Origin of the sequence: Bradyrhizobium icense, assembly GCF_001693385.1 — a bacterium.
GTDB classification, from domain to species: domain Bacteria; phylum Pseudomonadota; class Alphaproteobacteria; order Rhizobiales; family Xanthobacteraceae; genus Bradyrhizobium; species Bradyrhizobium icense.
Window position 1 is genome coordinate 7,770,789 of sequence record NZ_CP016428.1, and the last position, 112,441, is coordinate 7,883,229.

Annotated in this window: 105 protein-coding genes, 1 tRNA gene, 1 pseudogene and 1 riboswitch (2 of these 108 only partly in view); of the genes and pseudogenes, 47 read left to right on the forward strand and 60 right to left on the reverse strand. The window is 63.8% G+C overall.

Going from position 1 to position 112,441, the window contains the following annotated elements; genetic code table 11:
* The 4 genes from LMTR13_RS36015 to LMTR13_RS36030 form a co-directional block, all read left to right on the forward strand.
* On the forward strand, window positions 1-250 hold the 3' portion of the coding sequence (locus tag LMTR13_RS36015; RefSeq protein ID WP_065731886.1) for an ATP-dependent DNA ligase. The gene continues 1,607 nt to the left of window position 1, outside the view; 250 of the gene's 1,857 nt are visible here — the last part of the coding sequence; its start codon lies off the left edge, out of view; its stop codon occupies window positions 248-250.
* Between the two features lie 96 nt (window positions 251-346).
* A complete protein-coding gene (locus LMTR13_RS36020; RefSeq protein WP_065733252.1) occupies window positions 347-649 on the forward strand; it encodes a DUF6460 domain-containing protein in 303 nt (100 codons plus the stop codon).
* Window positions 650-674: 25 nt separating this feature from the next.
* Window positions 675-1,409, forward strand: a complete 735-nt coding sequence (locus LMTR13_RS36025) for an MBL fold metallo-hydrolase (RefSeq protein WP_065731887.1) — start codon at window positions 675-677, stop codon at window positions 1,407-1,409.
* A gap of 3 nt (window positions 1,410-1,412) precedes the next feature.
* Complete coding sequence (locus LMTR13_RS36030) at window positions 1,413-2,735, forward strand: MATE family efflux transporter (protein WP_065731888.1); 1,323 nt, start codon at window positions 1,413-1,415, stop codon at window positions 2,733-2,735.
* A gap of 61 nt (window positions 2,736-2,796) precedes the next feature.
* Here the strand turns inward: LMTR13_RS36030 and LMTR13_RS36035 are convergent, their stop codons facing one another.
* Together LMTR13_RS36035 and LMTR13_RS36040 are read right to left on the reverse strand one after the other, a co-directional pair.
* The gene (locus LMTR13_RS36035) at window positions 2,797-3,894 is read right to left on the reverse strand and encodes a quinone-dependent dihydroorotate dehydrogenase (RefSeq protein ID WP_065731889.1); all 1,098 of its coding nucleotides are present in this window, start codon (window positions 3,892-3,894) and stop codon (window positions 2,797-2,799) included.
* Complete coding sequence (locus LMTR13_RS36040) at window positions 3,891-4,235, reverse strand: DUF952 domain-containing protein (protein ID WP_065731890.1); 345 nt, start codon at window positions 4,233-4,235, stop codon at window positions 3,891-3,893. Before LMTR13_RS36040 ends, LMTR13_RS36035 begins: the two co-directional genes overlap by 4 nt.
* A gap of 185 nt (window positions 4,236-4,420) precedes the next feature.
* Between LMTR13_RS36040 and LMTR13_RS36045 the strand changes: the two genes are divergently transcribed.
* Together LMTR13_RS36045 and LMTR13_RS36050 are read left to right on the forward strand one after the other, a co-directional pair.
* On the forward strand, window positions 4,421-5,071 hold the full coding sequence (locus tag LMTR13_RS36045) for a S24 family peptidase (protein ID WP_197520968.1): 651 nt from the start codon (window positions 4,421-4,423) through the stop codon (window positions 5,069-5,071).
* Window positions 5,072-5,084: 13 nt separating this feature from the next.
* Window positions 5,085-5,603 (forward strand): mismatch-specific DNA-glycosylase, encoded by a 519-nt coding sequence (locus LMTR13_RS36050; protein ID WP_065731891.1) that lies wholly within the window; start codon window positions 5,085-5,087, stop codon window positions 5,601-5,603.
* A 140-nt stretch (window positions 5,604-5,743) separates the two neighbouring features.
* On the opposite strand, the gene LMTR13_RS36055 is transcribed toward LMTR13_RS36050, so the two are convergent.
* From LMTR13_RS36055 to LMTR13_RS36065, 3 genes are all read right to left on the reverse strand, one after another.
* Complete coding sequence (locus tag LMTR13_RS36055; RefSeq protein WP_083219366.1) at window positions 5,744-6,301, reverse strand: PAN domain-containing protein; 558 nt, start codon at window positions 6,299-6,301, stop codon at window positions 5,744-5,746.
* Between the two features lie 199 nt (window positions 6,302-6,500).
* Window positions 6,501-7,871, reverse strand: coding sequence for a glutamate--cysteine ligase (locus tag LMTR13_RS36060; protein ID WP_065731893.1), 1,371 nt, complete (start codon window positions 7,869-7,871; stop codon window positions 6,501-6,503).
* 96 nt (window positions 7,872-7,967) lie between these two features.
* Entirely contained in the window at window positions 7,968-8,456 is a 489-nt protein-coding gene (locus LMTR13_RS36065; RefSeq protein WP_065731894.1) for a MarR family winged helix-turn-helix transcriptional regulator, read from the reverse strand.
* Window positions 8,457-8,577: 121 nt separating this feature from the next.
* Between LMTR13_RS36065 and gstA the strand changes: the two genes are divergently transcribed.
* On the forward strand, window positions 8,578-9,192 hold the full coding sequence (gene gstA, locus LMTR13_RS36070; protein ID WP_065731895.1) for a glutathione transferase GstA: 615 nt from the start codon (window positions 8,578-8,580) through the stop codon (window positions 9,190-9,192).
* Between the two features lie 219 nt (window positions 9,193-9,411).
* Here gstA and LMTR13_RS36075 read toward each other — a convergent pair whose 3' ends face one another.
* From LMTR13_RS36075 to LMTR13_RS36090, 4 genes are all read right to left on the reverse strand, one after another.
* Window positions 9,412-11,625, reverse strand: a complete 2,214-nt coding sequence (locus LMTR13_RS36075) for an FAD-dependent oxidoreductase (protein WP_065731896.1) — start codon at window positions 11,623-11,625, stop codon at window positions 9,412-9,414.
* Window positions 11,626-11,779: 154 nt separating this feature from the next.
* A complete protein-coding gene (locus tag LMTR13_RS36080) occupies window positions 11,780-12,988 on the reverse strand; it encodes an acetyl-CoA C-acetyltransferase (protein ID WP_065731897.1) in 1,209 nt (402 codons plus the stop codon).
* A gap of 65 nt (window positions 12,989-13,053) precedes the next feature.
* The gene (locus LMTR13_RS36085) at window positions 13,054-14,844 is read right to left on the reverse strand and encodes an acyl-CoA dehydrogenase C-terminal domain-containing protein (RefSeq protein WP_065731898.1); all 1,791 of its coding nucleotides are present in this window, start codon (window positions 14,842-14,844) and stop codon (window positions 13,054-13,056) included.
* A 182-nt stretch (window positions 14,845-15,026) separates the two neighbouring features.
* On the reverse strand, window positions 15,027-15,413 hold the full coding sequence (locus tag LMTR13_RS36090) for a nuclear transport factor 2 family protein (RefSeq protein ID WP_065733254.1): 387 nt from the start codon (window positions 15,411-15,413) through the stop codon (window positions 15,027-15,029).
* A gap of 126 nt (window positions 15,414-15,539) precedes the next feature.
* On the opposite strand from LMTR13_RS36090, the gene LMTR13_RS36095 reads away from it, so the two are divergent.
* The 5 genes from LMTR13_RS36095 (at window position 15,540) to LMTR13_RS36115 (ending at window position 22,592) form a co-directional block, all read left to right on the forward strand.
* A complete protein-coding gene (locus LMTR13_RS36095; RefSeq protein WP_065731899.1) occupies window positions 15,540-16,136 on the forward strand; it encodes a PadR family transcriptional regulator in 597 nt (198 codons plus the stop codon).
* Window positions 16,137-16,326: 190 nt separating this feature from the next.
* Window positions 16,327-19,686 (forward strand): tetratricopeptide repeat protein, encoded by a 3,360-nt coding sequence (locus tag LMTR13_RS36100; RefSeq protein ID WP_065731900.1) that lies wholly within the window; start codon window positions 16,327-16,329, stop codon window positions 19,684-19,686.
* A 114-nt stretch (window positions 19,687-19,800) separates the two neighbouring features.
* Window positions 19,801-20,604, forward strand: coding sequence for a COG3904 family protein (locus LMTR13_RS36105; RefSeq protein ID WP_065731901.1), 804 nt, complete (start codon window positions 19,801-19,803; stop codon window positions 20,602-20,604).
* 282 nt (window positions 20,605-20,886) lie between these two features.
* The gene (locus LMTR13_RS36110) at window positions 20,887-21,813 is read left to right on the forward strand and encodes a sulfite exporter TauE/SafE family protein (RefSeq protein WP_065733255.1); all 927 of its coding nucleotides are present in this window, start codon (window positions 20,887-20,889) and stop codon (window positions 21,811-21,813) included.
* Window positions 21,810-22,592 (forward strand): TIGR02186 family protein, encoded by a 783-nt coding sequence (locus LMTR13_RS36115; protein ID WP_065731902.1) that lies wholly within the window; start codon window positions 21,810-21,812, stop codon window positions 22,590-22,592. Before LMTR13_RS36110 ends, LMTR13_RS36115 begins: the two co-directional genes overlap by 4 nt.
* Before the next feature lie 124 nt (window positions 22,593-22,716).
* Here the strand turns inward: LMTR13_RS36115 and LMTR13_RS36120 are convergent, their stop codons facing one another.
* Complete coding sequence (locus LMTR13_RS36120; protein WP_065731903.1) at window positions 22,717-24,792, reverse strand: methyl-accepting chemotaxis protein; 2,076 nt, start codon at window positions 24,790-24,792, stop codon at window positions 22,717-22,719.
* A 150-nt stretch (window positions 24,793-24,942) separates the two neighbouring features.
* Window positions 24,943-25,016, reverse strand: a tRNA-Gly gene (locus LMTR13_RS36125).
* Between the two features lie 199 nt (window positions 25,017-25,215).
* On the opposite strand from LMTR13_RS36125, the gene LMTR13_RS36130 reads away from it, so the two are divergent.
* The 6 genes from LMTR13_RS36130 to LMTR13_RS36155 all read left to right on the forward strand — a co-directional run bounded on the left by LMTR13_RS36130 (window position 25,216) and on the right by LMTR13_RS36155 (window position 28,689).
* Entirely contained in the window at window positions 25,216-25,794 is a 579-nt protein-coding gene (locus LMTR13_RS36130) for a methylated-DNA--[protein]-cysteine S-methyltransferase (RefSeq protein ID WP_065731904.1), read from the forward strand.
* Window positions 25,795-25,803: 9 nt separating this feature from the next.
* Entirely contained in the window at window positions 25,804-26,643 is an 840-nt protein-coding gene (locus LMTR13_RS36135; RefSeq protein WP_065731905.1) for a helix-turn-helix transcriptional regulator, read from the forward strand.
* 54 nt (window positions 26,644-26,697) lie between these two features.
* A complete protein-coding gene (locus tag LMTR13_RS36140; protein WP_065731906.1) occupies window positions 26,698-27,057 on the forward strand; it encodes a VOC family protein in 360 nt (119 codons plus the stop codon).
* 132 nt (window positions 27,058-27,189) lie between these two features.
* Window positions 27,190-27,591, forward strand: a complete 402-nt coding sequence (locus LMTR13_RS36145; protein ID WP_065731907.1) for an SRPBCC family protein — start codon at window positions 27,190-27,192, stop codon at window positions 27,589-27,591.
* Window positions 27,588-28,130: a hypothetical protein gene (locus tag LMTR13_RS36150; protein WP_065731908.1), complete on the forward strand. Its 543-nt coding sequence runs from the start codon at window positions 27,588-27,590 to the stop codon at window positions 28,128-28,130. The genes LMTR13_RS36145 and LMTR13_RS36150 overlap by 4 nt, the downstream gene beginning before the upstream one ends.
* Window positions 28,131-28,227: 97 nt before the next feature.
* Entirely contained in the window at window positions 28,228-28,689 is a 462-nt protein-coding gene (locus tag LMTR13_RS36155) for a hypothetical protein (protein ID WP_065733256.1), read from the forward strand.
* 56 nt (window positions 28,690-28,745) lie between these two features.
* On the opposite strand, the gene LMTR13_RS36160 is transcribed toward LMTR13_RS36155, so the two are convergent.
* Window positions 28,746-30,185, reverse strand: a complete 1,440-nt coding sequence (locus tag LMTR13_RS36160; protein ID WP_065731909.1) for an MATE family efflux transporter — start codon at window positions 30,183-30,185, stop codon at window positions 28,746-28,748.
* Window positions 30,186-30,391: 206 nt separating this feature from the next.
* Between LMTR13_RS36160 and LMTR13_RS36165 the strand changes: the two genes are divergently transcribed.
* The 5 genes from LMTR13_RS36165 to LMTR13_RS36185 all read left to right on the forward strand — a co-directional run bounded on the left by LMTR13_RS36165 (window position 30,392) and on the right by LMTR13_RS36185 (window position 35,878).
* The gene (locus LMTR13_RS36165) at window positions 30,392-31,729 is read left to right on the forward strand and encodes a PQQ-dependent sugar dehydrogenase (protein WP_065731910.1); all 1,338 of its coding nucleotides are present in this window, start codon (window positions 30,392-30,394) and stop codon (window positions 31,727-31,729) included.
* Between the two features lie 142 nt (window positions 31,730-31,871).
* The gene (locus LMTR13_RS36170) at window positions 31,872-33,101 is read left to right on the forward strand and encodes an acyltransferase family protein (RefSeq protein WP_065731911.1); all 1,230 of its coding nucleotides are present in this window, start codon (window positions 31,872-31,874) and stop codon (window positions 33,099-33,101) included.
* 11 nt (window positions 33,102-33,112) lie between these two features.
* Window positions 33,113-34,246 carry an ABC transporter permease gene (locus LMTR13_RS36175; RefSeq protein ID WP_065731912.1) on the forward strand — a complete coding sequence of 378 codons (1,134 nt, stop codon included), beginning with the start codon at window positions 33,113-33,115 and terminating at the stop codon, window positions 34,244-34,246.
* Entirely contained in the window at window positions 34,243-34,968 is a 726-nt protein-coding gene (locus tag LMTR13_RS36180; protein WP_065731913.1) for an ABC transporter ATP-binding protein, read from the forward strand. Before LMTR13_RS36175 ends, LMTR13_RS36180 begins: the two co-directional genes overlap by 4 nt.
* Window positions 34,969-34,981: 13 nt before the next feature.
* Window positions 34,982-35,878: an alpha/beta hydrolase gene (locus tag LMTR13_RS36185; protein WP_065731914.1), complete on the forward strand. Its 897-nt coding sequence runs from the start codon at window positions 34,982-34,984 to the stop codon at window positions 35,876-35,878.
* 9 nt (window positions 35,879-35,887) lie between these two features.
* On the opposite strand, the gene LMTR13_RS36190 is transcribed toward LMTR13_RS36185, so the two are convergent.
* Entirely contained in the window at window positions 35,888-36,946 is a 1,059-nt protein-coding gene (locus tag LMTR13_RS36190; protein WP_418219822.1) for a 2'-deoxycytidine 5'-triphosphate deaminase, read from the reverse strand.
* A gap of 170 nt (window positions 36,947-37,116) precedes the next feature.
* Window positions 37,117-37,196: riboswitch (SAM riboswitch) on the forward strand.
* Between the two features lie 71 nt (window positions 37,197-37,267).
* Here LMTR13_RS36190 and LMTR13_RS36195 point away from each other — a divergent pair.
* A complete protein-coding gene (locus tag LMTR13_RS36195) occupies window positions 37,268-38,461 on the forward strand; it encodes an O-succinylhomoserine sulfhydrylase (protein ID WP_065731916.1) in 1,194 nt (397 codons plus the stop codon).
* Window positions 38,462-38,491: 30 nt separating this feature from the next.
* Here the strand turns inward: LMTR13_RS36195 and LMTR13_RS36200 are convergent, their stop codons facing one another.
* Genes LMTR13_RS36200 through LMTR13_RS36210 form a run of 3 tightly spaced genes read right to left on the reverse strand, consistent with a single transcriptional unit; the run spans window position 38,492 to window position 41,541 of the window.
* Complete coding sequence (locus LMTR13_RS36200) at window positions 38,492-39,523, reverse strand: SGNH/GDSL hydrolase family protein (protein WP_065731917.1); 1,032 nt, start codon at window positions 39,521-39,523, stop codon at window positions 38,492-38,494.
* A gap of 12 nt (window positions 39,524-39,535) precedes the next feature.
* A complete protein-coding gene (locus LMTR13_RS36205) occupies window positions 39,536-40,297 on the reverse strand; it encodes an SGNH/GDSL hydrolase family protein (RefSeq protein ID WP_065731918.1) in 762 nt (253 codons plus the stop codon).
* Window positions 40,294-41,541, reverse strand: a complete 1,248-nt coding sequence (locus LMTR13_RS36210; protein WP_065731919.1) for an OpgC domain-containing protein — start codon at window positions 41,539-41,541, stop codon at window positions 40,294-40,296. Before LMTR13_RS36210 ends, LMTR13_RS36205 begins: the two co-directional genes overlap by 4 nt.
* 252 nt (window positions 41,542-41,793) lie before the next feature.
* On the opposite strand from LMTR13_RS36210, the gene apaG reads away from it, so the two are divergent.
* Entirely contained in the window at window positions 41,794-42,186 is a 393-nt protein-coding gene (gene apaG / locus LMTR13_RS36215) for a Co2+/Mg2+ efflux protein ApaG (RefSeq protein ID WP_028351829.1), read from the forward strand.
* Between the two features lie 171 nt (window positions 42,187-42,357).
* Here the strand turns inward: apaG and LMTR13_RS36220 are convergent, their stop codons facing one another.
* The 3 genes from LMTR13_RS36220 to LMTR13_RS36230 all read right to left on the reverse strand — a co-directional run bounded on the left by LMTR13_RS36220 (window position 42,358) and on the right by LMTR13_RS36230 (window position 45,692).
* Window positions 42,358-43,362, reverse strand: coding sequence for an Hsp33 family molecular chaperone (locus LMTR13_RS36220; protein WP_065731920.1), 1,005 nt, complete (start codon window positions 43,360-43,362; stop codon window positions 42,358-42,360).
* Between the two features lie 195 nt (window positions 43,363-43,557).
* Window positions 43,558-44,484, reverse strand: coding sequence for an ornithine carbamoyltransferase (argF, locus tag LMTR13_RS36225; protein WP_065731921.1), 927 nt, complete (start codon window positions 44,482-44,484; stop codon window positions 43,558-43,560).
* On the reverse strand, window positions 44,484-45,692 hold the full coding sequence (locus LMTR13_RS36230; protein WP_065731922.1) for an aspartate aminotransferase family protein: 1,209 nt from the start codon (window positions 45,690-45,692) through the stop codon (window positions 44,484-44,486). Before LMTR13_RS36230 ends, argF begins: the two co-directional genes overlap by 1 nt.
* A 496-nt stretch (window positions 45,693-46,188) precedes the next feature.
* Between LMTR13_RS36230 and LMTR13_RS36235 the strand changes: the two genes are divergently transcribed.
* A complete protein-coding gene (locus LMTR13_RS36235) occupies window positions 46,189-46,698 on the forward strand; it encodes a GcrA family cell cycle regulator (protein ID WP_065731923.1) in 510 nt (169 codons plus the stop codon).
* A gap of 193 nt (window positions 46,699-46,891) precedes the next feature.
* Here LMTR13_RS36235 and phoB read toward each other — a convergent pair whose 3' ends face one another.
* The 7 genes and pseudogenes from phoB to LMTR13_RS36270 form a co-directional block, all read right to left on the reverse strand.
* Entirely contained in the window at window positions 46,892-47,596 is a 705-nt protein-coding gene (gene phoB, locus LMTR13_RS36240) for a phosphate regulon transcriptional regulator PhoB (RefSeq protein WP_028351834.1), read from the reverse strand.
* A gap of 111 nt (window positions 47,597-47,707) precedes the next feature.
* Window positions 47,708-48,424: a phosphate signaling complex protein PhoU gene (gene phoU / locus LMTR13_RS36245; protein ID WP_065731924.1), complete on the reverse strand. Its 717-nt coding sequence runs from the start codon at window positions 48,422-48,424 to the stop codon at window positions 47,708-47,710.
* Between the two features lie 11 nt (window positions 48,425-48,435).
* The gene (gene pstB, locus LMTR13_RS36250; protein ID WP_065731925.1) at window positions 48,436-49,257 is read right to left on the reverse strand and encodes a phosphate ABC transporter ATP-binding protein PstB; all 822 of its coding nucleotides are present in this window, start codon (window positions 49,255-49,257) and stop codon (window positions 48,436-48,438) included.
* Complete coding sequence (gene pstA, locus LMTR13_RS36255) at window positions 49,254-50,099, reverse strand: phosphate ABC transporter permease PstA (protein ID WP_065731926.1); 846 nt, start codon at window positions 50,097-50,099, stop codon at window positions 49,254-49,256. The genes pstB and pstA overlap by 4 nt, the downstream gene beginning before the upstream one ends.
* 1 nt (window position 50,100) lies before the next feature.
* Window positions 50,101-51,099, reverse strand: a complete 999-nt coding sequence (gene pstC, locus LMTR13_RS36260) for a phosphate ABC transporter permease subunit PstC (protein WP_156795922.1) — start codon at window positions 51,097-51,099, stop codon at window positions 50,101-50,103.
* Between the two features lie 186 nt (window positions 51,100-51,285).
* Window positions 51,286-52,296: a phosphate ABC transporter substrate-binding protein PstS gene (pstS, locus tag LMTR13_RS36265; RefSeq protein ID WP_065733258.1), complete on the reverse strand. Its 1,011-nt coding sequence runs from the start codon at window positions 52,294-52,296 to the stop codon at window positions 51,286-51,288.
* A gap of 139 nt (window positions 52,297-52,435) precedes the next feature.
* Window positions 52,436-52,879: pseudogene (locus LMTR13_RS36270) on the reverse strand (sensor histidine kinase); the annotation flags it as partial.
* A 606-nt stretch (window positions 52,880-53,485) separates the two neighbouring features.
* On the opposite strand from LMTR13_RS36270, the gene LMTR13_RS36280 reads away from it, so the two are divergent.
* From LMTR13_RS36280 to LMTR13_RS36310, 7 genes are all read left to right on the forward strand, one after another.
* A complete protein-coding gene (locus LMTR13_RS36280) occupies window positions 53,486-54,361 on the forward strand; it encodes a trypsin-like serine peptidase (RefSeq protein WP_065731928.1) in 876 nt (291 codons plus the stop codon).
* Window positions 54,362-54,369: 8 nt separating this feature from the next.
* Window positions 54,370-54,951 (forward strand): hypothetical protein, encoded by a 582-nt coding sequence (locus tag LMTR13_RS41450; RefSeq protein WP_156795923.1) that lies wholly within the window; start codon window positions 54,370-54,372, stop codon window positions 54,949-54,951.
* A 127-nt stretch (window positions 54,952-55,078) separates the two neighbouring features.
* Complete coding sequence (locus tag LMTR13_RS36290) at window positions 55,079-56,509, forward strand: multicopper oxidase family protein (RefSeq protein WP_065731930.1); 1,431 nt, start codon at window positions 55,079-55,081, stop codon at window positions 56,507-56,509.
* Window positions 56,510-56,535: 26 nt separating this feature from the next.
* The gene (locus LMTR13_RS36295; protein ID WP_065731931.1) at window positions 56,536-56,979 is read left to right on the forward strand and encodes a DUF411 domain-containing protein; all 444 of its coding nucleotides are present in this window, start codon (window positions 56,536-56,538) and stop codon (window positions 56,977-56,979) included.
* Window positions 56,980-57,195: 216 nt separating this feature from the next.
* Window positions 57,196-57,738 (forward strand): TlpA family protein disulfide reductase, encoded by a 543-nt coding sequence (locus LMTR13_RS36300; protein WP_236843236.1) that lies wholly within the window; start codon window positions 57,196-57,198, stop codon window positions 57,736-57,738.
* A 14-nt stretch (window positions 57,739-57,752) separates the two neighbouring features.
* Entirely contained in the window at window positions 57,753-58,025 is a 273-nt protein-coding gene (locus tag LMTR13_RS36305; RefSeq protein WP_156795924.1) for a hypothetical protein, read from the forward strand.
* A 36-nt stretch (window positions 58,026-58,061) separates the two neighbouring features.
* The gene (locus tag LMTR13_RS36310) at window positions 58,062-58,766 is read left to right on the forward strand and encodes an SCO family protein (RefSeq protein WP_236843237.1); all 705 of its coding nucleotides are present in this window, start codon (window positions 58,062-58,064) and stop codon (window positions 58,764-58,766) included.
* Window positions 58,767-58,850: 84 nt separating this feature from the next.
* Here LMTR13_RS36310 and LMTR13_RS36315 read toward each other — a convergent pair whose 3' ends face one another.
* From LMTR13_RS36315 to LMTR13_RS36330, 4 genes are all read right to left on the reverse strand, one after another.
* Window positions 58,851-60,152, reverse strand: coding sequence for an ATP-binding protein (locus LMTR13_RS36315; protein ID WP_065731934.1), 1,302 nt, complete (start codon window positions 60,150-60,152; stop codon window positions 58,851-58,853).
* A gap of 44 nt (window positions 60,153-60,196) precedes the next feature.
* A complete protein-coding gene (locus tag LMTR13_RS36320) occupies window positions 60,197-61,255 on the reverse strand; it encodes a putative bifunctional lysylphosphatidylglycerol flippase/synthetase (protein WP_065731935.1) in 1,059 nt (352 codons plus the stop codon).
* A gap of 277 nt (window positions 61,256-61,532) precedes the next feature.
* On the reverse strand, window positions 61,533-61,829 hold the full coding sequence (locus tag LMTR13_RS36325; RefSeq protein ID WP_065731936.1) for a hypothetical protein: 297 nt from the start codon (window positions 61,827-61,829) through the stop codon (window positions 61,533-61,535).
* A gap of 2 nt (window positions 61,830-61,831) precedes the next feature.
* Window positions 61,832-63,226 (reverse strand): OmpA family protein, encoded by a 1,395-nt coding sequence (locus tag LMTR13_RS36330; protein WP_065731937.1) that lies wholly within the window; start codon window positions 63,224-63,226, stop codon window positions 61,832-61,834.
* A gap of 167 nt (window positions 63,227-63,393) precedes the next feature.
* On the opposite strand from LMTR13_RS36330, the gene LMTR13_RS36335 reads away from it, so the two are divergent.
* Both LMTR13_RS36335 and LMTR13_RS36340 read left to right on the forward strand, forming a co-directional pair.
* On the forward strand, window positions 63,394-64,452 hold the full coding sequence (locus tag LMTR13_RS36335) for a polysaccharide deacetylase family protein (protein ID WP_065731938.1): 1,059 nt from the start codon (window positions 63,394-63,396) through the stop codon (window positions 64,450-64,452).
* Window positions 64,453-64,657: 205 nt separating this feature from the next.
* The gene (locus tag LMTR13_RS36340; RefSeq protein WP_065731939.1) at window positions 64,658-65,458 is read left to right on the forward strand and encodes an SDR family oxidoreductase; all 801 of its coding nucleotides are present in this window, start codon (window positions 64,658-64,660) and stop codon (window positions 65,456-65,458) included.
* A gap of 147 nt (window positions 65,459-65,605) precedes the next feature.
* On the opposite strand, the gene LMTR13_RS36345 is transcribed toward LMTR13_RS36340, so the two are convergent.
* From LMTR13_RS36345 to LMTR13_RS36370, 6 genes are all read right to left on the reverse strand, one after another.
* A complete protein-coding gene (locus LMTR13_RS36345) occupies window positions 65,606-65,890 on the reverse strand; it encodes a hypothetical protein (protein WP_065731940.1) in 285 nt (94 codons plus the stop codon).
* Between the two features lie 25 nt (window positions 65,891-65,915).
* On the reverse strand, window positions 65,916-67,352 hold the full coding sequence (gene boxB / locus LMTR13_RS36350) for a benzoyl-CoA 2,3-epoxidase subunit BoxB (protein ID WP_065731941.1): 1,437 nt from the start codon (window positions 67,350-67,352) through the stop codon (window positions 65,916-65,918).
* A 136-nt stretch (window positions 67,353-67,488) separates the two neighbouring features.
* The gene (gene boxC / locus LMTR13_RS36355) at window positions 67,489-69,177 is read right to left on the reverse strand and encodes a 2,3-epoxybenzoyl-CoA dihydrolase (RefSeq protein ID WP_065731942.1); all 1,689 of its coding nucleotides are present in this window, start codon (window positions 69,175-69,177) and stop codon (window positions 67,489-67,491) included.
* Window positions 69,178-69,283: 106 nt separating this feature from the next.
* Complete coding sequence (locus tag LMTR13_RS36360) at window positions 69,284-69,799, reverse strand: DUF309 domain-containing protein (protein WP_065731943.1); 516 nt, start codon at window positions 69,797-69,799, stop codon at window positions 69,284-69,286.
* 36 nt (window positions 69,800-69,835) lie between these two features.
* The gene (locus tag LMTR13_RS36365) at window positions 69,836-70,654 is read right to left on the reverse strand and encodes an alpha/beta fold hydrolase (RefSeq protein ID WP_065731944.1); all 819 of its coding nucleotides are present in this window, start codon (window positions 70,652-70,654) and stop codon (window positions 69,836-69,838) included.
* Between the two features lie 168 nt (window positions 70,655-70,822).
* Complete coding sequence (locus LMTR13_RS36370) at window positions 70,823-72,370, reverse strand: benzoate-CoA ligase family protein (protein WP_065731945.1); 1,548 nt, start codon at window positions 72,368-72,370, stop codon at window positions 70,823-70,825.
* 126 nt (window positions 72,371-72,496) lie between these two features.
* Between LMTR13_RS36370 and LMTR13_RS36375 the strand changes: the two genes are divergently transcribed.
* Together LMTR13_RS36375 and LMTR13_RS36380 are read left to right on the forward strand one after the other, a co-directional pair.
* A complete protein-coding gene (locus LMTR13_RS36375; RefSeq protein ID WP_065731946.1) occupies window positions 72,497-73,402 on the forward strand; it encodes a helix-turn-helix transcriptional regulator in 906 nt (301 codons plus the stop codon).
* Window positions 73,403-73,451: 49 nt separating this feature from the next.
* Entirely contained in the window at window positions 73,452-73,652 is a 201-nt protein-coding gene (locus tag LMTR13_RS36380; protein ID WP_065731947.1) for a hypothetical protein, read from the forward strand.
* Here LMTR13_RS36380 and LMTR13_RS36385 read toward each other — a convergent pair.
* A complete protein-coding gene (locus LMTR13_RS36385; protein ID WP_065733260.1) occupies window positions 73,633-74,424 on the reverse strand; it encodes an IclR family transcriptional regulator domain-containing protein in 792 nt (263 codons plus the stop codon). The genes LMTR13_RS36380 and LMTR13_RS36385 overlap by 20 nt on opposite strands.
* A gap of 97 nt (window positions 74,425-74,521) precedes the next feature.
* Between LMTR13_RS36385 and LMTR13_RS36390 the strand changes: the two genes are divergently transcribed.
* From LMTR13_RS36390 to pobA, 3 genes are all read left to right on the forward strand, one after another.
* Complete coding sequence (locus tag LMTR13_RS36390; RefSeq protein WP_065731948.1) at window positions 74,522-75,880, forward strand: aromatic ring-hydroxylating dioxygenase subunit alpha; 1,359 nt, start codon at window positions 74,522-74,524, stop codon at window positions 75,878-75,880.
* Between the two features lie 183 nt (window positions 75,881-76,063).
* A complete protein-coding gene (locus LMTR13_RS36395; protein WP_065731949.1) occupies window positions 76,064-77,500 on the forward strand; it encodes a glutamine synthetase family protein in 1,437 nt (478 codons plus the stop codon).
* 80 nt (window positions 77,501-77,580) lie between these two features.
* On the forward strand, window positions 77,581-78,759 hold the full coding sequence (gene pobA, locus LMTR13_RS36400; protein ID WP_065731950.1) for a 4-hydroxybenzoate 3-monooxygenase: 1,179 nt from the start codon (window positions 77,581-77,583) through the stop codon (window positions 78,757-78,759).
* Window positions 78,760-78,781: 22 nt separating this feature from the next.
* Here the strand turns inward: pobA and LMTR13_RS36405 are convergent, their stop codons facing one another.
* From LMTR13_RS36405 to LMTR13_RS36435, 7 genes are all read right to left on the reverse strand, one after another.
* Complete coding sequence (locus LMTR13_RS36405; protein ID WP_065731951.1) at window positions 78,782-79,510, reverse strand: ABC transporter ATP-binding protein; 729 nt, start codon at window positions 79,508-79,510, stop codon at window positions 78,782-78,784.
* Window positions 79,503-80,270 (reverse strand): ABC transporter ATP-binding protein, encoded by a 768-nt coding sequence (locus LMTR13_RS36410; protein ID WP_065731952.1) that lies wholly within the window; start codon window positions 80,268-80,270, stop codon window positions 79,503-79,505. Before LMTR13_RS36410 ends, LMTR13_RS36405 begins: the two co-directional genes overlap by 8 nt.
* A complete protein-coding gene (locus tag LMTR13_RS36415; protein WP_065731953.1) occupies window positions 80,263-81,210 on the reverse strand; it encodes a branched-chain amino acid ABC transporter permease in 948 nt (315 codons plus the stop codon). Before LMTR13_RS36415 ends, LMTR13_RS36410 begins: the two co-directional genes overlap by 8 nt.
* Window positions 81,207-82,124, reverse strand: coding sequence for a branched-chain amino acid ABC transporter permease (locus tag LMTR13_RS36420; RefSeq protein ID WP_065731954.1), 918 nt, complete (start codon window positions 82,122-82,124; stop codon window positions 81,207-81,209). The genes LMTR13_RS36415 and LMTR13_RS36420 overlap by 4 nt, the downstream gene beginning before the upstream one ends.
* 148 nt (window positions 82,125-82,272) lie before the next feature.
* On the reverse strand, window positions 82,273-83,448 hold the full coding sequence (locus LMTR13_RS36425) for an ABC transporter substrate-binding protein (RefSeq protein WP_065731955.1): 1,176 nt from the start codon (window positions 83,446-83,448) through the stop codon (window positions 82,273-82,275).
* A gap of 325 nt (window positions 83,449-83,773) precedes the next feature.
* Window positions 83,774-84,661 (reverse strand): sigma-70 family RNA polymerase sigma factor, encoded by an 888-nt coding sequence (locus LMTR13_RS36430; RefSeq protein WP_156795925.1) that lies wholly within the window; start codon window positions 84,659-84,661, stop codon window positions 83,774-83,776.
* Window positions 84,662-84,991: a hypothetical protein gene (locus LMTR13_RS36435; protein ID WP_065733262.1), complete on the reverse strand. Its 330-nt coding sequence runs from the start codon at window positions 84,989-84,991 to the stop codon at window positions 84,662-84,664.
* 204 nt (window positions 84,992-85,195) lie between these two features.
* Here LMTR13_RS36435 and LMTR13_RS36440 point away from each other — a divergent pair, with 204 nt between their 5' ends.
* Window positions 85,196-86,467 (forward strand): NAD(P)/FAD-dependent oxidoreductase, encoded by a 1,272-nt coding sequence (locus LMTR13_RS36440; RefSeq protein ID WP_065731956.1) that lies wholly within the window; start codon window positions 85,196-85,198, stop codon window positions 86,465-86,467.
* A 32-nt stretch (window positions 86,468-86,499) separates the two neighbouring features.
* Here LMTR13_RS36440 and LMTR13_RS36445 read toward each other — a convergent pair whose 3' ends face one another.
* The 4 genes from LMTR13_RS36445 to LMTR13_RS36460 all read right to left on the reverse strand — a co-directional run bounded on the left by LMTR13_RS36445 (window position 86,500) and on the right by LMTR13_RS36460 (window position 91,274).
* Window positions 86,500-88,080: a tannase/feruloyl esterase family alpha/beta hydrolase gene (locus tag LMTR13_RS36445; RefSeq protein ID WP_236843523.1), complete on the reverse strand. Its 1,581-nt coding sequence runs from the start codon at window positions 88,078-88,080 to the stop codon at window positions 86,500-86,502.
* A 330-nt stretch (window positions 88,081-88,410) separates the two neighbouring features.
* Window positions 88,411-89,625, reverse strand: a complete 1,215-nt coding sequence (locus tag LMTR13_RS36450; protein WP_065731958.1) for an ABC transporter substrate-binding protein — start codon at window positions 89,623-89,625, stop codon at window positions 88,411-88,413.
* A gap of 79 nt (window positions 89,626-89,704) precedes the next feature.
* Entirely contained in the window at window positions 89,705-90,028 is a 324-nt protein-coding gene (locus LMTR13_RS36455) for a 2Fe-2S iron-sulfur cluster-binding protein (protein ID WP_065731959.1), read from the reverse strand.
* A gap of 10 nt (window positions 90,029-90,038) precedes the next feature.
* Window positions 90,039-91,274, reverse strand: a complete 1,236-nt coding sequence (locus LMTR13_RS36460; protein WP_065733263.1) for a cytochrome P450 — start codon at window positions 91,272-91,274, stop codon at window positions 90,039-90,041.
* A gap of 80 nt (window positions 91,275-91,354) precedes the next feature.
* On the opposite strand from LMTR13_RS36460, the gene LMTR13_RS36465 reads away from it, so the two are divergent.
* A complete protein-coding gene (locus tag LMTR13_RS36465; RefSeq protein ID WP_083219367.1) occupies window positions 91,355-91,885 on the forward strand; it encodes a MarR family winged helix-turn-helix transcriptional regulator in 531 nt (176 codons plus the stop codon).
* A 248-nt stretch (window positions 91,886-92,133) separates the two neighbouring features.
* Here the strand turns inward: LMTR13_RS36465 and LMTR13_RS36470 are convergent, their stop codons facing one another.
* Entirely contained in the window at window positions 92,134-93,357 is a 1,224-nt protein-coding gene (locus LMTR13_RS36470) for an ABC transporter substrate-binding protein (RefSeq protein ID WP_197520969.1), read from the reverse strand.
* 112 nt (window positions 93,358-93,469) lie between these two features.
* Here LMTR13_RS36470 and LMTR13_RS36475 point away from each other — a divergent pair, with 112 nt between their 5' ends.
* Entirely contained in the window at window positions 93,470-93,997 is a 528-nt protein-coding gene (locus tag LMTR13_RS36475; RefSeq protein ID WP_065731960.1) for a MarR family winged helix-turn-helix transcriptional regulator, read from the forward strand.
* A 4-nt stretch (window positions 93,998-94,001) separates the two neighbouring features.
* Here LMTR13_RS36475 and LMTR13_RS36480 read toward each other — a convergent pair whose 3' ends face one another.
* On the reverse strand, window positions 94,002-95,864 hold the full coding sequence (locus tag LMTR13_RS36480) for a feruloyl-CoA synthase (RefSeq protein ID WP_065731961.1): 1,863 nt from the start codon (window positions 95,862-95,864) through the stop codon (window positions 94,002-94,004).
* A 233-nt stretch (window positions 95,865-96,097) separates the two neighbouring features.
* Here LMTR13_RS36480 and LMTR13_RS36485 point away from each other — a divergent pair, with 233 nt between their 5' ends.
* Window positions 96,098-96,526, forward strand: coding sequence for a MarR family winged helix-turn-helix transcriptional regulator (locus tag LMTR13_RS36485; protein WP_083219369.1), 429 nt, complete (start codon window positions 96,098-96,100; stop codon window positions 96,524-96,526).
* A 207-nt stretch (window positions 96,527-96,733) separates the two neighbouring features.
* The gene (gene atzF / locus LMTR13_RS36490; protein ID WP_065731962.1) at window positions 96,734-98,542 is read left to right on the forward strand and encodes an allophanate hydrolase; all 1,809 of its coding nucleotides are present in this window, start codon (window positions 96,734-96,736) and stop codon (window positions 98,540-98,542) included.
* Between the two features lie 65 nt (window positions 98,543-98,607).
* Here atzF and LMTR13_RS36495 read toward each other — a convergent pair whose 3' ends face one another.
* The 10 genes from LMTR13_RS36495 to ugpB all read right to left on the reverse strand — a co-directional run bounded on the left by LMTR13_RS36495 (window position 98,608) and on the right by ugpB (window position 109,613).
* Window positions 98,608-99,312, reverse strand: coding sequence for a GntR family transcriptional regulator (locus LMTR13_RS36495; protein ID WP_057841251.1), 705 nt, complete (start codon window positions 99,310-99,312; stop codon window positions 98,608-98,610).
* A complete protein-coding gene (gene hpxZ / locus LMTR13_RS36500; RefSeq protein WP_065731963.1) occupies window positions 99,309-99,713 on the reverse strand; it encodes an oxalurate catabolism protein HpxZ in 405 nt (134 codons plus the stop codon). The genes LMTR13_RS36495 and hpxZ overlap by 4 nt, the downstream gene beginning before the upstream one ends.
* On the reverse strand, window positions 99,713-101,113 hold the full coding sequence (locus tag LMTR13_RS36505; protein ID WP_065731964.1) for an AtzE family amidohydrolase: 1,401 nt from the start codon (window positions 101,111-101,113) through the stop codon (window positions 99,713-99,715). The genes hpxZ and LMTR13_RS36505 overlap by 1 nt, the downstream gene beginning before the upstream one ends.
* Before the next feature lie 7 nt (window positions 101,114-101,120).
* Window positions 101,121-101,306, reverse strand: coding sequence for a DUF4089 domain-containing protein (locus LMTR13_RS36510; protein ID WP_418219743.1), 186 nt, complete (start codon window positions 101,304-101,306; stop codon window positions 101,121-101,123).
* A gap of 96 nt (window positions 101,307-101,402) precedes the next feature.
* Entirely contained in the window at window positions 101,403-103,196 is a 1,794-nt protein-coding gene (locus tag LMTR13_RS36515) for a dipeptide ABC transporter ATP-binding protein (protein ID WP_065733267.1), read from the reverse strand.
* A 106-nt stretch (window positions 103,197-103,302) separates the two neighbouring features.
* Window positions 103,303-104,202 (reverse strand): ABC transporter permease, encoded by a 900-nt coding sequence (locus LMTR13_RS36520; RefSeq protein WP_065731966.1) that lies wholly within the window; start codon window positions 104,200-104,202, stop codon window positions 103,303-103,305.
* 9 nt (window positions 104,203-104,211) lie between these two features.
* On the reverse strand, window positions 104,212-105,225 hold the full coding sequence (locus LMTR13_RS36525) for an ABC transporter permease (RefSeq protein WP_065731967.1): 1,014 nt from the start codon (window positions 105,223-105,225) through the stop codon (window positions 104,212-104,214).
* A 126-nt stretch (window positions 105,226-105,351) separates the two neighbouring features.
* The gene (locus LMTR13_RS36530; RefSeq protein ID WP_065731968.1) at window positions 105,352-106,974 is read right to left on the reverse strand and encodes an ABC transporter substrate-binding protein; all 1,623 of its coding nucleotides are present in this window, start codon (window positions 106,972-106,974) and stop codon (window positions 105,352-105,354) included.
* Between the two features lie 229 nt (window positions 106,975-107,203).
* On the reverse strand, window positions 107,204-108,157 hold the full coding sequence (locus LMTR13_RS36535) for an aminoglycoside phosphotransferase family protein (protein ID WP_065731969.1): 954 nt from the start codon (window positions 108,155-108,157) through the stop codon (window positions 107,204-107,206).
* 145 nt (window positions 108,158-108,302) lie between these two features.
* Window positions 108,303-109,613, reverse strand: a complete 1,311-nt coding sequence (gene ugpB, locus LMTR13_RS36540; protein ID WP_418219744.1) for a sn-glycerol-3-phosphate ABC transporter substrate-binding protein UgpB — start codon at window positions 109,611-109,613, stop codon at window positions 108,303-108,305.
* A 636-nt stretch (window positions 109,614-110,249) separates the two neighbouring features.
* On the opposite strand from ugpB, the gene LMTR13_RS36550 reads away from it, so the two are divergent.
* Together LMTR13_RS36550 and LMTR13_RS36555 are read left to right on the forward strand one after the other, a co-directional pair.
* Window positions 110,250-112,244 carry a sensor histidine kinase gene (locus LMTR13_RS36550; protein ID WP_156796066.1) on the forward strand — a complete coding sequence of 665 codons (1,995 nt, stop codon included), beginning with the start codon at window positions 110,250-110,252 and terminating at the stop codon, window positions 112,242-112,244.
* Window positions 112,214-112,441, forward strand: partial view of an ATP-binding response regulator gene (locus LMTR13_RS36555; RefSeq protein WP_065731972.1) — the start only. It continues 1,518 nt past the right edge of the window; the window shows 228 of its 1,746 coding nt (coding positions 1-228); it begins with the start codon at window positions 112,214-112,216; its stop codon lies off the right edge, out of view. The genes LMTR13_RS36550 and LMTR13_RS36555 overlap by 31 nt, the downstream gene beginning before the upstream one ends.

Consider the following 112,441-nt stretch of genomic DNA (forward strand, 5'->3'; position numbering starts at 1 on the left):
GCAGATCGATCGTTTCGTCCGCCGCAACACCACGGAAAAATTCGGACCCGTCCGCCATGTCGTGCATGAGCCGGATCATGGCCTGGTGCTAGAAGTTGCCTTCGAGGGGTTGGCGCGCTCGCCGCGGCACAAATCCGGCGTCGCCATGCGGTTTCCGCGCATCAGCCGGCTGCGCTGGGACAAGCCGCCGCGCGAGGCCGACCGGTTGGAGACGCTGGAGCGGATGCTGAAGGACGTGACGGCAAATTAACATTCCCAAGACGCATGGCGGCCATTGACTGGCATCAGCGGGTTCCCCATGTGCCCCGCCGTGTCTATAATGCGCACGACCCGCGAGGAGAGACCGATGCCCAACGACGTCAGAGACCTGCCGGCCAGCAATGACGGCCTGTACCGTTTTCTCGGCGGCTCGCCGCTGTCGGTGGCGTTCCGGCTGATTCTCTTGTCGATCCTGGTCGGCGTGGTGCTCGCCGCCATCGGCTTCGATCCCTGGAATATCCTGCACAGCATCCGCATGCTGTTCCAGCGGCTGTGGGATCTCGGCTTCGACGCCGTGAACTGGCTGTGGCGCTACTTCCTGCTCGGCGCCGTGATCGTGATTCCGATCTGGTTGTTGTCGCGGCTGTTCGGCGCCCCGCGCGGGCGCTAGTCACTCATTGAGGCGGTGGCAGCCGATGCAATTGCAATTTGTCGGTTGCGGCGACGCGTTCGGTTCCGGCGGCAGGTTCAACACCTGCTTTCACGTCACGGGCGCCAACGTCAATTTCCTGATCGATTGCGGCGCGTCGTCGCTGCCGGCCTTGAAGCGCCTCGGCATCGCGCGCGACGACATCGACCTGATCCTGGTCACGCATTTCCACGGCGACCATTTTGCCGGCCTGCCTTTTCTGCTGCTAGACGCGCAGTTCACGCGGCGCTCCCGCCCGCTCGTCATTGCCGGCCCGCAAGGCATCGAGACGAAACTCGCCAGTCTGATGGAAGCGCTGTTCGAGCATTCATCGAAGACAAAACAGCGCTTCGATCTTTCCGTCGTCGCGCTCGAGCCGGAGCAGAGCCGGACGTTCGGTGACGTCAAGGTCACAGCGTATCCTGTCGTTCATGGCGAATCCGGCGGGCCGTTCCTGGCCTACCGGATCGAGGCCGAGGGCCGCGTTATCGCCTACAGCGCCGACACCGAGTGGACGGAGACACTGATCCCGGCGGGGCGCGGCGCCGACCTGTTCGTCGCCGAAGCCTATTACTACGACAAGATCGTCAAGAACCATCTCAGCCTGAAAACGCTGGCAGCGCATCTGCCCGAGATCAACCCGAAACGGCTGGTCCTGACGCATATGAGCGAGGACATGCTCGGACGGCTGGGCGAATTGCCCTATCGTGCCGCCCATGACGGCATGGTCGTCGAGCTCTAGGACATGCACGCGCCCGTAACGCCGTCCAAAGTCACGACGGCACAGGTGTTTGCCATCGCGGGACCCGCGATGGTCGCGAACCTGACCACGCCGCTGATTGGCATCGTCTCGACCACCGCCATCGGGCGGCTCGGCGATGCCACGCTGCTCGGTGGCGTGGCCCTGGCCTCGGTGCTGTTCGATTGCATGTTCTGGCTGTTCGGCTTCCTGCGCATGAGCACGGTCGCGTTTACGGCGCAATCGCTCGGCGCCGGCGAGATGTCGGAACTGCGCGCCATCCTGGCGCGTGGGCTGATCGTCGCGGCGGTGATCGGCGCGGCCCTGATTGCCCTGCAGATACCGCTGGCAACTATTCTGCTGGGCGCAATGGGCGGCAGCGAGAGCGTCACGCGCGCGGCAAAGACGTACTTCGCGATCCGGATCTGGTCGGCACCGCTCGCGCTCGGCAACTACGTCGTGCTGGGCTGGCTGGTCGGGCAGGCGCGGGCCAAGCTGGCGCTCGGCACGCAAATCACCATCAACCTCATCAACGTGGCGGCGACCGTCGTACTGGTGCTGGCGCTCGATTTCGGAATTGCCGGCGCCGCAATCGCCGCGCTGATCGCGGAAGCCGCAGGCCTGATACTCGGCCTGTTCGTCGCCCGCCGCCTTTCGAAAGGGCGACTCGCGGTTTCCCGCGCGATGCTGTTCGACCCTGCCAGACTGATGCGGATGCTTTCGGTCAATCGCGACATCATGATCCGCACCGCCTCGCTGATCGCGGCGTTTCTGTTCTTCACTGCGCAGGGCGCGCGTGCCGGCGACGTGACGCTCGCCGCCAATGCCGTACTCAACAATTTTCTGCTGTTCGGCGCCTTTTTTCTCGATGGCCTCGCCAACGCCGCCGAGCAACTCTGCGGCCGGGCCTATGGCGCCCGCGACAAATCGGCCTTCGCCGGCGCCGTCAAGCTCGTCGTCATGTGGGGCTTTGGGTTTGCGCTCGCGGTCGCCGCCTGCTTCCTGCTGTTCGGGAATGCGTTTGTCGACATTATGACGGCAAGCGCGGAGGTGCGGCGCATCGCGCGCGACTATTTGCCGTTCGTGATTTTTGCGCCGCTGCTCGGCGTGTTCGCCTTTGCCTTTGACGGCATCTATATCGGCGCCACCTGGGCGCGCGACATGCGCAATCTGATGGTGGCTTCGCTGGTGATCTTCCTCGCCGCGTGGTTTGCGCTGCGGTCGTTTGGCAATGCCGGACTGTGGGGCGCGCTACTGGTCCATTACGCCGCGCGCGGTGGATTGGAGGCGCTGCGGTATCCGGCGCTGTTGAGGAAGTCGTTCGCTTAGACTGTCTCGTGTCCCGGACGCGGTGTGGCACGAAGTGACGCGCAGCATCCGGGGCACGAGATCACCTCACCGGCCAGTCCTCGGCGGTAATCGTCGCGGCATCCGCACCGACGATTTCGGATAGCGAGTCGCGCCCCGTGCGGAGCAAGGTGGAGGCAAGATCGTTTTTGATGTTGTCGACGAGACCAAGCCCCTTGTAAACCAACGACGAATAGATCTGTATCAGGCTGGCGCCGGCGCGGATTTTAGTCAGCGCCGCGCCGCCGGAATCGATGCCGCCGACGCCGATCAACGGAAAGGCGCCCTCGGTGCGGACATAAGTCTCCGCCACCATGCGGGTCGATAGTCGAAACAGCGGCCGTCCGGACAAGCCGCCCTGCTCTTTCGCGCGGGCCTGCTCGCGCAGGGACGAAGGGCGCGCCAGCGTGGTGTTGGCGACGATCATGCCGTCGACGCGGCGCGAGCGCGCGATGTGCACGACGTCGTCGAGTTCTGCGAGACTCAGATCCGGCGCGATCTTCAGCAGCACGGGCGAATCGCCGGCATTCCTCCGCACCCGTTCGCGCGCATCGATCACCTTGGCGAGCAGTTCGTCGAGCGCAGCCGCTTGCTGCAGATTGCGCAAGCCCGGCGTGTTCGGCGAGGAGACGTTGACGGTGAAATAGCTCGCAACCGGCGCAAAGGTCTCGATCAGCTTGACGTAATCGGCGACACGGTCGGGCGAATCCTTGTTCGCCCCGACGTTGACGCCGATGATGCCGCCATGGTGGGCGCGCGCCGCAAGACGGCGCAAAGCGGTTTCGGCGCCGTCATTGTTGAAGCCCATGCGGTTGATCACCGCTTCATCCCGCTCAAGACGAAACAGCCGCGGCCGCGGATTGCCACCCTGCGGTTTCGGAGTCACGGTGCCGATCTCGACAAAGCCGAACCCGAGCCGCAACAGCGCATCGGGCACTTCCGCGCTCTTGTCGAAGCCCGCGGCCATGCCGATCGGATTGGGAAAATTCAGGCCGAAGGCGCGCACCGCCAGTTTGTGGTCGTCGGCGCGCGGCTTGACCGGCGGCAGCAGCCGCAAGCCCTGGATCGCCATGCGATGGGCGTCCTCCGGATCGAACCAGCGCAACAGCGGCAGCGAAAAAGCGTCGAAAGCGCGGATCACGGGAGTAGCTCCGGAATGTCGTGCGTGCCATCGGAGCGCGCGCGCATGTCGAGGATCGCGGTCACCGCGCCGAGATCGAGTTCGCCGTAGAGGTGTGGGAACAGTTCGTCATTGCGCGAACGCTCCCAGCGCAACGCATCCCCCAGCGCGTCGGCGTTGACCGCGACCAGGAACAGGCCGGTCTGGCCGAAATAATGCTTGCGCGCGGTCTCGGCGACCTGAGAGGCGGTCGAGAAATGAATGAAACCGTCGCGCAGATCGTCGCTACTGCCCCGATAGACGCCCTGCCGTTCGGCCTCGCGCCAGGCCGAGGCGGGAGTGATTTTGTAGATCGTGGGCACGGCTTTCCGGACTTCCTGCTTGTCGTTGAGTCTCTTGGGATTTTCCCGGAAATGGCCGGGCTGGCGGCCGACCGTAAAGGCGGCCTGCGCCTAACTCAAGCGCTGCGGCCACAGAGTTCGGTTGGAAGATTTGCTCAAACCGGCCGGATGAGGCAATAATTCCTAGATCGCTTAAGGGGCTTTCGATGGCCAGACAGGCCAAGGCGCAACGCATTCTGACCCACAGCCAGGTCTGGACCGCGCTCGACCGGCTGGCGGAACGTGCCGGCATGTCGCCCTCAGGGCTTGCTAAGCGCGCCGGCCTCGATCCCACCACGTTCAACAAATCCAAGCGCATAACCGCCGACGGCCAGGAACGCTGGCCGTCAACGGAATCCGTATCCAAGGCGCTGGCTGCGACCAACTCGTCGATCGAGACGTTCGTGCAATTGATCGGCGACGGCGCGCGCGGCCAGCAGACGGTGCCGCTGCTCGCCCTTGCGCAAGCCGCCGGCGGCCATTTCGACGATTCCGGCTTTCCCGCCGGCAAAGGCTGGGACGAAGTGGCGCTGCCGACGCCCAGCGACGAGCACGCCTACGCGCTGGAAATCTCGGGCGATGCGATGAAGCCGACGTATCGCGACGGCGACATCATCGTGGTGTCGCCGGGCACGCCGATCCGGCGCGGCGACCGCGTTGTGCTCAAGACGTCAGACGGCGAAGTGATGGTCAAGGAATTGAAGCGCCGGACCACCAGGAGCCTGGAACTGCAGTCGCTCAATCCTGCGCATGCCGACCGCACGCTGGACGCCGACGACGTCGCCTGGATCGCCAGGATCGTGTGGGCAAGCCAGTAAGGACCACCGCTCCGTGACGGACGTGCTGAGCGACCTGCTGCAACATTCCCTTCGCATCGTATTGTGCGGAACTGCCGCCGGGACGACGTCCGCCGCTGAGCGGGCCTACTACGCGCACCGGCAAAACAAGTTCTGGAAGATCCTGCACGAGACCGGACTCACGCCGGAGTTGCTGCGGCCAAATCAATATCGCAATCTCCTGCAGTATCGGATCGGCCTGACTGATCTCGTGAAAGCGGGGGTGGGGATGGACCGCGCCACGCTTCCCAAATTGACAGCGGTGGATCGCGCCCGGTTGAGCAATGCCATCGCGACATTTCGTCCACGATTTCTCGCATTCACCAGCAAGACCGCCGGAGAGAAATTCTTCGATAGCAAGCGCGACTATGGCGAGCAGCTTGAACCGATCGGCGATACCAGGGTGTGGATACTGCCGTCGACCTCGGGCGCCGCCAATGGAAGCTGGCGTCCGGAGATCTGGCACCGCTTTGCGGATGAGGTCAGGGCGGCGAACGCGCGGGAGAGTCACTAATTTCACCACCGCATCGCCCCTGCGAGCGCAGGGGCCCATAACCACAAATGCTCGTGGCGAAGAATAACGTCTCCCCGTCTGCCCTTTCGCCGGGCCGGGGCGTACGGGTCCCTGCTTTCATGACGATGTGTACGCGGCCGCTACCGCACCACGCCTGACGTAAAGCCCGCTTTCCTTCGCGGCGGCTTGATGTCCTTCTTCAGGAAGCAGTGCGCTTCCTTGCCGGCATAGCCCGGCCGGGCATAGGTCCAGGCGCGGCATTTGTTGTCGGCGGCGCAGGCGGCCTTGCAGGCGTCGTCGCCGCCGTCATTGCTCTTGAGGTCGAAGCTCTTGTAGTCGCCGCCAAAGCGGTCGATCGAGGTCTCCATGGCCTCGTTGCGCCGTTCGACCACGCCGGCGCCGCGCACGCCGGAGACGCAGCAATCGCTCTGCACCCGCGCCGGCACGTTGCTCTTGAGCCAGCACACCGCGCGGTTGGCAAGGGCGGTCGGATAGTTGAAACTCCAGGCCCGGCAGCGGCGGTCGCGTTCGCAGATCAGCGCGCATTCCGCCGGATCGCCCGAGATTACGGGGGCGCTGAAATAATCGCCGCCGGGTCGGTCGAAATTGGACTGCGCTAGCGCCGGGCGCGCGGATAGAGCCGCCGCCAAAAAGGCGAGCGCCACCATACACGCCATGAGCAGGCGACCAGTCCTCATCTGCGGTAGCTTTCGAATGCGCGTTTCCAGCGCGGGATGACTTTCCTCGAAAAGTCGTCCCGCCCCCAGCCCGTTGATTCAGCATGATTTTTCGAAAGACCGGCAGGCGGCTTTCGGATCATGCTGCATCGGCCGTCATTTGAGCGCCATCAACCTGTACGGCGGATGAACGGCCCGAAGGCCCAGGCAACCCGTTTAATCAGAACGCGTATTCCTGATAGACCGGCTCGACGGAGCCGCCCCAGTCGCCGTTGAACTTATCCAGCATCTCTTCGGCGGGCGTGCGGCCTGCTTCGAGGATGCGTTCCAACGGTTCGAGGTGGCGGCTCTCGTCGCGGCCGGAATGGTCGACGCGGTTGCGCCGCCGCAAGCCCGCATGCGACAGCTTCAGGCATTCCTTCGCGATCTCGAACAGATAGCGGTCCTTGATCCTGGCCTTGAAGCCGAAGCGCGGGACGTCGTCACGCAACGCCTGACGCTCCGCGGCGGTCCAGTGACTGACCAGCTCCCAGGCCGCATCGAGACTGTCATTATCGTACAACAGGCCAACCCAGAACGCCGGCAGCGCCGGCAGCCGGCCCCACGGCACGCCATCGGCGCCGCGCATTTCCAGATACCGCTTCAGGCGGACTTCCGGGAAGATCGTCGACAAATGGTTGGCCCAGTCGGACAACGTCGGACGCTCGCCGGGAAGCGAGTTATTGCGGCCCTCGAAGAAGGCGCGGAACGACGAACCGGCGACATCGATATAGGTGTCGCCGCGCTTGACGAAGTACATGGGAACGTCGAGCGCGTAGTCGACCCAACGCTCGAACCCCATGCCGTCCTCGAACACCCACGGCAACATGCCGGCGCGCGCGTTATCCGTATCGCGCCAGATCTCGGAGCGGAACGACAGGAAACCGTTGGGCTTGCCTTCGGTGAACGGCGAATTGGCAAACAGAGCGGTCGCCACCGGCTGCAGCGCGATCGACACGCGCAGCTTCTTGACCATGTCGGCTTCGGAGGAGAAGTCGAGATTGGTCTGCACCGTACAGGTCCGGTACATCATGTCGATGCCGTAGTTCCCGACCTTCGGCATGTAGTTGGTCATGATCTTGTAGCGACCCTTCGGCATCACCGGGATCTGCGACCGCGACCAGGACGGCGTCATGCCGAGGCCGAGGAAGCCGATGCCGAGGGGCGTTGCGATCTCGCGGACCTGCGCCAGATGCGCCATCAGTTCGGACTGGGTCTGATGCACGGTCTCGACCGGCGCGCCTGACAATTCGAACTGACCGCCGGGCTCCAGCGAGATCGCCCCGCCGCCGGTGACGTCGTAGAGACCGATGATGTTGCCGCGCTCCATGATCGGCTCCCAGCCGAGCAGAAGCTGCATGCCTTCGAGCAGCGCGCCGATGCCGCGCGCGCCTTCATACGGCACAGGCTGATGGCCCTCCAGCGTGAACGGGGTCTTCTCGTGCTCGGTGCCGATGCGGAACTCGGACGGCGGCTTGATGCCGGCCTCGAGCCACGCGACGAGTTCGTCACGCGATTGCAGCGGCGTCATATCGATCTGGTCACGCGCCATGAAAAAATCCGGATATCTGGCGATTCGACCGAACGCGCCGTATGGCCAAGGGGATGCGGACGGCGGCGTCCGCACCAACGAAACGTATCAAGGATGTCATCGCGCCGGCACGCCGTCGCGGGCGGCGGCCGCCTTGACGTCGGAGCAGGAGCAGCCCAGCCGGTCGAGCAGCCCGCAGAGCTTCAGGGCGTCGGCATCGGACAATTTGGAGCCGACGTGCTTTTCGATAGCAGCCGAATAGGCGCCCCACATTTTCTTCTGCAACTCGCGCCCGGCCTCGGTGATCTCCACGAACTGGCCGCGCTTGTCGATCTTGCATTCGCGCCGCGCCGCCAGCCCCTCGTCCACCAGCCGGTCGATCAGCCGAGAGGTCGAATATTGCGGGATCAGCATCTGCTTTTCCAGTTCCACCGGGCGCATTTCGCCGGACGGGGCGCGCGACAGTTCCAATAACGCGTCATACCAGGCCAGCGGCGGAAAGCCGGCTTTCTTCAAATCCTGCTCGACGGCATCGAGCACCCGGCTCTGCACCCGCATCAGGCGGATCCAGGCGGCAGTCGCCTCGGTCGATGGTTTGCGTTTCATGGTCCGGTCCGTATTTGTCAAGGATCAGTGTACCGCACTAAATGCAGCTGCATCAATCTTGACTATTCCATGCAGATGCATTTAGTCATCCCGCCAATAATATCGAGGGAAGGAAAACCCGATGAAATTGTACTATTCCCCAGGCGCCTGCTCACTGTCCCCCCATATCGCACTTCTCGAGGCTGGTCTGCCCTACGATCTGGTCAAGGTCGACCTGCGCGCCAAGAAGCTGGAGAACGGTGACGATTTTTTGAAGGTCAACCCGAAGGGCCAGGTGCCGGCGCTGGTGCTCGATAGCGGTGAACTGGTGACCGAAGGCCCGATCATCGTCCAGATGATCGCCGACAAGGCCGGCAAGAATCTGGCGCCGCCCCGCGATTCGGACGAGCGCTACAAGCTGCTGGAATGGCTGAACTACATCACGACCGAGCTGCACAAGAATCTCGGACCGATGTTCTCGCCGGTGCTGGCCGACGAGGCCAAGGGCTTTTTCAAGGACCGCGCCATGAGCAAGTTCAAGTACCTGGAAACGGCGCTGGCCGGGCGCGACCATCTGATGGGCAAGCAATTCACCGTCGCCGACGGCTACCTGTTCACCATGCTGATGTGGGCGACCGACCGGTTGAAGTTCGATCTTTCTGATATGCCGAACCTTCTGGCCTACAAGGCCCGCATTGCGGCGCGCCCGAAGGTGCAGGAGGCGATGACCAAGGAAGGACTGCTGAAGGCGGCGTGAGATTTCGTCAACGGGAATACGAAGGGGCCGGATCGAGGATCCGGCCCTTTCTGTTTGTGTCACTGCTCCCTCCAGTGGTCGTCACTGCGAACGCAGGGACCCACAACCACAGGGAGCTGTTGTTGCAGAAGGCGTCGGCCAGGCTGCCTTATCGATAGATCACGCGGTATGGGTCCCTGCGTTCCGCAGGGACGACGAAAGATTTGCGCGAGCCGCGCCTTACGCCGCCTGCTTCTTCGGCGGGAAGCGGCCGTAGAAGGTCTCGCCGCTGGCCGCCATGTCTTCCAGCAGTTTCGGCGGAGTGAAGCGGGAGCCGTACTTGGCCTCCAGCTTGTGGCAGAGCTCGACGAATTTTCGCGTGCCCATGAAGTCGATATAGGACAGCGTGCCGCCGGTGAACGGCGCAAAACCGAAGCCTAAGATCGAGCCGACATCGGCCTCGCGCGGATCGGTGATGACGTGGTCCTCCACCGTGCGCGCGGCTTCCACCGCCTGCACCACCAAGAAGCGCTGCTTCAGTTCTTCCACGTCGATCGTATCGGGGTCGAGCTGCTTGGGTTGCAGCGCCGACAGGCCCGGCCACAGGCTCTTCTGACCCTTGCCCTTTTCGGGGTAATCGTAAAAGCCCTTGGCATTCTTGCGGCCGAGGCGGCCCTGCTTCTCGACCAGCTCGACCATCAGCTTCTTCTGATCCGGGTTGATGGCGTTGGGGCCAAGATCGGCCTCGGTCGCCTTGATGACCTTCAGGCCGAGGTCGAGGGCGACTTCATCCGACAGCGACAGCGGACCGACCGGCATGCCGGCCATCTTGGCGCAGTTCTCGATCATCGCCGGCGGCACACCTTCGAGGAACATCTCGTTGCCTTCGGCGATGTAACGGCCGACGCAACGGTTGGCGTAGAAGCCGCGCGAATCGTTCACGACGATCGGCGTCTTGCCGATCACGCGCACATAGTCGAGTGCGGCGGCGAGCGCGACATCGCCGGTGTTCTTGCCGAGGATGATCTCGACCAGCATCATCTTCTCGACCGGCGAGAAGAAATGGATGCCGATGAACTTGCCCTGCTCCTTGAAGCTTTCGGCCAGCGAAGTGATCGGTAGCGTCGAGGTGTTGGAAGCGAAGATCGCATCCGCCTTGAGGTACTGCTGCGCCTTGGCAAAGGTTTCCGCCTTGACCTTGCGGTCCTCGAACACCGCCTCGATGACGAGGTCGCAATCTTTCAGCGCGGCGTAGTCCGCGGTCGGGGTGATGCGCGCCAGCAGCGCGTCGCGGTCGCCGGCCTTGGCGCGGCCCTTGGCGATCTGCTCGTCGATTACCTTCTGCGCATGGGCCTTGCCCTTGTCGGCGCTTTCCTGGTCGCGGTCGATCAGGACGACGTCGAGGCCGGCTCGGGCCGAGACATAACCGACGCTGGCGCCCATGAAGCCGGCGCCGATCACGGCGATCTTCTTCACCTTGGTCGGCGGCACGTTTTGCGGCCGCCGCGCGCCCTTGTTCAGTTCCTGCATCGACAGGAACAGGCTGCGGATCATCGCCGCGGCTTCCTTGGAACGCAGCACTTGCGTGAAATAGCGCGACTCGACGCGGAGCGCCGCGTCGATCGGCAACTGCAAACCCTCATAGACGCAGCTCATGATGGCGCGCGCTGCCGGATAATTGTCGTAAGTCTCGCGGCGGTAGATCGCATTCCCCGCCGGGAACATCATCATGCCGGCCTTGGAGAACACCGGTCCGCCCGGCAGCTTGAAGCCCTTCTCGTCCCACGGCGCGACCGCCTTGCCGCCGCCCTTGATCCAGTCCTTCGCCGCCTTGATCAGGTCGGAAGCCGGCACGGTGGCGTGGATCAGGTTCAGCGACTTGGCCTTCTCGACCGTGACCGGATCGCCCTTGAGCAGGATCGTCATGGCATCCTGCGGCGGCACCAGACGCGGCACGCGCTGGGTGCCGCCGGCGCCCGGGAACAGCCCGACCTTCACTTCGGGCAGGCCGAGCCGGGTCTTGGGGTTCTCGGCCGCGACGCGGTAGTGGCAGGACAGTGTCACCTCAAAACCGCCGCCGAGCGCCAAACCGTTGATCGCGGCCGCCCACGGCTTGCCGCAGGTTTCGATGCCGCGCAGTACCAGCGAAAATCGCCGGCTCTGGTCGAACAGCATCTGGTTCGCGGCCACCTCGCCCTTTTCCTTGAAGACTTTCGCGTATTCCTTGTTCATGCCCTCGAGCATGGAAAGATCGGCACCGGCGCAGAAGGCTTCCTTGCTCGAAGTAATGACGACGCCCTTTACCGCAGCATCCGCCGTGGTCTGCTTCAGGATCTCCTCGAGTTCGGTGGTCGAGGTTTCGTCCAGCACGTTCATCGAACGTCCCGGAATGTCCCAGGTGACGAGCGCAATGCCGTCGGCGTCGGTATCTACCTTGAAATTCTTGAAGGCCATGTTGGTTGCTCCCTCGGTGCCGGCAGCCGATCTCAGGCGCGGCGGTTAAGCTTGAATTTCGTAGGGTGGGCAAAGCGCAGCGTGCCCACCATTGCTTGCGGAGTGCGTGATGGTGGGCACGGCGCAAAGAGCGCCTTTGCCCACCCTACGGCAGCTACACTCTTTCGATGATCGTCGCGGTCCCCATGCCGCCGCCGATGCACAGCGTCACCAGCGCGGTCGATTTGTTGGTGCGCTCCAACTCGTCCAGCACGGTGCCGAGGATCATGGCGCCGGTCGCCCCTAACGGATGACCGAGCGCGATCGCGCCGCCATTGACGTTGATCTTTGCATTGTCGATCTCGAATGCCTGCATGTAGCGCAGCACGACGGAGGCAAAGGCCTCGTTGAGCTCGAACAGGTCGATGTCCGACTTCTTCATGCCGGAACGCTCGAACAGCTTTTCGGTGACGTCGACCGGACCGGTCAGCATCATCGCGGGCTCCGAGCCGATATTGGCGAAGGCACGGATTCTTGCGCGTGGCTTCAGGCCGTGCTTGGCACCCGCTTCCTTGCTGCCGAGCAGCACCGCGCCGGCGCCATCGACGATGCCGGAAGAGTTGCCGGCATGGTGGACGTAATTGACGCGCTCGATTTCGGGGTGTGACTGGATCGCGACCGCATCGAACCCGCCCATCTGCCCGACCACCGTGAACGACGGCTGCAGTTGCGCCAGCGACTGCATGGTCGTGGTCGGGCGCATGTGCTCATCCTTGGCGAGGATGGTCAGGCCGTTGACGTCCTTGACCGGCACCACCGACTTGTTGAAGCGGCCCTCGTCCCAGGCCTTGGCGGCCCGCTGCTGGCTCTGCACGGCGTAAGCGTCGACGTCGTCGCGCGAAAAGCCGTATTTGGTGGCGATCAGATCGGCCGAGACGCCCTGCGGCATGAAATAGGCCGGCACAGCCATCGAGGGATCCATCGGCCAGGCGCCGCCGGAGGCACCGATGCCGACGCGGCTCATCGATTCGGCGCCACCGCCGATCACGAGTTCATGCTGGCCGGCCATGATCTGGGCGGCAGCGAAGTTCACGGCATCGAGGCCGGAGGCGCAGAAGCGGCTGATCTGCACGCCGGGAACGGATTCGCCGAGGCCCGCCTTGATCGCCGCGAAGCGCGCGATGTCGCTTCCCGCTTCGCCGACCGGATCGACCACGCCGAGGATGACGTCGTCGACGGAATCTTCCGGCAGGTTGTTGCGTTCCTTCAGCGCCTGCAGCGGCACGGTGGCGAGCGCCAGCGCCGTGACCTCGTGGAGCGCGCCATCGGCCTTGCCGCGGCCGCGCGGGGTGCGAACGTGATCGTAGACATATGCCTCAGGCATGACGCCCTCCTGGTATGAGGATCATAATATTATAGGCGGATCGAACGGGAAACGGCGAAAAATCTTCAGAACGCTTCCGCCGCCAATTCCATGGTGGTCGCGCAACCGGACTGGATGCGCGCGAGATGCACGTGGGTTTCCGGCAGCATCCGCTCCATGAAGAAGCGGCCGGTCACCAGCTTGGTCGTCAGATAGGGGGTTGCGCCATCGGCCGCAATCTTGTCCTGCGCCACCTTGGCCATCCGCGCCCACATGTAGGCGAAGGCGACGTGACCGAACAATTGCATGTAGTCGGTGGCGGCGGCGCCGGCATTGTCGGGCTTCGCAAGCGCGTTCTGCATCAGCCAGCCGGTGGCCTGCTGCAAATGGCCGAGCGCGGTCGAGAGCGGGGTGACGAACGGCTTCATCGCCTCGTCGCCGCCGTGCTCCTTGGCGAAGCCTGCGACCTCGGCAAAGAACGCCATCGCGGCGCGGCCGCCGTTCCGCGGCAGCTTGCGGCCGACCAGATCGAGCGCCTGGATGCCGTTGGCACCCTCATAGAGCATGGCGATGCGCGCATCGCGCACGAACTGCTCCATGCCGTGCTCGGCGATATAGCCATGGCCGCCATACATCTGCTGCGCCAGCACCGCGTTGGAAAATCCGACGTCGGTCATCACGCCCTTCATGACCGGGGTCATCAGGCCCATATGGTCGTCGGCAGCCTCCCGGTCCTTCGGATCGGAAGAGCGGTGGGCGACATCGCTCTTCAGCGCGGTCCACACCACCATGGCGCGCGCCGCCTCGTTGAAGGCGCGGATGGTGAGCAGCACGCGGCGAACATCCGGATGCACGATGATCGGATCGGCCGGTTTCTCAGGCTCCTTGGCGCCGGTGAGCGAGCGGCCCTGCAGGCGCTCGCGCGCGTACTGCACGGCGTTCTGATAGGCGACTTCGGACTGCGCCAGCCCCTGCACGGCGACGCCGAGGCGGGCCTCGTTCATCATCACGAACATGCCTTGCATGCCCTTGTTCTCTTCGCCGATCAGCCAGCCGGTGGCGTTGTCGTAGTTCATCACGCACGTGGAATTGCCGTGGATGCCCATCTTGTGCTCGATCGAGCCGCAGGACACGCCGTTGCGCTGTCCCAGCGAACCGTCGGCATTGACCAGCACCTTCGGCACCACGAACAGCGACACGCCCTTGATGCCGGCGGGCGCGCCTTCGATGCGCGCCAGCACCAGATGGATGATGTTCTCGGCAAGGTCATGCTCGCCTGACGAGATGAAGATCTTGGTGCCCGCGATCTTGTAGCTGCCGTCGGCCTGCTTTGCCGCCTTGGTGCGCAACAGGCCGAGATCCGTGCCGCATTGCGGCTCGGTGAGGTTCATGGTGCCGGTCCACTCGCCCGCCACCATCTTCGGCACGAACATCTTCTTTTGTTCGGGCTTGCCGTGCACCAGCAGCGCCGCGGTCGCGCCCATGGTCAGGCCGCCATACATCGAGAACGCCATGTTCGCCGCGCTCTGGAATTCGGTGACGACCTGGCTCAGCGTCACCGGCAGCCCCTGCCCGCCATATTCCGCGGGTGCCGACAGCCCGAGCCAGCCGCCTTCGGCCACCTGTTTGAAGGCTTCCTTGAAACCTTTCGGCGTCGTTACCGAACCATCGTCATGCCGCTTGCAGCCTTCGAGATCGCCGACACGGTTGAGCGGCTGCAGCACCTCTTCGGAAAGTTTTGCGGCCTCGCCCAAAATCGCCTCGCGCACATCGGCGGAGGCGTCGGTGAAACCGGGCAGATTGTCGTAGCGATCGATCTGGAACACGTCGTTGAGCAGGAAGGTGACGTCTTCCACGGGGGCTTTGTAGATCGGCATGGTGTTCTCCCGGCAGGGGCAAAGGGTGGCGCAGGCGCATGAATGAAATTCGTCGTGGCGTTCCGGAACGAGACCTTATCCCGTTCCGGCAGTCCCAGGGAGTGAGCGGGTCAGCAAATATCCGGACAGCCATTGCGACATAAACGGCGCCGGAGATGGTCGCAGCCGTTGCTTCCTCTCCCTCACTGCTTGGCGAGTTGCTCCCCCATCAAGCGGTGCAGCAGATTGATTCCCTTCAGCGGACGCACCATCACCTTGAAGTGCGTGATCTTACCGTCATCGCTGAACGTGATGATGTCGACGCCGTTGATCTTGATGCCCTCAATCTCATTTTCGAATTCGAGGACCGCGCCGTTCGGGCTGCGCCATTCGCCTGTGTATTTGAAGCCGGGGCCGCCCAGCACCTTCTCGGCGCTCGCCAGATATTTGAAGGTGATGTCACGCCCGCGCTGCGGCGTGTGCACGACGGGGCTTTCGAACACCGCGTCCGGGTGTAACAAGTCCCACAACGCCGCCGTGTCATGGGACTTCATGTAGCCGTACCACTTGTCGAGGCCGCTCATGGTCATCATGTCTCCTCTAGCGGGCGATGACGGGCAGGCGCCGGGAATGGACTTCTCCGGAGCTTATGCGCGTTGACGCATATGCAACTTTATGCATAATGTCAAATCAAATGAAAGCCGGAGACCGGTGTCTTGGCGCTTGGTGACGCGATCCTCGCCTGCCTGACCGAACGTCCGATGACGGGCTATGAGCTCGCCAAGACGTTCGACAACTCCATTGGATTCTTCTGGAAGGCCGACCACCAGCAAATTTATCGGGAGCTCACCAAGCTTCGCGACCGCGGCCACATCCAGGGCCGCGAGGTGGTGCAGTCCGGCAAGCCCAACAAGCTGGTTTACACGCTCACGCCCGAGGGCCGCGCCGCGCTCCGGCACTGGGCTGCGCGGCCGAGCGTTCCGGCATCGATCAAGGACGACCTCTTGGTGCGGCTCTATGCGCTCGATAGTGTCGACATTGAACCGTTGCGCACCGACCTGATGGCGCGGCTGGAACATCACCGCGACCGTTTCGCTCGCTACGAGCGCCTGCTCAACAAGCGATTCCCCGACGGCACGGCGCCGCCGGCCGACGTCGGCAAATTGCTCGGCCTTCGCATCGGCCTCGCCCACGAGCGCGCCGTGGCGGAGTGGTGCGAAGAGGCGATCGAGGCGCTGTCGGCCCTGTCTTCCGGCGTGGAGCGGAGCAATGTCGTGCAGATCGAGGACAACAAGCGCGAAAACAACGCCTAGCGCCGGCCGATTTGGCCGCCCGGTAACTTTTGGGGCCGTCCGTCCCATTCCTTAACCCCTTCTTTACCGTAACGCGAAAAAGTCAGTTCCGAGGCAGGCGACCTGCGCGGAAATACGATTGTCTCTTCACTGGGACGCGCGGGGAGGTTGATGGCGCAGGTGGGGCGCCGTAGCGGAACCGGACGAGAGCATGAATTCGCGCGTATCGTGGAGTGTTGACGGCATCGATCCATCGGTCCGCGACAGGGCCGAGGCGGCAGCGCGCCGTGCCGGCATGTCGTTGAACGACTGGCTCAATTCCACCATCGGCGAACCGGCCCCGCCCAATTTCGGCGCGGCTTCCGGTCAGCGGCCGGCGACGCCGGGCCGGCAGATCCCCGACGTGGCCGATATTCACCAGCGGCTGGATTCGATCACCAAACAGATCGAGCAGATTTCGCGTCCCGCGGCCCGCGGCGAGGCTGCCCATGGCGAGCCGACGGTGGCCCGCCAGCTCAACGACGCTATTTCGCGCCTCGACGCGCGGCTGTCGCAGATTTCGAATCCCGTGCCGGCGCGTCAGGCCCAGATGCAGGAGAGGCAGCGGCAGACCGATTTGGTGGAGCGTGCCGCGGCCCAGGTCTATCGCCCCGCGCCGCCGCTCAGGCCGGCCTCGATGGACTTTGCGATCGCCGAAATCGCCGCGCGCCAGAACGAACTCGACACGCCGCCGCCGCGCCAGATGCCGCCGCGCAACGCCGCGCCGACGGCCTCGGCCGCACAGTCCCATTCCGCGCAGCCCACAACGCAGCCCGCGCCTGCAGGGCCGGACTTTTCTTCGCTCGAACGGCACCTGATCAAGATCACGAGCCAGATCGAGGCGCTGCAGCGCCCCGACCACATCGAGCAGTCGATTGCGGCGTTCCGCAGCGAGCTCGCCGAAATCCGTCAGGCCATCACCGAGGCGGTGCCGCGCCGGGAGATCGAATCGCTTGAAAACGAAATCCGCTCGCTGTCCCGCCGCATCGACGACAGCCGCCACAACGGCACTGACGGCCAGATGCTGGCCAACATCGAGAGCGCGCTCGGCGAAATCCGCGAAGCGTTGCGCTCGCTGACACCGGCCGAGCAACTCACCGGCTACGACGAGGCGATCCGCAACCTCGGCGCCAAGCTCGACCTGATCCTGCGCTCGAACGACGATCCGTCGACGGTGCAGCAGCTCGAGAGCGCGATCGCAGCGCTGCGCGGAATTGTGTCCAACGTCGCCTCCAACGACGCGCTGGCCCGTCTCGCCGATGACGTCCACACGTTGTCGGCCAAGGTCGACCAGCTTTCCCGCTTTGACGGCAACAGCGATGCCTTCGGCCTTCTCGAGCAGCGCCTGGCCGCGCTGACCTCGACGCTGGAATCCCGCCAGCCGCCGGCCGCGGGCGAGAATTCGGAATATGTCGAAAACGCGCTGCGCTCGCTGTCGGAGCGGCTCGACCGCATTCCGGTCGGCAACGACAATGCGTCGGCGTTTGCCCATCTCGAACAGCGCGTCTCGTATCTCTTGGAGCGCCTCGAAGCCTCCAACGATCGTTCCGCCGCGCCACCCATCGACCTCGGACGGGTCGAGGAAGGCTTGCACGACATTCTGCGTTCTCTCGAACGTCAGCACGCCAGCCTCGTCGCACTCGCCGATTCCAACCGCAATTCCGGCGGTGCAGCAGCGCCGATGGACACCGGCATCGTCGATCTGGTGAAGCGCGAACTGTCCGACATCCGCTTCAGCCAGTCGGAAACCGACCGCCGCACCCAGGATTCGCTGGAGACGGTTCACAACACGCTCGGCCATGTAGTCGATCGCCTGTCCATGATCGAAGGCGATCTGCGCGGCGTACGCGGCGCGGCACCGGCTACGTCCGCGGCTCCGCCTGCAGCGGCCGAAATGAGCGAGGAAGCGCCCCGCCCCACGACGCCGCTGATGACCTATGCGCAGCAAACGAGGCCGGAACTGCCGAACCCTGCCGCGCTGCAGGGGAATGCTCCGGAGCCCTTTGCTGCCGCCCCGCGCGAATTCCACGCCGTGCAGCCGGCCGCGCCGGTCGCCGCCCCGCTATTGCCGCCGCGCGCGATCAGCGAAATTTTGGAGCCGCATGCATCAGCGCCGCGCACCGCGATCGCGCCGGAATTGCCGCCGGATCATCCGCTTGAGCCGGGCACGCGGCCGCCCGCGCGCATGTCGTCGCCGTCGGAACGGATCGCCGCTTCCGAAAACGCCATCAGCGAGATTGCTCCCCCGCCCAAGGAGCCGGTCAGCTCGTCAAGCTTCATTGCCGCGGCGCGCCGCGCCGCGCAGGCCGCTGCCGCCGCGCCCCCGCCAGAGAAAGCCGGACGTTCGGCTACGAAGGCCGCAGCGAAGGACAAGGGCGGCGACAAGGCCAAGGCCGGCGACAAGAACGCCGCGAACATTTCCTCCAAAATCCGCTCGCTGCTGGTCGGCGCGAGCGTGGTCGTGATCGTGCTCGGCACCTTCAAGATGGCGATGACGCTGCTGGATACCGGCAGCGCGCTGCAACTGCCGATGATGGAACAGCGCAGCGAGCCGGCTCCACCGGCGCAGGCCCCCGCGCCCGCTGAGAGCAGCGCAAGGCCCGCGCCCGCAATGCCCGCGCCGCAGGCGCCCTCGATGATCTCGCCAACGCCGGTCGAGAAGCAGTCGAACAATTCTTCCGCACCCAACATGCTGGACAGCGCGCGGGTCGCGGCTCCGCCGCAGGCCGCGGCATCTCCGGTTACGGCCAGCGATATCACCGGCGCGATCCAGGCGATGCCGGCCAGCGGCGCCAAGCTTGCGATGATCGCGGTGCCGCCGAGCGAGCGGCTGCCCGACGGCATCGGCGGGCCGGTTTTGCGCGCCGCCGCGCTGAAGGGCGACCCGACCGCGGCTTACGAGGTCGGCGTGCGCTTTGCCGAAGGCAGGGGCGTCGCCTCGAACCTTGACGAGGCCGCCAAATGGTACGACCGCGCGGCGCAGGCCGGCGTGGTGCCCGCGCTGTTCCGGCTCGGCACCTTCTACGAGAAGGGCCTGAGCGTGAAGAAGGACGTCGATATAGCACAGCGTTACTATTTGCAGGCGGCCGAGCGCGGCAGCGCCAAGGCGATGCATAATCTGGCCGTGCTCGACGCCGACGGCGGCGGCAAGGGCGCCAACTACAAGAGCGCGTCGATCTGGTTCCGCAAAGCCGCCGATCGCGGCGTCGCCGACAGCCAGTTCAACCTCGGCATCCTCTATGCCCGCGGCATCGGTGTCGAACAGAACCTCGCCGAATCCTTCAAATGGTTCAGCCTCGCCGCCGCCCAGGGCGACGCGGACGCCGGCCGCAAGCGCGACGATGTTGCGAAGCGCCTCGACGCCCAGTCGCTGGCCGCCGCGAGACTCGCGATCCAGACCTTCACGGTGGAGCCGCAGCCCGAAGACGCCGTCAACGTAGCGTCTCCCGCCGGCGGCTGGGATTCCGCGCCGGCCACCGCCAAGCCAGCCGCCAAGCCGGCGGCTTCCAAGCGCACCGTCGCCGTTCAGTAAGACGGGCCGCGATGCCCCGGCATCGCCGCCACATCCTCGGCCACAAATCTGTATAATGCTGTCGGCAAGACTAGGTCCGATCCCGAAAGGGTCGGCATATGCAACGAGGGCCGATTGTCGACTGGAGACAGCCAGGGCGGGGAAAATCGCTTCCGCAAATCGCCGACAGGCCCTGCGGTCGCGCCGCCGCGCATCCCACCCGGTCAGGCCCCGGCGCCGCCGGCCCGGCCACCCCGGCGTAGACGACATTTCTGGTCGGTCGCTATTTTCATCCTGCTGGTGGCCGGCGTCTGCATTCGCGCCTGGCGGGACCTGTCGCAGCCGGAGGCCTGGCACTATTGGAAGGACCAGTACGTCTCGCCAAGCCTGACGTCGGAGGTGATCGACACGCTTCATCTCGACGGTTCGAGCAAAGGCCGGCGCGCGCTGTTCGTCAGCGGGACGATCGGCCCAGCCGCAGCGAACTGGTTTCGCGGCAGACTGGAGCAGGCCAACCTCGCGCCAGGCGATATCGTCCTGCTCGCTTCCCCCGGCGGCGATCTGAACCAGGCGGCGATCATGGGCGAGATCATCCGGTCGCGCGCGCTGGCGACTGCGGTCGGCAGCACGGATGCTTCCGGCCGCGTCAAGCCGGCCTATTGCGCCAGCGCCTGCGTGCTCGTCTATGCCGGCGGCAAGACCCGCTTCGGCGTCTTGGGCTCGGCCCTCGGCGTTCATCGCTTTGTCACCACCCGGCCCGTGGAGGACCCCGTCGCCGAGGCGCAGCGGATCTCCGGCGCGGTACTGGGCTATATGACCAAAATGGGGGTCTCGTCCTCCATCGTGGAAGCGATGTCTGAGACGAGGGAAATTCGCTGGCTAAACCCCAAGCAAGCGCTCGCGATGAACCTCGTCACCGACCCGCTTGGCAAGCCCTGAGACCGCCGACTGCTGCGGCCGGCGCACGGCCCTGCGCCCCGCGGATTTGTAACAGCGTTTCAACAGCCCAACGGCAGCAGGGCACATAGCAAAAATTTGCCTTCCCAGGCGTTTTTAGTCCCTCACGCTGCCGAATTCAGTTATGCAAAGGCGCGGGAACCGGCCCTGCGCACGCAAACGTGCATGCGCGAACCGGATTCCACTGCCGGCAAATACAAGAGAAACCATGCCGCGAGCGGCCCCTCTGCCGTCTTGCAGCGAAGCTACAAAAAGCAGACGCGCGTGCAGCTCTACCTCCCGATCGCCGACATTCCGGTCAATGTCTTCCTCATCCTGGCGATGGGCGCGGCGGTAGGGTTCGTCTCCGGCATGTTCGGGATCGGCGGCGGCTTCCTGATGACGCCGCTGTTGATCTTTGTCGGTATTGCGCCCGCGGTTGCCGTCGCCTCCGTCGCCAGCCACATCGCGGCATCCTCGTTCTCCGGCGCGATATCCTATTGGCGGCGGCGCGCCATCGATCCGGTCCTGGCGGTGGTGCTGCTGAGCGGCGGCAGTTTGGGCACGGCGCTGGGGGTGTGGACCTTCACGCTGCTGCGCTCCCTCGGTCAGCTCGATCTTATGATCGCGACGTCCTACGTGATCCTGCTGACCACCGTCGGCGGCCTGATGTTCTGGGAAGGCCTGCGGGCGCTGCTGAGGGCCCGCCACGGCGGTCCGGTCACCACGCGCCGCCCGGGCAGCCATGTCTGGATCCATGGCCTGCCGCTGAAGATGCGCTTCAAGCGCTCCAAGATCTATCTCTCCGTCATTCCCGTCGTCGCGATCGGCCTGATTATCGGCTTCATCGGCGCCGTGATGGGCATCGGCGGCGGCTTCATCCTGGTGCCGCTGTTGATTTACGTGCTGCGGGTGCCGACCTCGACCGTGATCGGGACCTCGATGGTGCTCACCCTCGTCACGATGGTGTTCGCCACCATGCTGCACGCCGTGACGAATCATCTCGTCGATGCGGTGCTGGCGCTGATCCTGATGGTCGGCGGCGTCACCGGCGCCCAGTTTGGCGCCCGCGCGGGGCAGAAGATCCGCGGCGAACATTTGCGGCTCCTGCTCGGGCTGCTGGTTCTCGCCGTCGGCATTCGTTTCGCCGTTGAACTGGTGATCCGGCCCGAGGACCTCTTCACCGTGCGGGAAACAGGAGTGACGGGATGACCGCGCGCCTCACCCGCACACTCGGATGGCTGGTGTTGGGCGCGGTGCTCGCGGCGTCGCCGGTTCGGGCCGAACGGCTGATCGTGTCGGTGTCGAATCACCGCGTCACCGTGACGCCGAACTATTCGGGCGAGGAACTGGTGCTGTTCGGCTCGGTGGAGAAGGATGCTTCGACACCGGCCAACCGCAGCTACGATCTGGTGGTGACGGTTGCCGGCCCGCGCGCCGACATGGTGACGCGGCGCAAGGAGCGCCGGTTCGGGATCTGGATCAACACCGACTCCCGGCAGTTCCTCAAAGTGCCGACCTACCTGGCGCTGTTTTCCAACCGTCCGTTCGACGCCATCGCCTCGCCCGAGGTGCAGCGGCGGCAGCAGCTCGGGCTCAACAACGTGTTGCTGACCCAGCGTGTCGGCGGCGACTACGCCGACGTCGTGCCTGACGACGCATTCCGCAGCGCCTTCGTGCGGCTGCGCAAGCAGCACGGCCTCTATCGCGAGGAGACCTCGGCGGTGACATTCCTGACGCCGACGCTGTTCCGCACCGGAATTCCTCTGCCTGCGGAAGTGCCGATCGGCACCTATACGGTCGAGATCAAGCTGTTCGCCGAAGGCGCGCTGGTGGCCAAGACGGACACTGCGTTCGAAATCGTAAAAGTCGGCTTCGAGCAATTCGTCGCCACCGCCGCACGACAAAATGGATTTGCCTACGGGTTAGTCACTGCCTTCATGGCGCTGATGACGGGATGGATGGCGTCGATCGTGTTCCGGAAGGATTGAAACCAAGACCACCAGCCACAAAGAATACTTGGAGCCAAATCAAAAATCTCTTCACAGCCTCTCGGGGTGAGAGATCACATCGATTCAGGCCTACTTCATATGCCTTAGCCGCTGACGAGGCGGCTCAGGCCGCGCGCACGGAGCTTAGGAATTTTCCGACCTCGCGCTTCAGCCTGTCGCTTTCGCCGGACAGCGATTTTGCCGCCGATAGCACTTGGGCGGAGGCGGAGCCGGTCTCGCTCGCGCCGCGCTGCACGTCGGCGATGTTGGAGGAGACCTGCTGGGTGCCGTTCGCGGCCTGCTGCACGTTGCGGGAAATTTCCTGAGTCGCCGCGCCCTGCTGCTCAACGGCGGCTGCGATGGTGGCGGCAATCTCCGACATCCGTCCGATAGTATCGCCGATCTCCTTGATGGCGCCGACCGATTCCTGCGTCGCCGCCTGGATGCCCGATATCTGCTGGCTGATCTCGCCGGTCGCTTTCGCGGTCTGCTCGGCCAATGCCTTCACTTCGGAGGCGACCACCGCAAAACCGCGCCCTGCCTCGCCTGCCCGCGCCGCCTCGATGGTGGCATTCAGCGCCAAGAGGTTGGTCTGGCCGGCAATGGTGTTGATCAACTCCACCACGTCGCCGATGCGGGCGGCAGCCTTGGCGAGTTCGCCGACGCGGTCATTGGTCTTCTGCGCCTGCTCCACCGCCTCGCTGGCGATGCGCGCCGAGCCCTGGACCTGACGGCTGATCTCGTTGACGGAGGAAGCCATCTCTTCGGTGGCGGATGCCACCGATTGCACGTTGGTGGAGGCTTCCTCGGACGCCGCCGCAACCATGGTGGTCAGCTCTTCGGAACGCTCCGCGGTCGCCGTCAACGTGTCGGCGGAGGCTTCCAGTTCGTTCGAGGCCGATGCGACGATCTCGACGATCTCGCCGATCATCGCCTCGAAATCGCTGGTGATCCGGTCGACGCGCTGGCCGCGCTGGATTTTTGCATCGGCTTCCACCGCGGCAGCCTCGTCAGCGGCCTTCTTGGCGATCAGGGCGTCCTTGAAAACCTGCAGCGAGCCCGCCATGGCGCCGATTTCATCGGCACGCGCGATGGTCGGGATCGTGACGTCATGCCGGCCGGCGGCGAGATCGCCAACCGCGCCGGTCAGGTTTGCCAGCGGCGCGATCACGCGCCGGCGCAGCATCACGGTGACGCCGGCAAGCACGGCGAGCAGCGCCACGACGGCAAGGCCCGCCAGCGCCAGCATCGTCAGCGCGCCATCGCGCGCGGCGCTTGCGCGCTCGGCGGCTTCCGCGAGCGCCGCATCGCGCACCGCGAAGAAGGCCTGCACCGCCGGCACGATCGCGCTGGCGAGTTGATCCGCGTTGATTCCGTAGTTGCCGTCGGCGCGCCCTGCCGCCATCGCCTTTTCAAGCCAAGGCGCGGCTTTGCCGAAATAGCCCTCGATGGCATCGTTCATCGCCTTGGCAAGACGCGGCGGGCTGCCGATCTGATCGACGCCGGCCTCGATCCGCTCGCGGTCGAGATCGACGCGGCCCTGGGCGCGGTCGGTGATGGAAATTTCAGCCGCCGTCAGCGGCCGGTGCGTGCTGATCGCAAACGACACGGTGGCAGCGCGGCCGCCGGCCGAGATACGCAGATCCTGGGCGGTGCGGGCGACATTCAGCAGCGCCGTCAGCGACGCATCCGCCATCGCCACCTGGTTTTCCAGGCGGTTCAACAGCGGTTCGAGAATCCCGACCACGGCGGCAATGCCCGGCAGAAAGCCCTTGACAGCTGCCGGATCGCGCCCGCTCATCGGCAGGCTCAGTGCGCGATCGCTCGCCGCGCGAACCTCGGCAAGCTTGGCCGCCGCCTGGTTCAGGCCCTGGACAGTCGCTGCGCCATCGTTGAGCGCGCCGACCACCGTCCGTGCTTTTGCGAATGCGGCGTCGGCGGCCTGCACCGCTTTCGCGGCGGTCTCGATCTGCGCCGGCGTCGCGGCTGCTTCCTGGAACAGCGGGCCGACATAAGGCGCCCGGTAACCGGCGACCTGCTGACCAACGGCCAGCACCGCGCCATAGGCCTCCACGGTCTTGATCGCCTCGCTCTTGCCGGCAAAGGTACGGTATTGCGGGACGAGGACCCCGGCGCCAAGGACGACCGCAAGGACCGTCACCGAAAGCATCGAGAGTGCAAAAAGCCGACCGATCCGCATGTTCTGTTTCCGCTCTGCCAGGGGAGAAGCGGGCAACGTAGGCAGAACGGACTAAGGCCGGCTTAAATCGCAGCCGGTAGTACTACGGGTTTTGGTGTCTCAAATGTCGGGGTGTCCAGCGCAATCCGTAGCCGGCAAAGGCAGGGAAATTGGAGCGGGCGAAGGGAATCGAACCCTCGTATGCAGCTTGGGAAGCTGCCGTTCTACCATTGAACTACGCCCGCGGGTCGCTCCTTCGTATCGAGCATGATCTTGTCGGAAAACCGGCGGCCACTTTTCCGGATCATGCTGCCATGATTAGCCGACCGCGCGCCATTCGCCAAGCCGTTCCATTGGCCGTCTTGCTCGCTATCGACTTCCCCAAAAATTCCAGATGCGATTCGTCAGGCCGATGGTATGATTCGCGTCTGGGGCAGGTGGCGTATGACGGGGCGTGGCTACAGCATTTTCGACACTGCGATCGGCCGCTGCGGCATCGCATGGAGCGCGGCGGGCATTATCGGCGTACAACTCCCTGAAGTCCGCGAGATCGACACGCGGCGGCGGTTTTATCGGCTTTATCCTGACGCGCGCGAGCTTTACCCTCCCCCGAATGTTCAGACCGCCATCGATGGCATCATCGCGCTGTTGCGCGGAGCGGTATGCGATCTGTCCGACGTCGCGCTCGATATGACCGGCATTCCCGCCTTCAACCAGCGCGTCTACGCCTATGTGCGGGCGATCCCGCGCGGCGAGACGCGGACCTATGCGGAAGTAGCTGCGCACCTTCGCGCTTCAGGGGCAGTCCATTCGGTGGCGCAGGCGATTGGCCGCAACCCCTTCATGATTATCGTGCCCTGCCATCGCGTGCTCGAAGCCGGCAATTATGCTGACAAGATCTCGGCCTTTGGCGGAGCGATCTCCAAGCGGCGGCTGCTCTCGATCGAGGGCGCCAGCCAGACTTCCGGCAAGACGCTGTTCGACGTGCTGCTGCCGGTTGCACCGCCGCGCCCGCATCCTTAAGTAGGCGGGATGATCGCGACCACGCTTCTCGAACGCAAATCGATCTCCGTCTTCGATTTCCGCTGCACCGCGGGACCCGGCGACAAGCCGTTCGCGGAGCAGCATGGCGGCCACTCGATCTCCTATGTGCGTAAAGGCAGTTTCGGCCTGCGCAGCCGCGGCAAGTGCAGCGAACTGGTGGTGGGATCGGTGCTGATCGGCCATCCCGGCGACGAATATACCTGTACTCACGAGCACGTCTGCGGCGACGAATGCCTGTCGTTCTTCTTCGCTCCCGAGCTGGTGGAAACCATCGGCGACAGCCGGTCGCCCTGGCAGATCGGCTCCGCACCGCCGCTGCCGGAACTCGTCGTACTCGGCGAGCTGGCGCAGGCGGCAGCAGATGGCAGTAGCGATATCGGTCTCGACGAGATCGGTCAGGTGCTGGCGAGCCGCTTTGTCGAGGCGGTTTCGGGCAGGCCGCGCAAATCCGGTCCCGATGCGGCGCGCGACCGCCGCCGCGCGGTGGAAACCGCGCTGTGGATCGATGCCAATTCGCATCATCAGATCAATCTGGAGGACGCCGCCGCGCACGCCGGGATCAGCCCGTTTCACTTCCTGCGGCTATTCTCGCAAGCGCTCGGCGTCACCCCGCACCAATATCTGGTGCGCTCGCGGCTGCGCCATGCCGCGCGGCGCTTGGCCTACGACGACAGCCCGATCACCGACATCGCCTATGACGTCGGTTTTGCCGACCTCTCGAATTTCGTGCGCACCTTCCATCGCGCCGCCGGCGCCTCGCCGCTGAAATTCCGCCAGGCCTCGCGAGGCATGCGCAAGATTTTCCAAGAACGGCTGGCCCTCCACTGACTAGGCTTTCTCCAGGCCGCGCCAGCTCGCGGCACTTTTTTGCTGGAGAATGTCATGTACGACCACATCGGATTACGCGTCGGCGATCTCGACGCCAGCGTGCGCTTCTATACGGCAGCGCTCGCGCCCCTCGGCTTCGTGCTGTGCTCGCGGGATGATTCCGGCGCAGGCTTCGGCCCAAAGGGCGCGCCTGCGCTCTGGCTGCATCTGCACAAGGGATCTTCAGGATCGGCCGCCCATGTCGCGTTCCGCGCCAAGGATCATGCGGCGATCCAGAAATTCCACGCCGAAGGCCTGAAGGCCGGCGGCCGCGACAATGGAGGCGCCGGACTGCGCGCGGATTACAGCCCGACCTATTACGCTGCGTTTTTGATCGACCCCGACGGCAACAATGTCGAGGCGGTTTGTACATAGATCGATTGGCGGCGACGTAGGGTGGGCAAAGCGAAGCGTGCCCACCACCGCACGCACAAGTCTTGGAGAGATGGTGGGCACGGCGCAGGCGCCTTTGCCCACCCTACGACACCCTAACAACGGATTTAAAACATGGCTTCCATTCACAAGGAAATCCTGATCGACGCGAACCCTGCCGACGTCTGGGACGCACTTCGCGATTTCGGCGCGCTGCACACGCGGCTGGTGCCCGGCTTCGTCACCGACACCAAGCTCGACGGCGATGCTCGCATCGTGACGTTTGCCAACGGCACGGTGGCACGCGAAATCCTGGTCGATTGCGACGACGCACGGCGGCGGCTGGTCTATGCCATCGTCAGCGACCGCATCAAACAGCACAGCGCCTCGGCACAGGTATTCGACGATGGCAACGGGCGCACCCGCTTCGTGTGGATCGCCGATGTGCTGCCGAACGAGATCGCGCCCTATATGGACGCGCAGATGGATCTGGGCCTCATCGCAATGCAGAAAGCCCTGGGACGGAGCGCGGCATGACCTCGCCATTTCTCGATGCCCTCGGCGCGGACGGCCCCTCCGCCGACCGCGCCGGCAAGATGGATCTCTATGGCCGCTTCATCGGCTCCTGGGATATCGATGTCAGACAGTTTTCCGAAGACGGCAAGGAGCGCCGCCGCGCCGGCGAATGGCATTTCGGCTGGGCGCTCGAAGGCCGCGCGATCCAGGATGTCTGGATCGTGCCGCCGCGCGGCGAACTGCGGCATGGCGATGCCGCCGCCAGGGTCAATTCCTATGGCACGACGCTGCGGGTCTACGATCCCGATATCGACGCCTGGCGCATCCAGTGGACCGACCCAGTGACCCGGACGTTTCTGCAGATGATCGGCCGCGAGGAAAGCGGCGAGATCGTGCAACTGGGCACGCGGCCGGACGGCCAACTGGCCCGCTGGAGTTTTAGGGACATCACCCCGGATTCCTTCTTCTGGCGCGGCGAAGTCTCCGCGGACGATGGCAAGCGCTGGCGCGTCGTCACCGAATTCACAGCAAGGCGCAGACCATCGTCTGCTCGAGCGTGATCCCTCTCACAGATTGGCTCCCTACCCACTCCTAGCATCGGCGCGTGCGTCCGAATGGCGCCGCGCCCGCGGTCGCCGGCGCATGAGGAGCAGAACCATGACGGGAGCTGACAAGGTGGTGTGCCAGGCGGCCACGCTGCTGTTGCTGTTCGCCCTGACGTCGACGCCGGCAAAGGCGCAGTTTGCCGGCTTCGGCGGCGGTGGCGGCGAAGACATGATGACGCAGATGGCGCCGATGCTGGAAATGATGAAGGCGAAGATGGGCAAGCGCCGCTTCGCCATGATGATGCAGACCATGGGCCCGATGATGAGCCGCATGATGGAAGGCGGCGGTGGGCTCGGCGGCATGATGGGCGGTGGCGTCCCCGGCGGTTTTGGCGGCGGTAATGTGCCCCAGGGTTACGGCGTGAACGCTGGCGGCATGAATCTGAGCGGTAGCGACTTCATGGGCATGCTCGGCGGCGCTGGCGGCGGCGAGCTGATGAGCATGGTCCCGCAACTGATGCGCATGGCCAACGTCGGCGGCGGTCGTCACGGCCGGCGTCGCGCGCGGCGGTAGTTGGTTGATCGGTCATTCCGGGATGGTCCGAAGGACCAAACCCGGAATGACAGTCCTCACGACAGCGCCGGCCTAACCGCGGACACCCGCGGTTTCGGCCCCCAGCGCGTCAGCACAACGCTGGCGCACGACAGCACGCCAAGCAGCACCATCGATGCCGCCGCCAGCATGAAGAGGTGCTGCGCGGTGGCGCCGCGCGTCAACAGCCACCAGCCACCGGCGCCGATGAACAACAGCCGCGCGGTCTGCGCCATGACGGGGCCGATCACCTTGGCCGCGCCCTGCGACGAAAAATACATCGCCGTGGCGAGGCCAAGAAAGGCGTACATCGGCGCCGCCGTCGACAGATATTGCCGGCTGGCGGCACGCACGGCCGCATCCGATGTGAAGAGGTTGACCCAGATGTCGGGGAAGATTGCGATGAAGCTTGCAAACGTGCCGACCGAGGCGAATGCGACGAGCCCCGCCGTCCAGGCGATCTTGCGGGCGCGCGCGATGCGCTGCGCGCCGACGGCCATGCCGACCATCGGCACCGAGGCGATGCCGACCGCAAACGAGATGGAGGTCAGCATGAACTCGAGCCGCGCGCCGATGCCGTAGCCGGCGAGGACTTCGGTGCCGAAGCTTGCCAGCATGTAGGTGAAAATACTGATCGTCAGCACCGATTGCAGCGGCGAGAAGCAGGCGATGGCCCCGACCTTCAGGATGTCGATGAACATCGCCCATCGAATGCGAAGGCCGCGGATCTTGGGAACGACGCGCGCGCGGCCCGAGAACAGGTACCATGTCATCACGGAGATGCTGATCAGGTAAGCGATCAGCGAACCGGCCGCGACCCCGCGCATGCCGAATTGCGGGATCGGGCCGAAACCCAAGCCCAGCGTGCCGCCGAGAATGATCTGGCAAATCGCCGAGGAGAGCATCAGAAGCGATGGCAGTTTCATGTTGCCGGTGCCGCGCAGAATGCCCGACATCGTGTTCATCAGCCACGGCACGACGGCGCCGCCGAAGAAGATCTGCGTGTAGGCGACCGCCTGGGTCAGCACATTGCCGCGGCCGCCGAGCAGTTCGAGCAGCTTTGCCCCGAAGATCAGCATGCCCAGCATGAAGGCCAGCCCGAAGCAGAGGCCGATCAGCAGCGCATGCGTCGCCAGTGTCGAGGCGCGCTCGATGTCGCCCGCGCCGAGCGCGCGTGCAATGGCCGACGCCACGCCGCCGCCCATGGCGCCGCCCGACATGGTCATGGTCAGGATCACGGCAGGAAACACCAGCGCCATCGCGGCAAGCGATTCTACGCCGAGCCGGCCAATGTAGGAGGTCTCGGCGATGACCACGCAGGTGCCTGCCGTCAGCGCGATCACGTTGGGCCAGGCCAGCCACAGCAGCGTGCGCAGGATCGGGCCGTCGAGCAGCGCGTTTTTCGCCGGCGCCGCCAGTGGCGGAAACGGACGCTCGTCCTCGTCTACGGGAATTTCGGCAACGCCGAGATCGGACATTTCTGCTCCCGCGCGCGGACGTGAGTAGCCGCGGCGCGCTGCTTCCTAGCATGGCGGAGCCTGATTCCACGTGCACGGGGCGCAATGGGGGCCTGCGGGATTGTGTGGCAGGCCTTCGGCCAACCGTCTCACAGGGAATTCATGCCGGAACACGAACGTTCGGGCCGGCACTGCATTGTAAGGGCGCTATCCCGGAGAACCCTGCCATGCGCAAGACCCTCCTCCTGGCCATCTGCGGCGGCGCGTTGGCGCTGCCGCTGGCTGCCTGTAGCGACCCCAAGGACACCGCGACTGTGGCGCAGAGCTATGGTCCCTCACCCAACCTGCCGCCACCGGAACATTCCTGGATTCCGACGGTGGACATCGCAACGGTCAGGCGTTGGCCGAACGGCGCCACGCCCACCGCCGCAAACGGCATGTCGGTCAGCGCCTTTGCCCTCGACCTTGAACATCCGCGGACCGTCTACACGCTGCCGAACGGCGACGTGCTGGTCGCCGAGAGCAACGCGCCGCCGAAGGAGGGCAGCGGCATGAGTATCAAGGGCTTCATCTACAAGCAGGCGCAGAACTGGGCCGGAGCCGGCGTTCCCAGCGCCAACCGCATCACGCTGCTGCGCGACTCCGACGGCGACGGCGTTGCCGAGCTGAGAACCACCTTCATCAGCGGGCTGAATTCGCCCTTCGGCATGGTGCTCGTCGGCGACGAGCTCTATGTCGCCAATACCGATTCGATCATGAAATTTCCTTATCGCGAGGGCGACACCAAGATCGGCGGGCCCGGCGTCAAGCTTGCGGACCTGCCCGCCGGCACGCTCAATCATCACTGGACCAAGGACCTCACCGCAAGTCCCGACGGCACCAAGCTCTATGCAACGGTCGGCTCCAACAGCAATGTCGGCGAAAACGGCATGGAGGCCGAGAAGGATCGCGCTGCGGTGCTGGAAGTCGATCGCGCCAGCGGTCAATGGCGCGTGTTCGCCTCGGGCTTACGCAATCCGAACGGCCCGGCCTGGAATCCAGTGACCGGCGAACTCTGGGTCGTCGTTAACGAGCGCGACGAACTCGGCAACGATCTGGTGCCGGACTACATGACGTCGGTGAAGGACGGCGCGTTCTACGGCTGGCCCTACAGCTATTTCGGCGACCATGTCGACACCCGCGTCGAGCCGCAGCGGCCCGACCTGGTGCAGAAGGCGATGGCGCCGGATTATGCCCTCGGCGCCCACACGGCCTCGCTCGGGCTCACCTTCAACACCGGCAATCTGTTTCCGGCGGAAATGGCGAACGGCGCCTTCATTGGCCAGCACGGTTCGTGGAATCGCAAGCCGCGTTCGGGCTACAAGGTGATCTTCGTCCCGTTCAAGGATGGCAAGCCAGCAGGCCCGCCGCAGGACGTGCTGACCGGCTTCCTCAACGACAAGGGCGAGGCGCAAGGCCGCCCCGTCGGCGTGCGGCTCGACAAGCAGGGCGCGCTATTGGTCGCGGATGACGTCGGCAACACCATCTGGCGCGTAACGCCGGCGGCGAGATCGGCGGCGCGGTAACGGACACGGCCTTCCCGGCCATGGGGTGGGCGGGGCGGCGACGCTTCCGCCCGGTGGATAGTTCCGCACGTTACTGGGAACGAGCGCGCTGGCTCCACGTTGACCCCTGCCGGCTCCCAAATCGTTGGGACGGCGTGGACGAATGGCCGTGTCATCACAGGTCAATGTGCCCCTCAGTAACTTGCGCGCGGTCACCATCATCATCGTGGTCGCGTTTCATTCCGTACTGCCTTACCTCGCATCGCAACCGGCCGATCCATTTCCGTTCGACGCACCGCCCTATCGCTGGATTGCATTCCCGATCCTCGACAGCCAGCGCTGGTTCGGCTTCGACCTGTTTTGCGCGTGGCAGGATGTCAGCCTGATGTCGCTGATGTTTTTGCTGGCCGGTTTGTTCACCCCGTCCAGCCTCGGCCGCAAGGGGCCTCGCACCTATGCTTTGGAGCGCTCGTGGCGGATCGGCCTGCCGTTCGTTCTTGCCGTCGGCGTTCTCAGCCCTCTCGCCTATTTCGCGTCCTATCGGCTGACCGCGGCCGATCCATCCTTCAGCACCTTTTGGCAACACTGGCGCGCGCTTCCAATGTGGCCTGCCGGGCCGCAATGGTTCTTGTGGCAGATCTTTCTGCTTGGTGCCGTTGCGGCCGCCGTCCACGCGTTCGCCCCGCATTGGCTTCGGGCATTGAACGCGCTCGTCGCCCGCGTTGCCGATCGCCCGCTATTGTTCTTCCTCGCGCTGGCGGCGCTCTCCGCGCTGGCCTATGTGCCGCTGGCAATGGTCTTCACACCGTGGGAATGGACCTTTCTCGGCCCATTTTCATTTCAGCTCAGCCGGCCATTGCACTATATCGTCTATTTCTTTGCTGGATTTGCGATTGGCAGCCACGCCTCCGGGCACAGCATATTGCGTCCCGATGGTCCGCTTGCACGTCATTGGCTGGCCTGGCTTGCGGCCGCCATCGCCAGCATGTCCGTATGGGGCGGGCTCACATCGCTGACCCTGCCGGAGTGGCAGGCGAGCGCGCCGCTCTTTCGCCTGGCTTCGGCGCTGGCGTTTCCGGTCGCCTCCGCAGCCGCCGCGCTGTGTCTGCTCGCGATCTGCCTCCGGCTGTTGCAATCGCGCGACCGCCTGCTCGATAGCTTCTCCAGCAACGCCTACAGCATCTATCTGGTGCACTACGTCGTGGTCGTGTGGCTGCAATACGCGTTACTTGATGTCGATCTCAATGCGATCGGCAAGGCTACGATCGTTCTTGCCGCTGCACTCACCGTAAGCCTGGCTGTAAGCGCTGGAATGAAGATCGGGGTGAGAGCTATCGTTTCGCGTCATTCCGAGCCGCAAGACGAAAGCGCCATCGCCAACCAACCGCGATAACGGATGCCGACATGTCGCTGGTATTGACACTTGCGTCCCGCAACCTGTTCCACGATCGGCTTCGCTTCGTCGCGACCATGGTCGGAATCGTCTTCTCGGTCGTCCTCGTCATGATCCAGATGGGTCTGTTCCTCGGCTTCGGCCGGATGGTTACGACCATGATCGACCATGCCTCGGCCGATTTCTGGATCCTGCCCAAGGGCGCCAAATGTTTCGAGGATCCTTCGCTGCTCGACGTCAAGCTGCGCGACCGCGTCGCCACCGTCGAGGGGGTGGGTTCGGCAGTCCCGCTGGTGATCGGATTCTCGGACTGGCGGCTGGAAAGCGGTGAAGTGACGCCGGTTTTCATCGTGGGTTCCGACCTGCGCGACGGCAGCCTGCAGCCGTTCAATGTCGTAGACGGCAATGTGCCGACGTTGACGCAGGGCGCGAACGTTGCGGTCGATCGCTCCTATTTTGACAGGCTCGGCGTCAGCGGCGTCGGCTCGACCGCGGAGATCCGCGGCCGCAAGGTGCGCGTGGTCGCCGTCACCGACGGCATCCGCTCGTTCGCCACGACGCCTTACGTGTTTGTCGACCAGAAAAACGTACGCAACTACACCGGAACTCCGCGTGATCGCGCCAGCAGCATTCTGGTCCGCCTGAAGAGCGATGCCGATCGGGAGAAGGTTCTCGGTGCCATTCGCGCGCAGGCCGGTGACGCGGAGGTTCTTACTTCAGACGAATTCCGCAGCCGCAGCCGATCGTTCTGGCTGTTTGGCACGGGGGCCGGAGCCGCGCTGTTTGCCGGCGCAATGCTCGGAATGATCGTCGGCACCGTGATCGTCGCGCAGACGCTTTACTCCAGCACCAAGGATCATCTGAACGAATTCGCCACCCTGCGCGCGATGGGCTCCTCGAACGCCTATATCTACACCGTGATCATCTATCAGGCGCTCATCAATGCCGTGATCGGCTTCGCCATCGCCGCAGGAATCGGCTCGATCGTGGTCCAGATGACTGCCAAAAGCGCGCTGCCGATCGTCATCACGCCATGGCTGATGGCGGCGCTGTTCGCCCTCACCGTCGTGATGTGCGTCGCATCCGGCATCGGGGCAATCATCCGTGTCGTTCGTATCGATCCAGCCACGGTGTTCATGCGATGAATGATTATGTGGTCGAAGCCAAGTCGGTCGAGAAGACGCTGGGTCGCGGCGCCGGCGAGGTGCAGGCGCTGCGCGGCATCGATCTCGCGCTGCGCCGGGGCGAGTTGACGTTGCTGATGGGCCCTTCGGGGAGCGGCAAGACCACGCTGCTTTTGGTTCTCGGATGCATGCTGACGCCGAGTTCGGGCAGCGTCACCGTCTGCGGCACGCCGATAGCCGACGCCGACAAGGAGGCGCTCGCCAGGATCCGGCGCGAGCATATTGGTTTCGTATTCCAGTCCTATCACCTGTTCCCAACGCTGACCGCGACCCAGAACGTGCAATTGGCGCTGGATATCCGTGGCGAGCACGGCAGGCGCGCGGCGCAGAAGTCGCAGGAGGCCCTTGCAATGGTCGGGCTCGAGCAGAAGGTGAACAGTCTGCCGGGCGGGCTCAGCGGCGGCGAGCAGCAGAGGGTCGCGATCGCGCGCGCCCTCGTCGCAAACCCTTCTGTCGTTCTTGCCGACGAGCCGACCGGGGCACTGGATGGAAAAAACGGCCAGAGCATCATGCGCATTCTCGCCGATACCGCCCATGACCGCGAGCGCGCGGTGCTGGTCGTCACCCACGATCCGCGCGTGGTCCCCTACGCCGATCGCATCGTCGAGATCGAGGACGGCCTCATCGTGCAAGAGCGTACCGACCGCCCGCGCATGCCCACCGCCGTGCCGTTCAGAGCCTGAGCGCAGGGCCGCCATGAGCCTGCGAGCCGAACTTTTGCGCCTGGGCATTCGCATGTTGCTCAAGCGGCGCGGCGGAAGCCTCGATGTCGAGCAATGGCGGCGGAACATGCGTGCAATGGAGCGGTTTGTGCCGCATCCGCCCGCCCGCAGCACAACAGTCGAGATCGAGGCCGGTCGGCTGCGGTTTCACCGGGTTACCACGCCGGCATCCCGGCCCGAACGTAACGTGCTCTATCTTCACGGCGGCGCCTATGTTTCAGGCGCGCCGATCTATTACCGGCATTTCCTGTGGCGGATTGCCGATGCTTTGCAAGCCCGCGTGTGGGCGCTCGAATACCGCCTGGCTCCCGAGCACGCTTTTCCGGCAGCGCTTGAGGATGCCGTGGGGGGCTATCATTGGCTTGTCGATCACACTCCCGATATCCGCCAGTTGTTTGTGGCGGGAGACTCGGCTGGCGGCGGCCTGGCGCTGGGCCTGCTGTTGAAGCTCCGTGACGACGGCAAACCGCTTCCTGCCGCGGCCGTCGCCCTGTCGCCCTGGACCGATCTGGCCCTGACCGGCGCCTCGCTGAAGACGAATGCCGCGGCCGATCCGATGCTGAACGTCGAGGATCTTCCAGGCATAGCGACACTCTATCTCGGCGGAGCCGATCCGCGTACGCCCTATGCTTCGCCGCTCTATGGCGATCCCGCTGGATTGCCGCCGGTACTTATTCAGGTCGGCAGCGATGAAATTCTCAGGGATGACGCGGTCCGCATGGCGGAGAAGCTGCGGTCAGACAATCCTCGCAGCAAGCTCGAGATCTGGCGGCGCATGCCGCACGTCTGGCAATTGTTCGTGCCGGTGTTGCCGGAGGCCCATCGCGCGATTGCACAGATCGGGGAGTTTATTTCTGGCGTGCGCGGCTGATGCGAAAGCTCAGACGCGGAAGTGCTTCGAGAGCTTCAACCCCTGCGCCTGGTAGTTCGAGCCGATGCGCTGGCCGTACATCGCATCGGGCCGCGCGAGCATTTTCTCGTAGACCAGACGCCCGACGATTTGGCCGTGCTCGAGGATGAACGGCACCTCGCGCGAGCGCACTTCGAGCACGGCACGCGCGCCCTGCCCGCCAGCGCCGGCATAGCCGAAGCCCGGATCGAAGAAGCCGGCGTAGTGCACGCGGAATTCGCCGACCAGCGGATCGAACGGCACCATCTCCGCGGCGTAATCCGGCGGCACCTGCACGGCCTCCTTCGAGGCCAGGATGTAGAACTCGCCGGGATCGAGGATGAGGCTGCCGTCCGATCGAGCCGGGATCGGCTCCCAGAATTCGTCGACCGCATAGCCGCCGCGGCGATCGACGTCGACGACGCCGGTATGGCGCTTGGCGCGGTACCCGACGAAGCCGCCGGTGTTCTGCCCGGAGAGATCGACCGACAGCGCCACGCCATTGGCGAGGTCGGCGTCGTCGATATCGACCAGCCGCTCGGCGCCATGCAGCGCGTCGAGTTCGTCGGCGTTGAGGATGGCATCACCGGTGCGGAAGCGCACCTGGCTGAGCCGCGAGCCCTCGCGCAGCAACACCGGAAAGGTCTTCGGACTGATCTCGGCATAGAGCGGGCCGTGATAGCCGGCGCCGATCATGTCGAAGCGGCGGGTGCCGTCGGCGATCACGCGGGTGAAGACGTCGAGCCGTCCGGTCGAACTCTTCGGATTGGCCGCGGCCACGATCTCCGGCGGCAGCGCGAGGCTTTCCAGGAGCGGCACGATGTAGACGCAATTGGTCTCCAGCACCGCGCCGTCGGAGAGGTTTATTTCATGCAGCTTCAATTCGTCGATGCGCTCGGCGACGGTCGCGCCCGGCCCAGGCAGGAAGCTCGCACGCACCCGGTAAGCAACATCACCAAGGCGCAAATCTAGGCTTGCGGGCTGGATCTGGCTTTCGACAAACGGATATTCGGGCAGGATCAGGCCCGCATCCGCCATCGCCGCGATCATGCGGTCAGGCAGAATTCCGTTACCGTCGGGCGGAAGCGTGAACGACACGGCGCGGTCCCCTGAGGTGGCCCTTTTCGGATGCCCAATGTCATCCAAACCTCGTAAATATGGGCTTTTAGGGGTTATCCGATGGCCGCCTTGACTGAAAGGGCGCAAGCGAATATCAGCATGACTTATCCCGTGGTGATTTGAGCCGGCCGGCTTGCAGCCACGTTAAATAAGTCGCTAAACAGGCCGGGGACACGTGTGATCCCGGCCTGTGGAAATTCTTCCAGGCCGGTTTTTTGTGACCATTTTCTTACTGGTCACGGCGGAGGTCACATGTCTGAAGTTGGTTCTACCAAGCGTTTTCGTCCCGAAACCCGCCTCGTCCATGGCGGTACGCTGCGCTCGCAGTTCGGCGAGACGTCGGAAGCGCTGTTCCTCACCCAAGGCTATGTCTACGACAGCGCGGAGCAGTGCGAGGCGCGCTTCAAGGGCGAGGATCCCGGCTTTATCTATTCGCGCTATTCCAATCCCACGATTTCAATGTTCGAGCGCCGAATGATCGAGCTCGAAGGCGCGGAAGCGGCTCGCTCCACCGCCACCGGCATGGCCGCGGTAACGACCGCGATCCTTGCACCGCTCAGAGCCGGCGATCATGTGGTGGCCTCGAAAGCCCTGTTCGGCTCCTGCCTTTACGTCGTGCAGGACCTCCTGCCGCGCTACGGGATCGAAACGACGCTGGTCGACGGTCTAGATCTCGATCAATGGCAGCGCGCATTGCGGCCCAGCACCAAGACCTTCTTCCTGGAGAGCCCGACCAACCCGACGCTCGATGTGCTCGATATTCCGGCGATTGCCGAGATCGCGCACAAGGGCGGCGCGCGGCTGGTCGTCGATAACGTCTTCGCCACGCCGATCTGGCAGAGCCCGCTTTCGCTCGGCGCCGATGTCGTGGTCTACTCCGCAACCAAACATATCGACGGTCAAGGGCGCTGCCTCGGCGGCATCATTCTCTCGTCCGAAGCCTTCATCGCAGAGCACATTCACAACTTCATGCGCCAGACCGGACCATCGCTCTCGCCGTTCAACGCGTGGGTCCTGCTCAAGGGACTGGAGACGCTGGGCGTGCGGGTACGCGCGCAGACCGACAACGCGGCGAAAATCGCCGAGGCGTTGGCAAGCCATCCGAAGATTTCGCGATTGATCTATCCCGGCCGTGCCGATCATCCGCAAGCGGAGCTGGTGAAGAAGCAGATGCGCGGCGGCTCGACTTTGGTCGGCTTCGAGGTCAAGGGCGGCAAGGCGGCCGCCTTCCGCGTCCTCAATGCACTGCAGATATCGCGCATCTCCAACAATCTCGGCGATGCGAAGAGCCTCGTCACGCATCCTGCGACCACCACGCATCAGCGACTCACGCCCGAAGCGCGCGCCGAGCTCGGCATCAGCGAGGGCTTTATCCGCTTCTCGGCCGGGCTCGAGCATGCCGATGACCTGATCGAGGATTTTGCGCAGGCGCTAGAGAAGGCGTGAGGTGCTTACCCTCCCCTGGAGGGTAAGAGCTCACATCGGCCGATACGTCCGCACGTCCGACGGTACGGCGACGCCGAGCTTGATCTGGCCGACCGACTTGATGATGTCGTCGCCGAGCAGTTGCGCGAAGCAGGCGTAGCCCCAGTCGCTCATGTGCAGGCCGTCGGCGATCACGAAATTCTCGATCGGGATCGCCTGCCGCTCGTGCCAGTCCTTCATCACCGCGAAGCGAGGGAAAACACCGACCCTGCGAAGCTCGGCCGCCTTGTTCAGCAGCTTCATCATCTTGCCGGCGCTTTCGGCGTGCTCGTTGACCCGCGGCGAATATTGCGGATCGATCAGCACGACGTCGGAGCCCGCAGCCTGAATGCGTGCGATGCCTTCGTCGACGAGCTTGGCGGTCTCGGCGGGATCGAGGTTGCGCAGCACCGCATTGGTGCCGACCTGCCAGATCACCAGATCCGGATGCAAGTCGATCACGGAGGTCTGCAGCCGCTGCATCATTTCCGGCGCGTCCTCGCCGCCCTTGCCGGCATTGACGACGGAGATGTCGGCCGTCGGATATTTGCGGCGTAGCTGCGCCGCGAGCCTGTTCGGATAGTTGAATTCCGGTGAACTGGAGCCGTACCCCTGGGTCGATGACGATCCGAAAGCGACGATCACGACCGGCAGGCCCGCGACGAGCTTGTTCGCGACGCGCGGCAGCGATCCCATCGATTTGGAAGCGCCCTTCGGCGGCAGGCAGGGAACGCGGCTGAAGATGTCGCCGGCCGATTTCGCGACCTCCTTCACCTTGTCGATCGCCTTGCCGGTGACGCCCTTCTGCGCGGCCGGATTGCCTGTGGCCGCCGGCGCTGCCTGCGGCAGGGCGCCTTCAGCCGAGGGTTGCTTTTCCGGATTGTTTTCGGCTTTGGCACCATCGGACAGCGCCGCCTGCTGGCCGGTTTGCTGCGAGGCCGTCTGGGCATGCAACGGCGACACCGAGGCAGACGTCAATATCGCCAGGCCCGCGGCCGTGACAGCCAGCAATGTCGACAAACGAAAAGGGCAGTGAGAACTCATTAACGCAAGTCCCTAATTCTGCTGCGCCTGATCGAGGCGGGCCGCATCGAGCACGAATTTCGACAGCGCGCGGCCGAGGCAGGCATGAACCCTTTTGGCCATGTCGGTGCCATGAAAGGTACTGAACAGATTGAAATCTCCGGCGTCGTTCCAGTGGCGCATGATGGCGAACCGATCGAACAGCGGAACATTATGCTGCTGCGCCACCACGCGCATATTATCTAGGTATGGCGGCGCCGAAATCATCGTTTCGGTGCGGGGGCTGTATTGCAGATTGACCAAAACCACGTCGGTTCCCGCATTTTGCAGCGCAGCAACCCCCTCGTCGACGGCGCCGCGAAAGTCGTCGGGATCGACAGACCGCATAGCGTCGACGGTTCCCGTCTGCCAGATGACCAAAGTAGGCCGTTTTGCTTCCACCAGCTTAACGAGGCTGGGGTCCACCTCCTCGGCGGTCTTGCCGGTCTGTAGTTCTACGGAGAGATTGACTGGGATCGAGGGCAGTTTCTCCTTCAGTGCCGCCTGCAGCCTGGCCGGGTAGGCGCTGTTTTCGGAGGAAAGGATGGTCGATGAGCGGCTCCCCACCACCAGCACGGTCAGCGGCCGGGCGTTCCTGACGGCCTCGGCCACCTTCGGAAGCGTGCCCTCGGTGGAGAGGAGATAGGGGGGAACTTGACAGGCCTGGGGGGCCGCATCCTGGGCACGAGCCAAACCGGCGGCTGCAAGACCCGCAAACAGTGTCAGGACCAGCACAGCTCCCGAGCCGCGCCTCATGCGCTTCCTCCCGCCATGTCGGCGCCGCTGACCACCGTGCTTTTCGTTTTCGAGGCTCCTTTGTCGGCCGAATGCTTGTACCACGAAATCACCCACGCCACGCCCCACATGATGAGGATTCCGGCAAGACTGACCAGGGCGTGCGCGAGGGCACCCCCGCCAATTTCGGCCAGCACAAAGTGTCCTGCAAAGGCCAGGAAGACGCCGAGACAGAATATCTCAAGCGAATGCTGGCCACACAGGATCAACGGTCGCAGCCAGCGCGATTTCAGGCCCGACCAGTTCCTGGGCAGGAAGCGCACGGTAAGCGCCGCCAGCGCCAGGAAATGGGCAAACCGCAGCACGTCCAGATCGGTCTTGCTGATCGGGTACATCCACTGCTCGATCCGCTTCGGCATCAGGAAGCCGAGTTGCGGAATGTGCCAGGTCAGCGTGACGAAGAATGCGGCCACCAGATAGGCGATGCAGATCCACATCGTCACCGGCGATGCCAGGATGCGGGACATGCGCTGCGCCCCGCCCAGCGCGCACCACGCGCCGAACACGAACAGCAACTGCCAGGCAAACGGATTGAAGATCCAGAAGCCGCTCGGATAGGCCGTCAGGTGCCAGTCGAAGTGCCAGGTCAGCGCGTACAGCAGTACCGACAATGCCAACCCAACATCGGCCCGCCATCTCAGGAGCCACAGGATGATCGGCAGGAAGAGCATCAGCACGATGTAGAGCGGCAGCACGTCCATGTTGACGGGCCGGAAGCGCAGCAGCAGCGCCTGCACGATCGTGACATCCGGCTGCTTGAGGAAATCCATGATGCCCATTTCTTCGCTGTAGAGCGGGTTTTCGAAACGGGTGGCGACGTAGGAGATTTCCGCCAGGAAGATCGTGAACAGGAACACATGGGCGACGTAGATCTGCCAGACCCGCCGCATGATGCGCGCGGTCGCCACCACGAATCCTGCCTCGAGCATCGCGCGGCCGTAGACGAAGGCGGCGGTGTATCCGGAGATAAAGATGAAGATTTCGGTGGCGTCGGAAAATCCGTAATTGCGGATCGTGAACCAGGTCAGGATGTTGGTCGGCAGATGGTCGATGAAGATCAGCCACAGCGCCATGCCGCGAAAAAGGTCGAGCCGCAATTCGCGCTCGCCCGCCACCGGGAGCGCGATCGCCGGCGCGGAAGACGCTGCGGCGGTCTTGGCGTCGCTGCGAGGCGTTCCGGCGACTGGATCGGCTATGGACGACATCTGGCACCGTTTGGGCAGTTGAGCACTTACGCGTGCGCTGTCCGGAAAGGATAATATCGGCCCGCAACTTGCACACCGGATACGCAAGGGATACGCAAAAAGGAAGGTACGGGGCCGGGCAGCGCGACTGCGCTCTAGAATGGAACTATGTTGAAACCGCGATGAAGCAAGCGGCAACCCGGCGGAGCGGAGATTGGTTCCCCCGGCATTCCCGGCTATGATACGAAACAGGATTCCCGGAAGCTTGCCCGCATGTACCGCGCCGTCACCCGCCAGATCGAAGTCACTGTCGAACCGAACTTCCTCCCCGAACGCTCGTCGGTCGACAAGGGCCAGTATTTCTGGTCCTACACCATCGTCATTACCAATACCGGCGCCGAGACCGTGCAGCTTCGTACCCGGCACTGGATCATCACCGATGCCACCGGTCGCAAGCAGGAAGTCCGCGGCGAAGGCGTGGTCGGCGAACAGCCAGTTTTGGCGCCGGGCGAACGCTTCGAATATACCTCTGGCGTACCGCTGCCGACCGCGTCGGGCTTCATGACCGGCCGCTATCAGATGGTCAGCGAAAGCGGCGAGCGTTTCGAGATCGACGTGCCGACGTTCTCGCTGGACAGCCCGGATAATAAGCGGGTGTTGAATTGACGAGCGCTCGCGCTCGTCATCACCGGACTTGACCTGGTGATCCACCCGCCTTCGCGGGTGACGACAGTCCGTGGGTGGACAAAACGAAGCGTGCCCGCCTTCATAAAGCGCGATCGACGAAGAATGGTGGGCACAGCGCTATCGCGCCTTTGCCCGCCCTACGAACACCGCCTACTCCTCCACGCCCGCTTCATGCGGGGTGAACTGGTAGACCGACGAGCAGAACTCGCAAGTCACCACTACCTTGTCGTCCTTGACCATCTCGGCGCGGTCCTTCGGCGCGAAGCTCTTCAGCATGGCCGACACCGCCTCGCGCGAGCAGGAGCATTGTGCGCGCAAGGTGAGCGGCGAGAACACGCGCACGCCGCGCTCGTGAAACAGGCGGTACAGCAGCCGCTCGCCCGACAGATCGGGATCTATCAACTCGACGTCCTCGACGGTGCCGATCAGCGATTGACCTTCCACCCATGCGTCGTCTTCCGCCACCTGATGCGCCGCCGCGCCTTCCGGCGCGTCGCCCGGATGCAGATCGGCCTGCCGCGCCCGCTCGGGCGCCTTCGGCAGGAATTGCAGCAGCATGCCGCCGGCGCGCCAGCGATGCTTGCCGCCGTCGCCGCCGCGCCATTCCTCGCCGACCGCGAGCCGCACGCGAGTCGGGATCTGCTCGGAGCGCAGGAAATATTCATGCGCGGCATCCTCGAGGCTGCCGCCGTCGAGCGCCACCAGGCCCTGGTAGCGGCTCATGTCCGCGCCCTGATCGATGGTCATCGCGAGATGGCCTTTGCCGAGCAGGCTGCCTGAATCCTGGCCGCCCTTCAGCCGCTTGAGGTCGTAGCGCGCATAGGCGCGCAGCCGGTCCGGCGCCTGGAAATCCACGATCAGGAACGACACCGGCCCGTCGGTCTGCGTCTGCAGGATGAAGCGACCGTCGAATTTCAGCGCGGAGCCGAGCAGCGTCGCCAGCACGATCGCTTCGCCGAGCAGTTTTCCGACCGGCGCGGGATAATCGTGCTTGGTCAGGATGTCGTCGAGCGCGGGGCCGAGCCGGGTCAGCCGTCCGCGCAGATCGAGCGAGGCGACCTCGAACGGCAGCACCGCGTCATCGACGGGAACGGACGAGGGCGCGCGAATGGGCGCCTCGGTCGTGATTTTGATGTCGGGGAAATCTGAAACCATGGCGCTCTATCTGGGGTCTCGGAATGCAAAACGGAAGGGGTTGAGAGCGGCGAAACTATCTCCACACGTCGTCCCTGCGAACGCAGGGACCCATAACCACAGGGCGTTGTGAGTTAGGCAAGGCATCAGCCACTGCCTTCAATCATTAGGGCCGCGGCGTATCGGTCCCTCTTTCCGCAGGGACGACGGAGAGCGTTACCCCACTTCGTTGAAGCACCAGGCCAGAATGCCCTTCTGCGCATGGAGGCGATTTTCGGCTTCGTCGAACACGACCGACTGCGCGCCGTCGATCACTTCATCGGTGACCTCCTCGCCGCGATGGGCGGGCAGGCAGTGCATGAAGATCGCATCCGGCTTGGCCAGCGACATCAGCTTCGCATTGACCTGATAGGGCTTGAGCACATTGTGGCGGTGCTCGCCGTCCTTGTCGCCCATCGAGACCCAGGTGTCGGTGACGACGCAATCGGCGCCGCGGACGGCGGCTTCGGGATCGGTGCCGAGCACGATCGGCGCCTGCGTCGCCTTGATCCAATCCTTCATCGCCTTGTTCGGCGCGAGCTGCGGCGGGGTCGCGACATTGAGCTTGAACTTGAAACGCTCGGCCGCATGCGCCCAGGACGCCAGCACGTTGTTGTCATCGCCGGTCCAGGCCACGGTCCTGCCCTCGATCGGCCCGCGATGCTCCTCGAAGGTCATCAGGTCGGCCATCACCTGGCAGGGATGCGAGCGCCGCGTCAGGCCGTTGATCACGGGCACGGTGGCATGCGCGGCCAATTCCAAGAGCGCATCGTGGTTGAGGATACGGATCATGATCGCATCGACATAGCGCGACAGCACGCGCGCGGTGTCGGCAATGGTCTCGCCGCGGCCGAGCTGCATCTCCGCGCCGGTCAGCATGATGGATTCGCCGCCGAGCTGGCGCATGCCGACGTCGAACGACACCCGGGTGCGGGTCGAGGGGCGTTCGAAGATCATCGCCAGCGTCTTGCCTTCGAGCGGCTTCTTGCCCCTCTCATGCGCTTTCAGCTTCGCCTTCATGGTGGCACTTAAGGCCAGCATGTTGCGCAATTCATCCAACGGCAGTTCGTTGATGTCGAGGAAGTGACGGACGGACTTGCTCATCATCCCGCCGCCTTCTTCAACTCGGTGCTCGACAGTGCGACGCAGGCACGCTCCAGCATCTGGATCGACTCGTCGATCTCGGCCTCGGTCACGATCAAGGGCGCCAGAAACCGCACCACATTGTCGCCGGCGCCGACCGTCAGCAGCTTCTGGTCACGCAGCGCGTTGACGAGATCGCCCGACGGCACCACGGCCTTGACGCCGACCAAAAGCCCCTCGCCGCGCACTTCCGAGAGCACGGCGGGATAGCGATCGACCACGGAGGCCAGTTTCTGTTTCAACAGCAGCGACATCTTCTGCACGTGATCGAAGAAGCCGGGCTTCAGCATCACGTCGAGCACGGCATTGGCGGCTGCGATCGCCAGCGGATTGCCGCCGAAGGTCGAGCCGTGCGAGCCCGGCGTCATGCCGCTTGCTGCTTCCGCCGCCGCCAGCACCGCGCCGATCGGGAATCCACCGCCCAGCGCCTTGGCCAGCGACATCACATCCGGCGTCACGCCGACGCGCTTATAGGCGAAGAGATCGCCGGTTCGGCCCATGCCGGTCTGCACCTCGTCGAATGCGAGCAGGAGGCCGTGCTCGTCGCAGAGCTGGCGCAGCGCCTTGAAGAAAGACTGCGGCGCGGAGCGCACGCCGCCCTCGCCCTGCACCGGCTCGATCAGGATGCCCGCGGTCTGCGGGCCGATCGCTTTCTTGACCGCTTCGAGATCGCCATGCGGCACCTGGTCGAAACCGTCCATCGGCGGCCCGAAGCCTTCGAGATATTTGGCGGAGCCGGTGGCTGCGAGCGTGCCCAGGGTGCGGCCGTGGAACGCACCCTCGAAGGTGATAAGGCGGTAGCGCTCGGGATGGCCCTTGGAGAACTGATAGCGGCGCACGACCTTGATGACGCCTTCCATCGCCTCCGCGCCGGAATTGCAGAAGAACACGAGGTCGGCAAAGCTCTGCTCGCAGAGCCGCGCGGCGAGCTTCTCGCCATCCGGCGACTTGAACAGGTTCGACATGTGCCAGAGTTTCGTCGACTGTTCCTGCAGCGCCTCGATCAGGTGCGGATGGCAGTGACCCAGCGCATTCACCGCGACGCCCGAGGTGAAGTCGAGATAACGCTCGCCATTGGTGGCGGTCAGCCAGCAGCCCTCGCCGCGTTCGAAGCCGAGATCGACCCTGGCGAAGACGGGGAGCAGATGCGACGTGGCGCTATTGGTCATGGCAATCACTGAGGTTGAGACCTGCCTTGGAGACCTGCCGCGGGCGTGCATTGGCGCGAACGCGGCAACAGCCGGTCTTGCGAAAACGAAACGTGCCGCCTCTTAAGGGCGGCACGTGAGAAGCATTCTATGTGGGCGGGGGGCGCTGTCAACACGCCACGGAACGGCCCTTCCTGCAGTGCAGGATGCTGAAATCCGTAAGATTGCGGTGTGGTGGAAAACACGCAGTGAAATGCCTAGATGTACAGAAGATGTGGACGTTCGAGCCCGGACTCTTGCGCCCGAGTCACGCCATATTGTAGCGTTTGGGCTGTCGGGTACGACATCTCGTGCGGCAGTTTCTGATCCCTTAGAGTCCTTTTGTGCAGGCGTAAACGTTCGGCGCGGTTAGCGCGTCCGGCGAGGGCTAAGGGATTCTGACCGCAGGGATTTTTAAGACGAATGACTCGCCAGCGCTGCCCCCGATTGGCCGGCGCGATGCGAAGGGAAGATTACGATGACCGTTTTGACCTGGTCCGACGATCGCGTCGAACAGCTTAAGAAGCTCTGGGAAGCCGGATTGTCGGCGAGCCAGATCGCCGCGGAACTCGGGAATGTGACGCGAAACGCAGTGATCGGCAAAGTTCACCGGCTGGGCCTGTCCGGCCGCGCCAAGAGCCCCTCCTCGGCCGCCCCGCGGCAGCGCAAGGCACGTCCCGCCCAGCCGATGATGCGGGTAGCGCGCCCGGTCTCGCGCGGCAACACCGCGCTGGCGCACGCCTTCGAAGTCGAGATGGAGCCGGATCCGATCGCCTTCGACAACGTGGTGCCGATGAGCCAGCGGCTGTCGCTGCTCGAACTCAACGAGGCCACCTGTCACTGGCCGGTCGGCGATCCCTCGAGTCCGGAATTCTTCTTCTGCGGCGGCAAGGCGCTCACAGGCCTGCCCTATTGCGCCCACCACTCGCGTATCGCCTACCAGCCCGCCGCCGATCGGCGAAGGCAGCAGCCGAAGCAGACGAGGTAAGGGGCGCGCCGTTATCTCAACGATGTCGTCCCTGCGAACGCCGGGACCTATAACCACAGGCGCACGTGGTTATGCCTCGCTGAAGCTCCAGCGCATTTCAACAATCGAGATTGGTGTTTACGAGTCCCCGCGTTTCGCGGGGACGACGGCTGGGTTCGCCGAGGCTGAGTTCGCCGAGATTGCAGCGGAGCAGCTACGGCTCCACCTTCGCAAACCGGTCATCCAGCGCGTAGCCTGCGCCGCGAACGGTGCGGATCGGGTCCTGCTCGCGGCCGGGGTTGAGCAGTTTGCGCAGGCGGCCGATGTGGACGTCGACGGTGCGCTCGTCGATATAGATGTCGCGGCCCCAGACGCTGTCGAGCAACTGCTCGCGGCTGAAGACGCGGCCGGGATGCTCAAGAAAAAATTCCAGCAGGCGATACTCGGTCGGGCCGAGATCGATCTGGCGGCCGGAGCGAGCGACGCGACGCTTTTCGCGGTCGAGTTCGATGTCGCCATAGGTCAGCACGGTGGCGAGCCGCTCGGGGCTGGCCCGGCGCAGCAGGCCCTTCACGCGCGCCAAAAGTTCCGGCACCGAGAACGGCTTGACGATGTAATCGTCGGCGCCGGTCGCAAGCCCCCGCACGCGCTCACTCTCCTCGCCGCGCGCGGTCAGCATGATGATCGGCAATTGCTTGGTTTCGGGGCGCGCCCTTAAGCGGCGGCACAGTTCGATGCCGGAGAGCCCCGGCAGCATCCAGTCGAGCACGACAAGATCGGGCACGCGCTCCTTCAGCCGCGTATCCGCATCGTCGCCGCGGCCGACGGTTTCGACCTCATAGCCTTCTGCGTCGAGGTTGTAGCGCAACAGCGTGGTGAGCGCTTCCTCATCCTCGACCACCATAATGCGCGCGCTCATCCTGCTCTTGCCTCTCTTGTTTGACGTGTTCTCTGCGCAGATAAGTCTACGCAATCTGCGTAAACTTGATTGCTATGCGAACCGGTTTCCACTTCGCTTGAAAACGCTTTGTCAGGTATTGGGTACGGTCGTGGCAAACGTCGTCATGTCGCCCTTCGGGCGCTTGTCGAGCATCTGCTGTCCCTCGATCATGTAGAACACGGTTTCGGCGATGTTGGTGGCGTGATCGCCGATCCGCTCGATATTCTTGGCGCAGAACATCAAGTGGATGCAGAACGAGATGTTACGCGGATCTTCCATCATGTAGGTCAGGAGTTCGCGGAACAGCGAGGTGCAGATGGCATCGACTTCCTCGTCGCCTTTCCACACCGCCATCGCCGCCGGCAGATCGTGCGCCGCATAGGCGTCCAGCACCGACTTGACCTGCGACTGCACCAGATCGGTCATGTGTTCCAGGCCGCGCATCAACTTCAGCGGCTGGAAATCGTTCTCCAGCGCGGCGACGCGCTTGCCCATGTTCTTGGCGAGGTCGCCGATCCGCTCCAGATCGGTGGCGACCCGCATCGCGCCGACGATTTCGCGCAAATCGATCGCCATCGGCTGGCGGCGGGCGATGGTCAGCACCGCGCGCTCCTCGATCAGATGCTGCAGGCGGTCGATCTCGACGTCGGTAGCGACGACGCGCTTACCGAGCTCAACGTCGCGGCGAACCAGCGCGTCGACGGATTCGGTGATCATGCGCTCAGCCAGGCCGCCCATCTCGGCGACCAGACGGGTGAGTTCCTGAAGATCGCTGTCAAACGCCTTGGCGGTATGTTCGGATGCCATGTGTCGTCTCCTCAACCGAACCGGCCGGTGATGTAGTCCTGGGTACGTCGATCGCGCGGCGAGGTGAAGATCTTGTTGGTATCGTCAAATTCGACCAGCTCGCCCAGATACATGAAAGCGGTCTTGTCGGATACGCGCGCCGCCTGCTGCATGTTATGGGTGACGATGGCGATGGTGTAGTCCTCCGATAGCTCCTGGATCAGCTCCTCGATCTTGGCGGTCGAGATCGGGTCGAGCGCCGAGCAGGGTTCGTCGAACAGGATCACCTCAGGCCTGACCGCAACGGTGCGCGCGATGCAGAGCCGCTGCTGCTGGCCGCCGGAGAGCGAGAGGCCGGAAGCGTTGAGCTTGTCCTTGACCTCGTTCCACAGCGCGCCGCCGCGCAACGCCTTCTCGACCCGGCCGTCCATCTCGGACCTCGATATCTTCTCGTAGAGGCGGATGCCGAAGGCAATGTTCTCATAGATCGTCATCGGGAACGGCGTCGGTTTCTGGAACACCATGCCAACGCGGGCCCGCAGCAGATTGAGATCGAGCTTGGGGTCGAGGATGTTGGTCTGGTCCAGCAAGAGCTGACCGGTCGCGCGCTGACCCGGATAGAGATCGTACATCCGGTTGAATATCCGCAGCAATGTGGATTTGCCACAGCCGGACGGGCCGATAAAGGCGGTGACGCGATGCGTGCCGAGCGTCAGGTTGATGTTCTTCAGCGCGTGGTGTTCGCCATAGTAGAAGTTCAGTCCACGGGCAGTCACCTTTGGTGCGGCCTCGGGCAGTGGCGTCTGGGGAATAGGCCCGCTCGCGTTACTCACGGATACGGAGATGTCGGTCATTTGGATTTCCTCTCGGCGCCAAGGATGCGCGCGCCAATATTCAGGGCCAACACGGTGAGCGTGATCAGAAGCGCCCCGCTCCAGGCGAGCTGCTTCCAGTAGACATAGGGGCTCTGGACGAAGTTGTTGATGGTGACCGGCAGGTTCGCCATCGTCTTGGTCAGGTCCAGGCTGAAGAACTGATTTGAGAGCGCGGTGAACAACAGCGGCGCGGTTTCACCGGCGACGCGGGCGGTGGCGAGCAAGACGCCGGTGATCAGGCCGGCGCGCGCGGCGCGGTAGGCGATCCGCCGGATCACCAGCGAGCGCGGCAGGCCGAGCGCGGACGCCGCCTCGCGCAGCGGATTGGGCACCAGTCCCAGCATGTCCTCGGTGGTGCGCACCACCACGGGGATCACGATCACGGCCAGCGCCAGGCAGCCGGCAAAGGCCGAGAAGCCGCCCATCGGCACCACGATGGCGCCGTAGATGAACAGACCGATGATGATCGACGGCGCGCTCAAGAGGATGTCATTGATGAAGCGGATCACCGAAGTGAGCTTGTCGTGCTTGCCGTACTCGGCGAGATAGGTTCCCGCGAACAGGCCGAGCGGCGCGCCGATGCCGACCCCGATCACGGTCATGATGATCGAGCCGATGATGGCGTTACGCAGGCCGCCGTCGGTCGATCCCGGCGGCGGCGTGTCCTGCGCGAAGACAGCGAGATTGAGGCCGGCAAGGCCGTTGTAGAACAGCGTGAACAGGATCAGCGCCAGCCAGGTCACGCCGAACAGCGCCGCGGCGAGACACAGCATCCGGATGATGACGTCGTTGCGGCGGCGCGATGCGTAGATCGGGTTCATCTCAGTTCCCCGCTTTCTTTTCCAGCCGCATCAGCATCAACCGCGCGGCCGCGAGCACGCAGAAGGTCAGCACGAACAGCAGCAGCCCGAGCAGGATCAGGCCCGACTGGTGTAACCCGTCGCTCTCGGCGAATTCGGAGGCGATCGCGGCCGAGATCGTGGTGCCCGGCGCGAAGATCGAGGACTGGATCTTGAACGAATTGCCGATGATGAAGGTCACCGCCATGGTCTCGCCGAGCGCACGGCCGAGCGCCAGCATGATGCCGCCGATTACGCCGACGCGCGTATAGGGAATGACGACGTTGCGGACGACTTCCCAGGTGGTGCAGCCGACGCCGTAAGCCGCCTCCTTCAAGACCGGCGGCACCGTCTTGAAGACGTCGACCGAGATCGCGGTGATGAAGGGCAGCACCATGATGGCGAGGATCAGCGAGGCGTTGAACAGGCTGAGATAGGACGGCGGACCTGCGAAGATCGTGCCCAACACGGGGACGCCGTCGAACAGGTTGATCATGAACGGCTGGAAGGTATTCGCCAGGAACGGGCCCAGCACGAAGAAGCCCCACATGCCGTAGATGATCGACGGGATTCCGGCGAGCAGTTCGATTGCAAGGCCGATGGGACGGCGCAGCCAGAGCGGGCAGATCTCGGTGAGGAACACCGCGATGCCGAGCCCGACCGGAATGGCGATCGCCATGGCGATCACGGAGGTGATCAGCGTGCCGTAGACCGGGCCGAGCGCGCCCAGTACCGGCGGGTCGGCCGACGGTGCCCAGCGCTGCGTCCAGAGGAAGGCCGCGCCATATTCCTGGATCGCCGGCCAGGCGCCGATGATCAGCGAAACGATGATACCGCCCAGGATGAGGAGCACCGAGATCGCGCAGGCGCGCGTGACCCAGTAGAAAGTGATATCGCCAAGCTTGAAAGCGCTGAGGGCCCTGGCGCGATCGTAGGGTCCGGCAGCTTCCATCACGTCGCTTTCAACCGCCATCTCTGCCACGCTGGTCCCCTGTACTTTTATCTGATCCGGTTCGATCCGTCTCGTGCCCCGGATGCGGCCGCAGCGCGCTTGCGGTGCGCTGCTATTCCGAGGCCTATTCTTCTTGATTGGTTTGATTGGCCGCCAGTGAGTCCCGGCGCTGCGGCGCAGCGCAAAGAGCGCTGCACCGCGTCGGGATAAGAGACCTCAGCTCTTGATCTCGGAGGTCCAAGTCTTCTCGATCTGCTTGACGACCGAGCCCGGCATCGGGATGTAATCGAGTTCTTCGGCCATCTTGTCGCCCTTCTCGAACGCCCACTTGAAGAACTTGAGGGCTTCCTGCGACGCGGCCTTGTCGGTCGCTGCCTTGTGCATCAGGATGAAGGTCGCACCCGTGATCGGCCAGGACGCCTCGCCCGGCTGGTCGGTCAGGATCACATAGTAGTTCTTGGCACCAGCCCAGTCAGCGTTGCCGGCTGCGGCCTGGAACGCAGCGATGGTCGGCTGCACGGTCTTGCCGGCCTTGTTGATCATCGCGCCATAGGTCAGCTTGTTCTGCTTGGCGTAGGCGTACTCGACGTAGCCGATCGAGTTCTTGGTCTGGCTGACGTTGCCGGCAACGCCTTCGTTGCCCTTGGCACCAACGCCCGTCGGCCATTCGACAGCGGTGCCGGAGCCGGCTTTCGTCTTCCATTCCGCATTCGCCTTGGAGAGATAGTCGGTCCAGAGGAACGTCGTGCCCGATCCATCGGAGCGGCGAACCACTGTGATGGCCTCGCTCGGCAGTTTCACTTTGGGATTGAGCTTGGCGATCGCGGGATCGTCCCATTTCTTGACCTTGCCGAGATAGATGTCGCCGAGCAGTTCGCCCGAGAACACCAGTTCACCCGGCTTGATGCCTTCGAGATTGACGACCGGCACCAGGGCGCCCATCGCCTGTGGCCACTGGATCATGCCCTCCTTCTCAAGCTGCTCCGGCTTGAGCGGCATGTCGCTGGCGCCGAACGTCACGGTCTTGGCCACAATCTGTTTGATGCCGGCGCCGGAGCCGATCGACTGGTAGTTCAGACCGTTGCCAGTCTCCTTCTTGTAGGCGTCGGCCCACTTCGAATAGAGCGGGAACGGGAAGGTGGCGCCCGCGCCGGTGATGTCGGCGGCGAAGGCCGAGGTCGATGCGGCGAGCAAGCCGGCAGCGACGATTGTCCTGACGAAATTCATGGTTGATCTCCATATCCTGAGCGAAGCGCCGTTGCGCCCGATCGCGCTCATGCCGCCCGTGTAGGCGCGGTCGATAGAGCTTTTACGAAGGTTCGATGACAGTTGGATGACAGGCGCAACCAATTGAAATCGCTTGCCTTTATTCCGATGCCGGGGGCTTCGCCGGGGGAAAACAGGCGGTGAAGGGGGCACCGTTTTTTGGCACGCTTTCGATCAACAGCCGGCCGCGATGGCGGTTAAGAATGTGTTTCACCAGGGATAAGCCGAGCCCGGTTCCACCCTGCGCGCGGCTATCGCCGACGTCGACCCGATAGAAGCGCTCGGTCAGCCGCGGCAGGTGTTCCGGCGCAATGCCGGGGCCGAAATCGCGGACCATGACGCGGACTTCCGGCGCGCGCTCGCCCGAACCGATCTGGCTCAGCGAGACGATTACCTTCCCGCCGGACGCGCCATATTTGAGCGCGTTCTCGATCAGGTTCTCGAACAGCCGCAACAGTTCCTCGCGATCGCCTGCAATCGCGACCGGCATGTCCGGCAGGTCGATCTCGATCGCGACCTGGCGCTCCCTTGCGAGATTGCGAAGCGGATTGTTCGCTGTTAGCCTGTAAATATGCGCGTGACGGCCCAGTTGTTTCCGTTGCTGTTGATGGTCGCCGCACTCACTCTGCCGGTGGCCGCACGGGCTAGCGTGTCAACTGAGGCCCGCATTGAAGCGTCAGCCAGTTTCGTAAAACCTGCCGGTCGTCCGAACCCCAAGCACATGGTGGCACCTTGCCATGAGTGCTGGATGAAGGCCTGCGGCTCATATGCTGCTTGCGGCCTTTGCTGCGGTGCGGCGAGTGCCATCCTCCCCTCTGCGAGCGTGCTTGGATTGATAGGCCCGCGAGTGATAGCTCCCTCACCGATTCCGGACATTCGAGATCACCACGGCCCTCCGGACCCGTATCCTCCCAGACCCACCGCCTTCAGTTGAGGTGGCCGCAGTCGCAGCTGCCTCGCACTGTGCCGTCACGTGCCTGATCTCGAGCGTGTGACGGCAACCGGCAGAGAGCGACCCGTCGGAGGTCCTCAATCTTCCCGGTCTGCTGACGACGGGGATCCTCAAAGCGCAGTCGCTTGGATCGGCGGGTAGCCGAAACTGCCATCGTTTTTGGAGGCATTGCGCTGCCTAATTTTCGGGGAGGGGACCATGATGCAGGCTACGCAAATTTTCATAGCCGTCGGAAGTTGGGCGATTCTGGCAACCGCTACGCTAGTCATCGCGACCACCGGCCCGCCAAGCGTCGGCGATCCCCAATCAATCCCTGCCAACGGAGAGGAGGCGCCTCAGGGCACCAATGTTGATCCCCGCCGTATTGTCGATGCGCGGCTGCCGCCCTACGCAGCAGTTGGCAGGTTCAAAGGCACGATGGGCTGCACGGCCGCCATAGTTCTTCATCCGAGGATCATCGTCACTGCAGCTCACTGCGTCACTCACAGAGATGGCTCGGTCAAACAGTCCAACTTGTCTTTTCGGTTAGGCTATCAGGCGGAAACCGCTCTTGGCGATTTTCAAGCGACCGTAGCGACCATCGGATCGATACAGAGCTTCAGGCGACAATCCGTCCACGATGCCTCGCGAGATTGGGCGATTCTCGTTCTTGATCGGGCGCCGGCGGGCGTCCACCCGTTTCTCTTGAGCTCTTATTCCGTTGCAAGCCTGAAATCGCTCGAGCAGCAAATCCTGATGCCGAGTTACTCAAACGATATCGGCGATGCGGAGGTTCTAAGCGTCGATCCGGCGTGCACCGTTCGTGACTTGGTTTGGCACGCACTCATTCACGACTGCAAGGCACGGTACGGCTCATCTGGGGCTCCGCTGCTGGTACGAGATCGAGATGGACCTTGGTACGCAGTTGTCGGCATCCATACTGGCTCAATGTTCGCTAGTGACGAAGACGGCCACGTCGCGAAATTTATTGGAAATCGGGCCATCGCTGCCTCGATGTTCGCGGAGGCCGTGGTTGCGCTCTCGCGACGCCTGGATGCCGATGCTGTACCTGACGTCGGCTCGGCTGCATACTGATAGACCGAATGAAGCTGAAACGCCGCCAATTCGAAAGTGAAGACCATGACAAGCGACCAGCCGATCAACTTGCCCAGGGCGCGCACCTCCACGAGCGTCCGTCTGCGCGATACCGCACCGATTATGCTGGAGCGCGCCGCCGTCACAATCCCGTGAGCCGAGGGCTCGGAGATGGAACAGGCATTCTGATACATCGTCCTGTCGGCCTAGCTTTTGGCCCAGCCAATCGCTATTTTGGCTGCATGGCGAAGAAGGTCCGCCGCATCATGACGCTGTTGCTGGCCATCACGTTTATCGTGGGGCTGGTCCCTCATGGCATGCGCGCCGCGGATGCGGACCTGAAGATGGTCATGGCTGCCGCCACCGACATGCCGATGTCAGGTGAGTGCGATCGTTGCGGCGATGATCAGGGGGCAATGACGGCAGCAGCATGCTCCGCCTACTGCGGCAGTTTTGCAGCCTTGCCCCTGATCGGAACGTTGTTTGAGCCGTCATCGGTCGAAACGGTGGGAGATTTGCCCGGACTAACTTCCGCCGGACATACAATTCCACCCGATCCCTACCCTCCCAGGCCTGCCATCCTGAGCTGAGGCACGTCGCCGGCCCGGCGATGTGATCCTCTCGCGCGCGTGATGCTGATAGCGTCGCAAGCGTGTCGAACGCACGTAGGCTTCATGGCCACGTGCCGCGAATCAACGCACAGGATCGGTTTTCGAAATGCACTCTCATTCGGGTCCGGCGATCAGCCGCCGCGCACTCCTCATTGGCGGCACCGTGCTCGCTACGACAACCTCGTTGGCGCGTGTCGCACGCGCTGCACCGGCAGAACCGAACGTGATCGAGCTCACCGCCGCACCTGGTCGAGCACCGATCGTCGGCGCGCCTTATCCGCCCACGGATGTCTGGTGCTATGGGAATCGCATTCCCGGTCCGGAAATCCGGGTGCGCCAGGGCGAGCGCGTTCGCGTTGTCGTCCGGAACCAACTGCCGGAAGACACGACCGTGCATTGGCACGGCATCCGTCTACCGAATTCCATGGATGGCGTTCCTGGTCTCACGCAACCGCCGATCAAACCCGGCGAAAGCTTCACCTACGAATTCACGCCGCCCGATGCCGGGACGTTCTGGTACCACCCGCATGCTGACAGTCTGCGGCAACTCGGGCGGGGTATGGCGGGTGCCTTCATCGTCGAGGAGCCGACAGCGGTATCCGCTGATCGCGATCTTGTCTGGATGCTGTCGGACTGGCGCTTGACATCCGAAGCGCAAATCGCAGCCGGCTTTGGTAACGCGATGGAGGCGGCGATGTCGGGCCGCGTCGGCAACACGGTAACTCTCAATGGGGCCATAACAGACGAGGTGCCGGTGCGCGCGGGCGAGCGCGTACGACTGCGTCTCGTGAACAGTTCACTGGCGCGAATTATGTCGCTCCGTTTCGAGGGTCACCGTCCGGCGATCGTGGCGATCGACGGCCAGCCCTGCGATCCCCACGAGCCCGAACGCGGCCGTGTCGTGCTTGGTCCGGCGATGCGCATCGATCTCATGATCGACATGCAAGGCGAACCGGGACGGCGCTACCGGGTCATCGACGATTTTTACGAGGGGCTTTCCTACTGGCTCACGCAGCTCGTCTACGAAGACAAGCCACCGCTCCGCGCCCATCATCTCGAACCTTCGCCTTCCCTTCCGCGCAATCCTTTACCGGAACCGGATTTGGCCGCTGCGGAGCGCCGCGAATTGCGATTGCAAGGCGGCATGATGGGCGGCGGGGGCATGATGGGAATGGGCGGCATGCAGGGCATGTCGCACGGCGCGAGCTGGGCCATTAACGGCACGTCCATGACCGGCGATGGCCACGCGGACATGCCGCCGCTGCTGACGCTCCAGCTTGGCCGAAGCTACGTGCTGATCATCCGCAACCAAACGGCCTGGTGGCATCCGATGCATCTACACGGCCACAGCTTTCGGGTGATGACCCGCAATGGAACGGCAGCCCCTCATCGGCAATGGGCCGATACCGTTCTCGTACCGCCAAAGGAATCTGTCGAGGTCGCTTTCGTGGCAGACAATCCCGGCGACTGGATGATGCACTGCCACGTCACCGACCATCAGGTCTCGGGCATGATGACAGTGCTGCGCGTTGTATGAGCATTCCACCTGTAAAGGAGAATGAAATGAACCGACGAAGTTTCTGCCTTGGCGCCACACTCGCGATGCTGGTGCTGCCGCTGCCGACATTAGCTGAGCCGACCCGGGCGACGTTGTACAAGAACCCGCAATGCAGTTGCTGTGAGGGGTATGCTGCATACCTTCGGCAGCATGGCTTCACCGTCGACGTGAAGCCAACCAACGATCTCGCCGAGATCAGCAGCAAAGCCGGTGTCCCCGAAAAATTCCAGGGCTGCCACTCGATGTTCGTCGACGGCTACGTGATCGACGGACATGTCCCGGTGAACACGATCCGGAAGCTGCTGTCGGAGCAGCCGGCCATCGCCGGAATCACCCTTCCCGGCATGCCGGAGGGATCTCCAGGCATGACCGGCTTCAAACATGGGCCCTTCACGATTTACGCGGTCACCAGGGGTGGCGCGCCACCAAAGATCTACGCCACGGAATAAGGGAAGAAATGCCGATCATCGGATGCCTTCAACCACGAGCGAAAATGACATGAACGCCCAGACGACATTCCAACTCTCGATGATGAGGAGCCTGCGGCAGCAATGAACGGCGTCGCTCGCATCGCACTACGTTCGGCCGCCCGATTGACCGCAGCGGCCGCTGTCGCCTTACTGACCCAACACGGAGCGGCACGGGCGGTACCGCAGAACTTTGTCATGCATCCGGCACCGAAGGCGGTGCCAGCGGTCACATTCGAAGTTGAAACCGGAGCCAGTCAGAGCCTTGCCGAATTCACGGGGAAGGTTGTCGTCCTCAACATCTGGGCGACCTGGTGCGTCCCCTGCCGGCTCGAAATGCCGGCTCTCGATCGTCTGCAGTCGATCCTGGGCAGCGATGGTTTCGCGGTGGTGCCCGTTTCGATTGATCGCGGCGGAATCGAAGCGGTAAAGAAATTCTATGGTGAAATTGCGATCAAGAATCTCCCGATCTACCTCGATGTGTCTGGTCAGGCCGTCCGGCGGCTCGATGCAGTCGGACTGCCGACCACGCTGATCCTCGATCGCAACGGACAAGAGATTGTTCGCGTCATAGGGCCGGCCGAATGGGACGCGCCTGAGATAACGGAATTCCTGAAGTCGATCATCGCAAGGAAAGTCGATTCAATCGAGCAGGTTGCCCACAACGACGATCGTCACGAATCAACGCCGGGACTGCTCGCGCGCGGCCTTCGATGGCTGAAGGCACTCGTCGCCAAATGAAGGGAGAAAAGCTCATGCCGAAGCTCAGAACTACACTCGCACTCGCTACCGCAATCGTTGTGGCGACAATCGCCGCGCAGACGCTTTACGCGCAGGACAGCTCGACGAGCCGCCACCGCATGATGGACGGCGATCCTGCTCGAGGCACGATGGGCATTACGAAGATGATGCACCAGATGAGCGGGATGATGGATCACTGCAGCAGCATGATGCAGAACCGCGGCACTGGTCGGCCTAATGATCAGTGGCGCAGGCGCGCACCAACAGCGCCCGATAACGAGAGCTGAACTGGCGCTCATGGTGTTTCAGCGGGCGCGTTCAAAATGGAGGCTGAAATGCAAATCCCATTGGTCCTAACTCTGGCGGTCGCTTTGGCAACGGTTGCCTCGGCTGTCTCGGCACATTCCCTGAAGGAACTCGAGGGCATGCTGGGCGATCGGGAGAAGTATTTCCAGGCCGTCGACAAAGCAGCGCCCGAATTCACCCTTCAGGATGCGGAGGGGCGGACGACCAGCCTCGCGGATTTCCGCGGCAAGGTGGTCGTCCTGAATTTCATTTACGCCAGCTGTCCTGACATATGCCCGTTGCACGCCGACCGGATCGCCGAGATCCAGGGCCTGATCAATCAGTCGCCGATGAAAACGCAGGTCCAGTTCATCAGCATCACTACGGACCCGAGCAAGGATACGTCAGACGTTCTCCGCCACTACGGCCAGGCTCACAGGCTCGATTCCGCAAACTGGCTCTTTCTGACTACCAGATCTGATCAGTCGGAGGATGCCACACGCAACCTCGCGGAGCGGTTCGGCCATCGGTTCGACAAGACGCCGGGGGGCTATCAAATCCACAGCATCGTGACGCATGTCATCGACAGCCAGGGTCGCTGGCGAGCCAGTTTCCACGGCTTGAAGTTCGAGCCAACCAATCTCGTCGTGTTCGTCAACGCCTTGGTCAATGACGCTGAGAAGCCGCATGGCCACATCGCGCCCGGCGTGTGGGAAAAGATCAAGAGGTTGTTCGGATCCTGATCGCGCGCCCCAAACGTATGCGCAACGCCGCAAGCGCTTGGTGATACCTGGGTGACAGGATCAAGGCATCGGAAGGGCCGGGCTTTAACTTGCCGTCGGGGGCTTGGCCTGGGGAAAACAGGCGGTGAAGGTGGCACCGTTTTTCGGCACGCTTTCGATCAACAGCCGGCCGCGATGGCGGTTAAGAATATGTTTCACCAAGGATAAGCCGAGCCCGGTTCCACCCTGCGCGCGGCTATCGCCGACGTCGACCCGGTAGAAGCGCTCGGTCAGCCGCGGCAGGTGTTCTGGCGCAATGCCGGGGCCGAAATCGCGGACCATGACGCGGACTTCCGGCGCGCCCTCACCCGAACCGATCTGGCTCAGCGAGACGATTACCTTCCCGCCGGACGCGCCATATTTGAGCGCGTTCTCGATCAGGTTCTCGAACAGCCGCAACAGTTCCTCGCGATCGCCTGCAATCGCGACCGGCATGTCCGGCAGGTCGATCTCGATCGCGACCTGGCGCTCCCTTGCCAGCGGCTCCAGCCCGTCGGCGACCTGGCGGATGATCGGCACGATATCGACGCAGGCTTCGGGGCGCACATGCGCCGACAGTTCGACCCGCGACAGCGACAGCAAATCGTCGATCAGCCGCGCCATCCGGGTCGCCTGCGTATGCATGATCGAGAGAAAGCGCTCGCGCGCCTTGGCGTCGTCCTTGGCCGGGCCCTGCAGCGTATCGATGAAGCCTGATAGGGCGGCGAGCGGCGTGCGCAGCTCGTGGCTGGCATTGGCAACGAAATCGGCGCGCATTTCCTCGACCCTGCGCAACGGCGTCTGGTCGTGGAAGGTCATCAGCATGCATCTTTCGGTGCCGCCGAACAGCGTCGGCACCGGCACCGGCGTGATGACCAGTTCCATCCAGCGGTCAACCGGCACCTGGTCGAGATAATTGGCGCGACGCGGCTCGCTGGTCGCGATCGCCTCGCGCAACGCGGTGATGATCTCGGGCGACCGCAGCGCGAACTGGGCAAGTTCGTTCTTGCGCAGCGCGGGCGCGAGCTGGGCCGCCGCCACATTGAGATGAATGACGCGGCCGGCACGGTCGAGCAGCACGGCCGGATCCGGCATGCCGGCAACGACCGCGCTGACGGCGGCGGACTCGACCGGACTGACGGCGCGGACGTCTTCGCGGGAGCCGGCGGAATCATGCAGACGCCACGGCACCAGCGCCGCGGCTGCGATGCAGATGAAGACCGCCACGGCGCGCGCCAGCGAGAGATCGGCCAACAGCACCAGCGCGCAAAGCGCCAGCCCCGCAGCCAACAGGATGATGGCCGAATGCCGCAACCGGTCCGGCCACGGTGCAAAGAAGGAGGAAGAGCTGGAATCGTCTATTGCCATGGCGCAGGCTTTCTTCCTCTATTCATGAGGCGCCCGCCGCATCATCAGGTGCCCGTGTCTCCACGCTCGCGCACATAGACGGCAGCCTCATGCCTCGGCTCGGGGTCGGCGACAGGCGCCAAATCGCGCAGACGCTTCGATCGAGCGCCGATGATAATCTCCCGAAGCGTCAGCAAGATTACAGATATGACAAATGGTCCGATATAATAGAGGACACGGAACAGCAGCATGCCGGCGAGCAGTTCCGCCCGGTCCATCTGCCAGAGGCCGACCAGCATGGCGGCATCGAAGACGCCGAGCCCGCCCGGCGAATGGCTGGCGAACCCCAACAGCGTCGCCGAGACGAAGATCACCGCGACGACGACAAAGCCGATATCGGGCTCGTCCGGCACCAGCATGTACATCGCCAGCGCACAGAAGCCGAGATCGACGATGCCGATGGCGATCTGCAGGAGCGTCAGCGGGCCGCCCGGCAGGGTGACCGTCCACGGTCCGCGGCCGACGCCGCGCGGCTGGGCCCAGACCCAGGCGACATAGCCGACCAGGGCAATGAGGATTCCGAACGCTGCAACGCGGTTGAGCCAGGCCGGCAGTTGATCGATCGCGGCGGCGGCTTCCGGATGGTAGGCAATGCCCAATCCGAGCACCGCGGCATTGCCGAGCCAGAAGGTCAGCCCGGCCAGGAAGCAGATCTTGGCGACGTCGATCGCGTTCAACCCCCAGGCCGAATAAATCCGGTAGCGCACCGCGCCGCCGGTGAAGACGCTGGCGCCGACATTGTGCCCGATCGAATAGGAGGTGAAGGCGGCCAGCGCTCTGATACGGTAGGGTACGTGGTGCTGGCCGATGGCGCGGACGGCGAACCAGTCATAGAAGGTGAGCGTGAAATAGCCCGCCGCCACGAACAGGGCGGCCAGCGCGATCCGGCGCGGCTCGGTGCCTTTGATGGCGTCGATCACCTCGTTGGTGTCGATGCCGCGGAGCATGTGATAGAGCACGTAGCACGCAACGGCGATGACCGTGACGCTGATAAGGACCCCGAGCTTATGCAGGACCTGTTTCTGGCGCAGAAACGAAGTTGCCCTGCGTATTGCTTCCAGCATCTACACCTCGAATTGCGCTTCTGCGACGACGGCAATGGCGCGAACCCCGCCGCCGCTACGCGGCTCCCTTGCCCCTCTGGTAGCGCGTTTTGGGCCGGAGTGGAATTCGCCTGACGACAATAAAACGCGCTGCTTCAAGATATTAGGCGTGGTTGATGACGGCGGTAGCGCAGTTTTGCTGCCTTCCCGCCGCCCCGCAGCGGTTCCGGAGCATAGCAGGGGCTGGTCAACAACCCGTGACAGTGATGGCGGTGAAGCTGGCCGGCGCATGATGCACTCAGGCCGGCGGCGCACTGCGCGAGACCACCCAGTCGCGCAACCATGACCCGACCGCACAGCCGCAGAGGTAGAGTGCGAACATGATCAGGCCGAGGTCGAGCCAGTAGCCGAAACGGCCGGGCACGACGCGCGCGAGCGCGGCTGCGACCAGTGCCGCGACCAAAGCCGAAAGCGCCCACCGCCATTTCCGCGAGATGCCTTCGCCGTGCTGAACCACGGATATCCAGCCCATGGCGAAGCCGAGCAGCACCGATGCCAAGAGCCAGCCCCAGTAGAATGTGGTCAGATAGGCCATGCTTACTTCACCACGAAATCGATGCGACGGTTCTGCGCCTTGCCCTGGTCGGTCTCGTTACCCGCAATCGGCTGCGTCGAGCCGTAGCCGACCGCACTGAACCGGTTGGCGGGTAATCCCGCCTTAACCAGATAGTCGGCGACCGCCTGCGCACGCTTCTCGGACAGCGCCTGATTGGCCGCCTCGTCGCCATCGGCATCGGTGTGCCCGGCGATCTCGATATTGGCGGCCGGACAGCGCAACGCGGTTTCGATCAGGCGGTCGAGGAGGCCTGCGGAATCGGCGACGATGTCAGCCTTGCCGGATTCGAAGCGGATTCGGGCCTTGCCGAGCAGTTCGGTAAACAATTGCTGGCAGACCGTCGCATCCACCGGCGCCGCGGCCGGCTTGACCGAGATTTCAGGCTTGAACTGCCAGCCCTGCGGAAAGTCCTTGCCGAGGCCGACGCGGATCTGACTGGCGGCGGCTTCATAGAGCGCATCGCCCGACAGCTTCACCTCGCGGTCGGAGACGACCAGCGTACCGGTCGACAGCCGCGACAGCGCGCCGAGCGCGGGCACCACCGCATTGGCGAAGCCGGTGGGCGCACCGACGCTCGGCTTGAGATTATCGACGACTTTTTCCTTGAAGAACTTGCGTCCTGCCGCGGCCACCAGCGCGGCGTGAACATTGTTGTCGGGCACGTTGCCGGTCAGCGTCAGCGTTACCGCGACGGGATCCTTGTAGGCCTGGAAAATGTACGGCGGTGCCTTGATCTCGTTGGCTACGACTGAGAAGCCGTCAGGCAGATTTTTCAGCGCGGCGGCGATGGCTTCGCGGCCGCCGAGTTCGCGTGCCATGCCCGACAGGCTGACTTTGGTGTCAGACAACGTGATCTTGCCGTCCTTCAGCTTGCCGATCTGGTCGATCAGCAGCAGCGCGGCATTGTCGAAACGCGGTGGCGCCCCGCGCGACAGATTGGTCCGGTCGACCACTTCGACGCCACCGAGGCTGGCGCGCGCCGCCTCCAGCAGCCGGCCCTTGCTCGCCGGCAGGGGCGAACTGCCCGACAGCGTGACCCGCACGACGTCGCGTTCAGCCGACCAGACGAACGGCTTGGCTTCGGGAACGAGCCGGGTTTCGTCGTTAACCAAACGCACGCCCGGTACCGCTTCCACCGAAGCCACCGCACTCTGCCGGCCATCTTCCGAGAATGCATCCGCGGCCAGCGTCACGTCGCGACCTGCAACCGAGATCCGCCGTTTATCGAGAATGGTGTCTTTGAGGGCTGCGGCCGAACGCTGCGTCACATCGGCTTCCAGCCGTTCGGTGCTCGTCCAGGCTGCGATGGCCCAAAAGATGACCAGCGGAATGACACCCGGCCACCATTTGCTACTCCACCTGAAAAGTCCGCGCATTCGAGTTCCCGCCGGGTCTGGAATGCAGAGAAAACAAACCCTTGCAGGACTGTCAAACCCGAAATGTCGCAGACGCGAAAGGGTCCGGATATCGGCCCGGCTAACAGTTTCTTCAGCGGTCTGTCGCTAGTTTCGTCCCCGTAGTTAACCGGGCAGCCCGCATCTCGATGAAACTGCTTCGCAACGCCGTCATTCGCGCCGGGCTGGAAGCGCTGTACTTCTCCGGAGCGCACTACCTGCTGCGACCAATCTTCGCAGGTGTCGGCGTCATTTTCATGCTGCATCACGTCCGGCCGCGCCGCGACGGCGAGTTTCAGCCCAATCATCATCTCGAGGTCGAGCCGGAGTTCTTGCGGGCGATGCTGGCGCATCTTCGCACGCTCGACGTCGACATCGTCACCATGGACGAGATGCATCAGCGACTTGAGGAGCGCGATTTTGCGCGCCGCTTCGCCTGCTTCACGCTCGACGATGGCTATCGCGACAACCGCGATTACGCCCTGCCGGTGATGCGTGAGTTTGACGCGCCCCTCACCGTTTACGTGACGAGCGATTTCGCCGAGGGCACCGGAAGGTTGTGGTGGGTCGCGCTCGAGAAAGCGATCGCCAAGGCTTCCTCGATCGAAGTCCCGATCGGCGGCACCGCGACCCGGCTCGATACCTCGACGCCGGCAGCCAAGCAGGCCGCCTTCGACCGCACGCATGGCTGGCTGCGCCGACTTCCGGGCGAACACGACCTGCAGCGCGAAATCTCCGCGCTATGCACGCGCCACGACGTCGACGAGTCTCTCATCGCCCGCGAGCTCTGCATGTCCTGGGAAGAATTGAAGGCGTTCGCGGACGATCCCCTGGTGACGATCGGCGCGCATACGGTCACGCATTGCGATCTGGCGCGGCAGAGCGAAGAGATCGCTTCGTTCGAGCTGGCCGAAAGCCGTGCGCGGATCGAAGCAGCGTTGCAGCGGCCGGTGCTTCATCTCGCCTATCCCTATGGCGACCGGATCGCCGCGGGCCAGCGGGAATTCAGGCTGGCGAAAGTGGCAGGCTTCAAGACCGCGGTGACGACGCGGCCGGGCATGATCTTCCCGGAAAGCGCCAGCCATATAACCGCGCTGCAGCGGGTCTCGCTGAACGGCAACTACCAGGACGCGCGCGTCCTCCCCGTTCTCACCTCCGGCGCCGCCACCGCGATGTGGAACGGCTTTCGCCGCATCGACGCGGCCTGAAATCTCTCCACACGTCGTCCCTGCGAACCACAGGGACCCATACGCCGCGGCTCATCAGTTGAGCTGACGTAGGAGGGCATCTACCAAAGCAATTACGGCCTGTGGTTATGGGTCCCTGCGGTTCGCAGGGACGACGAAAACTGGTGTCCTTGACTCGCCTTGCTCCCGCGCCCAAAACCTCCGCCAAAGCCAATGGAGGAACGCAATGTTCAAGGATCTGTTCTCGCTTCAGGGCCGCGTCGCGCTGGTGACGGGCGGCTCGCGCGGCATAGGCAAGATGATCGCGGCCGGCTTTCTCGCGCAGGGCGCGGCGAAGGTTTACATCACCGCGCGCAAGGCAGGTCCCTGCGAGGCAACCGCCAAAGAACTCACCGCCGCCTATGACGGCGAATGCATTGCGCTGCCGATCGACATCTCAACGGTCGAAGGCTGCGAAAGGCTGGCCGCCGAAATCATCAAGCTTGAGCCGAAGCTCGACATCCTCGTCAACAACGCGGGTGCGGCGTGGGGCGCGGAATTCGACGAATTCCCGGAAAGCGGCTGGGACAAGGTGATGGACCTCAACGTCAAGTCGCTGTTCTTCCTGACCAAGGCGCTGGCGAAACCGCTGCGCGCGGCGGCATCGCCCGAGCGGCCGGCGAAGGTCATCAACATCGCCTCCATCGACGGCATCTTCGTCAATCCGACGGAGACCTATTCCTACGCCGCGAGCAAGGCTGCGGTGATCCATCTGACGCGGCGCATGGCGGCCAAGTTGATCAAGGACAATATCAACGTCACCGCGATTGCGCCGGGCGCCTTCAAGTCCGACATGAACCGCGCCGCGCGCGACCACGCCGATGAAGTGGCAAAGCGCGTTCCGGCACGGCGCGTCGGCACCGACGAGGATATGGCCGGTATCGCCATCTACCTCGCCTCGCGCGCGGGGGATTATGTCGTCGGCAATACGATCGCCGTCGACGGCGGCGTGGTGTACGCCACGGCGGGGAGTGAGATTGCGGGGTAGGCTACGGTCCCAGGTCAAGGTCGTCCCGGCGAACGCCGGGACCGACACCGCGTGATGCATCAATAGAACACGATGGTGGACTTGTTTTGATAACAACGACGGTCGGTGGTTATGGGCCCGCGGCTCAAGGCCGGGGCGACGGAGAGATCACGTCTCGCCCTTGTCATACTCGAAATCAGCCTTCGGCGCGTTGGGCAGCTCGCGCTCCAAGGCTTCCCGGTAGCGCAGGCACCCGCGCAGAAATTTTGGCCAGGGCGGGACAGCCACGTCTGGCGTGACCCGCTCGGGCAAGAGGCCCCAGAGATTGGGATGGTGCCAGCACAAATCGTGACCGGTGCTGTCGCGGTGCGCGCGGATGCCTTCCCTGAGGCGCTTCACCTCCGCGACCAGTTGGTCGCGGGTCAGTTCTTCGAGGTCGCGGTCGGGGTCCATGTTACTGCTCCCCGATTGCGGGGGTTCAGGTTTCGATCTTCACGTACTCGAAATCGCCGGGCTTGTTGTCGATGCCGACCTTCGGCGGCGAGATCCAGGAAGCGTACTGGCCGGCTTCGGTCACCGGCTTCATCAGCGAGGCAATGAAGTCGCCGTCCTGCGACGAAGGCAACCATTCGCCCTTGCGTTGGTTCCAGGTGGCGTCGTCGATCAGAACGCCGTCGGGCGTGGCATGGACGTCCTTGAACTCGCCGATCTGGCGGTGGAAGGCGACGTTCGGCAGCGTCAGCTTGTACTGATAGCCGGCGGTCGAAATCACCTTGTTCCAGCGCAGCATGCCCTTGACGCAATCCTGCGTGTAGTCGTCGCGCAGCCGCATGTTGAGCGCGGTGAGCGCCGGCTCGTCGACGCGCTTGATCACGCCGTCGACCAGCTTCAACACCGGATAGGTGGCGTTCTTGAGCTGATGGTCGTCGTCGATCTGGGTTTCCTTGTAGCGGCCCTTGATGCCGGCGTTGAAGGCATTCGCCGCGTTGGTCGAGACTTCCGAGCCGAACAGATCGAGCGACAGCGAATAGTGCAGGTTCAGCTTCTTCTGGATGGTCGGCAGGTCGATGACGCCGAGCGCGCGGACCTTGGCGACATCGGTAGGATCGGTGATGCCGGCGGCCTTCATCGCCTCGCAGGTGCGCTGCACGACGCGGCTGATACCGGTCTCGCCGACGAACATGTGGTGCGCCTCTTCGGTCAGCATGAAGCGGCAGGTGCGCGACAGCGGATCGAAGCCGGATTGCGCGAGGCTGTGCAACTGCATTTTGCCGTCGCGGTCGGTGAAGTAGGTGAACATGAAGAACGACAGCCAGTCCGGCGTCGCCTCGTTGAAGGCGCCGAGCATGCGTGGGCTATCCGCATCGCCGGAGCGGCGGCGCAACAGATCGTCGGCTTCCTCGCGGCCGTCGCGGCCGAAATATTTCTGCAAGAGATAGACCATCGCCCAGAGATGGCGGCCTTCCTCGACATTGACCTGGAACAGGTTGCGCAGGTCGTAGAGCGAGGGCGCGGTCTTGCCGAGATGGCGCTGCTGCTCGACGGAGGCAGGCTCGGTGTCGCCCTGGATCACGATCAGGCGGCGCAGCGTGGCGCGGTGTTCGCCGGGGACTTCCTGCCAGGCCGGCTTGCCGTAATTCTCGCCGAAGGGAATGACGCGATTTTCTTCCTGGGGAGCAAGAAGAATGCCCCAACGATATTCCGGCATCTTCACATAGTCGAACTTGGCCCAGCCGCGCGGATCGACCGAATACGCGGTGCGCAGGTAGACCAGCGACTGCTGGAAACCTTCCGGCCCCATGTCGCCCCACCAATCCATGTAACCGGGATGCCAGCCTTCCAGGGCTTTGAGCACCTGGCGGTCTTCGCTGAGATTCACGTTGTTGGGAATCTTGGTCGAATAATCGACGTTCATGTAATTCATGGGCCTGCTCCTTTTCCAGTCTCGTGCCCCGGACGCCAGGCGACGCAAGACAGCGTGCCGCAGAGCCGGGACCTGTTAAGCTCTGCGAGCCGCGCCACCGACGCCGTGCAGCGTCCGGGACACGAAATCAAACCCGCGTCATGTCGAATTGCGCCTTCTGGCCGGTGCCGTAGCGGCGCAGCGCGCCGTCTTCGCCGACCGCGTTGGGGCGCTGGAAGATCCAGTTCTGCCACGCCGTGAGGCGCGAGAAGATTTTCGATTCCATGGTCTCGGGACCCACGAAGCGCAAGTTCGCTTCCATGCCGGTGAGGCCGTCGGGCGAGAAGGACGTGCGCTCCTCCAGGAACACGCGGACTTCGTCGTCCCAATCGATGTCGTCGAGTGCGAAGGTGACGAGGCCGAGTTCTTCGGCCGCCTCCGCATCAAGCGTGGTGCCGATGGTGGCTTCCGCGCGCTCCAGATCGGATGGATCGGCCTGGAAGCGCGATTGCAGGCGGGTCAAGCCGTGACTCATCGGGTAGGGACCGAAATTCAGCGCGGTGAGCTGGATCGCCGGCGGCGGCCGGTTGTCGCCCTGGCGTGAGCCGATCAGCATGTAGGAGCGGTCGGCGGCGAACACGAGTTCGGCCAGCGTGCCGGCAAAGCAGGAGCCGGGCTCGACCAGCGTCACCAGCGTACGCGAGGTGACGTCGATGCGCTTCAACACGCGCTTCCAGTAATGCCTGATTTCGTTGACCAGCCAGTGCGCCTTGTTGGCTTCGAGGAAGGCGTCGCAAGCCACGACGTTGGCGGGATCGCCGTGCGACTTGAACACCAGCATCGCGATTTCGAGTTCGTTGATGCGCAAATGCAGGATCGCATCGTCAAGCTCGCGCGCCACCCGCAGCGGCCAGAACGACGCGCCCTGCCCGATCAGGCCATCGATATCGGCGGGCGGCGCGGCCTCCGGCGCCTTGATCGAAATGGTCGCGATGCGCGCGGCGCGGTCGATATCGACGCTGACAAAGCCGTAGCGGATGCCGGCCTCATCGATGGTGCGGTCGAGCGGCGCAAGCGTGATGCCCTTGCCGGTGCCGCTGCGCTTCGAGGCGGCGGCGAATTGCTTGGCGCGCTCGGCAACCTTGGCGTCCAGCTTGCTGTTCGGCGCGATCTCGTCGACCAGCCGCCAGGAAACCGCACGCTTGCCCTTGATGCCCTCCTCGATGGTGCAGAAGAAGTCGGCATGGTCGCGGCGCACCTTGCGCTTGTCGACCACGCGCGTCAGGCCGCCGGTGCCCGGCAGCACCGCGAGCAGCGGCACTTCCGGCAGCGCGACGGCAGCAGCGCCGTCATCGGCCATGATGATGTGGTCGGTCGCCAGCGCCAGTTCATAGCCGCCGCCGGCCGCCGTGCCGTTGACGACGGTGATGAAGCGCTGTCCGGAATTCTCGGATGAGTCTTCCAGGCCGTTGCGGGTCTCGTTGGTGAATTTGCAGAAATTGACCTTATGGGCGTGGGTCGCACCCGCCAGCATGCGGATGTTGGCGCCGGCGCAGAACACGCGGTTCTTGCCGGAACGCATCACCACCACCTTCACTTCGGGGTGTTCGAAGCGCAGCCGTTGCACGGCGTCCGCCAGCTCGATGTCGACGCCGAGATCGTAGGAATTCAGTTTGAGCTGATAGCCCTCGAACAAGCCGGCATTCTCGTCGACGTCCATGGTCAGCGTCGCGACCTCGCCCTCGACCGCCAGCTTCCAGTGGCGGTAGCGCGACGGATCGGTTTGAAAATCGATGTATTTCGCTCCCCCCGCAAGGACGCGATCTTCACCGGCCATGAGCCACCCTCTGTCGTTTTCTCAGGATTTGATTGGTTCGTTAGATGCACAATAGTGCATGTTTTTGATTGAGTCTAGCTAAAAGCGCCAGAACATGCATTTTGTTTCATGTTCGGCCAGTGGCCGCGAAGGCGACCCAATCGGCCTTGCCGAGCTGCGGCTGCTCAAGTTTCGCCTTGATAAGGGCCGCCAGCGCCGCAACCGGGAAGCCGTCGGCAAAGCCGTCGCCACCCGCATTCCGCATGCCCAGCGCGTCGAGCTCGCCAAGCGCTTCACCGAATAGCCGCACGGCGACGTGCGGCTTCTGCATTCGCAGCCGCAGATTGGCGGTCGCGATCAGGATACAGGCGCGCAGCAAGATTCGTTCGCGGCCGCCTTGCGGCGCCGCCGCCCATACCGTCTCCAGGATCTCCTGCGCCTCCCAGAAATAGCCGCGATCGTTGAGCGCCATGCCGTAGCGTAGCGCCGGGTGGCGCGCCGGCACGTAGCCCTGGAAGCGCGCCGGTACCAGAGCTGTGATCTGCGCCAGCGTTTCGTAATCGGCATTCGCCGCGCCGGCCTCGCCCGGCACATAGGCCCAGCGAGGCAACGGAAGATTGCCGGCGGCTGGGGGTGCGATCATCGGGGCATCGCCCCGGAAAGCGCATGGACAAATGCGTTAGGCGGCCCGTCCCTGCGAGCCGTTACCTGTGTGCAACACCGCCTTTGCGAATTCCGAAATCGCATCGAGCGTCGCCTCCGGCGCTTCGCGATGCGGCTGATGTCCCGCGGACGGAATCACAGTCACATCGACCGGACAATAGCACTCTTCCCGGGCGATCTCGACCTGGCGCAGGGTCCCATACTGGTCGTCCACGCCTTGCAGGATCGCTATCGGCACGCGGATATAGGCGAGGTATTCGGAAATATCCCAGTTGCGGAATTCCGGATCGAGCCAGGCGCCGTTCCAGCCATAGAAGGCGTTGTCGACGTCCCTGTGCCAGCGCGAAAGCTTCCCCTTCAAATTCGTGGTCTCGTAGGCGTTCCGGATATTCGCAATCGAGGCCACCGAAATGTCCTCGACGATGAAATGCGGGGCGATCAGCGCGAGGGCCTGCACGCGGTGATCCTGGTGCGAGCCCGCATAGATCGCCGCGATCGAGGCGCCATCGGAATGACCGAGCAAGAGGCCGCGGCGAAACCCGATCTTGTCGAGCAGTTTCGGCAGCACGTCGAGCGCCTCGACATGCATGTAGTCGAGCGACCGCGGCAGTTTCACCGGCGTCGATGCGCCGTAGCCCGCGCGCGAATACGCGAACACGCCGGCGCCGGTCGCGGCCTGCAGCTTGTCGGGAAAATCGCCCCACAGGCCGGTCGAGCCGAGTCCCTCATGCAGCATGACGATAACAGGCGCGTGCTCGGGCGACGGGCCGACCATGCGGTATTCGAGATGGGAAGCGCCGACCGTGAGGAAGCCTGATGGGGTTAGGGTTGTCATGCGTAAGCTTTCCGAAAGTGATCCAGACGTCGCGCTCCTTGCTGAGGTGGTCCCTGCGAACGCAGGGACCTATAATCACCGGCCTTCGTTGTAACTCTCGCACATGCGCGTCGACGGATAAGCCGGAGCGTATGGGTCCCTGCTTTCGCAGGAACGACGTGAGAGAGGTTACGATGCGCCATCCCGCAACTTGAACCGCTGAATCTTACCCGTCGCCGTCTTCGGCAGGCTGTCCACCACGTCGATCCAGCGCGGATATTTCCATGGGCCGATCTTCTGCTTGACGTGTTCCTTCAGCGCCTCATGCAGATCATCGGTTTTGGCGCCGGCGCGCAGCACCACAAAAGCTTTCGGCTTCAACAATCCTTCGGGATCGGCTTCGGGAACGACGGCGGCTTCGAGCACGGCCGGGTGGGTGATCAGCGCGCTCTCCACCTCGAACGGCGAGACCCAGATGCCCGAAACCTTGAACATGTCGTCGCTCCGGCCGCAGAAGGTGTAGCGGCCGTCGGCGTCGCGAATGTACTTGTCGCCGGTGCGGGTCCAGTGGCCTTCGAAGGTCGAACGGCTCTTGGCGCGCTGATTCCAGTAGCCCTCGCCTGCCGAGGGCGCATCGACCAGCAATTCCCCGACCTCGCCATCTGCTACCTCGGCGCCGGCCTCATTGACCAGCCGCACCTTGTAGCCGGGCACCGGACGGCCGGAGGAGCCGTATTTGATGTCGCCGGGCGCGTTGGAAAGGAAGATGTGCAGCAGCTCGGTCGAGCCGACGCCATCGAGAATGTCGACGCCGAAGCGTGCCTTCCAGGCGTTGCCGACCGATTCCGGCAGCGCTTCGCCGGCGGAGGTGCAGATACGCAGGCGGTTGCCGGCGCGCGCGTCCTTCAGCGTCTCGTCGTTGAGCATCGCGGCGAACAGCGTCGGCACGCCGTAGAAAATGGTCGGGTTGTATTTGTTCATCAACGCGAACATCGCAGCTGGCGTCGGCCGTTCGGTGTGCAAGACCGTGGAAGCGCCGACCGACATCGGAAACGTCAGCGCATTGCCGAGGCCATAGGCGAAGAACAATTTTGCCGCCGACAGACAAACGTCGTCCCCGCGAATGCCGAGCACCTGCTTGGCGTAGGTTTCGGCGGTGGCGGCCAGATTGGAATGCAGATGCCGCACGCCCTTGGGCATGCCGGTCGAGCCCGACGAATACAGCCAGAACGCCGGCTCATCGGGATGTGTCGCCGCGGTCGCAAACGTATCGCTCTCGCGCGCCAGCTCGTCTGAAAGCTTTTTGTGGCCGTGCGCGTCCTTGCCCGCCACGACGACGTGTTCGAGGTCCGGCATCCGCCCGACGACATCCTTGACGACCGGCAGCAGCGCTTCGGAGACGAACAGGACGCGCGCGCGGCAATCTCCAAGTATGTAGGCATACTGCTCCGCCGTCAGCAGCGTGTTGAGCGGCACCGGCACGACACCGGCGCGGATCGCGCCGAGAAACACACACGGGAAATCGACGGTATCGAGCATGATCATCGCCACGCGCTCTTCGCGGCGGACGCCGAGCCGGCGCAGCATGTTGGCGACCCGTCGGGTCTGCCGCTGCAGCTCGCCATAGGTGAGTTCGGTGACGGTGTCGGTGAAGGCGAGCTTGGCCCCGCGCCCCTCCTCGACATTGCGGTCGAGCAGCCAAGTCACCGCATTGTACGAACCGGACGTGCCGCTCACGACGCTTCTCCCCTGAGTTTTAAGAATTATAATTCATACAAAGACACCGGCTGCGCTTGCTGTCAATCCTCATCGGCATTATGTTTCCGAAATCCGTTCACCAGCAGGTAAAGCTGAACGAGGGAAATGACCGAGGCCAGCGACCCCGAATCCGGCTTTCTCGAGCAGCTTGGCCAGCGTGTGCGCACCATGCGCGCCCTCCGCGGCATGTCGCGAAAAGTGCTCGCCAAGGTTTCCGGAATTTCCGAGCGCTATATCGCGCAGCTCGAAAGCGGCAAGGGCAATGTCTCGATCGTGCTGCTGCGGCGCGTGTCGAACGCGATGGGCGCGCATCTCGAAGATCTGATTCCTTCGGCTGAGCCCGCACCGGATTGGGCCGTCATTCGCGATCTCCTGCGCAAGGCAACGCCGGCGCAGATCGCTCAGGCCAAGGACGCGCTGGCTGGCGGCGGTCCGTCGGCGCAGCGGCGGATTTCGTTTGCCGGCATTGCCCTGATCGGCCTGCGCGGCGCCGGCAAATCCACGCTCGGCAGGATGCTGGCAAAAAAGATCGGCTGGAAATTCGTCGAGCTCAACAAGGAGGTCGAGGCGCAGAACGGCTTGTCCGTCGCCGAGATCATCGCGCTCTACGGCCAGGAAGGTTTTAGGCGCATGGAGCAGGCGGCGCTCGGGCAGTTGCTGGCGCGGAAAGAGCTGATGGTGCTGGCGACCGGCGGCGGCATCGTCTCCGAGCCGTTGACCTTCGACCTGATCCTGTCGTCGTTCTACACCATCTGGCTGAAGGCCGAGCCGGAGGAGCACATGGCCCGCGTCCGCCGCCAGGGCGATTTGCGGCCGATGGCGGACGATCGCTCGGCAATGGCAGAGTTGCGCAACATCCTCATCAGCCGCGAGCCACTCTATGCGCGGGCGTCAGCCGTGGTCGATACCGCCGGGCTTTCCGTCGACGCGGCGGCGGCGCGGCTGAGCGATGCGGTTGCGCCGGTGCTGCACGACAAGCACGCGTTCGGCCTGCGCAGCGCGGTGTCGTGAACTTTTCTGCGAAAGCGACATCCGCGCGCCTTGTTCGCGCGAAGAAGCGATGAAGCGGGTCGGCAATCCCGACCGGGTAGCGCGGCGCAAGATAGCTTCAGGCGAAGCCCTCACCAGATTTCTCGATAGCTACGACTTCACGGCGGTGCCGCGGCGCGACTGTGTCCGGCTGGACACCGACCTGAATTCGGCGGAAGCGACCGCGCAGAACATCGTCCGCCATTTCGGTCTCACACCAGCATCGACTTGACCGATGCCGCCGTCTCGCGCAATCGCGGCAGGAAGCGTTCGATCATCTCGGCCGCGGACACGCGGTCGACATGCGCGCCCATGTTGATGGCGGCGACGATCGCACTGTCGTAGCGGCGGACCGGCACGGAGACTGAACGGAATCCCGGCTCGGCTTCGCGATCGACCAGCGAATAGCCTTGCGCGCGATCGGCAACGATCGTCTTCAGGAGCAGCTTCTTGTCGGTGACGGTGAACGGCGTCAGCGGCGCAAGCTCCATCCTATCAAGCGCCGCGACCAGTTCGTCGTCGGACAGCCGCGACAGCAGCACGCGGCCGACCGAGGTGCAGAAGGCCGGCAGCCGGTAGCCGATGTCTATCCCTGCCGAGAAGATTCGCGTCGGGCTGGCGCGCGCGACGAAGACGACATCGTTGCCGTCGAGGATCGCCATCGACGCGATCTCCTGCGCCCCGCTCGACAGTCGATCCAGCGCCGGCTGCAACACGGAGACGACATGGTTGGAGGCGAGATAGCTTGATGCCAGCACCAGCACGCGCGGCATCAGGCGAAACAGCTTGCCGTCGGTGGCGACGAAGCCGGCGCGTTCGAGCGTGAAGAGGATGCGCCGCGCGGTCGCGCGCGGCAGGTCGGCGGCCTTGGCGAGGTCGCTCAGCGTCATCGGTTGCCGGCTGCCGCCGAATATTTCCAGCACACGCAGGCCACGGTCGAGGCTTTCGATGAAATCGGTCGCGCCGCGGTTGTCTGCGTTTGCCGCGCGTTTAAGCTTGGGCATCGCTGCCTCCATAATCCGCTTGCCTAACGACCAGTCTACGTTAGAATCGCACAAAAGTTCAATAGGCGAACAAATCCAGCAACCGGAGATCCTCGCCATGATGAGCCAGGAAGCGAACGACCTGATCACCCGCACCGGCCGCAAGGACCCGTGCGGAAAGCTGATGCGGATGTACTGGCAGCCGGCGGCGCTGGTGGACGAGCTGCAGGGCCCGAGGCCTGTGCGCCCCGTAAAGCTGCTCGGCGAAAATCTCGTGCTGTTTCGCGACGAGCAAGGCCGCTACGGCCTGATCGACCGCCACTGCGCGCATCGTGGCGCCGACCTCGCGTTCGGACGGCTGGAGAATGGCGGCTTGCGTTGCGCCTTCCATGGCTGGCTGTTCGATGTCTCCGGCCAGTGCCTGGAGACGCCGGCCGAGCCGAGGGACTCGAAGCTGTGCCAGGGTATCAAGCAGCGCTCCTACCCCGTGGTCGAGAAGAGCGGCATCCTCTGGGCTTATCTCGGCGAAGGCGAGCCGCCGGCATTTCCGGAGATCGACTGCTTTGTGGCGCCCGATAGCCATACCTTTGCGTTCAAGGGCCACATCAATTGCAACTGGCTGCAGGCGCTCGAAGTCGGCATCGATCCGGCGCACGCGTCCTTCCTGCATCGCTTCTTCGAGGACGAGGACACGTCAACCGCCTACGGCAAGCAGTTCCGCGGCGCGTCCGCCGGCAGCGACTTGCCGATGACGAAGATTTTGCGCGAGTACGACAACCCGATCATCAATGTCGAGCACACCGAATACGGCCTGCGCCTGATCGCGCTGCGCGAGATCGACGAAGAGCGCACCCATGTGCGCGTCACCAACCAGCTCTTCCCGCACGGCTTCGTCATCCCGATGAGCACGGAGATGACGATCACGCAGTGGCACGTGCCCATCGATGACGAGAACTGCTACTGGTACGCGATCTTCACCAGCTATGCGGCGCCGGTCGACAAGAAGAAGATGCGCGAACAGCGGCTCGAACTCTACGAACTGCCGGACTACAAGTCGCGGAAGAACAAGAGCAACGATTACGGCTTCGATCCGCACGAACAGGCGACTGCGACCTATACCGGCATGGGCACCGACATCAACGTTCACGATCAATGGGCGGTGGAATCGATGGGCCCGATCCAGGACCGCACCAACGAGCATCTGGGACAATCGGACAAGGCGATCGTGCAGTATCGCCGGCTGCTGCGGCAGGAGATCGAGAAGGTGACGGGCGGCGAGAAGCCGATGCTGTTCCTCGACGCCGCGCATGCGCGCAGCATTCAGGGGCCTGCCACCATGGACGGCATCGGACCGACGTTGGGCTGGGAAATCTACTGGATGGAAGTCGACGTCAAGCGCCGCCGCGGCGCGCCATGGGCGGCGCCGGTGCCGGCTGAGATTTCCGGCAAGATCCAGCATTTGTCGGCGGCGGAGTGATGGTCTCTCGCCGTCATTGCGAGCGAAGCGAAGCAATCCATCCCACCACGCGTGGAGAGATGGATTGCTTCGTCGCGGAGCCTGTCATCGGGCGCGCATTTCGCGCGATCCGGTGGCTCCTCGCATTGACGGCTGATGGAGCACGATTTCAATACATCAAATCAGACTCGCGGGAGTGACGCGTTGAGCTTTGTGAAACGTCACGGGCTGTGGTCGAAAGAGCAGCAGGAGGCCGCGAGCCGCCTGCGCAAGATCGTCGAAGAGAAAAATCTCGAAGTCATCCGCCTGTCGTTCCCCGACCAGCACGGAATCCTGCGCGGCAAGACGCTGGTGGCCAGCGAAGCCGTAGCCTCGCTTGAGAGCGGCTGCTCCATCACGACGACCATGCTCGCCAAGGACACCTCGCACAAGACGGTGTTCCCTGTGTTCACCGCCGGCGGCGGGTTCGGCATGAAGGAGATGGAAGGCGCCGCCGATGTGCTGATGGTGGCGGACCCCACCACCTTTCGCGTGCTGCCATGGGCGCCGACCACCGGGTGGCTGCTGTGCGATCTCTATTTCAACGACGGCCGTCCGGTGCCGTTCGCGACGCGGCATCTCTATCGCAAGGTGATCGATCAGCTCGGACAGCGCAGCTACGATTTCGTAGCTGGCCTCGAAGTCGAATTCCATCTCTTCAAGCTCGACGACGCGCACATGGCGCCGGAGGATGCCGGACAGCCGGGTCGGCCGCCTTCCGTCAGCTTGCTCTCGCACGGCTATCAATATCTGACCGAGCAGCGCTACGATCAGATGGAGCCGGCGCTGGAAATCATCCGCCGCGATGTGCTGGCGCTCGGCCTTCCCCTGCGCTCAGTCGAGGTCGAGTTCGGCCCTAGCCAGTGCGAGTTCACGTTCGCGCCGACCAAAGGGCTGGCGCCCGCCGACAACATGGTGCTGTTCCGCTCGGCCGTAAAACAGATTGCGCGCCGCCACGGCTATCACGCGACCTTCATGTGTCGGCCGAAACTGCCCAACGTGTTCGCTTCGGGCTGGCACCTGCATCAGTCGCTGGTGTCGCGCGCGAGCGGCGAGAATGCGTTCATGGCCGGCGACAAGGGCGAGGTGCTGAGCCCGTTTGGCCGCGCCTATCTCGCGGGACTGCTGGAGCACGCCCGCGCGTCAACCGTGTTCACGACGCCGACCATCAACGGCTACAAGCGCTACCGCTCCTATTCGCTGGCGCCCGATCGTGCGATCTGGGGCCGTGACAACCGCGGCGTCATGATCCGCGTGCTCGGCGGTCCGGGCGATGCCGCCACCCGGCTGGAAAACCGCATCGGCGAGCCGGCGGCGAATCCTTATCTCTACATGGCCTCGCAAATTCTCTCAGGGCTCGACGGCGTCGACCGCAAGCTCGATCCGGGTCCGTCGGCGGATGCGCCCTACGAAACCAAGGCGGCGCTGTTGCCGAAGAGCTTGCGCGAGGCGGTGTTCGCGCTACAGGACGATCCGTTCTTCCGCGGAGCGTTCGGGCCTGAGTTCGTGGACTATTACGTCCACATCAAGAATGCGGAGATCGAACGGTTTCAGGCCGAGGTATCGGACTGGGAACATCGCGAATACTTCGAGATGTTTTGAAAGGGCTGCGCAAGCTCTCCACTCGTCAAATCCGGACAAGGCGCATATACGTTTTTGCGACGCTTTTCGGAGGGTTTAGCATGGAACCCACGCAAGTCGCGATTATCGGCGGCGGACCGGCCGGCATGCTGCTGTCACATATGCTGCATCTCGATGGCATCGACAGTGTCGTGCTCGAGCGGCAGGCAAGGGATCACGTACTAAAACGCATCCGCGCCGGCGTTCTCGAATATGGCACCGTCAAGCTATTGCGCGATGTCGGACTCGGCGAACGAATGGATCGGGAGGGCCACGCCCATGACGGTAGCTGGATCGCATGGGAAAGCCGCCAGCCATTTCTGATCGATACCAAACGGCATACCGGCAAGTATATGTGGTCGTTCGGCCAGACGGCGATCACCGAGGAGCTATATCGGGTGCGGGCGCACGACGGCGGTCGCGTGATCGACGAGATCAGACAGGTCGCGCTCCACGACCTCGATGGCGAGAGGCCCTGGATCGGTTTCGAGAAGGACGGCAAAGCGCACAGGCTGGAATGTGACTATGTCGCCGGCTGCGACGGCCAACACGGCGTATCGCGCAACAGCATTCCGACAGACCTGCTGCGAACCTACGAGCGCGCCTATCCGTTCGGCTGGCTCGGCATCATGTCCGAGACGCCGCCACTTCACCAAATCATGTATGCACATCACAGCCGCGGCTTCGCGCTTGCCTCGCAACGCAACCCCATGCTCAGCCGCTACTACATCCAGTGCGACCTCGCGACGGACCTGAAGGAATGGCCGGACGAACGGTTTTGGGAGGAGCTGAAGCGCCGCTTTCCGCCCGACATTGCCGGCAAGATCGTTACCGGCCCGTCAATCGAGAAATCCATTGCGCCGTTGCGCAGCTTCGTCGCCGAACCGATGAGCTATGGCCGGCTGTTCCTGGCGGGAGACGCCGCGCATAACGTTCCACCGACCGGCGCCAAGGGCCTTAACCTCGCGGTTTCCGACGTCTTCTATCTGCATCGCGCGCTGGTCGCGCAGATCAAGAAGAGTGACGGTCGCTATCTGGAGCGCTACTCGGAAACCGCGCTACGCCGGGTCTGGAACGCCGAGCGCTTGTCATGGCAATTGACCCGATTGATGCACGTCTTTCCGGACGACGACGACTTCACACGGCGCATCAACCTCAACGAATTCGATCATCTTCAGGCTTCGCCCGCGGCACAGGCCGCCCTCGCGGAGCAATATGTCGGGATGCCGTTTGAGGCGTAGATCCGGAGAACGACAGTGGGGGCTAAATCCCCAGATACCGGTGCTGCAGATCCGGCTCCGCAATCAACTGCTCGCTCGTACCCGTCCACACGGTGCGGCCGCGCTCGATGATGTAGTGGCGGTCGGCGATGCGGGAGAGATTGGCGACGTTCTTGTCGATGACGAGCACGGATTGCCCGCGGCCCTTCAGCATCGACAGGCAGTTCCAAATTTCCTCGCGGATCAGCGGCGCGAGCCCTTCGGTGGCTTCGTCGAGGATCAGTAGTTTCGGGTTGGTCATCAGCGCGCGGCCAATCGCCAGCATCTGCTGCTCGCCGCCCGACAGCGTCACGCCCATGTTATTGCCACGCTCGGCAAGGCGCGGAAACAGCGCGTGGATTTTGTCGATGGTCCAGGGATCGGAATTGCCGGCGCGGTTGCCCGAGGCCGCCACCAGATTCTCGTACACCGTCAGGTTCGGAAAGATCTGGCGGCCTTCCGGCACCAGGCCGATACCGAGCTTTGCGATCTTGTAGGACGGCAGGCTCCGCACCTGCTCGCCCGCGAAGCGGATCGTGCCAGACCGCGCCCCGGTCATGCCCATGATGGAGCGGATGGTTGTGGTCTTGCCCATGCCGTTGCGGCCCATCAAGGCGACCATCTCGCCCGACTTAACCTTCAGCGACAGGCCGAACAGCACCTGGCTGAGGCCGTAGCAGGTCTCGATCCCATCGACTTCCAACAAGGTTTCAGCCATTTTGGATTCAGCCATGGCGCGTCACCGCATGCTGGTCGCCGAGATAGGCGCGCTTGACTTCCTCATTGTTACGGATGGCATCGGGATCTCCTGAGGCGATCACGCGGCCATAGACCAGCACCGTGATGCGGTCGGCCAATGCGAACACCGCTTCCATGTCGTGCTCGACCAGCACGATGGTGACTTCCTTCCGCAATTCCTTGAGCAACGCTACCATGCGCGCGGATTCGGTGACGCCGAGGCCGGCCATCGGCTCGTCGAGCAGCAGCAATTGCGGTTTTGTGGCGAGCGCCACCGCCAGCTCGAGCTCGCGCTGTTCGCCGTGGCTCAGTTCGGACACCAGCACGTCGGCGCGTTTGGCGAGCCCTACCCGCGTCAACGCCGCCTGCGCCGCGTCGCGCAGATGCCTCTCCTTGCGCGCAGCGCCCCAGAAGCGGAACGAGTGGCCGTCATGGGCTTGGGCTGCGAGCGCGACATTGTCGGCCGCGGTGAAATTCGGCAGCAGGCAGGTGATCTGGAACGAGCGTGCCAGGCCAAGCCGGCTGCGCTGATAGGACGGCAGCCGCGTGACCTCGCGGCCGGCGAAGTGAATGGTGCCGGAATTCGGCATCAACTGTCCCGTCAACTGGCTGATCAGCGTGGTCTTGCCGGCGCCGTTCGGGCCGATGATAGCGTGCAGTTCGCCCGGCACGACGTCGAGCGTCAGATTGTCGGTGGCCTTGATGCCGCCGAAGCTGCGAACCAGGTTCTCGACGCGGAGCAAGGGATCAGCCACGGCTAAATCTCCCGAGAAGTCCCATGATGCCGCCGCGCGCGAACAGCACGATCAACAAGAGCAGCGGCCCCATGATCAGCGCCCAATATTCGGTGAACTGCGACAGCAACTCCTCCAGCAGCAGGAACACGATGGTGCCCAGGACGGGACCGAACAGCGAGCCCATGCCGCCGAACACCACCATCACCATAAGTTCGCCGGAGCGGGTCCAGTACATCCCGGCCGGGCTGATGAAATCGGTGTTGTTGGCGAGCAGCGCGCCGGCGAGGCCGCAGATCGTGCCAGAGATGACGAAGCAGACCAGCCGGTAACGGTTAGCGTGAAAGCCGATCGCCTGCATGCGCTGCTCGTTGGAGCGGACGCCCTGCACCACCAAGCCGAACCGCGAATTGACGATGCGCCAGATCAGAAAGACGCCACCGAACAGGCAGAAGAGGCAGAGGTAATAGAACTGCACGCGGTTGGACAGGTCGATCAGGCCGCCGAAAGTGCTCCGCTTGTAGATGGTGAGGCCGTCGTCGCCGCCATAGCGAGAGAGACCCGAGGCGATGTAATAGGCCATCTGCGCGAAGGCGAGCGTGATCATGATGAAATAGACGCCGCGGGTGCGCAGCGACAGCGCGCCGATCACCAGCGCATAGAGCGCCGACACCGCGAGCGCCACCGGCCACTGGATGAAACCGGAGCCGATGCCTTCATGGGCGAGGATGCCCACCGCATAACCGCCGATGCCGAGATACGCGGCGTGGCCAAAGCTCATCATGCCGCCGTAGCCCATGATGAGATTGAGACTGGCGGCCGCCAGCGCGAAAATGACGATGCGGGTGAACAGCGTCAGTATGAAGATATCGCCGGTCAGCGCCGAATAGGCCGGCAGCAAGACGAGGCCAAGCGCGACGAGCACAACGATGACGCTGCGGGCGTTGATGTAAGATTTCATCGCTTGGCAGCCGGAAACAGCCCCTCCGGACGCACGACGAGCACAATCGCCATGAGGAGATAGATCAGCATCGACGACAGCGCGGGCGCGGCGGTGGAGGCGGCGGCGGAACTCAGCACGGTGCGCAGGAGATCGGGCAGGAACGCGCGGCCGAGCGTATCGATCATGCCGACGAAGATCGCGGCCATGAAGGCGCCCCGGATCGAGCCGATGCCTCCGATCACGATGATGACGAAGGCGAGAATCAGGATGTTCTCGCCCATGCCGATCTGCACCGTGAGGATCGGCGCCTGCATCAGCCCGGCAAGGCCGGCGAGCGCAGCGCCAAGCCCGAACACCAGCGTGAACAGCAGTTTGATGTTGATGCCGAGCGCGCCGATCATTTCGCGGTTGGAAGCACCGGCGCGGATCAGCATGCCGATGCGGGTCCGCATCACGACGATATAGAGCAAGGCTGCGACCGCCAGCGCGACCACGATGATCGACAGCCGGTAGGCCGGATAGAACACGCCGGGGACGATCTGCACCGGCACGGTCAGCCAGGCCGGCAGCGGCAGCGACAGCCCGGCCGGGCCCCAGATCAGCCGCACCGCGTCGTTGAAGAACAGGATCAGACCGAAGGTCGCCAGCACCTGATCGAGGTGGTCGCGGCCGTAGAGATGCCGGAGCGCGATGAATTCCAGGAGAATGCCGAGCAGCAGCGTGGCGCCGAGCGCCAGCAAGATGCCGAGCACAAAACTGTTGGTCCAGGCGACGAAAGTCGCGGCGAAATAGGCGCCCATCATGTAGAGCGAGCCGTGCGCCAGGTTGACGAAATCCATGATGCCGAACACCAGCGTCAAGCCGGCTGCCAGCAGAAACAGCAGCAGACCGAACTGCAGGCCGTTCAGCGATTGTTCTACGAGGACGAGCATGGATCCCTAAACTCTAAGACCTAACAAAACAGCGGCAGCACATCTGCGCCGCCGCCATTTCCTTGTTGGGCGGATGATCTGTCGCAAACCGCCCTCGGGTCAAGCCCAAGGGCGCGTCCGCGAAATCATGCACCGGCCATGCCAACTATCACTTCTTCATCGGGCATTTGTCGTGGAAGCGATCCTGGTCGTCCTTGACGATGGTCGCGACCGTCTTCAGCGAGAGCTGACCCTCGGCGTCCTTGACAACGTCCTGCAGGTAGAAGTTCTGGATCGGAATGTGGTTGTTGCCGTATTTGAACGGACCGCGCACCGACTTGAAGTTGGCCTTCTCCATCTCGGCCTTCATCTCGTCCTTCTTCGAGGTATCACCCTTGACCGCGACGACCGCGCTGTTGATCAGACCTGCGGCATCATAAGTCTGGGCGCCGTAGAAGGTCGGGCGCAGGCCGGTGTACTTCTTGCGATAGTCCTCGACGAACTTCTTGTTCTCGGGGTTCGGCAGGTCGTTGACCCATTGCTGGGCGCCAGGCACGCCGAGCGCGTTCTCCTTCTGCAGCGGCAGCGTAATTTCGTCGATAGTGAAGGCGGTGTAGAGCGGGATCTGCTGCTTGATACCGGCCTGGGTGTACTGGTTGAGGAACTGCACTCCGGCCGCGCCCGGATAGAACACGAAGATGGCTTCGGCCTTGGAGTTCCTGGCCTTGGTGAGCTCGGCGGAGAAGTCGAGCTGGCTCGGCCACACCGTATATTCCTCGCCGACCACCTGGCCCTTGAAGGTGCTCTTGACGCCCGCGAGCATGTCCTTGCCGGCGGCGTAGTTCGGGCCGATCAGGAACACCGATTTGACGCCCTTCTGGTTCATGTAGGTGCCCATGGCCTGCGGGGTCTGGTCGTTCTGCCACGAGGTTGAGAACACGTAAGGCGAGCAGAGTTCGCCGGCGAGCTGCGACGGGCCGGCATTCGAGGTGATCAGGAAGGTCTTGGAATCGACCGCGGTCTTCAGCGACGCCAGCAGCACGTTCGACCAGATATAGCCGACGATGAAGTCGACCTTGTCGGACTGGATCAGCTTTTCGGTCTTCTGTTTGCCGACGTCGGGCTTCTGGCCGTCATCCTCATAGATCACCTCGACCGGCTTGCCGCCCATCTTGCGGCCGAGATGGTCGAGCGCCAGCTCGAACGAGTTGCGCATGTCGTTGCCGATCACAGCGGTCGGGCCGCTGAAGGTCGAGACAAAGCCGATTTTGATGGTATCGCCCGCGAGCGCGGGCTGCGCCAGCGCCAGAATTGTTGCGCCCGCCAGCCAGAATGCCTTTTTCATAATCACTCCCCTCCTGTTTATCACGCCAAACCCGGTCAACCGGGCAACCGGCAACGCTAGCTCCGCGCGCCTCTTATCTGCGAGGTATTTTGTGCGCGAAATCGCCGGTCAGCGGCAAGCATGAACCCCAGGCTCCGGCTAGAACCTTCGGCGCATGCTTAAGCCACCTGCACCATAATTCGCGGATAGCAGGGATGGCAAGAAATATAATGCCGGTTGCCCCGGCAACAATTGTCGCGGGTGTTGGAGGCCGGGAAAGCCTCATGGTCGACTGCTGCAGGCGGGCGGCGCCGTGATGAGAGTATTTGCGCACCTCAGTGCGCGTTCAGATCAGGTATTCAGCGCCATCAACAACATAAGGCGCGTGACGGAAATCCCTGATGGTCGCGACCTTGCCGGCCGACCAGCCCAGCAGCACGAAATATTTCGGCTTGGTATCGCCTTCGCTGGGATCGAATACCAGGACGGCGGGGCGCCGTTCGACCAGCCCCGGCACCAGATGCCAGTCGCTGACTTTGTCGTAATTGCCGAAATAGCGGGACACTTCCGCCTTGCCGCGCAAGTGGGTCCTGCTGACGAGATCGAGCCTGACATCGTCCGAGATCATGGCGCGGATGGCATCGAAATCGCGCGCGTTGAAATGCGCAACATAGGCGCCGAGCCGCTCGCGATCGGCGTCGGATAGCTTTTGTTGCGGCGCGTCTTCCGGCTCGTCGGAAATCTCACGCAACTGCGCGCGGCCGCGATGCAGCGCGGCCTTGGCCGCGGGCAGGCTGCAATCCATCACCTCGCAGATTTCTTTCAGCGAGCAGCCGAGCACGTCCATCAGGATGACGCTCACACGCTGCGGCACCGGCAACCGCATGAAGGTGCGCAAGGAGGTCGCGGCGATCTGGCGGCTCGCCACGGCATCGAGCTGGTCAACGATCATGTCCACCTCCGCTGGCCCCCGGAGCGCCTCCTGGCGTTTGCGCCGGCGCAGAAAATCCAGCGCGGTGTTGTGCGCAATGCGGAACAGCCAGCCTTCGGGATTGCCGAGCTCGCCGGCGGCAGGCTGCGCCTCCACCGCCTTGATCATGGCATCCTGCAGCACGTCCTCGCCGTCGATGACGGAGCCGACCATGCGCGCGCAATAGCGATGCAGCTTTGGCCGCATCGCCACCAGCAGGCGCTCGATGTCAGAGCCGGCGGACGCCTCGGGAACCACTGTCATTCAGACCCCGGCAAGCACGCTCTCGGTCTCGCGCAGCATGCGATAATTGCCGACGACGGTCACACCCTTCGCCAGCGGCGGTTCGACGCAACGCTCGCGAATGCCGCTCTGGAACGCCTGAAACGCCGCCAGTTTCGGCAGGGCGCTGGAGCCGTCATCGGCTGCGGTCTCGACGAAATGAATGAAGGTGTCGTCCTCCAGCCGCAACGACAGATAGCGGAAGCCTTCGGGCTGTGCCGCCTTCAGTTCGGCAAATACCGCGGCGACCAGTTCCGCATTCCTGTCGGCCATTTCGGGCTTGGTCTTGTACCTGATCACGGTCCGTCTCATGACTTTCTCCTCGTTTGCTGTCATCTCGACCCCAAGGACGTTCCGGAACGGGCAAAGGATGCGGTGGCGGAGAAATATTTTCGTCGGCCCGGCGCAAGGACGACAGCGCCATAGGTTTTCGCTATCGATCGATTAGCAAATGCGTCTTGGAACGAAGCCGCGAATGTCTGCATAATGCTCACATCGTAACCGAGGTCGCATCGCATGACAGCGCCGCAACAGCCCCACCACGTGGTGATCGTCGGTGCCGGTTTCGGCGGACTGGAGGCCGCCTTTGGCCTCGCCGGGGCGCCGGTGCGGATCACGCTGATCGACCGCCGCAACCACCATCTGTTCCAGCCGCTGCTCTACCAGGTCGCGACCGCTTCGCTGGCAACATCGGAGATCGCCTGGCCGATCCGCTATTTGCTGCGCAACCGTCCCGAAGTGACGACGCTGTTTGCCAATGTGAATGGCGTCGATGCCGAGGGAAAGCGCGTGCTGCTCGAAGACGGCGATACGATCCCCTACGACACGCTGGTGCTCGCCACCGGCGCCCGCCACGCCTATTTCGGCCACGATGAATGGGAGCCGTTCGCGCCCGGCCTGAAGACGCTGGAGGATGCCACCACGCTGCGGCGGCGCATCCTCGTCGCCTTCGAGCGCGCCGAACGCGAGAAGGATCCGGCGCGGCGCGCGGCGCTGCTCACCTTTGTCATCATCGGCGCCGGCCCGACCGGCGTCGAAATGGCGGGAACGATCGCCGATCTCGCCAAGGACACGCTGCCGCCGGACTTTCGCAACATCGATACCCACAAGACCCGCGTTGTGCTGATCGAGGCCGGCCCGCGCGTGCTCGCGGGCTTTCCGGAAGACCTCTCTTCCTATGCGCAGCGCGCGCTGGAGGAACTCGGCGTCGAGGTCGTGCTGGGGCAGCCGGTCACCGAATGTGCGATCGACGGCGTCGTTTATGGTGGCAACAGACTGGAGGCCAGAACCATCGTCTGGGCGGCGGGCGTGCGCGCCTCGCGCGCCGCGGAATGGATGAAGGCCCCGGCCGACCGCGCCTACCGCCTGAAGGTCGAGCCTGACCTGACCGTGCCCGGCCATCCCGACGTGTTTGCCGTCGGCGACACCGTGACGATCGCAGGCCCCGACGGCAATCCCGTGCCCGGCATCGCGCCGGCGGCCAAGCAGCAGGGCCGCTACGTGGCGGCGCTGATCAAGGCGCGCCTGAACGGCGGCACGCTGCCGCCGTTCCGCTACAAGCATGCCGGCAGTCTCGCGCAGATCGGCAAGAAGAAGGCCGTGATCGATTTCGGCCGCATCAAGCTGCGCGGCAATCTCGCCTGGTGGATCTGGGGCATCGCCCACATCTACTTCCTGATCGGCCTGCGCAACCGCCTCAGCGTCGCCTTGAGCTGGCTGTGGATTCACGCCCGCGACCAGCGCGCCGCACGGCTGATCACGCAGGGATCGAGCAAGGTCACGGGATAGGTTTCGCGCCACGGGATCGCGCGGGGCGGCCCTCACGGCGCGCAGGCAAAACTGGCGGCGCGGTTCGTCGGCCCCGATTTGTAATGCGGCCATGCCGGCCATTGGCACAATGGCAGCGAACGCGTCGTCTCGAACGCCGGCGCTTCGACCTTCTGCTCGATCACCTCGAGATCGCCGGGCGCCTTGCCGTTCTCGACCCAATCGACGAGCACGGCCAGCATGTCGACATTGGCGGGCGCGCCGGAGCCGACATGGTCGACACCGGGCGCCGTATAGAGGCGGGCGAACGCCGCCGTCTTCTCGCGGCCCAAGGTGCGCTGCACGTTTTCGAAATAGCGGATGCCCGCATAGGGGCTCTGCGCATAGTCGGCCAAGTTCTCGAGGATCACGAGCTTGCCGCCGCGCGCGGCAAAGCGGCTGAGGTCCGGATTGGTCGAATCCATCAACCGAGACACCTGAAGCAGGCGCTCTTTGTGGTCCTCGGGCTTGTAGGTCGTGACGTCCAGCTTCGGGTCGCGCGCGAAGACATATTGAATGCCGCCCGCACCGTAGATCCAGGCGATGCCGTTGGCAGGCACCGGTGGCTGCGCCGGCGCCGCCTTGCCGAGCCACCAGGCGACCCAGCCGCCGGTCGGACCGAACGCTGGGATATTTTCGCCGGAGACGCCCCAGCCCGGATAATCGTCGAGGCCGTTCTCCAGCGGAAACGAAAACTTGTACGTCGAATGCAGCGTCTTGATCGCCGCGATCTGCGCTTCCGTCAGGCACTGGTCGCCCGTTTGGCCCGCCGCGCAGCGCAGAGACTCCGGCTGGAATTTCGCCTTGCAGCCGACCGGGTCCAGAACAAGCGAATCCTCGGCGCCGTCCGCCTTGTCGCAGGCAGCAAGCACCGCCTTGGCCACAAGCTCGACCTGCGCGGGACGGATCCAGCCCTCACCCATCGTTACAAGCCCCGACCGCGTCCCGGCGTGCTGCAATCCGACCCAGTTGACGACGGGCACGCGGGCAAAGATGCCGTCAAAATCGTCGGGATAGCGCTGCGCCATCGTCAGCCCCTCGCGGCCGCCTTCTGACGATCCCATGAAATACAGTTTGGCCGGCGGGTTGCCGTAGGCGCGCACCATCAGCGCGACGGCGGCGTCCCGCACGCGCTTGTAGGAACGATGGGCGAAATTCTCAAAGGCCTCGTCGTTGAGCGCAAACGTCTGCGGCGGCTCGCCCGGCTTGGTCTCGTGGCCGGAATCCGTGCCGTAGGTGACGAACCCGCGCGCCAGCGGCGACGGCGCGCCGAACGGAGTGGCCGGCGGCAAGGCAAGGCCCGTGATCAGCACGCCGTTGAAGCCGCCACCGCCATATTGCAACGAGCGGCCGTTCCACTCGACCGGAAGATTCACCTGAAATTTGATCGGCGGTGCCTTGGGATCGGCCGGTGCGATTTGTCCGAGCACCTTGCAGAATTCCGGATTGGCCGGCGTGATGCGCGCCGCCGGCGTCGGTGCTCTTTCGGCGACGGCAAGCTGCGAAGGCGCAACCATGGTCGCCGAATCGATCCGGACGACATTATCGGTCGGCCGGATCAGGTCGCTGCACGTCGCTGCGGGCTCGCCGACCATCTTTGCGGCCGTTGCATCTGCGGCAAAGAACGAGGTCGCGGCGAGCAGCGAGGCCAACTGGATCGACGTGCGAATATGGAATCTGAGACGTTGCATCGTTTCCCCCACGTTATCGCAGCGCTTTTGCCGGTCGTTCGAGCTTACATTGGCTCGCACCACGCAGACGTCAATCGAAATAAGATCGGCATCGCCTGGCCCAGACGTTGACATCCGTTATGCGGCGACACCCCCACCCATGGCCGGTGCTCCGCATCGGCGTTCTTCTAAAGAACGGCGGCCACAGGCCGCCTATGCCTCCCCCGCACGCGGGAGAGGGAGGGCAGCGGAGCATTATTTCACCAGCGAGCAGCCGCCGTCGGCGACCGGGCGGAAGGCCTGATCGGCGGGAATGGTCGAAACCAGCTTGTAGTAGTCGTAAGGATACTTCGACTCTTCCGGCTTCTTCACCTCGAACAGGTACATCGGGTGGATGACGCGGCCGTCCTGGCGGATGGTGACGTCGCCGAACAATTTGTCCTTGCCCTTGAACTTCTTCATCTCAGGCACCGCATCCCTGGCGTGATCGCTGCCGGTCGCGGCCACCGCGTTGAGATAGGCGAGCGTGGAAGCATAGACGCCGGCCTGGTTGCCGCTCGGCATCTTGCCGTTCACGCCCGGCCGCGCCGCGAAGCGCTTTGCAAACGCGCGGGTGTTCTCATCCATGTCCCAATAGAAGGCTTCGAACAATTGCAGGCCTTGGCCTACCTTCAGCCCCATGCCGTGGACGTCGTTGATGAACAGCAGGAACGCCACCATCGTCTGGCCGCTTTGCTGAAGCCCGAACTCGGCCGCCTGCTTCACCGCATTGACGGTGTCGCCGCCGGCATTGGCGAGCCCGATCACCTTGGCCTTGGAATTCTGCGCCTGCAGCAGAAGCGAGGCAAAGTCCGGCGTGTTGAGCGGATGCTTGGCCGAGCCCAGCACCTTGCCGCCGTGCTTTTCGATGTAGTTGGTGGCCTCGGCCTCGATGCCCTGGCCGAGCGCAAAATTCACCGTGATGAAGTACCATTCCTTGCCGCCCCGCGCCATCATCGCCGCCGCGGTCGAGTTGCCGGTCGCCCAGGCATCATTGACCCACTGGATGGTGTTGCGGGAGCAGGCCTTGCCGGTCAGGTCGGAGCTGGCGGTGGATGACGCCAGAAATGTCATGCGGCTGTCGCGCAGGAGCGAGTTGATGGTGAGACCGACCGCCGAATTCGGCACGTCGACCACGGCATCGACCCCGTCGACGTCAAGCCATTTGCGCACGATCGCAGATCCCACGTCGGCCTTGTTCTGGTGATCGGCATAGACGATCTCGACCTTGATACCCTTGCCGCCGCCGTTGAAATCTTCCGCTGCCATGCGCGCCGCTTCCACTGAGCCCATGCCGTTGGTGTCCTGGAAGATGCCGGAAATGTCGTTGAGCACACCGACGCGCACGACGTTACCGGAAATTTCCGCGCGCGCCGCGCCCGACGCCACGCAAGACAACGCAAGCGCGAGACCTAACCTTAAACCCCTCATTGTTCTCTCCCTTTCGAATTTTGATCTTGAGCGTTCCCGGACTTCGCCGGGTTTGACTTCAGTTCAGGTGATCAGGCCGTCACAACTGCCGGTCCGGCAGATTGAGGACCAAACCATCGAGATCGGCAGCCAACTTGATCTGGCAGGACAGGCGGCTGTTGGCTCGCCGTTCGGCCGCGGCGCCATCCAGCAGCGCGTCCTCGTCGTCGCCCATGGCCGGCAGGCGGGCGAGCCAGTCCTCGTCGACATAGACATGGCAGGTGGCGCACATCGCGTTGCCGCCGCATTCGGCCAGAATTCCATTGACGTCGTGGCGCGTTGCCGCCTGCATCGCGCTTTCGCCATCGCCGCCGTCGATGCGCTGCGCCCGGCCGTCAGGGTGAACAAACGTGATGCTGGGCATGGGCGGTCCGTCAGGCCGGAGAAATGGCGATGGGAAGACTTTCGAGACCGCGCAGCGTGTTGTTGTAGCGGCGCTTCACCGGGCCTGATATCTCGATACTTGCGACCTTGCGGGCGATCGCCGCCAGCATCACCTCGCCTTCGAGGCGCGCGAGAAGCTGGCCGACGCACATATGGATGCCCGAGCCAAAGCCGACATGCCCGGAGGTGCGGCGGGTCACGTCGTAGCGGTCAGGATTTTCCCAGCGCCGCGGATCGCGATTGGCAGCGCCAAGGAACATCAGAACCTTCTCGCCTTCACCGATGCGATGGCCTGCGAGTTCGACCTCCCGCGTCGTGGTGCGGAAGAAGGTCTGCACCGGGCTTTCGAAGCGGATTGCCTCTTCGAACGCGTTGCGCGCCAGTGTCGGATCGCTGCGCAGCCGCGCAAGCTGATCGGGGAAGCGCGCCAGGCAGTACATCGCGGCGCCGATGCCGTTGACAGTGGTGTCGAGGCCGGCCGAAAGCAGCGAGCGCACCAACAGCGGCGCCTCTTCCGCCGAGATGTCGCCGGCGTCGGCGCGCGCATGGATGCAAGCGCCGAAGCCGCCGGGAGCAAGATTTTCGCGCTGGCACTGCGCGGCGACATAGGCCTGATGTGGCGCCGAGCGTTCGATCGCCTCCTGGCGCAACTGGTTAGGCGGCCCGAACGCGTTGAACACCAGGCTCGCATAGGGGAGCAGGTTTTCCCGCCCCTCCTGCTTCAGGCCCATTGCATCGGGGAATACCGAGAGCGGATAGGCCTCCGCGAGATCGGCAACCGCATCGAAACTTCCCCGCGCCAGCAATTCGTCGACCTTGGCCGCGGCCATCGCCGTGAAATGTTCGCGGACCCCTTTCATCGCCGTCGGCGACAGCACGTTGCTCAGCACCGCGCGAGTCCTGGTATGCGCCGGCGGGTCGGCTTCAAGGATGATGCTTTGCGGCCGCCACGGCTTTTCCTTGGCGAAATCGCTCAAGCCAACGCCGCGGCTCGAACAGAAGGTCAGTGGATCGTTGAGGACGGCGTGCACCTCGGCATAGCGTGCGACGCCATAGACGCCCCACTTCTCGAGCCAGACCACCGGCCCGGCCTCGCGGAGGACGTCGTGGATCCGGTGCGGATCCTCGAAAAACTCGGTCGAGAACGGGTCCACGTCCAGATGGGGCACGCCGGCTGGCGCACTCCGCTCCGGGGTTTCAGAATCTGTCCGGGATGTCGCGCTCATGTGGGTCTCCTGCATAATGTTCTTGCAGAGCGGTGTGCGCTGTATCTATGTCTGGAACGCTGGAGCAGCGTCGGAAAAGCATGAGCAGGAACAGACAGGCGCGCGCCCCCCGTGCGGGCGCGGCAGGCAGGACCGGACGGGCCGAACAGGTGCTCGACCTCGACCGTTACGTTCCGGCCCTCATCACCTTCATCGCCAACAAATTGTCGCGCAGCGCGACCGTGGTCTATCAGAAGCGCTTCGGGGTCAACGTCACGGAATGGCGAATCCTGTCGCTGCTCGCAATCGAGCCGGAAATTTCCGCGGCGCGGATCTGCCACGTGATCGGGTTCGACAAGGGACCAGTGAGCCGGACGCTGGCCGGCATGGAGGAACGCGGGCTGGTCAGCATCAGGGCCGACCGCGAAGATGGGCGCACCCATTCGATCTCGCTGACCCCGAAGGGCTATGCCACGCATGACCAGGTCATCGCGGTTGCGCTCGAACGCGAGCGCCGCCTGCTCTCCTGCCTGAGCAAGCCGGAGCGGGAGACCCTGATCGCGCTGCTGCTGCGGGTGCACGGCAATCTCGACGCCGTGAAAGGCGCAGGCGAGGTCGATACGCGGAGCTGAGCGGCGCCTATTAGCCGCCCCGCGGCCACCACACTGCGCACGCGACATCGCATTGCGTCGTGACGATCCGACACGCCCGAACATCCGTTTCTCCCTGTGCGACCCGGCACTCTCCGCGCTCTGCGCTCTGCGATCGGCCGCCTATTGAAAACACGCTCGCACAAATTAGTTGCCTTGGCAACATATACGACAAGCGTCGAAGATGATTTTCAGCGGCGGCCGGTTGCTGCCGACCGCCGCCGGTCAGATCATTTCTTGACCAGCGGGCAGTTGCCCTCGCTCTCGGGACGAAACGCCTGGTCGCCCGGAATAGTAGCGACGACCTTCAGCAGGTCCCATTTCGAGCTGGATTCGTCAGGCTTCTTCACCTCGAGCAGAAACAGCGGATGAATCTTACGCCCGTCTGCGCGGATGGTTCCCTTGCCGAACAGCGGATCGTCGGTCGGCATCGCCTTCATCGCCGCGACAACGGCCTTGCCGTCGGTGGCGCCGCCGACCTTGTCGACGGCCTTCAGATAATGCAGCACCGAAGCATAGACGCCGGCCTGCATGTCGTTTGGATAATTCTTTTGCGGATGGCGTTCGGCGAACCGTTTTGCAAAAGCGCGCGTGCCGTCGTTCAAATCCCAGTAGTACGGATTCATGATCTGCGCGCCCTGCGCCGCCTTCAGGCCGAGCGCGGGAATGCCGTTCATGCCGAGGATCAATCCGACCAGCTTCTGCTTCTGCGTCAGCCCGAACTCCGCCGCCTGCTTGATCGAGGTGATGGTGTCGTCGCCGGCATTCGCCACGCCGACGATGTCGGCACCCGAAGCCTGCGCCTGCAACAAGAAGGAAGCATAATCGGCGGTGCCGAGCGGATGGCGCACGGCGCCGAGCACCTCGCCGCCGGAGGCCTTGACGCCTTCCATCGCCTGCTTCTCCAAATCGTGGCCGAAGGCGTAGTCGGCGGTCAGGAAGAACCATTTCTTGCCACCTTGGGCGACCACCGCTTTGCCGAGACCGCGACCATAGGCATAGGTATCGTAGGTCCAGTGCACGGTATTCGGCGTGCATTTCTCGCCGGTGAGAAGCGCGGTGCCGGCGCCCGAGCCGATGAAGACCTTGTTCTTCTGCTCGCTCATATTGGCAACCGCGAGCGCAATCGCCGAGTTCGGCAGGTCGAAGATGGCGTCGATGCTTTCGGTATCGTACCAGCGCCGCGCGATGCCGACGCCGACGTCGGTCTTGTTCTGATGATCGGCGGTGATGACGTCGACCGGTTTGCTGGCAGCCTTGCCGCCATAATCCTCCACGGCCATCTGCGCGGCGATGACCGAGCCGATGCCCTGGTACGTCGAAAACACGCCCGATTGGTCGTTGAGCACGCCGATCCGGACGCGGTCGTGGGCTTGGGCTTGGCCGTGGGCAGCGCCGGCAAACATGCCGCCGAGCGCGGCAACGAGCATTCCTGTGCGAAAAAACGGTCGCATGCATTCCCTCCTGTATGGAAAAGGCGGTCTTCGCGACCACTTCGAAATTACTTATAACTTATAAGTATTTTGAGGATTGTCAATTCACGTGGTGCCGTGCGAGCTATTGCCCATGGGAAGAATCGCCAAAGTTTCGACGCGCAAGGGCAACGGGTCGGCCAGACCGGCCGAGCCGGACTCGGCGCGAAAGCTCGATCTCACCGCGCTGCAGCAGACGCCGGGATTCATGATCCGGATCCTGCAGTTGGAGAACTTCGAGGCGTTTTATCCCTATTTCGAGTCCTTGAAACTTTCGCCGCTTGAATATGCCATCCTGGTTACGGTGCGGGACAACAAGACGGTGACGCAGAGCGAACTAGCCGCCGTGTTGAAAATGCAGCTCCCAAACCTCGTGAAAATCCTGTCACAGATGGAGGAGACCGGCATCTTGAAGCGGAAGCGATCCGTGCGGGACAAGCGCGCGGTCGAGCTCAGCCTCAGCACTGCGGGCGAGAGGCGCGCTGACGAGGCCAGCCGGCTTGGCGAGAGCTTTAATGCGCAGACGCTTTCCGCGCTCAGCAAGAGCGAGCAGACCGCATTTCTCCAGATGCTGGTGCGGCTGGTCGAGGCGCACAAGCACGCGGCGTCCCGAGGCGCCTAGCGTTTCAGCCGGCGCAGGCGATCCATTCGGCCGAGGCGTCGTCGTCCAGTGTTGCCACTGCGCTCGCGCGCCGCGTCAACACGGCGCGCTGATTGATATAGCCCTTGTCGGTGATCTCGCCGCCGTCAACCGAGGCTGGCTCCGCCAATAGTAGCGCCCGCGTCGCGTGGCCGGACGAGTGGCCGCTCTGCGCCTTCAGTTTCGCAAGGCCCTGCGCGATTGCGCTACGAACCTTCTCGTGACCGATCACGTCCTTCGCGTCGGTAGTGTCGGGCAAGCCGGCATGTGCACGGCAGGCCGCGATGTTCGGAAACACCAGGAAGCGAACCTCGTCGCCGCCATGGCCGGTCACGACAATGTCCTGCGCCAGCGGCGCCAGCGCGGCGATGCCGGCGACGCGCAAGGTGCCGACGCTGACCCAGGTGCCGGAATTGAGCTTGAAGTCCTCCGCGACGCGGCCGTCGAAGAACAGCCCGAGTTCGGGACGCGCCGGATCGGCAAAGGTCACGGCATCGCCGATCAGGTAATAGCCTTCGGCATCGAACGCCTGCGCGGTCAATTCCGGCGCCTTCCAGTAACCGGGCGTGACATTCGGGCCGCGCACGCGCACCTCCAGCTTGTCGCCCGAGGGTACCAGCTTCAACTCGGTGCCCGGGATCGGCACGCCGATATTGCCGGAGCGTTTGGCCTGGAAATGGCAATCGGTGGCGAGCGGCGAGGTTTCGGTCGAGCCCCAGGCCGACACCATCGGCAACGCACGGTCGACGGTCTGGATTGAGAGTTCTTCCAACGCGTCCCAGAGATTCTGCGGCAACGCAGCGCCGGCGTAGAAAGCGAACTTCACCTCGCTGAAGAACTTTCTCCGCAACTCGTCGTCGCCGCGCAGCGCCGCGATCAACATGTCAAAACCGCGCGGCACATTGAAATAAACGGTCGGCATCACGCTGCGCAGGTTGGCGAGCGAGGTCGCGAACAATCCGGGCGCCGGCTTGCCGCCGTCGACATAGAGCGTGCCGCCGTTGCGCAGCACCAGATTGAAATTGTGGTTGGCACCGAAGGTGTGGCTCCACGGTAGCCAGTCGAGGATCACGAGATCCTCGCGGCCATCTTCGAGGAATGTCCAGGTCTGCGCCTTGGCCTGCTGGCTCGATGTCAGCATGCGCTGGGTGTTGATCACGGCCTTCGGCGTTCCGGTCGAACCTGACGTAAACAGGAATTTTGCGATCGTATCCGGCGTGATCGCCGCAAAGGCCTTTTCGACGTCAGGCGTTTCCGGTGTCGTCGCGATGGCGCGGAAGCAGATCGCGCTGTCGTCACCCGCACCGCCGCTGACGATGATGGCCGAATGTAGGGGCGCGATCGCGGCCAGCGCCGCGGCAAACGGTTTTGTGCCGGAAACATAGATCGCGCCGGGCTCGAGCAGCTTGATCATGCTCTTGAGCTTGTCGAAATCCTTGGACATCAGCGAATAGGCCGGCGAGATCGCGGCCGAGGGCACGCCGACATGCTGAGCGGCGAGCGCGAACAGCGCGTGCTCGACGCTGTTGTCGGACAGGATCACGAGGGGACGCTCGGCGCTTAGCCCTTGCGCCAGGATCCAGGCGGCGGCCGAGCGCACCTGCTTCAACGCATCCTTGTAGGTGACGGTGGTCCACGGCGTATCAACGCTGGCGCGATCGGCGAGAAAGATCCGGTCCGGCGCCTGCCGCGCCCAATGCTCCAGCCAATCGCCGATGCAGCGCGCACTCGGCCGCAGCGGCGTGGTCGACCTCACCAAGATGCTGCCATCGGTCCGGCGATCAGCAACGATCGCGGGCGTCGCGAAAAGACGTTGGGAATCGACACCGCTGATGGCGGCGATGGTCATGGGCTTCCTCCTGCCACCTCGAAAGGGCTGGCTTGACGCCAATGTTGAGCACAACAATTGTTGTCGTCAACAACAATCTTCCCCTTGACCGCGCGAGGCGCTAGAAGGGAACGATGGCGAGGAACAGTCAGGCACCCAGAATTGCCAAGTCACGAATTGCCAAGTCACGCGCTGGTATCCGGCCGCGGCTGGGCCGCACGCGAAGTGAAAATGGCAACGCACACGGCGATCTAATGAACGGCGAAATCGGCCTCGACGCGCTAGCCGGCCACGCCGGCTATGCGGTGCGGCGCTTCCAGATCTGGATTTTTCAGGATTTCATCCGCACGCTCGGCGCCGTCGATATCCGGCCGACACAGTATTCCGTGATGACGGTGATCGGCGCCAACCCTGGCCTGAGCCAGATGGCAGTTGCAAAACGGCTCGGCATCGAGCGCGCCCGGCTGGTGCACCTGCTGGACAGTCTCGAACGACGCGATCTCGTCAGCCGCGTCAAGTCCGCCACCGACCGGCGTTCCCACGCGCTGCACCTGACCGCGCGCGGCCGGACGGCGCTGGCGCAGTTCAAGCGGCTTGCCGCCGAACATGAGCGCCATGTGGCCGAGAAGATCGGCAAGGAGAACCGGGAGCGGCTGCTGCAGATTCTTGCCGCCTTCACCTGATCGCGGCATCGCCCTGCCTTGGGCTAGACCGACTAAATTTTAGGCAGTCACGCGTTGGTAGCGGGAATGCAGCGCATGCTCGGTCGCATCATAAATATATGAAATTACATTATTATCGATGAATACCGACCGGACCGAGCCATTGTACACAATGGCACATCGCTTGCTTCACTCCCACCAACCTTTGCTCGCTGGAGTTTTGCTGCCATGGGGTCCGACACGCCTGAAACCGTTGCCGACATTGTTGCCGCGCACCGCGCCGGCACCATGACCCCGGCGCAGACCGTCGCCCGCAGCTATCAGCGCATCCGCGACCATAACGATCCCGCCGTGTTCATCAGCCTGCGCGATGAGAATGATGCGCTGGCGGAGGCCGAAGCTCTGACTTCGAAAGATGCGGCAGCGGTTCCGCTTTTCGGCGTTCCGGTCGCGGTGAAGGACAATATCGACGCGCTGGGCTTAGCGACCACGGCGGCCTGTCCGGCTTTCGCCTATTCGCCCGCGCAGGATTCCACGGCGGTGGCAAAACTGCGCGCGGCCGGCGCCATCATCATCGGCAAGACCAATCTCGACCAGTTCGCGACCGGCCTGGTCGGCGCCCGCTCGCCCTACGGCATTCCCGTCAATCCGATCCGCGCCGATCTCGTGCCGGGCGGATCGAGTTCGGGATCGGCGGTCGCGGTTTCCGCCGGTTTGGTGCCGCTGGCGCTCGGCACCGACACTGCGGGTTCGGGCCGCGTGCCGGCGATGCTCAACAACATCGTCGGGCTGAAGCCGAGCCTCGGGCTGATCTCCAATGCCGGGCTTGTCCCGGCCTGCCGCACGCTGGACTGCATTTCGGTGTTCTCGCTCACCGTCGACGACGCAATGACCGCGCTGGCTGCGATGGCAGGACCCGACAGCGCCGATCCGTATTCGCGCGACCGGCCGCTCGGACCGATGTCGGCATTTCCCGAAACACTCCGGCTTGGCGTGCCGCGTAATGACCAATTGATCTTCTTCGGCGATCACGCCTCCGAGAGAGCCTATGGCGAAGCTATCGAGCGCTGGGCGCAGCTTGGCGCCACGCTGGTCGAATTCGACCTCGAACCTTTTTATGAAACCGCGCGGCTGCTCTATGAGGGCCCGTGGGTCGCCGAGCGATACCTTGTCATCCGCGATCTCCTCGCGTCATCGCCGGATTCGATCCATCCGGTGACGCGCGAGATCACCGCAGCCGGCGCGCGGCTGACCGCTGCCGATACCTTCGCCTCGCTCTATCGGCTGCAGGCGCTGCGGCGCACGGCCGAGCGGACTTTCGCCAATTTCGATGCGATGGCGCTGCCGACGGCGCCGACCGCCTATTCGACCGCGCAGGTACTGGCCGATCCGATCAAGCTCAACAGCCGGCTCGGCACCTACACCAATTTTGTGAATTTGCTCGATCTCTGCGGGCTGGCGCTGCCGGCATCCATGCGTCCCGACGGCATCCCGTTCGGCATCACGCTATTGGCGCCTGCGGGACGCGACGCGCAGCTCGCCAGCATCGGGCGGGTGTTTCATGCAGATACCAAACTGAAATTGGGAGCCAAGGGCCTGACGCAGCCCCCGCTCGCTACATTGCCGGCAGCCGTTAGCGGAGATGAAATCACCATCGCCGTCGTCGGCGCACATCTCTCCGGCATGGCGCTCAATGGCGAATTGCAGGCGCTCGGCGGACGCCTGCTCGAGGCAACCGCGACCGCATCGGACTACAAACTCTACGCGCTCGACACGGTGCCGCCGAAGCCCGGCATGCTGCGCGTCGACGCGGGCACCGGGAGTTCGATCAAGCTCGAGCTTTGGGCATTGTCGGCGACAGCGTTCGGCAAATTCGTCGCCGCCATCCCGCCGCCGCTCGGCATCGGCACCATACGGCTGATCGACGGTCGCGGCGTGAAGGGATTTCTGGTCGAGCCCATTGCCGTCAACGGCGCGCGCGATATTTCCACATTCGGCGGCTGGCGCGCATTCATGGCGGAGAAGGCGGCGGTGTAACCCCTCGTGTCCCGGACGCGGCGCGGCGTGCAACGCTGCGTCCGGGGAACGCATGCTGAGAGAATCTATACCGACACCGCGTAAATCTCATATTCCCCGCGCACCAGTTCGATATGCGCGCGCATCGCCGCCGCCGCACCGCTCTTGTCGCCGCGCATGATCGCGACCACGACGCGGTCGTGTTCGGCATGAGATTTCGCCAGCCGCCCGAGATTGCGAAACTGGGCGCGGCGGAACGGCTGGACGCGCACCCTTGTGGCCAGCGTCATCTCGGCGATGTAGCTGTTCTGTGAGCCGGCATAGATCGCGTTGTGAAAGCGCTCGTTGACGGCGTGAAAGCGTTCGGGATTGCCGGCATGGCTCAGCACCCGCAACTCCTCGTGGATCGCCTCCAGTTTCTGGCGGTCCCCAGGCGGCATCCGTTCGGCGGCGAGCCCCGCGCACAGCGCTTCCAGCTCCGCCATCGCTTCGAACATTTCGGTCAGGCGGTCCAGCGAGGGCTGCGCCACCACCGCGCCGCGATGGGCGCGGGCTTCCACAAGGCCGCTTGCCACGAGCTGCCGCAGCGCCTCGCGCACCGGCGTGCGCGACACGGCAAAGCGCCGGGCGATATCGGTCTCATCGAGCGCCGATCCCGGCGGCAACACGCCGCGCACGATCTCGTCGGCCAATTGCAGCCGCAATTCCTCGGCGCGCGTGACCTTGTCCCGCTGCGACGAAGGGCGATCGACGCGGCGAACCGTGGCTTCCGGCAGATCTTCCAGACTCATGTCTTTTGATCCGTTTGCTTGGGCTCGTCGATGATGCTGACATGGGCCGCGACGATCTTCCAACCTTCGGGAAACCGCACCCAGGTTTGCATCTGCCGTCCCACCCTGCCCGGCGCGCCGTCGCGATAGAACAGCGTGGAGGCGACGGCGGTATCGCGACCGTAGGTCGTGATCACGGTCTTGTCGGTGCGCCGCATCAGCCCGACCGGCGAGCGCGCGGCGCGGAATGCCATGATGGCCTCATAGCCGTAGAGATTTTCGCCGATGCCATAGCGCAGCGTGCGGGGATCGTTGCGGAACAGCTCGTCCAGTACCGCGACGTCGTTCGACACCAGTGCCTTTTCGTAGCGCGCAAATTGCGCGGTGACTTCGGCGAGCACGTCGGGAAGATCGATCTCCATCACGATAATCCTCTCGGCGCAGGTGCTGCGGCGGCGCCCATCCGCTCCAGCGCGTGCGCGACACGCAGGGCGATATCCTCCCGCCAGGGTGCCGCGATGATCTGCACGCCGATCGGCATCGGCTCCAGCGGAACGGGAACGGCAACAACCGGCAGGCCGATGAACGAGATCGGCTGGGTGTGGATGCCGATATTGGCGCGCACCGGCAGTTCGACGCCGTCGAGCGTGAAGGTCACCTGCCCGAGTTTCGGCGCGATGCAGGGGGTAGCGGGCGCGATGATCACGTCGACCGATTTGAACAGCTCCAGCACCCTTGCACGATACCAGCGGCGGAATTTCTGTGCGCGATCTACCAGCGGTGCCGGAACCATGGCGCCGGCGATCAGGCGGTCGCGCACGGCGGGGTCGAAATCGTTCGGACGCTTGCGCAGGCGATCGAGATGCAGCGACGCGCCCTCGGTCGTGGTGATTACATAAGCCGCGGCGCGGGCGCGCGCGGCCTCGGGAATTTCGACCGTCTTGGTCGCGTTCAGCGCCTTGGCGATGCGCGCCACCGCCTCGACCGCTTCCGGAAAGACGTTTTTCTGAAAATATCCGCCGGCCACCGCGATCCGCAGGCCATCGATACCCTGGGCCAACTGCGGCGTAACCGGTTCGACCGGCTGCGTCTTGCAGGCTGCGTCATCGGCATCCGGCCCCTGCATGGCATCATAGGCCAGCGCGAGGTCGCCGACATTGCGCGCCAAAGGACCCAGATGATCGAGGCTTGCGACAAAGGGAAACGAGCGGGCGCGTGACAGGCGGCCATAGGTCGGCTTGAGGCCGAAGATGCCGCAGAACGACGAGGGCACGCGGATCGATCCGTTGGTGTCCGATCCCAACGCGATCGGAACGAGCGCACCGCCGACCGCACTGCCCGAGCCGCCCGACGAGCCGCCGGTCATCCGCGTCGGATCGTGCGGATTGCGCGACGGGCCGTCGTGCACGTTCTCGCCGGTAAAGTCATAGGCGTATTCGCCCATGTTGAGCGCGCCGACCAGCACGGCGCCGGCCGCTTCCATGCGTTCGATCAGCGTGGCGTCGCGCGGCGCGGCTGCAAGATCGCGGTTGATCTTCGATCCGGCGCGGGTGGGAAGGCCTTTCACGTCGAACAGGTTCTTCACCGCGAACGGCACGCCGGCGAGCGGTCCCACGTTCTGGCCGGCGGCGATGGCGGCATCGACCGCGCGGGCTTTCGCGCGCGCGCGATCCGCGGTGATGTCGGTGAACGAGTTCAGCACGGAATCGTGTTTGGCGATCCGCGCCAGTGCGGCTTCGGTCGCGTCGATTGCGGATAGCTTGCCGCCTGCGACAGCCTGCGCGATTTGTTGGGCCGAAAGCCCGTCAGTGTTTGCGGTCATGGCCTTGTCACGCTGTGTAGACGCTGGCCGGCTCGGTCTCGTCCGGCAGCGGAAATTCATCGACCAGCCCCGCCAGCCTCAGCGACACTTCGAGGTTGGCCCGCACGGCGGGACGCCAGGCTTCCTCGACCGGCAGCGCCAGCGCCTTGGCGACGGCGTCGATGTAATCGTCCAGGGGATTTTCAGTCGTCACGGCTCTCTCCCTCTTGGTCATCGCCCGGCTTGACCGGGCGATCCAGTAACCACCGGCGGTGATTACTGGATGCCCCGCCTTCGCGGGGCATGACAACTAAACCGGCAACGGCGGATGCGGGATCGCCGTCAGCAATTCCTTTGTATAAGCGTCCTGCGGATCGCCGAGCACCCGTTCCGACGAGCCTTGCTCGACGATTCGTCCCGCCCGCATCACGATGACACGGTCGCACAGCAAACGCACCACATTCAGATCATGCGACACGAACAAATAGCTCATGCCCATCGACTGCTTGAGGTCCTGCAGCAGATTGAGCACCACGGCCTGCACGGAGACGTCGAGCGCCGCCGTCGGCTCGTCAAGGATCACCAGTTTCGGATGCAGCGCAATCGCGCGCGCGATGCCGACGCGCGCCTTCTGGCCGCCGGATAGCTGATGCGGAAAACGATCGAGCAGATCGACGGGCAGGCCGACCAGGCCGGCGAGCTTCTCGCAGCGGGCGCGAAGCGCGTCGCGTCCCCTGATGTCGCCGAGTTGCAGAAGCGGATCGGCAATGGCGCGTGCCGCGGTGAAGCGCGGGTTGAGGCTGTCGGTCGGATCCTGAAATACCATCTGGATGCTCTTGCGTAGCGGCAACCGCGCAAAGGCCTGCGGCAGGATAGCGCCGATCTCCTCGCCATCGAAGACGATGCGCCCGGAGGTCTGGTCCAATAGCCGCATCACCATCATCGACGTGGTCGATTTGCCGCAGCCGGATTCACCGACCAGACCGACGCTCTCGCCGTGACCGACAGTGAAGCTGATGCCGTCAACGGCGCGGAAGACTTCCGCCTCCACCGGCGGCTTGCGGGAGAACAGTTTTGACAGCACCGCGCCTGCGCCCTGGCGCGGGTATTCCTTGACCAGCTTTTCGACGGCGAGAAGGGGTCGCTCCCTCTCCCCGCCCTTCGCGGGGAGAGGGTCGGGGTGAGGGGCTCCATCAGCGAGTACGGTCCGCGGAGAGTCCCCCTCACCCGCCGCACTTCGTGCGACGGCCTCTCCCCGCGTGCGGGGAGAGGCAGGGACCTCCTCCTCCGGCAACAAATCCCGCAGCGACACCCCAATCCTCGGCGTCGCACGCATCAACTTTTTCGTATAGGCGTGCTCGGGATTTGCAAAAATATCCGCCGACTTGGCGGTTTCGACCACCCGGCCCTTCTCCATCACGACAACGCGGTCGCAGTAGGCGGCCGCGAGCCCCAGATCATGCGTGATCAGGATGGTCGACATGTGCCGGCGCTTGGTGAGTTCGACGATCAGATCCATCACCGCCTTCTGCGTGGTGACGTCGAGGCCCGTGGTCGGCTCGTCCGCGATCAGAAGCTGCGGATTGCAGGCCAGCGCCAGCGCGATCACGACGCGCTGGCACATGCCGCCCGACAGTTCGAACGGATAGGCGTGATAGCGCTCGCGGGGACGGGCGATCTTGACCTGCTCCAGCGCCTCGATCGCCTTCTCGCCGCGGTCGCTCGCTGCGCTCTGCACATGCTGGCGCAGCACGTCCTCGATCTGGTCGCCGACTTTCCGGATCGGGTTCAGCGCCGCGCGGGGGTTCTGGAAAATCATCGAGATTTCGCGGCCGCGCAAATCGCGCATCTCGTTTTCGGTCGCGGCCTTGACGTCGATGCCGGAAAACATCACCGAACCGTCGGCGATCCTGCCGGCGCGGTCGAGGATCCGCATCACCGCATAGGACGTCACCGACTTGCCGGAACCGGACTCGCCGACGATGCCGAGCGTCTCGCCCTTGGCGACGGAAATATTGACGTGCTGCACCGCCTTGACGATGCCGCGGCGGGTCGTGAATTCGACGGTGAGGTCGTGGACATCGAGCAGCGGCTGGGCCGTCATGACGACCTCCGCAAAAATCTCGAAAACAACCCCATGCAAAGTAGAACGGTCAGCATTCCTGTCGCATTCCCTTGGGGGCGAAGACGAGCAAAGCCTGAATCAGCCATCACGTCCTCCGCTGCGGATCGACGATGTCGCGCAGGCCGTCGCCGAGCAGGTTGAAGCAGAACACCGCGATCATCAACGCAAGGCCCGGGAACAGCGCGATCCACCATTCGCCCGACACCATGAAGGTGGCGCCTTCCGCGACCATGATGCCCCATTCCGCCGTCGGCGGCCGGACGCCGAGGCCGATGAAGGAGAGGCCGGCGGCGTTGAGGATCGCGTAGCCCATGGTCAGCGACATCTGCACGATCATGATCGGCATGATGTTGGGCAGGATATGCACCAGCAGGATCCGCATCTCGCCATTGCCGGACAGCCGCGCCGCCTGCACGAAGCCGGCGTTGCGGCGGACATTGGCTTCGGCGCGGGCCACACGGGCATAAAGCGGAAAGTTCACGATCGCGGTGGCGATGATGATGTTCTGCACGGTGTTGCCGAGCGCCGCCACAATGCCCATCGCCAGCACGAACAGCGGAAATGCCATGATGGTATCGGCGATGCGTCCGACGATGCGGTCGGTCCAGCCGCCGAAATAGCCGGCGGCGATGCCGGCCAGTCCCCCCATTAGGAACACCAGCGCCACCGAGGCGACCGCGATGAAAGTATCGAGCCTTGTGGCGACGATGACGCGGCTGAAGATATCGCGGCCCAATTGGTCCGTGCCGAACCAGTGCGCCGCCGACGGCGGCTTCAGCGCCGCGGCGGTATCGCTGGCAAGCGGATCGTAGGGAACGATGTAGGGGCCAAAGATCGCGGCAAACAGGATGATGACGAGCAAGCCGAAGGCAAAGGCGGTGACGCGGTTCTCGCCGAGCACGTAGCGGGTATGCTCCAACATCGCGGCGACGCCTGACGTGCGCGCGGGAGCGGCAGGTTCAACGGCAGGCGCAACACTACTCATCTTACAACCTCACCCTTCGAGCCGGACCCGTGGATCGATCACGCCGTAGAGAATGTCGATGACCAGATTGAGCAGCACGTACATGACCGCCATGGTCAGCACGAAGCCCTGCACCGGCGCGAAGTCCGAGGAGATCAGCGCTTCCACCGCGTAGGAGCCGATGCCGGGCCACGCGAACACTTTCTCCACCAGCACGTTGGCCCCGAGCAGAAACGAGAACACCATGCTGAGCGTGGTGATGACCGGCAGCATCGCGTTGCGGAACGCGTAGGTGACGATCACGGTGGAGGGCGACAAGCCGCTGGCGCGCGCGGTGCGCACGAAATCGGACGCCAGCACCGCCAGCATCGAGGCCCGCGTCATGCGCGCGATCGGCGCCAGCGAAAAGATCGCCAGCGTCGCCGCCGGCAAAATCAACTGGCTCAACGCCGAACGGAACGTCTCGAACTCGCGCGCGATCAGGGCGTCGATCAGGTAAAGCCCGGTCACGGTCGGCGGCGCGCTGTAAAACACGTCGAGCCGGCCGAGCGGCGCCGGCGACCAGCCGAGCCGGAAATAGAACACGTAGACCAGCACGAGGCCGGTAAAGAACACCGGCAGCGACACGCCGGCCGTCGTGGTGACCCGGCAGAGATGGTCGATCCAGGAGCCTGGGCGCGTGGCAGCGAGCACGCCGAGTGGGATCGCGATTCCGATCGAGACCATGAGGCCGAGCAGCGTCAGCTCGGCGGATGCCGGCAAGCGGTTCCGGATTTCGGTGGCGACCGGCTGGCCCGTGGTCAGCGAGGTACCGAAATCGCCATGCGCGAGATCGTTGGTGTAACGGAAGAACTGTTCGATCAGCGGCTTGTCGAAGCCGAGTTTTTTACGGATTTGCTCGATGGCTTCCTTGCTTGCCGCGGGTCCCGCGAAATAGGCAGCGGGATCGCCCGGCAGCGCGCGCGTCAGCAGGAACGTGACGATCACGACTCCGATCAGGGAGGGAATCGCAAACATCAACCGCTTGCCGATCATGGTCAGCATGGGTTGTGCTCCGCGCTTCGCTTGGCGCACGAGAATAGCGAACAGCGAATGGCGAATAGTTGGAAACTGTCGTCCTTTGCCATTCGCTACTCCCTATTCGCTACTCGCCAGTCACCATTCGCCAACTCACGCCTTCACCAGCGCGCGATAATCGAGCCTGCGGTGGAACCAGTATTGATAGCCCGATACGTTCTTCTGCATCGCGACGTTGACGTAGGGCTGATACAGCGGAATGCGCGGGATGTCCTTGAAGGCGAGGTCGACGAAGCCCTTCACATCGGAGTCGTATTTCGCGGTGTTGCCGATGGCCGCGGCGTCGACGGCACCGTGGATGAAATCGTCCATCGCCTTCGACTGGTAGCTCATGGTGTTGAAGATCGAGTTCTTGCCGTCGTAGCACCAGATGAAGAAATACTCGGGATAATCGAGCCAGCCGGAGAACACGTTGGTATAGAGCGGCAGCACCTTCTTGTTCAGTTCGGTGCGCCAGTTGGCGCCGGGGATCTTGTTGATCGTGGTCTTGATGCCGATTTGCGCCAGGCTCTCCTGCACCAGAATACAGAGCGGCTCGTTGACGCCGGCAAAGCCGAGGTCGAACGACAGCGTGGTCTCGAAACCGTTGGGATAGCCGGCCTCAGCCAGCAAGGCCTTGGCCCTGGCGATGTCGGTGACGTATTTGGTCGGCTGCGGCCAGGCGACCTCGGTCGCCTTGTCCGCCGCCGCGCCGAACATCGGCTTGGCGAGGCCGAACAGCACCGCATCCATGATCTTCTGATAGGGGATCGCGCAAGCGACGGCTTCGCGAACCTTGACGTTGTCGAACGGCGCAATCTTGACGTTCATGCCGATATACTGGACGCCGTTGGAATACGGCACCGAGACGATGTTGAGCTTACCGTTGTCCTTCAGCTCGACGAAATCCTTGTTCGGCAGATCGTAGGAGATGTCGGCATCGCCGCGTTCCAGCAGTGCACGCCGGTTGCCGGCCTGCGGCACCATACGCCATACGATGCGCTTGACCTTTGGCAAGGGACCACCGACCCAGGCGTCGTTGCGCTCCATGATGACTTCGGTGCCGGCGGTCCACTTCACGACCTTGTAGGCGCCCGAGCCCGCGGTCTGCTGCTTGGTGTATTCGAGACCCCACGGATCTTTCTCGGTGGCGTTCTTCTTCACCAGCTCCGAATTGACCACACAGGGCACGATGACCGCGAGGTCGGGGATGGTCAGGCGATCCTTCTTGGCGAAATCGATGCGCACCGTGTTGTCGTCGACGATCACGAACTGCTCGGTCTTGGTCAGCGAGCCCGCGCCCATCTGGAAGGTCGGAAAGCCGCCGACGCTGACGGCACGGTCGAGCGACCACTTGACGTCCTTTGCCGTGACCGGCGCGCCGTCATGGAATTTCGCGTTCTTCTTCAGTTTGAAGGTCACAGACATGTCGCCGACCTTCATGTCCTCGGCGAGCTCGGGCTTGAACTTGTCGCGGTCGTAATACGGCACGCCGCCGGGACCGCTCTTCATCTCGTGGCTGATCAGGCGGTCGTAGCAATTCCACGACACCTCATAGCCGGGCACGCTGGTGCCGACGCCGTGAATGTCGAGATTGTTGGGCCCGCTTTCCGAGACGATCAGCAGCGTCTCCGACCGCGCCTGCGCCTTGGCGGAGGACCAGATCGCCGGCGCGGGCGTGAGCGCGCCGGCAGCCGCCAGCCCCGACACGGATTTGAGGAAATCGCGACGCTTCATGGGTGATGCTCCAACGCCTGAGGGAAAACGGCTTTGGAACTGGCATCGCAAGGTTCGTGCCAACCCTTAAGGAAAGCTTTCTTTCACGCCAACTCATTGATGCTGCTGGCGAATGCACCAGCAGCAAATGGCGACCGGGGATGCGACACCCTAGCGAATTGCATACAAAGAGGTAGATTTGCCCATTTTATATGCAGATATTTTGAGCGCTTCACTTGCTGTGCGGCCCTCAAATCGGCCAGAGCAAATCCTGCAATTCATGGAGGTCCGCGGCCTTCTCCTGCCACCCCTCGATGCAGACTGCCCTGACCGGATCACTGAACCGATGCAGCAGCATCAGCGCTATCAGCCGCCGCTTCAGGTCGGGGGTGATATCCACCGCAGAGTATCCAAAACCTTCGAACAGGCTTCGCACCCGCCGTGGCAGGCCCGCGGTCATGAAGGCGCTGGGGCCAAGCAGGTCATACTCGCGCCTGCCCGTCATCACGTCGCCGAAATCGATCAGCCCCGCGAGCCGCCAACCCGAACCGTCGCGGCTCAGCAAGAAGTTTTCCGGGATGTATTCGCCGGTCAGGATCACTGCTGGCCCCTCCAGCGCGACCAGCGAGGGCGCATCGCGCAGCAATTCGTCCAGCACATCGAGAAATTTCTGCGGCAATCCGAGACGCGCGTGCCGGGCTTGGCATCCTTCGATCTGTCCGCGCATGAAGACGTCCCAGCCCGGCTCGACCGAGGCGAGCGGCCCGACGGGAACGCGCTGCACCTCGGCGATGGTCTCGCCGATTTGTGCAAGCAGACGCTCCTTGTCCGCTTCCGGCAGCGATGGCCAGGCATCCTCGCCCAACACGCCCGATAGCCGCGTGATGACGAGATATGGCCATCCATCACGCTCGCCTTCGGCCACGATTTCGGGGATTGCTATGCGAAGCCGCCCGTGAAGCTGCGCCAGTGCGCCACGTTCCGAGACGAATTGGGCGCGAAGAAATGGCGGGAAGATTTTGAGGATGAGGTTTTCGTCGAGGGCAAGAACGAGATTGGTGCCGGTGGAGAAGATGTGGGGCGCGGTGCACGCCAGGCCGTGGCCGCGGGCGATATCGCGCGCGATCGGCAGCCATTGCGCCGGATCGGCGCGCCAGGCGCGGAAGGGCTCGTAATCTGTGAATGCCGGCAGTGATGCGGTCATGGTGGCGATGAACCTTGTTTGTCGTTATTGCAAGCCACCCGGTCGGCGCGCAGCGCCGCCGGATGACAGGCTCCGCGAAGCAATCCATACCTCAGCGCGGGGATAGATGGATTGCTTCGCTTCGCTCGTAGTGGCGGCGGGGAGGTTACCGGTCCGGATTGGCGCGCTCGAACTGGCGCAGCAGGCGGTTGCCGCGCTCGACGGCTGCGTCGAGTGCCGCCTGCGCGGTGCGCTTGCCGCTGAAGACGTGCTCCAGCTCGTCCTCGATGGCATCGCGGATCAGCACGAAGGAGCCAAGCCGGATTCCCTTCGAGTTCTCGGTCGGTGGCTTCAGGGTCATCTGCTCGATTCCGATCGCAGCACCGGGATTGCGGTCGTAGAAGCCCTGCGCGCGGGTGAGGTCGAAGGCGGCGCGGGTGATCGGCAGATAACCGGTGTTCTGGTGCCAGGCGGCCTGAACCTCGGGCTTGGAGAGATAGGCGAAGAATCGCGCAACGCCGGTGTACTCGGCGCGCGGCCGGTCGCGCAGCACCCATAGCGTGGCGCCGCCGATGATCGAGTTTTGCGGGGCACTGGCGATTTCAGGCCGGTACGGGATTATGCCGTAGCCGACCTCAAACTTCGAATTGGCCTTGATGTCGGCGCGTGTCCCCGACGAGCCGATGAAGATGGCGCATTCGCCCTTCTGAAAACGCGGCTCGGCCGATTGCCCGCGGCCGCTATAGTCGAAAATTTTCGTCGCCTGCCATTCCGCGAGTTGCGCGATATGCCGAACCACGTCCGGCTTGTTGAAGGTCAGCTCGGCATCTAGTCCGCTGAAGCCGTTGGCCCGGGTCGCCAGCGCCAGATTGTGAAATGCGGAAAAATTCTCGACATGGACCCAGGACGGCCAGGATGTGGTGAGCCCGCAGGGCGAACCCGCCGCACGCAGGCGCTTCGCCGCAGCGCCGATCTCGGCCCAGGTCTTCGGCGCTACTTCGGAGTCCAGGCCCGCGGCGCGGAACAGATCCTTGTTGTAGTAGAGGATCGGCGTCGAGACATTGAACGGGAACGAGAGCATGTTGCCGGCGACGTCGGAATAGTAGCCGGTCACGGCCGGCAGATACGCCTCCGGCGAGAACGATTCCGACTGGTCGCGCATCAATTCGAACACCGGATAGATCGCGCCCTTGGCCGCCATCATGGTTGCGGTGGCGATCTCGTTGACTTGAACGATGGCCGGCTGGCTTCGCGATCGGAATGCGAAGATCGCCGCCGTCACCGTCGCGGTGTAATTGCCCTTGTAGGTCGGCACGATCCGGTAGTCGGACTGCGACGCATTGAAATCGGCCGCCAGCTTCTCGAGCTGCTTGCCGAGCTCCCCCGACATCGCGTGCCACCACATGATCTCGGTGGCGGCCTTGGCCGGAGACGCAAGCGCCACGGCGGCGAGTGCTGCGAATTGCAAGAACCTCAAGGCCAGTTTCACCGGTGATTACCCCGCTCTGCCGCGCGAGCGACGTGCCCGTTCGCCGTCCTCATAAATCCCTGCAACCACGGTTTCAATCCGCCGGCATCACCGCAACGCACAATTAAAGATTGCAGCCGGCTAATGGGGATAACCCCAGGCTAGCCCCCGCCAGGCCGAGCCGCCAATAGCCAAGCATCGGCAAATTCTGCTAAAATTGCGTTGAACCTTTTTTCGCCGCTGCAGACTCCATCTCTAAGGGAATTTGTCGCCTGTGTATCGCCGCGCCGACCTTTGGCGGACCGAAGTGCTTGTTGTTGCGCTGTTGCTTACGGCGGTCTCAACGGGCGATTTTGCGCGCGGATTTCGCGCCGCCGATTCCCGAAACGACAGGTATTGGATCGATGTGTCCCGTTCCCGCCCGTCCGGCTCGGGAACCGAGGCCCCCGAACAGACCGGCTCCGCCGCAATCGGTTTCAACCGTACCAACGTTGCATTGATCGGGGCGGTGGCGCCGTTATTGGTCGGGCGCCTTTGCAGAGTGGAGTGGATTTGACCGGCGCGCCGCAACAGCAGCGACCAGCGGAACGGCCGGCGAGCTTCGCCGCGCGGGGGCGCTTTCGCGTCGTCCAATGGCTGCGCGCGGTGCCGATCCGATGGCGCATTCTGTCGATCGCGGGATTGAACTCCGCCGTCGTCATGGTGCTCGCGATATTGATCTGGAACGGCGCCAACGTGCTGGGCTCGGCATGGGACGACGTCCGGCAGGTGCGGGAGTCCGACAAGATCCTGGCGCACCTCGAAAGCGAAACCAGCCGGCTGCAGAACCTGATCCACCGCTACATCAACCAGCCGAGTCCCGAACTGTTCGCCGAAATCCTGCTGCTGCGCGAAGCGGTGCTCGGCACGCTCACCACGCGCGCCTCGAACGATCCGATGCTCTCAGGGTCGGTCGAGCGGCTCGAACAGGTCACCGATCGCTTCCTCAACGGCTTTGGCGAATTGCGCGCCGTGCAGGCCACCATCACCAAGACCTATGAGCAGCAGGTGCTGGGACCGGCCCGGGAAATGGCCGGGCTGTATTCGATCATCGAAGGCGCCACCGGGCATCGCGACGCGCAGATCTGGCCCGCGCTCGGCAGATCGCGCGAGGCGTTTACGGCGCTGCTGGTCGCCGCCAACGCCTATTACCTGTCGCCGGCCTCGGCGTCTGCGGAAGACGCCCGCAGGAATACCGAGACGATCGAGAAGACTATCCCCGTGATGACCGATCTGGCCGACAACGATCTGCAGCGCATGGCGCTGACGCGGCTGAAAGCGCGGACCGTGGCGTTGCGCGAGGGCATGGCCAAGCTGACCGAGCAACTGGCGATCCGGACTGAACTCTTGCGCAACACCATCGATGCCAGCCAGGCCGAGGCCATCGCGGTCATCGACGAACTATCGGTCAAGATGCGCCAGCGCGAACAGAAGGCGCAGGAGACTTTTGACAAGACGCTGTCGGGCATCTCGCGCCGGGTGCTGTCGATTGCCGTGATGTTCCTCGGCATCATCCTTTCCGCCGGCGTCCTGATCGCGCTCTCGATCCGCCTGCCGCTGCAGCAGATCCTGGCGGCGATGCATGCGATCACGTCGGGCAATTACGATCGCCGCGTGCAGGGCACCACCGCCCGGGACGAGGTCGGCGCCATGGCGCGCGCGGTGGACGTGTTCCGCGAAAACGCCATCGCCAAGCGCAAGACAGAAGACGAACTGCGCGCCTCGAAGGAACGAGCGGAGAGTGCATTGCTCGAGCTCAACACCGCGCAGCAGAACCTGATCGACGCCGAACGGCTGGCGGCGCTGGGCGGGCTGGTCGCCGGCGTCGCCCACGAGGTGAACAACCCGATCGGCATCAGCCTGACGGTGGCGTCAAGCTTTGCGCGGCGGGCTGACACGTTCGAGGCCGAATTGCGCAGCGGGCCGCTGCGACGTTCCAAACTTGACGAATTCGTCAAGAGCTCGCGCGATGCAGCAGGGCAACTGGTGGCGAACCTGCACCGCGCCGCCGAACTGATCCAATCGTTCAAGCAGGTCGCGGTCGACCGCTCGCATGCCGAGCGGCGGCAATTCAGCTTGAGCGAGGCCACCGACCAGATCGTCGCAAGCCTGAGGCCGGTTCTGAAGAAGGCGGCGATCACGCTGTCGGTCGACGTGCCGGACGGCCTCGTCATCGATGGCTATCCCGGGTCCTACGGCCAGATATTAACCAATCTTTTCCTCAATGCCGCCAACCATGCCTTTGCCGACGGCCGTTCCGGGGCGATCTCGATCTCGGCGCGGGCCCGCGGCAGCGACGATGTCGAAATTATTTTTGCCGACAACGGGGCCGGAATGACGCCGGACGTGCAGCGGCAGGCGTTCGACCCCTTCTTTACGACGCGCCGCAACGAAGGCGGTACCGGGCTGGGCTTGCATATCGTCTATAATCTTGTCACTCAACAGCTCGGCGGCCGGATGATGCTGGAGTCGAGGCTGGGACAAGGCACCACATTCCGCATTATCATGCCGAAAGTCGCCAAGGGCGGCCCCACCATTACCGACCAGACAGCAGCCGACGGAACTTCTCAATGGCCGAACAGGACGATGTCCTCCATCTGATCGACGATACCGGAATAGCTCCGGAGGACTCATCCGCGCGCAAATGGAAGATCGCCGTCATCGACGACGATGCCGCGGTGCACGAGGGCACCCGCTTTGCGCTGAGCGACTACAATCTCCACGGCGCGACGCTGGAAATCCTGTCAGCCTATTCCGCGGCCGAAGGCCGCACCTTGATGCGCGACAATCCGGATGTT

What these genes read in the sequence shown, in the direction of transcription:
- LMTR13_RS36020 (WP_065733252.1), top strand. Translation starts at nt 347, where the DNA reads ATGCCCAACGACGTCAGAGACCTGCCGGCCAGCAATGACGGCCTGTAC.
- LMTR13_RS36025 (WP_065731887.1), top strand. Translation starts at nt 675, where the DNA reads ATGCAATTGCAATTTGTCGGTTGCGGCGACGCGTTCGGTTCCGGCGGC.
- LMTR13_RS36030 (WP_065731888.1), top strand. Translation starts at nt 1,413, where the DNA reads ATGCACGCGCCCGTAACGCCGTCCAAAGTCACGACGGCACAGGTGTTT.
- LMTR13_RS36045 (WP_197520968.1), top strand. Translation starts at nt 4,421, where the DNA reads ATGGCCAGACAGGCCAAGGCGCAACGCATTCTGACCCACAGCCAGGTC.
- LMTR13_RS36055 (WP_083219366.1), bottom strand. Translation starts at nt 6,301, where the DNA reads ATGAGGACTGGTCGCCTGCTCATGGCGTGTATGGTGGCGCTCGCCTTT.
- LMTR13_RS36060 (WP_065731893.1), bottom strand. Translation starts at nt 7,871, where the DNA reads ATGGCGCGTGACCAGATCGATATGACGCCGCTGCAATCGCGTGACGAA.
- LMTR13_RS36065 (WP_065731894.1), bottom strand. Translation starts at nt 8,456, where the DNA reads ATGAAACGCAAACCATCGACCGAGGCGACTGCCGCCTGGATCCGCCTG.
- gstA (WP_065731895.1), top strand. Translation starts at nt 8,578, where the DNA reads ATGAAATTGTACTATTCCCCAGGCGCCTGCTCACTGTCCCCCCATATC.
- LMTR13_RS36075 (WP_065731896.1), bottom strand. Translation starts at nt 11,625, where the DNA reads ATGGCCTTCAAGAATTTCAAGGTAGATACCGACGCCGACGGCATTGCG.
- LMTR13_RS36080 (WP_065731897.1), bottom strand. Translation starts at nt 12,988, where the DNA reads ATGCCTGAGGCATATGTCTACGATCACGTTCGCACCCCGCGCGGCCGC.
- LMTR13_RS36085 (WP_065731898.1), bottom strand. Translation starts at nt 14,844, where the DNA reads ATGCCGATCTACAAAGCCCCCGTGGAAGACGTCACCTTCCTGCTCAAC.
- LMTR13_RS36090 (WP_065733254.1), bottom strand. Translation starts at nt 15,413, where the DNA reads ATGACCATGAGCGGCCTCGACAAGTGGTACGGCTACATGAAGTCCCAT.
- LMTR13_RS36100 (WP_065731900.1), top strand. Translation starts at nt 16,327, where the DNA reads ATGAATTCGCGCGTATCGTGGAGTGTTGACGGCATCGATCCATCGGTC.
- LMTR13_RS36115 (WP_065731902.1), top strand. Translation starts at nt 21,810, where the DNA reads ATGACCGCGCGCCTCACCCGCACACTCGGATGGCTGGTGTTGGGCGCG.
- LMTR13_RS36120 (WP_065731903.1), bottom strand. Translation starts at nt 24,792, where the DNA reads ATGCGGATCGGTCGGCTTTTTGCACTCTCGATGCTTTCGGTGACGGTC.
- LMTR13_RS36130 (WP_065731904.1), top strand. Translation starts at nt 25,216, where the DNA reads ATGACGGGGCGTGGCTACAGCATTTTCGACACTGCGATCGGCCGCTGC.
- LMTR13_RS36135 (WP_065731905.1), top strand. Translation starts at nt 25,804, where the DNA reads ATGATCGCGACCACGCTTCTCGAACGCAAATCGATCTCCGTCTTCGAT.
- LMTR13_RS36140 (WP_065731906.1), top strand. Translation starts at nt 26,698, where the DNA reads ATGTACGACCACATCGGATTACGCGTCGGCGATCTCGACGCCAGCGTG.
- LMTR13_RS36145 (WP_065731907.1), top strand. Translation starts at nt 27,190, where the DNA reads ATGGCTTCCATTCACAAGGAAATCCTGATCGACGCGAACCCTGCCGAC.
- LMTR13_RS36150 (WP_065731908.1), top strand. Translation starts at nt 27,588, where the DNA reads ATGACCTCGCCATTTCTCGATGCCCTCGGCGCGGACGGCCCCTCCGCC.
- LMTR13_RS36155 (WP_065733256.1), top strand. Translation starts at nt 28,228, where the DNA reads ATGACGGGAGCTGACAAGGTGGTGTGCCAGGCGGCCACGCTGCTGTTG.
- LMTR13_RS36160 (WP_065731909.1), bottom strand. Translation starts at nt 30,185, where the DNA reads ATGTCCGATCTCGGCGTTGCCGAAATTCCCGTAGACGAGGACGAGCGT.
- LMTR13_RS36165 (WP_065731910.1), top strand. Translation starts at nt 30,392, where the DNA reads ATGCGCAAGACCCTCCTCCTGGCCATCTGCGGCGGCGCGTTGGCGCTG.
- LMTR13_RS36170 (WP_065731911.1), top strand. Translation starts at nt 31,872, where the DNA reads ATGGCCGTGTCATCACAGGTCAATGTGCCCCTCAGTAACTTGCGCGCG.
- LMTR13_RS36175 (WP_065731912.1), top strand. Translation starts at nt 33,113, where the DNA reads ATGTCGCTGGTATTGACACTTGCGTCCCGCAACCTGTTCCACGATCGG.
- LMTR13_RS36180 (WP_065731913.1), top strand. Translation starts at nt 34,243, where the DNA reads ATGAATGATTATGTGGTCGAAGCCAAGTCGGTCGAGAAGACGCTGGGT.
- LMTR13_RS36185 (WP_065731914.1), top strand. Translation starts at nt 34,982, where the DNA reads ATGAGCCTGCGAGCCGAACTTTTGCGCCTGGGCATTCGCATGTTGCTC.
- LMTR13_RS36190 (WP_418219822.1), bottom strand. Translation starts at nt 36,946, where the DNA reads ATGATCGCGGCGATGGCGGATGCGGGCCTGATCCTGCCCGAATATCCG.
- LMTR13_RS36195 (WP_065731916.1), top strand. Translation starts at nt 37,268, where the DNA reads ATGTCTGAAGTTGGTTCTACCAAGCGTTTTCGTCCCGAAACCCGCCTC.
- LMTR13_RS36200 (WP_065731917.1), bottom strand. Translation starts at nt 39,523, where the DNA reads ATGAGTTCTCACTGCCCTTTTCGTTTGTCGACATTGCTGGCTGTCACG.
- LMTR13_RS36205 (WP_065731918.1), bottom strand. Translation starts at nt 40,297, where the DNA reads ATGAGGCGCGGCTCGGGAGCTGTGCTGGTCCTGACACTGTTTGCGGGT.
- LMTR13_RS36210 (WP_065731919.1), bottom strand. Translation starts at nt 41,541, where the DNA reads ATGTCGTCCATAGCCGATCCAGTCGCCGGAACGCCTCGCAGCGACGCC.
- apaG (WP_028351829.1), top strand. Translation starts at nt 41,794, where the DNA reads ATGTACCGCGCCGTCACCCGCCAGATCGAAGTCACTGTCGAACCGAAC.
- LMTR13_RS36220 (WP_065731920.1), bottom strand. Translation starts at nt 43,362, where the DNA reads ATGGTTTCAGATTTCCCCGACATCAAAATCACGACCGAGGCGCCCATT.
- argF (WP_065731921.1), bottom strand. Translation starts at nt 44,484, where the DNA reads ATGAGCAAGTCCGTCCGTCACTTCCTCGACATCAACGAACTGCCGTTG.
- LMTR13_RS36230 (WP_065731922.1), bottom strand. Translation starts at nt 45,692, where the DNA reads ATGACCAATAGCGCCACGTCGCATCTGCTCCCCGTCTTCGCCAGGGTC.
- LMTR13_RS36235 (WP_065731923.1), top strand. Translation starts at nt 46,189, where the DNA reads ATGACCGTTTTGACCTGGTCCGACGATCGCGTCGAACAGCTTAAGAAG.
- phoB (WP_028351834.1), bottom strand. Translation starts at nt 47,596, where the DNA reads ATGAGCGCGCGCATTATGGTGGTCGAGGATGAGGAAGCGCTCACCACG.
- phoU (WP_065731924.1), bottom strand. Translation starts at nt 48,424, where the DNA reads ATGGCATCCGAACATACCGCCAAGGCGTTTGACAGCGATCTTCAGGAA.
- pstB (WP_065731925.1), bottom strand. Translation starts at nt 49,257, where the DNA reads ATGACCGACATCTCCGTATCCGTGAGTAACGCGAGCGGGCCTATTCCC.
- pstA (WP_065731926.1), bottom strand. Translation starts at nt 50,099, where the DNA reads ATGAACCCGATCTACGCATCGCGCCGCCGCAACGACGTCATCATCCGG.
- pstS (WP_065733258.1), bottom strand. Translation starts at nt 52,296, where the DNA reads ATGAATTTCGTCAGGACAATCGTCGCTGCCGGCTTGCTCGCCGCATCG.
- LMTR13_RS36280 (WP_065731928.1), top strand. Translation starts at nt 53,486, where the DNA reads ATGATGCAGGCTACGCAAATTTTCATAGCCGTCGGAAGTTGGGCGATT.
- LMTR13_RS41450 (WP_156795923.1), top strand. Translation starts at nt 54,370, where the DNA reads ATGAAGCTGAAACGCCGCCAATTCGAAAGTGAAGACCATGACAAGCGA.
- LMTR13_RS36290 (WP_065731930.1), top strand. Translation starts at nt 55,079, where the DNA reads ATGCACTCTCATTCGGGTCCGGCGATCAGCCGCCGCGCACTCCTCATT.
- LMTR13_RS36295 (WP_065731931.1), top strand. Translation starts at nt 56,536, where the DNA reads ATGAACCGACGAAGTTTCTGCCTTGGCGCCACACTCGCGATGCTGGTG.
- LMTR13_RS36300 (WP_236843236.1), top strand. Translation starts at nt 57,196, where the DNA reads ATGCATCCGGCACCGAAGGCGGTGCCAGCGGTCACATTCGAAGTTGAA.
- LMTR13_RS36305 (WP_156795924.1), top strand. Translation starts at nt 57,753, where the DNA reads ATGCCGAAGCTCAGAACTACACTCGCACTCGCTACCGCAATCGTTGTG.
- LMTR13_RS36310 (WP_236843237.1), top strand. Translation starts at nt 58,062, where the DNA reads ATGGAGGCTGAAATGCAAATCCCATTGGTCCTAACTCTGGCGGTCGCT.
- LMTR13_RS36315 (WP_065731934.1), bottom strand. Translation starts at nt 60,152, where the DNA reads ATGGCAATAGACGATTCCAGCTCTTCCTCCTTCTTTGCACCGTGGCCG.
- LMTR13_RS36320 (WP_065731935.1), bottom strand. Translation starts at nt 61,255, where the DNA reads ATGCTGGAAGCAATACGCAGGGCAACTTCGTTTCTGCGCCAGAAACAG.
- LMTR13_RS36325 (WP_065731936.1), bottom strand. Translation starts at nt 61,829, where the DNA reads ATGGCCTATCTGACCACATTCTACTGGGGCTGGCTCTTGGCATCGGTG.
- LMTR13_RS36330 (WP_065731937.1), bottom strand. Translation starts at nt 63,226, where the DNA reads ATGCGCGGACTTTTCAGGTGGAGTAGCAAATGGTGGCCGGGTGTCATT.
- LMTR13_RS36335 (WP_065731938.1), top strand. Translation starts at nt 63,394, where the DNA reads ATGAAACTGCTTCGCAACGCCGTCATTCGCGCCGGGCTGGAAGCGCTG.
- LMTR13_RS36340 (WP_065731939.1), top strand. Translation starts at nt 64,658, where the DNA reads ATGTTCAAGGATCTGTTCTCGCTTCAGGGCCGCGTCGCGCTGGTGACG.
- LMTR13_RS36345 (WP_065731940.1), bottom strand. Translation starts at nt 65,890, where the DNA reads ATGGACCCCGACCGCGACCTCGAAGAACTGACCCGCGACCAACTGGTC.
- boxB (WP_065731941.1), bottom strand. Translation starts at nt 67,352, where the DNA reads ATGAACGTCGATTATTCGACCAAGATTCCCAACAACGTGAATCTCAGC.
- boxC (WP_065731942.1), bottom strand. Translation starts at nt 69,177, where the DNA reads ATGGCCGGTGAAGATCGCGTCCTTGCGGGGGGAGCGAAATACATCGAT.
- LMTR13_RS36360 (WP_065731943.1), bottom strand. Translation starts at nt 69,799, where the DNA reads ATGATCGCACCCCCAGCCGCCGGCAATCTTCCGTTGCCTCGCTGGGCC.
- LMTR13_RS36365 (WP_065731944.1), bottom strand. Translation starts at nt 70,654, where the DNA reads ATGACAACCCTAACCCCATCAGGCTTCCTCACGGTCGGCGCTTCCCAT.
- LMTR13_RS36375 (WP_065731946.1), top strand. Translation starts at nt 72,497, where the DNA reads ATGACCGAGGCCAGCGACCCCGAATCCGGCTTTCTCGAGCAGCTTGGC.
- LMTR13_RS36380 (WP_065731947.1), top strand. Translation starts at nt 73,452, where the DNA reads ATGAAGCGGGTCGGCAATCCCGACCGGGTAGCGCGGCGCAAGATAGCT.
- LMTR13_RS36385 (WP_065733260.1), bottom strand. Translation starts at nt 74,424, where the DNA reads ATGCCCAAGCTTAAACGCGCGGCAAACGCAGACAACCGCGGCGCGACC.
- LMTR13_RS36390 (WP_065731948.1), top strand. Translation starts at nt 74,522, where the DNA reads ATGATGAGCCAGGAAGCGAACGACCTGATCACCCGCACCGGCCGCAAG.
- pobA (WP_065731950.1), top strand. Translation starts at nt 77,581, where the DNA reads ATGGAACCCACGCAAGTCGCGATTATCGGCGGCGGACCGGCCGGCATG.
- LMTR13_RS36405 (WP_065731951.1), bottom strand. Translation starts at nt 79,510, where the DNA reads ATGGCTGAATCCAAAATGGCTGAAACCTTGTTGGAAGTCGATGGGATC.
- LMTR13_RS36415 (WP_065731953.1), bottom strand. Translation starts at nt 81,210, where the DNA reads ATGAAATCTTACATCAACGCCCGCAGCGTCATCGTTGTGCTCGTCGCG.
- LMTR13_RS36420 (WP_065731954.1), bottom strand. Translation starts at nt 82,124, where the DNA reads ATGCTCGTCCTCGTAGAACAATCGCTGAACGGCCTGCAGTTCGGTCTG.
- LMTR13_RS36425 (WP_065731955.1), bottom strand. Translation starts at nt 83,448, where the DNA reads ATGAAAAAGGCATTCTGGCTGGCGGGCGCAACAATTCTGGCGCTGGCG.
- LMTR13_RS36430 (WP_156795925.1), bottom strand. Translation starts at nt 84,661, where the DNA reads ATGACAGTGGTTCCCGAGGCGTCCGCCGGCTCTGACATCGAGCGCCTG.
- LMTR13_RS36435 (WP_065733262.1), bottom strand. Translation starts at nt 84,991, where the DNA reads ATGAGACGGACCGTGATCAGGTACAAGACCAAGCCCGAAATGGCCGAC.
- LMTR13_RS36440 (WP_065731956.1), top strand. Translation starts at nt 85,196, where the DNA reads ATGACAGCGCCGCAACAGCCCCACCACGTGGTGATCGTCGGTGCCGGT.
- LMTR13_RS36445 (WP_236843523.1), bottom strand. Translation starts at nt 88,080, where the DNA reads ATGGTCGGCGAGCCCGCAGCGACGTGCAGCGACCTGATCCGGCCGACC.
- LMTR13_RS36450 (WP_065731958.1), bottom strand. Translation starts at nt 89,625, where the DNA reads ATGAGGGGTTTAAGGTTAGGTCTCGCGCTTGCGTTGTCTTGCGTGGCG.
- LMTR13_RS36455 (WP_065731959.1), bottom strand. Translation starts at nt 90,028, where the DNA reads ATGCCCAGCATCACGTTTGTTCACCCTGACGGCCGGGCGCAGCGCATC.
- LMTR13_RS36460 (WP_065733263.1), bottom strand. Translation starts at nt 91,274, where the DNA reads ATGAGCGCGACATCCCGGACAGATTCTGAAACCCCGGAGCGGAGTGCG.
- LMTR13_RS36465 (WP_083219367.1), top strand. Translation starts at nt 91,355, where the DNA reads ATGAGCAGGAACAGACAGGCGCGCGCCCCCCGTGCGGGCGCGGCAGGC.
- LMTR13_RS36470 (WP_197520969.1), bottom strand. Translation starts at nt 93,357, where the DNA reads ATGCGACCGTTTTTTCGCACAGGAATGCTCGTTGCCGCGCTCGGCGGC.
- LMTR13_RS36475 (WP_065731960.1), top strand. Translation starts at nt 93,470, where the DNA reads ATGGGAAGAATCGCCAAAGTTTCGACGCGCAAGGGCAACGGGTCGGCC.
- LMTR13_RS36480 (WP_065731961.1), bottom strand. Translation starts at nt 95,864, where the DNA reads ATGACCATCGCCGCCATCAGCGGTGTCGATTCCCAACGTCTTTTCGCG.
- LMTR13_RS36485 (WP_083219369.1), top strand. Translation starts at nt 96,098, where the DNA reads ATGAACGGCGAAATCGGCCTCGACGCGCTAGCCGGCCACGCCGGCTAT.
- atzF (WP_065731962.1), top strand. Translation starts at nt 96,734, where the DNA reads ATGGGGTCCGACACGCCTGAAACCGTTGCCGACATTGTTGCCGCGCAC.
- LMTR13_RS36495 (WP_057841251.1), bottom strand. Translation starts at nt 99,312, where the DNA reads ATGAGTCTGGAAGATCTGCCGGAAGCCACGGTTCGCCGCGTCGATCGC.
- hpxZ (WP_065731963.1), bottom strand. Translation starts at nt 99,713, where the DNA reads ATGGAGATCGATCTTCCCGACGTGCTCGCCGAAGTCACCGCGCAATTT.
- LMTR13_RS36505 (WP_065731964.1), bottom strand. Translation starts at nt 101,113, where the DNA reads ATGACCGCAAACACTGACGGGCTTTCGGCCCAACAAATCGCGCAGGCT.
- LMTR13_RS36515 (WP_065733267.1), bottom strand. Translation starts at nt 103,196, where the DNA reads ATGACGGCCCAGCCGCTGCTCGATGTCCACGACCTCACCGTCGAATTC.
- LMTR13_RS36520 (WP_065731966.1), bottom strand. Translation starts at nt 104,202, where the DNA reads ATGAGTAGTGTTGCGCCTGCCGTTGAACCTGCCGCTCCCGCGCGCACG.
- LMTR13_RS36525 (WP_065731967.1), bottom strand. Translation starts at nt 105,225, where the DNA reads ATGCTGACCATGATCGGCAAGCGGTTGATGTTTGCGATTCCCTCCCTG.
- LMTR13_RS36530 (WP_065731968.1), bottom strand. Translation starts at nt 106,974, where the DNA reads ATGAAGCGTCGCGATTTCCTCAAATCCGTGTCGGGGCTGGCGGCTGCC.
- LMTR13_RS36535 (WP_065731969.1), bottom strand. Translation starts at nt 108,157, where the DNA reads ATGACCGCATCACTGCCGGCATTCACAGATTACGAGCCCTTCCGCGCC.